The 115343-nt window shown below is 30.2% G+C and carries 110 protein-coding genes and 3 pseudogenes (2 of these 113 only partly in view); 21 read left to right on the top strand and 92 right to left on the bottom strand.

Annotation, left to right across the window (positions count from 1 at the left end):
* From ACAG39_05485 to ACAG39_05430, 12 genes are all read right to left on the bottom strand, one after another.
* Nucleotides 1-213: the beginning of a nitrogenase component 1 gene (locus ACAG39_05485; GenBank protein MEZ0536689.1), read on the bottom strand. It extends 2061 nt beyond the left edge of the window; the window shows 213 of its 2274 coding nt (coding positions 1-213); it begins with the start codon at nucleotides 211-213; its stop codon lies beyond the left edge, outside the window.
* Between the two features lie 21 nt (nucleotides 214-234).
* Nucleotides 235-1566, bottom strand: coding sequence for a nitrogenase iron-molybdenum cofactor biosynthesis protein NifE (nifE, locus tag ACAG39_05480; GenBank protein ID MEZ0536688.1), 1332 nt, complete (start codon nucleotides 1564-1566; stop codon nucleotides 235-237).
* 121 nt (nucleotides 1567-1687) lie between these two features.
* A complete protein-coding gene (gene nifK, locus ACAG39_05475) occupies nucleotides 1688-3049 on the bottom strand; it encodes a nitrogenase molybdenum-iron protein subunit beta (GenBank protein ID MEZ0536687.1) in 1362 nt (453 codons plus the stop codon).
* On the bottom strand, nucleotides 3049-4656 hold the full coding sequence (gene nifD, locus ACAG39_05470; GenBank protein ID MEZ0536686.1) for a nitrogenase molybdenum-iron protein alpha chain: 1608 nt from the start codon (nucleotides 4654-4656) through the stop codon (nucleotides 3049-3051). The genes nifK and nifD overlap by 1 nt, the downstream gene beginning before the upstream one ends.
* Nucleotides 4657-4686: 30 nt before the next feature.
* A complete protein-coding gene (locus tag ACAG39_05465; protein ID MEZ0536685.1) occupies nucleotides 4687-5067 on the bottom strand; it encodes a P-II family nitrogen regulator in 381 nt (126 codons plus the stop codon).
* Nucleotides 5068-5083: 16 nt separating this feature from the next.
* Nucleotides 5084-5410, bottom strand: coding sequence for a P-II family nitrogen regulator (locus tag ACAG39_05460; protein ID MEZ0536684.1), 327 nt, complete (start codon nucleotides 5408-5410; stop codon nucleotides 5084-5086).
* Between the two features lie 17 nt (nucleotides 5411-5427).
* Nucleotides 5428-6246, bottom strand: a complete 819-nt coding sequence (nifH, locus tag ACAG39_05455; protein ID MEZ0536683.1) for a nitrogenase iron protein — start codon at nucleotides 6244-6246, stop codon at nucleotides 5428-5430.
* Nucleotides 6247-6327: 81 nt separating this feature from the next.
* Nucleotides 6328-7932, bottom strand: coding sequence for an ammonium transporter (locus ACAG39_05450; GenBank protein ID MEZ0536682.1), 1605 nt, complete (start codon nucleotides 7930-7932; stop codon nucleotides 6328-6330).
* Between the two features lies 1 nt (nucleotide 7933).
* Nucleotides 7934-8254 carry a hypothetical protein gene (locus ACAG39_05445; GenBank protein MEZ0536681.1) on the bottom strand — a complete coding sequence of 107 codons (321 nt, stop codon included), beginning with the start codon at nucleotides 8252-8254 and terminating at the stop codon, nucleotides 7934-7936.
* Between the two features lie 32 nt (nucleotides 8255-8286).
* Nucleotides 8287-8625 carry a P-II family nitrogen regulator gene (locus ACAG39_05440; protein ID MEZ0536680.1) on the bottom strand — a complete coding sequence of 113 codons (339 nt, stop codon included), beginning with the start codon at nucleotides 8623-8625 and terminating at the stop codon, nucleotides 8287-8289.
* 246 nt (nucleotides 8626-8871) lie between these two features.
* Nucleotides 8872-9465 (bottom strand): ANTAR domain-containing response regulator, encoded by a 594-nt coding sequence (locus tag ACAG39_05435; GenBank protein ID MEZ0536679.1) that lies wholly within the window; start codon nucleotides 9463-9465, stop codon nucleotides 8872-8874.
* An 18-nt stretch (nucleotides 9466-9483) separates the two neighbouring features.
* A complete protein-coding gene (locus tag ACAG39_05430) occupies nucleotides 9484-11013 on the bottom strand; it encodes a methyl-accepting chemotaxis protein (protein MEZ0536678.1) in 1530 nt (509 codons plus the stop codon).
* 273 nt (nucleotides 11014-11286) lie between these two features.
* On the opposite strand from ACAG39_05430, the gene ACAG39_05425 reads away from it, so the two are divergent.
* The gene (locus ACAG39_05425) at nucleotides 11287-11916 is read left to right on the top strand and encodes a hypothetical protein (GenBank protein ID MEZ0536677.1); all 630 of its coding nucleotides are present in this window, start codon (nucleotides 11287-11289) and stop codon (nucleotides 11914-11916) included.
* An 84-nt stretch (nucleotides 11917-12000) separates the two neighbouring features.
* Here ACAG39_05425 and rbr read toward each other — a convergent pair whose 3' ends face one another.
* The 3 genes from rbr to ACAG39_05410 are packed head-to-tail and all read right to left on the bottom strand — an operon-like array spanning nucleotide 12001 to nucleotide 13177.
* Entirely contained in the window at nucleotides 12001-12537 is a 537-nt protein-coding gene (gene rbr / locus ACAG39_05420) for a rubrerythrin (GenBank protein ID MEZ0536676.1), read from the bottom strand.
* 31 nt (nucleotides 12538-12568) lie between these two features.
* Complete coding sequence (locus tag ACAG39_05415) at nucleotides 12569-12988, bottom strand: Fur family transcriptional regulator (GenBank protein ID MEZ0536675.1); 420 nt, start codon at nucleotides 12986-12988, stop codon at nucleotides 12569-12571.
* Nucleotides 12989-13177 carry an ArsR family transcriptional regulator gene (locus ACAG39_05410; GenBank protein MEZ0536674.1) on the bottom strand — a complete coding sequence of 63 codons (189 nt, stop codon included), beginning with the start codon at nucleotides 13175-13177 and terminating at the stop codon, nucleotides 12989-12991.
* A gap of 154 nt (nucleotides 13178-13331) precedes the next feature.
* Between ACAG39_05410 and ACAG39_05405 the strand changes: the two genes are divergently transcribed.
* Entirely contained in the window at nucleotides 13332-14258 is a 927-nt protein-coding gene (locus ACAG39_05405; GenBank protein MEZ0536673.1) for a hypothetical protein, read from the top strand.
* A 23-nt stretch (nucleotides 14259-14281) separates the two neighbouring features.
* Here ACAG39_05405 and ACAG39_05400 read toward each other — a convergent pair whose 3' ends face one another.
* Both ACAG39_05400 and ACAG39_05395 read right to left on the bottom strand, forming a co-directional pair.
* Nucleotides 14282-14779, bottom strand: coding sequence for a QueT transporter family protein (locus ACAG39_05400; GenBank protein MEZ0536672.1), 498 nt, complete (start codon nucleotides 14777-14779; stop codon nucleotides 14282-14284).
* Between the two features lie 7 nt (nucleotides 14780-14786).
* Nucleotides 14787-15476 carry a radical SAM protein gene (locus ACAG39_05395; protein ID MEZ0536671.1) on the bottom strand — a complete coding sequence of 230 codons (690 nt, stop codon included), beginning with the start codon at nucleotides 15474-15476 and terminating at the stop codon, nucleotides 14787-14789.
* Nucleotides 15477-15656: 180 nt separating this feature from the next.
* Between ACAG39_05395 and ACAG39_05390 the strand changes: the two genes are divergently transcribed.
* Nucleotides 15657-16109, top strand: coding sequence for a flavodoxin family protein (locus ACAG39_05390; protein ID MEZ0536670.1), 453 nt, complete (start codon nucleotides 15657-15659; stop codon nucleotides 16107-16109).
* An 82-nt stretch (nucleotides 16110-16191) separates the two neighbouring features.
* On the opposite strand, the gene ACAG39_05385 is transcribed toward ACAG39_05390, so the two are convergent.
* A complete protein-coding gene (locus tag ACAG39_05385; protein MEZ0536669.1) occupies nucleotides 16192-17214 on the bottom strand; it encodes a zinc-binding dehydrogenase in 1023 nt (340 codons plus the stop codon).
* 151 nt (nucleotides 17215-17365) lie between these two features.
* On the opposite strand from ACAG39_05385, the gene ACAG39_05380 reads away from it, so the two are divergent.
* Nucleotides 17366-18529 carry a Gfo/Idh/MocA family protein gene (locus ACAG39_05380; protein ID MEZ0536668.1) on the top strand — a complete coding sequence of 388 codons (1164 nt, stop codon included), beginning with the start codon at nucleotides 17366-17368 and terminating at the stop codon, nucleotides 18527-18529.
* Between the two features lie 88 nt (nucleotides 18530-18617).
* Here the strand turns inward: ACAG39_05380 and ACAG39_05375 are convergent, their stop codons facing one another.
* The 20 genes from ACAG39_05375 to ACAG39_05280 all read right to left on the bottom strand — a co-directional run bounded on the left by ACAG39_05375 (nucleotide 18618) and on the right by ACAG39_05280 (nucleotide 37627).
* Nucleotides 18618-20492 carry an ABC transporter ATP-binding protein gene (locus ACAG39_05375; protein ID MEZ0536667.1) on the bottom strand — a complete coding sequence of 625 codons (1875 nt, stop codon included), beginning with the start codon at nucleotides 20490-20492 and terminating at the stop codon, nucleotides 18618-18620.
* Nucleotides 20485-22221 carry an ABC transporter ATP-binding protein gene (locus ACAG39_05370; protein MEZ0536666.1) on the bottom strand — a complete coding sequence of 579 codons (1737 nt, stop codon included), beginning with the start codon at nucleotides 22219-22221 and terminating at the stop codon, nucleotides 20485-20487. The genes ACAG39_05375 and ACAG39_05370 overlap by 8 nt, the downstream gene beginning before the upstream one ends.
* A 21-nt stretch (nucleotides 22222-22242) precedes the next feature.
* Nucleotides 22243-22695 (bottom strand): MarR family winged helix-turn-helix transcriptional regulator, encoded by a 453-nt coding sequence (locus ACAG39_05365; protein ID MEZ0536665.1) that lies wholly within the window; start codon nucleotides 22693-22695, stop codon nucleotides 22243-22245.
* 271 nt (nucleotides 22696-22966) lie between these two features.
* The gene (locus tag ACAG39_05360; protein MEZ0536664.1) at nucleotides 22967-23752 is read right to left on the bottom strand and encodes an SDR family NAD(P)-dependent oxidoreductase; all 786 of its coding nucleotides are present in this window, start codon (nucleotides 23750-23752) and stop codon (nucleotides 22967-22969) included.
* 108 nt (nucleotides 23753-23860) lie between these two features.
* The gene (locus tag ACAG39_05355) at nucleotides 23861-24070 is read right to left on the bottom strand and encodes a heavy-metal-associated domain-containing protein (protein MEZ0536663.1); all 210 of its coding nucleotides are present in this window, start codon (nucleotides 24068-24070) and stop codon (nucleotides 23861-23863) included.
* Between the two features lie 19 nt (nucleotides 24071-24089).
* On the bottom strand, nucleotides 24090-26558 hold the full coding sequence (locus ACAG39_05350; GenBank protein ID MEZ0536662.1) for a heavy metal translocating P-type ATPase: 2469 nt from the start codon (nucleotides 26556-26558) through the stop codon (nucleotides 24090-24092).
* Nucleotides 26559-26750: 192 nt separating this feature from the next.
* Nucleotides 26751-27296: a pyruvate kinase alpha/beta domain-containing protein gene (locus tag ACAG39_05345; protein MEZ0536661.1), complete on the bottom strand. Its 546-nt coding sequence runs from the start codon at nucleotides 27294-27296 to the stop codon at nucleotides 26751-26753.
* Nucleotides 27297-27516: 220 nt separating this feature from the next.
* Complete coding sequence (locus ACAG39_05340; GenBank protein MEZ0536660.1) at nucleotides 27517-28443, bottom strand: lysophospholipase; 927 nt, start codon at nucleotides 28441-28443, stop codon at nucleotides 27517-27519.
* A gap of 282 nt (nucleotides 28444-28725) precedes the next feature.
* Entirely contained in the window at nucleotides 28726-29709 is a 984-nt protein-coding gene (locus ACAG39_05335) for a coiled-coil domain-containing protein (GenBank protein ID MEZ0536659.1), read from the bottom strand.
* Between the two features lie 94 nt (nucleotides 29710-29803).
* Nucleotides 29804-31201, bottom strand: a complete 1398-nt coding sequence (locus ACAG39_05330; protein MEZ0536658.1) for an MFS transporter — start codon at nucleotides 31199-31201, stop codon at nucleotides 29804-29806.
* Between the two features lie 108 nt (nucleotides 31202-31309).
* Nucleotides 31310-32710 carry an NADP-dependent phosphogluconate dehydrogenase gene (gene gndA / locus ACAG39_05325; protein MEZ0536657.1) on the bottom strand — a complete coding sequence of 467 codons (1401 nt, stop codon included), beginning with the start codon at nucleotides 32708-32710 and terminating at the stop codon, nucleotides 31310-31312.
* 14 nt (nucleotides 32711-32724) lie between these two features.
* Nucleotides 32725-34224 carry a gluconokinase gene (locus tag ACAG39_05320; protein MEZ0536656.1) on the bottom strand — a complete coding sequence of 500 codons (1500 nt, stop codon included), beginning with the start codon at nucleotides 34222-34224 and terminating at the stop codon, nucleotides 32725-32727.
* Nucleotides 34197-34361 carry a hypothetical protein gene (locus tag ACAG39_05315; GenBank protein MEZ0536655.1) on the bottom strand — a complete coding sequence of 55 codons (165 nt, stop codon included), beginning with the start codon at nucleotides 34359-34361 and terminating at the stop codon, nucleotides 34197-34199. The genes ACAG39_05320 and ACAG39_05315 overlap by 28 nt, the downstream gene beginning before the upstream one ends.
* Nucleotides 34362-34393: 32 nt before the next feature.
* The gene (locus ACAG39_05310) at nucleotides 34394-34690 is read right to left on the bottom strand and encodes an Athe_2463 domain-containing protein (protein MEZ0536654.1); all 297 of its coding nucleotides are present in this window, start codon (nucleotides 34688-34690) and stop codon (nucleotides 34394-34396) included.
* Nucleotides 34668-34865, bottom strand: coding sequence for a hypothetical protein (locus ACAG39_05305; protein ID MEZ0536653.1), 198 nt, complete (start codon nucleotides 34863-34865; stop codon nucleotides 34668-34670). The genes ACAG39_05310 and ACAG39_05305 overlap by 23 nt, the downstream gene beginning before the upstream one ends.
* A gap of 253 nt (nucleotides 34866-35118) precedes the next feature.
* A complete protein-coding gene (locus ACAG39_05300) occupies nucleotides 35119-35364 on the bottom strand; it encodes a hypothetical protein (protein ID MEZ0536652.1) in 246 nt (81 codons plus the stop codon).
* 23 nt (nucleotides 35365-35387) lie between these two features.
* On the bottom strand, nucleotides 35388-35618 hold the full coding sequence (locus ACAG39_05295) for a YgiT-type zinc finger protein (protein MEZ0536651.1): 231 nt from the start codon (nucleotides 35616-35618) through the stop codon (nucleotides 35388-35390).
* A gap of 18 nt (nucleotides 35619-35636) precedes the next feature.
* Complete coding sequence (locus tag ACAG39_05290; protein MEZ0536650.1) at nucleotides 35637-36644, bottom strand: type II TA system antitoxin MqsA family protein; 1008 nt, start codon at nucleotides 36642-36644, stop codon at nucleotides 35637-35639.
* A gap of 23 nt (nucleotides 36645-36667) precedes the next feature.
* A complete protein-coding gene (locus ACAG39_05285; GenBank protein MEZ0536649.1) occupies nucleotides 36668-36955 on the bottom strand; it encodes a type II toxin-antitoxin system MqsR family toxin in 288 nt (95 codons plus the stop codon).
* 180 nt (nucleotides 36956-37135) lie between these two features.
* Nucleotides 37136-37627 (bottom strand): hypothetical protein, encoded by a 492-nt coding sequence (locus tag ACAG39_05280; GenBank protein ID MEZ0536648.1) that lies wholly within the window; start codon nucleotides 37625-37627, stop codon nucleotides 37136-37138.
* On the opposite strand from ACAG39_05280, the gene ACAG39_05275 reads away from it, so the two are divergent.
* Both ACAG39_05275 and ACAG39_05270 read left to right on the top strand, forming a co-directional pair.
* A complete protein-coding gene (locus tag ACAG39_05275; GenBank protein MEZ0536647.1) occupies nucleotides 37596-37880 on the top strand; it encodes an SNF2 helicase associated domain-containing protein in 285 nt (94 codons plus the stop codon). The two genes, ACAG39_05280 and ACAG39_05275, sit on opposite strands and share 32 nt — an antisense overlap.
* A pseudogene (locus ACAG39_05270) lies at nucleotides 37846-38613 on the top strand (DEAD/DEAH box helicase). The gene ACAG39_05275 and the pseudogene ACAG39_05270 overlap by 35 nt, the downstream one beginning before the upstream one ends.
* A gap of 26 nt (nucleotides 38614-38639) precedes the next feature.
* On the opposite strand, the gene ACAG39_05265 reads toward ACAG39_05270, so the two are convergent.
* The 10 genes from ACAG39_05265 to ACAG39_05220 form a co-directional block, all read right to left on the bottom strand.
* Complete coding sequence (locus ACAG39_05265) at nucleotides 38640-39902, bottom strand: Wadjet anti-phage system protein JetD domain-containing protein (protein ID MEZ0536646.1); 1263 nt, start codon at nucleotides 39900-39902, stop codon at nucleotides 38640-38642.
* Nucleotides 39874-43302: an ATP-binding protein gene (locus tag ACAG39_05260; GenBank protein ID MEZ0536645.1), complete on the bottom strand. Its 3429-nt coding sequence runs from the start codon at nucleotides 43300-43302 to the stop codon at nucleotides 39874-39876. The genes ACAG39_05265 and ACAG39_05260 overlap by 29 nt, the downstream gene beginning before the upstream one ends.
* Complete coding sequence (locus tag ACAG39_05255; GenBank protein ID MEZ0536644.1) at nucleotides 43299-43949, bottom strand: DUF4194 domain-containing protein; 651 nt, start codon at nucleotides 43947-43949, stop codon at nucleotides 43299-43301. The genes ACAG39_05260 and ACAG39_05255 overlap by 4 nt, the downstream gene beginning before the upstream one ends.
* Nucleotides 43942-45354: a Wadjet anti-phage system protein JetA family protein gene (locus ACAG39_05250; GenBank protein ID MEZ0536643.1), complete on the bottom strand. Its 1413-nt coding sequence runs from the start codon at nucleotides 45352-45354 to the stop codon at nucleotides 43942-43944. The genes ACAG39_05255 and ACAG39_05250 overlap by 8 nt, the downstream gene beginning before the upstream one ends.
* A gap of 195 nt (nucleotides 45355-45549) precedes the next feature.
* A complete protein-coding gene (locus ACAG39_05245; GenBank protein MEZ0536642.1) occupies nucleotides 45550-46014 on the bottom strand; it encodes a pyridoxamine 5'-phosphate oxidase family protein in 465 nt (154 codons plus the stop codon).
* Nucleotides 46015-46042: 28 nt separating this feature from the next.
* Nucleotides 46043-47722 (bottom strand): hypothetical protein, encoded by a 1680-nt coding sequence (locus ACAG39_05240; GenBank protein ID MEZ0536641.1) that lies wholly within the window; start codon nucleotides 47720-47722, stop codon nucleotides 46043-46045.
* A 167-nt stretch (nucleotides 47723-47889) separates the two neighbouring features.
* Entirely contained in the window at nucleotides 47890-48279 is a 390-nt protein-coding gene (locus tag ACAG39_05235; protein ID MEZ0536640.1) for a YkvA family protein, read from the bottom strand.
* A 74-nt stretch (nucleotides 48280-48353) separates the two neighbouring features.
* A complete protein-coding gene (locus tag ACAG39_05230; protein ID MEZ0536639.1) occupies nucleotides 48354-48998 on the bottom strand; it encodes a DNA alkylation repair protein in 645 nt (214 codons plus the stop codon).
* 473 nt (nucleotides 48999-49471) lie between these two features.
* On the bottom strand, nucleotides 49472-52087 hold the full coding sequence (locus ACAG39_05225; GenBank protein MEZ0536638.1) for a heavy metal translocating P-type ATPase: 2616 nt from the start codon (nucleotides 52085-52087) through the stop codon (nucleotides 49472-49474).
* A gap of 51 nt (nucleotides 52088-52138) precedes the next feature.
* On the bottom strand, nucleotides 52139-52504 hold the full coding sequence (locus ACAG39_05220; protein ID MEZ0536637.1) for an ArsR/SmtB family transcription factor: 366 nt from the start codon (nucleotides 52502-52504) through the stop codon (nucleotides 52139-52141).
* A 232-nt stretch (nucleotides 52505-52736) separates the two neighbouring features.
* Between ACAG39_05220 and ACAG39_05215 the strand changes: the two genes are divergently transcribed.
* Nucleotides 52737-52901, top strand: a complete 165-nt coding sequence (locus ACAG39_05215) for a hypothetical protein (GenBank protein ID MEZ0536636.1) — start codon at nucleotides 52737-52739, stop codon at nucleotides 52899-52901.
* 210 nt (nucleotides 52902-53111) lie between these two features.
* Here ACAG39_05215 and ACAG39_05210 read toward each other — a convergent pair whose 3' ends face one another.
* From ACAG39_05210 to ACAG39_05200, 3 genes are all read right to left on the bottom strand, one after another.
* Complete coding sequence (locus ACAG39_05210) at nucleotides 53112-53945, bottom strand: NAD(P)-binding domain-containing protein (GenBank protein ID MEZ0536635.1); 834 nt, start codon at nucleotides 53943-53945, stop codon at nucleotides 53112-53114.
* Nucleotides 53946-53972: 27 nt separating this feature from the next.
* Nucleotides 53973-54419: a GNAT family N-acetyltransferase gene (locus ACAG39_05205; protein ID MEZ0536634.1), complete on the bottom strand. Its 447-nt coding sequence runs from the start codon at nucleotides 54417-54419 to the stop codon at nucleotides 53973-53975.
* 155 nt (nucleotides 54420-54574) lie between these two features.
* Complete coding sequence (locus tag ACAG39_05200) at nucleotides 54575-54712, bottom strand: HAD hydrolase-like protein (protein ID MEZ0536633.1); 138 nt, start codon at nucleotides 54710-54712, stop codon at nucleotides 54575-54577.
* Between the two features lie 582 nt (nucleotides 54713-55294).
* Here ACAG39_05200 and ACAG39_05195 point away from each other — a divergent pair.
* Both ACAG39_05195 and ACAG39_05190 read left to right on the top strand, forming a co-directional pair.
* Nucleotides 55295-55663: a BlaI/MecI/CopY family transcriptional regulator gene (locus tag ACAG39_05195; protein ID MEZ0536632.1), complete on the top strand. Its 369-nt coding sequence runs from the start codon at nucleotides 55295-55297 to the stop codon at nucleotides 55661-55663.
* Nucleotides 55663-58782: a M56 family metallopeptidase gene (locus ACAG39_05190; GenBank protein MEZ0536631.1), complete on the top strand. Its 3120-nt coding sequence runs from the start codon at nucleotides 55663-55665 to the stop codon at nucleotides 58780-58782. Before ACAG39_05195 ends, ACAG39_05190 begins: the two co-directional genes overlap by 1 nt.
* Nucleotides 58783-58967: 185 nt before the next feature.
* On the opposite strand, the gene pepF is transcribed toward ACAG39_05190, so the two are convergent.
* Entirely contained in the window at nucleotides 58968-60857 is a 1890-nt protein-coding gene (pepF, locus tag ACAG39_05185) for an oligoendopeptidase F (protein ID MEZ0536630.1), read from the bottom strand.
* Between the two features lie 328 nt (nucleotides 60858-61185).
* Here pepF and ACAG39_05180 point away from each other — a divergent pair, with 328 nt between their 5' ends.
* Both ACAG39_05180 and ACAG39_05175 read left to right on the top strand, forming a co-directional pair.
* The gene (locus tag ACAG39_05180; protein ID MEZ0536629.1) at nucleotides 61186-62349 is read left to right on the top strand and encodes a sugar MFS transporter; all 1164 of its coding nucleotides are present in this window, start codon (nucleotides 61186-61188) and stop codon (nucleotides 62347-62349) included.
* Between the two features lie 264 nt (nucleotides 62350-62613).
* A complete protein-coding gene (locus ACAG39_05175) occupies nucleotides 62614-63846 on the top strand; it encodes an endo-1,4-beta-xylanase (protein MEZ0536628.1) in 1233 nt (410 codons plus the stop codon).
* A 68-nt stretch (nucleotides 63847-63914) separates the two neighbouring features.
* Here ACAG39_05175 and ACAG39_05170 read toward each other — a convergent pair whose 3' ends face one another.
* The 7 genes and pseudogenes from ACAG39_05170 to ACAG39_05140 all read right to left on the bottom strand — a co-directional run bounded on the left by ACAG39_05170 (nucleotide 63915) and on the right by ACAG39_05140 (nucleotide 71462).
* A complete protein-coding gene (locus tag ACAG39_05170) occupies nucleotides 63915-67352 on the bottom strand; it encodes a glycoside hydrolase family 2 TIM barrel-domain containing protein (protein ID MEZ0536627.1) in 3438 nt (1145 codons plus the stop codon).
* Between the two features lie 41 nt (nucleotides 67353-67393).
* Nucleotides 67394-68064 (bottom strand): annotated as a pseudogene (locus ACAG39_05165) (polysaccharide deacetylase family protein).
* A gap of 18 nt (nucleotides 68065-68082) precedes the next feature.
* Nucleotides 68083-69960, bottom strand: coding sequence for a sialate O-acetylesterase (locus tag ACAG39_05160; GenBank protein ID MEZ0536626.1), 1878 nt, complete (start codon nucleotides 69958-69960; stop codon nucleotides 68083-68085).
* Nucleotides 69961-70097: 137 nt separating this feature from the next.
* Entirely contained in the window at nucleotides 70098-70535 is a 438-nt protein-coding gene (locus ACAG39_05155; GenBank protein MEZ0536625.1) for a hypothetical protein, read from the bottom strand.
* A gap of 183 nt (nucleotides 70536-70718) precedes the next feature.
* The gene (locus tag ACAG39_05150; protein MEZ0536624.1) at nucleotides 70719-70847 is read right to left on the bottom strand and encodes a hypothetical protein; all 129 of its coding nucleotides are present in this window, start codon (nucleotides 70845-70847) and stop codon (nucleotides 70719-70721) included.
* Nucleotides 70848-70917: 70 nt separating this feature from the next.
* Nucleotides 70918-71193: pseudogene (locus ACAG39_05145) on the bottom strand (LysE family transporter).
* Nucleotides 71124-71462 (bottom strand): inorganic diphosphatase, encoded by a 339-nt coding sequence (locus tag ACAG39_05140; protein MEZ0536623.1) that lies wholly within the window; start codon nucleotides 71460-71462, stop codon nucleotides 71124-71126. The pseudogene ACAG39_05145 and the gene ACAG39_05140 overlap by 70 nt, the downstream one beginning before the upstream one ends.
* Before the next feature lie 297 nt (nucleotides 71463-71759).
* On the opposite strand from ACAG39_05140, the gene ACAG39_05135 reads away from it, so the two are divergent.
* Together ACAG39_05135 and ACAG39_05130 are read left to right on the top strand one after the other, a co-directional pair.
* Nucleotides 71760-72335: a nitroreductase family protein gene (locus ACAG39_05135; GenBank protein MEZ0536622.1), complete on the top strand. Its 576-nt coding sequence runs from the start codon at nucleotides 71760-71762 to the stop codon at nucleotides 72333-72335.
* A gap of 84 nt (nucleotides 72336-72419) precedes the next feature.
* The gene (locus tag ACAG39_05130; GenBank protein ID MEZ0536621.1) at nucleotides 72420-72992 is read left to right on the top strand and encodes a Uma2 family endonuclease; all 573 of its coding nucleotides are present in this window, start codon (nucleotides 72420-72422) and stop codon (nucleotides 72990-72992) included.
* A 101-nt stretch (nucleotides 72993-73093) separates the two neighbouring features.
* Here the strand turns inward: ACAG39_05130 and ACAG39_05125 are convergent, their stop codons facing one another.
* The 11 genes from ACAG39_05125 to ACAG39_05075 form a co-directional block, all read right to left on the bottom strand.
* Nucleotides 73094-73252, bottom strand: a complete 159-nt coding sequence (locus ACAG39_05125) for a hypothetical protein (GenBank protein ID MEZ0536620.1) — start codon at nucleotides 73250-73252, stop codon at nucleotides 73094-73096.
* Nucleotides 73253-73385: 133 nt separating this feature from the next.
* The gene (locus tag ACAG39_05120; GenBank protein MEZ0536619.1) at nucleotides 73386-73529 is read right to left on the bottom strand and encodes a hypothetical protein; all 144 of its coding nucleotides are present in this window, start codon (nucleotides 73527-73529) and stop codon (nucleotides 73386-73388) included.
* A 1-nt stretch (nucleotide 73530) separates the two neighbouring features.
* Entirely contained in the window at nucleotides 73531-74331 is an 801-nt protein-coding gene (locus ACAG39_05115; GenBank protein ID MEZ0536618.1) for an ImmA/IrrE family metallo-endopeptidase, read from the bottom strand.
* Nucleotides 74325-74714 carry a helix-turn-helix domain-containing protein gene (locus ACAG39_05110; GenBank protein ID MEZ0536617.1) on the bottom strand — a complete coding sequence of 130 codons (390 nt, stop codon included), beginning with the start codon at nucleotides 74712-74714 and terminating at the stop codon, nucleotides 74325-74327. The genes ACAG39_05115 and ACAG39_05110 overlap by 7 nt, the downstream gene beginning before the upstream one ends.
* Before the next feature lie 362 nt (nucleotides 74715-75076).
* On the bottom strand, nucleotides 75077-79486 hold the full coding sequence (locus ACAG39_05105; protein ID MEZ0536616.1) for an AAA domain-containing protein: 4410 nt from the start codon (nucleotides 79484-79486) through the stop codon (nucleotides 75077-75079).
* A 387-nt stretch (nucleotides 79487-79873) separates the two neighbouring features.
* A complete protein-coding gene (locus tag ACAG39_05100) occupies nucleotides 79874-80152 on the bottom strand; it encodes a hypothetical protein (GenBank protein MEZ0536615.1) in 279 nt (92 codons plus the stop codon).
* Nucleotides 80153-80182: 30 nt separating this feature from the next.
* Nucleotides 80183-83173 carry a type I restriction endonuclease subunit R gene (locus ACAG39_05095; GenBank protein ID MEZ0536614.1) on the bottom strand — a complete coding sequence of 997 codons (2991 nt, stop codon included), beginning with the start codon at nucleotides 83171-83173 and terminating at the stop codon, nucleotides 80183-80185.
* A 14-nt stretch (nucleotides 83174-83187) separates the two neighbouring features.
* Nucleotides 83188-84096 carry a DUF5655 domain-containing protein gene (locus ACAG39_05090; GenBank protein ID MEZ0536613.1) on the bottom strand — a complete coding sequence of 303 codons (909 nt, stop codon included), beginning with the start codon at nucleotides 84094-84096 and terminating at the stop codon, nucleotides 83188-83190.
* Between the two features lie 15 nt (nucleotides 84097-84111).
* Nucleotides 84112-85479 (bottom strand): restriction endonuclease subunit S, encoded by a 1368-nt coding sequence (locus tag ACAG39_05085; protein ID MEZ0536612.1) that lies wholly within the window; start codon nucleotides 85477-85479, stop codon nucleotides 84112-84114.
* Nucleotides 85476-87494, bottom strand: coding sequence for an N-6 DNA methylase (locus ACAG39_05080; GenBank protein MEZ0536611.1), 2019 nt, complete (start codon nucleotides 87492-87494; stop codon nucleotides 85476-85478). The genes ACAG39_05085 and ACAG39_05080 overlap by 4 nt, the downstream gene beginning before the upstream one ends.
* 345 nt (nucleotides 87495-87839) lie before the next feature.
* Nucleotides 87840-87965, bottom strand: coding sequence for a hypothetical protein (locus ACAG39_05075; GenBank protein ID MEZ0536610.1), 126 nt, complete (start codon nucleotides 87963-87965; stop codon nucleotides 87840-87842).
* 556 nt (nucleotides 87966-88521) lie between these two features.
* Here ACAG39_05075 and ACAG39_05070 point away from each other — a divergent pair.
* A complete protein-coding gene (locus tag ACAG39_05070; protein ID MEZ0536609.1) occupies nucleotides 88522-90009 on the top strand; it encodes a WG repeat-containing protein in 1488 nt (495 codons plus the stop codon).
* Between the two features lie 320 nt (nucleotides 90010-90329).
* Entirely contained in the window at nucleotides 90330-90527 is a 198-nt protein-coding gene (locus tag ACAG39_05065; protein ID MEZ0536608.1) for a hypothetical protein, read from the top strand.
* A gap of 193 nt (nucleotides 90528-90720) precedes the next feature.
* Here ACAG39_05065 and ACAG39_05060 read toward each other — a convergent pair whose 3' ends face one another.
* The 10 genes from ACAG39_05060 to glmM all read right to left on the bottom strand — a co-directional run bounded on the left by ACAG39_05060 (nucleotide 90721) and on the right by glmM (nucleotide 100573).
* Nucleotides 90721-91053: a transglutaminase domain-containing protein gene (locus ACAG39_05060; protein MEZ0536607.1), complete on the bottom strand. Its 333-nt coding sequence runs from the start codon at nucleotides 91051-91053 to the stop codon at nucleotides 90721-90723.
* Between the two features lie 125 nt (nucleotides 91054-91178).
* A complete protein-coding gene (locus ACAG39_05055; protein MEZ0536606.1) occupies nucleotides 91179-91376 on the bottom strand; it encodes a hypothetical protein in 198 nt (65 codons plus the stop codon).
* A 227-nt stretch (nucleotides 91377-91603) separates the two neighbouring features.
* Complete coding sequence (locus ACAG39_05050) at nucleotides 91604-92095, bottom strand: Csac_0668 family 2Fe-2S cluster-binding (seleno)protein (protein MEZ0536605.1); 492 nt, start codon at nucleotides 92093-92095, stop codon at nucleotides 91604-91606.
* Nucleotides 92096-92251: 156 nt separating this feature from the next.
* A complete protein-coding gene (locus ACAG39_05045; protein ID MEZ0536604.1) occupies nucleotides 92252-93097 on the bottom strand; it encodes a hypothetical protein in 846 nt (281 codons plus the stop codon).
* An 83-nt stretch (nucleotides 93098-93180) separates the two neighbouring features.
* On the bottom strand, nucleotides 93181-93825 hold the full coding sequence (locus tag ACAG39_05040; protein MEZ0536603.1) for a LysE family transporter: 645 nt from the start codon (nucleotides 93823-93825) through the stop codon (nucleotides 93181-93183).
* Nucleotides 93826-94010: 185 nt separating this feature from the next.
* A complete protein-coding gene (locus tag ACAG39_05035; GenBank protein ID MEZ0536602.1) occupies nucleotides 94011-94883 on the bottom strand; it encodes a hypothetical protein in 873 nt (290 codons plus the stop codon).
* A gap of 89 nt (nucleotides 94884-94972) precedes the next feature.
* Nucleotides 94973-95542 (bottom strand): flavodoxin domain-containing protein, encoded by a 570-nt coding sequence (locus ACAG39_05030; GenBank protein MEZ0536601.1) that lies wholly within the window; start codon nucleotides 95540-95542, stop codon nucleotides 94973-94975.
* Between the two features lie 71 nt (nucleotides 95543-95613).
* Nucleotides 95614-96168: a plasmid pRiA4b ORF-3 family protein gene (locus ACAG39_05025; GenBank protein MEZ0536600.1), complete on the bottom strand. Its 555-nt coding sequence runs from the start codon at nucleotides 96166-96168 to the stop codon at nucleotides 95614-95616.
* 1017 nt (nucleotides 96169-97185) lie between these two features.
* The gene (gene glmS / locus ACAG39_05020) at nucleotides 97186-99021 is read right to left on the bottom strand and encodes a glutamine--fructose-6-phosphate transaminase (isomerizing) (GenBank protein MEZ0536599.1); all 1836 of its coding nucleotides are present in this window, start codon (nucleotides 99019-99021) and stop codon (nucleotides 97186-97188) included.
* Between the two features lie 202 nt (nucleotides 99022-99223).
* The gene (gene glmM / locus ACAG39_05015; protein ID MEZ0536598.1) at nucleotides 99224-100573 is read right to left on the bottom strand and encodes a phosphoglucosamine mutase; all 1350 of its coding nucleotides are present in this window, start codon (nucleotides 100571-100573) and stop codon (nucleotides 99224-99226) included.
* A gap of 178 nt (nucleotides 100574-100751) precedes the next feature.
* Between glmM and ACAG39_05010 the strand changes: the two genes are divergently transcribed.
* From ACAG39_05010 to ACAG39_05000, 3 genes are read left to right on the top strand one after another with little or no spacing between them, the layout of a single operon-like run.
* Nucleotides 100752-101063, top strand: a complete 312-nt coding sequence (locus tag ACAG39_05010; GenBank protein ID MEZ0536597.1) for a DUF5658 family protein — start codon at nucleotides 100752-100754, stop codon at nucleotides 101061-101063.
* Between the two features lie 55 nt (nucleotides 101064-101118).
* Nucleotides 101119-101739, top strand: coding sequence for a DUF4004 family protein (locus tag ACAG39_05005; protein ID MEZ0536596.1), 621 nt, complete (start codon nucleotides 101119-101121; stop codon nucleotides 101737-101739).
* Between the two features lie 15 nt (nucleotides 101740-101754).
* Complete coding sequence (locus ACAG39_05000) at nucleotides 101755-102477, top strand: polymer-forming cytoskeletal protein (GenBank protein ID MEZ0536595.1); 723 nt, start codon at nucleotides 101755-101757, stop codon at nucleotides 102475-102477.
* Here ACAG39_05000 and rimI read toward each other — a convergent pair.
* The 10 genes from rimI to ACAG39_04950 form a co-directional block, all read right to left on the bottom strand.
* Nucleotides 102474-102896 (bottom strand): ribosomal protein S18-alanine N-acetyltransferase, encoded by a 423-nt coding sequence (gene rimI / locus ACAG39_04995; protein ID MEZ0536594.1) that lies wholly within the window; start codon nucleotides 102894-102896, stop codon nucleotides 102474-102476. The two genes, ACAG39_05000 and rimI, sit on opposite strands and share 4 nt — an antisense overlap.
* A gap of 8 nt (nucleotides 102897-102904) precedes the next feature.
* Nucleotides 102905-103573 carry a tRNA (adenosine(37)-N6)-threonylcarbamoyltransferase complex dimerization subunit type 1 TsaB gene (gene tsaB, locus ACAG39_04990; protein MEZ0536593.1) on the bottom strand — a complete coding sequence of 223 codons (669 nt, stop codon included), beginning with the start codon at nucleotides 103571-103573 and terminating at the stop codon, nucleotides 102905-102907.
* Nucleotides 103573-104019, bottom strand: coding sequence for a tRNA (adenosine(37)-N6)-threonylcarbamoyltransferase complex ATPase subunit type 1 TsaE (gene tsaE / locus ACAG39_04985; protein ID MEZ0536592.1), 447 nt, complete (start codon nucleotides 104017-104019; stop codon nucleotides 103573-103575). Before tsaE ends, tsaB begins: the two co-directional genes overlap by 1 nt.
* A gap of 3 nt (nucleotides 104020-104022) precedes the next feature.
* Nucleotides 104023-105192, bottom strand: a complete 1170-nt coding sequence (locus tag ACAG39_04980) for an amidohydrolase (GenBank protein MEZ0536591.1) — start codon at nucleotides 105190-105192, stop codon at nucleotides 104023-104025.
* A gap of 23 nt (nucleotides 105193-105215) precedes the next feature.
* A complete protein-coding gene (locus ACAG39_04975; GenBank protein MEZ0536590.1) occupies nucleotides 105216-106655 on the bottom strand; it encodes a hypothetical protein in 1440 nt (479 codons plus the stop codon).
* Nucleotides 106656-106688: 33 nt separating this feature from the next.
* The gene (folE2, locus tag ACAG39_04970; protein MEZ0536589.1) at nucleotides 106689-107456 is read right to left on the bottom strand and encodes a GTP cyclohydrolase FolE2; all 768 of its coding nucleotides are present in this window, start codon (nucleotides 107454-107456) and stop codon (nucleotides 106689-106691) included.
* A complete protein-coding gene (queD, locus tag ACAG39_04965; GenBank protein ID MEZ0536588.1) occupies nucleotides 107453-107815 on the bottom strand; it encodes a 6-carboxytetrahydropterin synthase QueD in 363 nt (120 codons plus the stop codon). Before queD ends, folE2 begins: the two co-directional genes overlap by 4 nt.
* A 106-nt stretch (nucleotides 107816-107921) precedes the next feature.
* Entirely contained in the window at nucleotides 107922-108746 is an 825-nt protein-coding gene (gene sppA / locus ACAG39_04960) for a signal peptide peptidase SppA (GenBank protein ID MEZ0536587.1), read from the bottom strand.
* A gap of 16 nt (nucleotides 108747-108762) precedes the next feature.
* Nucleotides 108763-109200, bottom strand: a complete 438-nt coding sequence (locus ACAG39_04955; GenBank protein ID MEZ0536586.1) for an ATP-binding protein — start codon at nucleotides 109198-109200, stop codon at nucleotides 108763-108765.
* 91 nt (nucleotides 109201-109291) lie between these two features.
* Complete coding sequence (locus ACAG39_04950) at nucleotides 109292-109732, bottom strand: nucleoside deaminase (protein ID MEZ0536585.1); 441 nt, start codon at nucleotides 109730-109732, stop codon at nucleotides 109292-109294.
* A 134-nt stretch (nucleotides 109733-109866) separates the two neighbouring features.
* On the opposite strand from ACAG39_04950, the gene ACAG39_04945 reads away from it, so the two are divergent.
* The 3 genes from ACAG39_04945 to ACAG39_04935 all read left to right on the top strand — a co-directional run bounded on the left by ACAG39_04945 (nucleotide 109867) and on the right by ACAG39_04935 (nucleotide 114397).
* Nucleotides 109867-111210, top strand: a complete 1344-nt coding sequence (locus tag ACAG39_04945; protein ID MEZ0536584.1) for a hypothetical protein — start codon at nucleotides 109867-109869, stop codon at nucleotides 111208-111210.
* A 71-nt stretch (nucleotides 111211-111281) separates the two neighbouring features.
* Nucleotides 111282-112139 carry a divergent polysaccharide deacetylase family protein gene (locus tag ACAG39_04940; GenBank protein ID MEZ0536583.1) on the top strand — a complete coding sequence of 286 codons (858 nt, stop codon included), beginning with the start codon at nucleotides 111282-111284 and terminating at the stop codon, nucleotides 112137-112139.
* A 35-nt stretch (nucleotides 112140-112174) separates the two neighbouring features.
* The gene (locus tag ACAG39_04935) at nucleotides 112175-114397 is read left to right on the top strand and encodes a hypothetical protein (GenBank protein ID MEZ0536582.1); all 2223 of its coding nucleotides are present in this window, start codon (nucleotides 112175-112177) and stop codon (nucleotides 114395-114397) included.
* Nucleotides 114398-114444: 47 nt separating this feature from the next.
* On the opposite strand, the gene spoVG is transcribed toward ACAG39_04935, so the two are convergent.
* Nucleotides 114445-114711: a septation regulator SpoVG gene (gene spoVG / locus ACAG39_04930; GenBank protein MEZ0536581.1), complete on the bottom strand. Its 267-nt coding sequence runs from the start codon at nucleotides 114709-114711 to the stop codon at nucleotides 114445-114447.
* Nucleotides 114712-114854: 143 nt separating this feature from the next.
* A protein-coding gene (gene purR, locus ACAG39_04925) for a pur operon repressor (GenBank protein ID MEZ0536580.1) crosses the window boundary here: on the bottom strand, nucleotides 114855-115343 show its 3' portion. Its footprint extends 336 nt past the window's final position; only the last 489 of its 825 coding nucleotides appear in the window; its start codon lies beyond the right edge, outside the window; it ends in the stop codon at nucleotides 114855-114857.

The raw sequence follows: 115343 nt of genomic DNA, 5'->3' as shown, positions 1-115343 counted from the left end.
AATTGCCTTTATTTCAGTAATTGAAGATGATGCTATATCAATTGGTTCGTTATAATGGGTAGCCATGTGCCTTCTTATATATGTGCTACATCCTTGTGAACCATGTAATATCATCATACTTTTTTCAATTCCCTTAAAAGCTATTGAAGCACCAATTGGCATACACATCTTACATGGATTTATATCTAAATTTAATAGTTCCTTATTATGCATATCTTTCACATCCTTATTTTTCTATATTTCCTTAACAATTCTCCATATTGGGCTTTCTATTGATTCATATACCTCTTTAGCAAAATTAACTGCACCAACAAAACCGCATAATGGGTGTTTTCTTTCGTGGTTATGATCACAAAAAGCAATTCCAAGCTTATAAGATAGAGGTCTTTCTTTCACACCACCAACAAGTACATCAACAGAGTTTTCAGTTAGAAAAAGTTCAAGTTCTGCTGGATTAGCATCATCCAAAATAACAGCATCATCTGGTGCAATACTCTTAATAATCTCATATTCTTCTTTTTTCCCAGTCTGTGTTCCAACTAAAACTGTTTTCATACCAAGTTCATCAAACTGTTTTATTAACGAAATGGCTTTAAAGCCACCACCAACATAAATTGCTGCTTTTTTACCTTTTAATTTATCTCTAAAATGGTAAATATCATCTTTTATTTTTATCTCTTCTATTTCAATTAATTTTTTTGTTTTTAAAAGTATATCACTATCACCAAAAAAATCTGCAATTTTAAATAATGAATCCTTTGTATCATCAATTCCAACAAAGCTTATTTTAACAAATGGTATACCATATATTTCATTCATCCTCTTAGCCAAATGAGTCATTGACCCTGCACATTGTACAGCATTAAGCCAAGCATTAGGAGCTGATTTGATTAGCTCACAATTTGAATCACCAGTTAGTGTAGATTTTACTTTTAGTCCAACAGTTTCAAGATAGCTTTTTATTATCCACGTTTCACCTGCAAGATTAAAATCCCCAATAACATTAACGCTTGGTTCTTTTGTTTTTTCTACTTTATTGTTCATAAGCTTTAAAATGGCTTCACAAGCTGCCTTGTATCCTTTTGATTTTGTTCCAAGAAATCCACTTGAATTTACAGGTATTGCTCGAATTCCGAACTTTTTCTCTGCATCCTTGCAAACAGATTTAACATCATCACCAATAATTCCAGCAATACATGTTGAATAGACAAATATTACTTTTGCATTAAATCTATTTACTACTTCTTGTATAGCATTTTTTAATTTTGTTTCACCGCCAAATATTATCTCTTCTTCCTTAAGGTCAGTACAAAAGCTGTTTCTATAGTTTTCAGAACCACTTGATAAGCTTCCACGTATATCCCATGTATAAGCTGCACAGCCTATAGGTCCATGAATAATATGGTAAGCATCAGTAATTGGATTTAAAACAACCCTCGCACCGCTATAAACACATGCTCTTTGGCTTATTGAACCAGCAATACTATCTTTATCGCAATCTAAATAAGCATTATCATTTTTGAAAATAATAGATTTTTTTCTTTCTTCTAATATGCTATAATTCATATTAATCACCACACATATTTTATTTGGTCAAAGAGGGGCGGCTTAAAAATAAAATGTATTATAAGCAACTCTATATCTTCAGTTGGGGGTGTTTATAATTTATAGCCGCCCTTAAAAACTTTTATAAAACCAGTTCAAAATCTTGATCTAAATCATCTCTATCTTTTCTATCAAGTAAAGCATTTGTAATCATTTCTATTACTCTCATAGCACCTTTATAACCTACAATTGGTAGGTATGTTTGCACTGGTCTATCTAAAATTGGGAAGCCAATTCTTACTAATGGTATATCTTCTGCTCTTGATAGGTATTTACCATACGAATTACCTATAATAAGGTCAACCTTTTCATTCTTTATCCATTGTTGGAGTGTAAATAAATCTCCATAACTTTTAACCTTTCCATCTACCTCAGCTTCAAAAAGCATTTCTTTTATTTGACTTTCAAATGCTTCTCCAGGTGTTCCAGTGAGTACATATTTTGGAATCATACCAAGTGATAAAACAAACTCTGTTAGTGCAATAACTATATCAGGGTCACCAAAAATAGCTACAGTTTTGCCGTGATAATGATGATTGCAGTCAACCATTATATCAACTAACTGTCCTCTTTCTTCCTCTAATTCATAAGGAATAGTATTACCAGTAAGTTTTGATAAAAGCATAATAAACTCATCTGTAGCTTTTAATCCTAAAGGCATTTTAAGTGTATATGCTGGAACTTTACATTTTCTTTCAAGTTCAATTGAAGCAGCCTCTGAAGCAAATTTACCAAGTGCAATTGTAGCCATTGAGTTTCCTGTATCAATTAAATCTGGAATCTGTGTTCCACCTTTTGGAAACATTTCATACTTACCAGTAAGAGGTGAATCTAAGTTACCGCTTGTATCTGGAAACATAATGCATTTTACTCCCATTAAGTCCATTATTCTTTTTAATTCTCTCATATCAGATGGATTAACAAAGCCAGGGATTATATTTACATTTCCATTGTCATAGCCTAATTTTTTTGAAAAATACTTAACCATACTTGTTACCATATTTGAAAAACCTGTAATATGAGAGCCTACATAACTTGGTGTATTTGCATGTATTACATATTTTCCTTCGGGTATTTCGCATTGCGAAATAATTGTTGGTATATCATCACCTATAGTTTCTGAGAGGCAGGTTGTATGAATTGCTATAACATCAGGATCGTAAACTGTAAAAATGTTTTTTATAGCTGATTTTAAATTAGATGCTCCACCAAAAACACTTGCACCTTCTGTAAAAGAACTAGTTGATGCCATTATTGGATCTCTAAAATGTCGTGTTAGATGCATTCTGTGATATGAACAACAGCCTTGAGAACCGTGACTATGGGGTAAACACTTATGAATGCCCAAAGCTGCATACATAGCCCCAATTGGTTGGCAAGTTTTAGCTGGGTTTATTACAAGTGATTTTCTTTCAATCATTTCTTTTGGTGTATAATCCCACATTATTTATCCTCCTCCTCAAAAAGCCAGGTATACTGACCTTCTAATATAGGTTCATTTTTCCACGGTGGAGTTACAAGCTTCCAAGCAGGAGCTAATATACCATTTGCTACATCTTTTGCAAAGTTTATTGCACCTCTAAATCCTGCATAAGGCCCACCATAGTCATAAGAGTGAAGTTGTTTAGAAAATACTCCCATCTTATGAGCAATATATTTATCTTTAATACCTGAGCAGAATATATCAGGCTTTAATAACTTTATAAACTCTTCTGTTTCATAATGATTGAGGTCATCTACAATAATGCTTCCATCTTTCATTTCTTTTATCATACCAGCATAATAGTTTATTGGTATTTCATTTTTTAACTCTTCAAATTTCTCTTTGGATAAGAATAATCTATAGTGTTTTGGATCTGGTTCAACTTGCAGCTCTTCGATATTCTTACTGTCAGCATCCTCTTTTATAAACGGTAAGACTTCTCTTCCTTCATAATCATCTCTATGTGCAAATTCATATCCTGCTAAAACTGTTTCCATACCTATATCTTTAAATAGGTTTTGATAATGATGGGCTCTTGAGCCGCCAACAAATAGCATTGCAGTTTTACCCTTGAGTTTCTTTTTATACTCTTCAAGTATAGGTAAAACATATGAAAGCTCTTCTTCGATAACCTCTTCTGTTCTTTTTATAAGCTCCTCATCACCAAAATACTTAGCCATATCTCTAAGGCTCTTGACTGTGCTTTGAACCCCAATAAAGTTAATTTTGAGCCAATCAGTACCATATTTCTTTTTCAACATATCAGCAATATAGTTTATTGAACGGTGGCATTGAACAAGATTTAAATTAGCTTTGTGAGCTGATTTTAAGTCTTTAAATGTACCGTTGCCTGTCATCATCGATACAATCTCATAGCCTATTTTGTAAAGAACCCTTTCAACTTCCCAAGCATCACCACCAATATTGTATTCTCCTAAGATATTGATGGAATATTTGCTTGCTTCCCTTTCAGCAGTTCCAATTACATTTTTCATAAGTCCATTGTTTGCAATATGGTGTCCTGCTGATTGGCTAACACCCTTATAACCTTCGCAATGAAAAGCAAGAACAGGTATGTTGTAAAGCTTTTGTGCCTCTTTTGCAACTGCATCTATATCATCACCAATTAGCCCTATAGGACATGTAGCACATATTGTTATTGCCTCTGGCTTAAAAATCTCATAAGCCTCTTTTACAGCTTGCCTTAGTTTATTTACACCACCAAAAACAATGTCCCCTTCTTGCATATCTGTTGAAAAACAATAACTCAATAAATTTTGCTCACCTTCTTTTATAACACCTTTATGCCTTCTGACCCCCCATGTATAATACGAACAACCAATTGGACCATGTACTATATGAACAACATCTCTTAATGGTCCTAAAACAACACCTTTACATCCAGCATAGCAACATCCTCTGTTTGTAATAATTCCAGGAACTGTTCTTGTATTAGCTTGTATAGTCAAATCCTCAGTCTCAGGAGTTTTAACTAGAATATGTTGTTTCCTATTTCTATAAACAGCTGCTGGATACTTTTCGAGAATTTTTTCAACTCGTTGTCTCATCTATCATCACACCCTTCAAAATAACTTAATTTATAATGCCTCTTCGCCTTTTTCATTTGTTCTTACTCTAAATGCATCACAAACTGGCATTACAAATATCTTTCCATCTCCAGGATTACCTTTACTGTTTATAGCTAATACTGTTTTTATAACATTTTCAGCATCGGAATCTTTAACAATAAGAGAAATAAGTCTTTTAGGAATAAGTCTATGTTCTTCTGTTATAGATTCAGCCATTTTTACATCTTTTATTTCACCAAATTGAATATTATCAACTGCAACAAAGTTTACCTTTTTCTTCCCTCTACCTAAAACCTTTATACAATGAAGGGATGGAAAGCCTTCTTTTAGTAAAGCCTCTTTTGTTTCATTAATTTTATTCATACGGATAATTGCCATAACCTCTTTCATATAAAAACACCTCTTTTTATAGTACCTTTTCACCAGTACTTATAGTATAGACTTCCTCAACTGGACTAATAAAAATCTTTCCATCACCAAAAGCACCTTTTTGACCTGTTTTAGCATTCTTTATAATAATATTTACTAAATCCTCTTTATCTTTGTCTTCGATAACAATCATAAGCATTACTTTAGGAATCTCATCATAGAAAACATCTCCAACCTTTACACCACGCTGTTTTCCTCTTCCCATAACATCAATCTTTGTAACAGCTGGAAAACCTGCTTCGGAAAGCTCACTTAGTATTACATCAACCTTTTCTGGTCTAACAATTGCTCTTATCATCAACATAACAATAATCCCCCTTTTTAACTGATAATTCCATGTTCCATCATAAGCTCTTCAAGTCTATTGGTATTCATTGGCTTTGGAATGACAAACATATCGTTAGAATCAACGGCATTTGCCAATGCCCTATATACATCAGCCTGTTCTGAATCTGGAGCAAACTCAATTACAGTCTTTTTATTTATTTCTGCTTTTTGGACTATATTGTCTCTTGGAATAAAGTATATTAGTTGACTTCCAATTTCTTTTGCAAAATGCTCAAGTAATTCTCTTTCATTATCAACCTTTCTGCTATTACATATAATACCACCAAGTCTTGTTCCACCAGTATTAGCATACTTTTGAATACCTTTACAGATATTATTTGCTGCATATAATGCCATTAACTCACCGCTTGCAACAATATAAATCTCCTGTGCTTTACCTTCACGTATTGGCATTGCAAAACCACCACAAACAACATCACCCAAAACATCATAGAAAACATAATCTAAATCATCGGTATAAGCTCCAAGGCTTTCAAGTAAACTTATTGATGTAATAATCCCACGTCCTGCACATCCAACACCAGGTTCTGGCCCACCTGATTCAACACATTTTATACCAAAAACACCAATTTTCATAATGTTTTCAAGTTCAACCTCTTCACCTTCGTCCCTTAATGTATCAAGGACTGTTTTTTGAGCAAGACCCCCAAGAATTAATCGGGTTGAATCAGCTTTTGGGTCACAACCAATAATCATTACCTTTTTACCCATTTCGCCAAGGCCAGATGTTAAATTTTGAGTTGTTGTGGATTTTCCAATTCCACCTTTCCCATAGATAGCAATTTGTCTCATTATTAATACCTCCATTTCATATAGTGATATTTTTTATATATAAGGGAGTTAGTGTCGCTAACTCCCTTTATCTCATTGTTTCTATTGAGTAACAAGCTTTTTGTAGCCTGATGATGAGTTATCAACATTACTAGTTATTTTTGTAATATCATTCTCTGGTTTTGATAATACAAAATCTGGATATGCTAGACAACCCATTTCTGGTAAATCTAATCCAGCCAATTCATCATTAGCTGATACTCTAAGCCCCCATACTTTATCAAGAACTTTATAAAATACATATGATAAACCAAATCCCCAAACAATTAATACAGCAACGTTTATTAGTTGTGCTACTAATTGTCCAGCATCACCATATAATAGACCTTTTACTCCACCAGCTACACCATTTAAGCCATCTCCATATGTTCCATCAGCAAATAAACCAAGTGAAATAATTCCCCAAACACCATTTACTGCATGAACTGAAACAGCACCAACTGGATCATCAATTTTAAATTTATGTTCAACAACATAAACTGATATACAAACTAAAATACCAGCAATAGCTCCAATAAAGAAAGCAGCAATACTATTGACAAAAGCACATGGTGCTGTTATAGCAACAAGCCCCGCTAATGCACCATTGCACGTCATTGATGGATCTGGTTTACCGTATTTTGCCCACATATAAAACATTGCAACAAGCCCGCCTACCGCTCCAGCAATCATTGTATTTGTAGCAACAACTGCTAATCTAAAATCTGTTCCATTCATTGTACTACCTGCATTAAATGCAAACCAACCAAAGAATAAAATAATAGTTCCTAATACTGCCATTGGTATATCATGTCCTGGCATAGCTACTGGTGTTCCATCCTTTTTAAATTTCCCAATTCTTGGACCAATAACAATAGCACCTGCTAATGCCATCATTCCACCCATAGCATGAACAACAGATGAACCGGCAAAATCAACTGCACCATGACCTAATCCAAAATTTTTGCCAAGCTGTGATAACCAGCCGCCACCCCACATCCAATTACCAAATAGTGGATAATAAATCATAGAAACAAAGAATGAATTTATAACAATTGCTGAGAACTTAACTCTTTCTGCCATAGAACCTGTTGGAATTGTACATGTAGTATCCATAAATACCATTTGGAAGAAAAATAATGCAAATACACCTACATCATAAGCACCACCTGAAGTTAGCATGAAACCTTTTGTACCAAACAGTCCAAACTTTCCAATACTAAATTCACCATTTAAAACAGATGGACCTGAACCTAGTGTTGACCACCCTCCAACTCCACCAAACTGAAGTGCAAAGCCAACTAAGTAATATCCAACTGCACCTACTAAGAAAACCATAAGATTCATTGCCATAGTATGCATTGCATTCTTTGCTCTTGTAAAACCAGTTTCAACTAATGCAAATCCTGCTTGGAAAAAGAATATAAGCATTCCTGTTAATAATACCCAAACATAGTTTATTCCCAATTTATTCTTTGCTACCTGTGTCGCAACCTCATCTAATGTTGGCTGCCCAACCTTTGCTGATGGTATATCTGTAATTGTTCCTGTATTTGAACCTGATGGGTCACCAACTGACTTATTATCAGCATATACAAATATACAGAAACTACTTACAAGTATGATAACTAATAGTAATAATATTATTAATTTACTTATATTTTTCATTTTATATCCCTCCCTCGCTTTTTATTGTTTTTTTGTTTAATAGATTTGAGCATCCTTTTTTAATTAAACTTACTGTTGAAAAATTCCTTAATGAAAATTTTGCATTGTTCGAAATTATCTGCCTATTTAGTTTTTGTACTGCTTTAAAATTTCTTATTCCAATATAAATTGAAACTATCCCAAATATATATCCAGGTACTTGCGTTCCAAATAAATGAAACTTAACTTTTGTTTGAATATTATATATACAATATAGAAATCCAGATAGAATTATTAATAAATCAAATATATAAAGTGTCGCTATTGCAATACGTTTACTCATCAAAATCACCTTCTTTAAAATTAAGTTGTTTTTTAAAGTGCCTCTTCACCTCTTTCACCAGTTCTTACCTTTACAACGTCATAAACATCGTAGATAAATATCTTACCATCACCAATTTCACCAGTTCTGACTGTTGAGATAACTTTTTCAATAATTGTTTCTACAATCTTGTCGCTAACAACAACCTCAACCTTTACCTTTGGAAGTAGATTAATGCTATATTCTGTACCTCTGTAAACACCTTTTCTGCCTTTTTGCTTACCACATCCTGATACCATTGATACTGTCATACCAGCAATACCAATAGAATTGAGTATCTCTTTTAGCTCCTCTAATTTCTCTGGTCTTATGATTATTTCTAATTTCTTCATCATAAACACCCCCTTTCGATTGTTGATATGTAAAATAAAAAAACGCCGATAACCAAAACGGTAATAAAACCATTTAAGTTACCGGCGTCGTGGCCGTTTTTTTAAGAAGTTCTTATTTACTTCTTAAAAATATTAAATTTTAATTTTGAAATTATTATACCACTATACTTTCATTTTTGCAATAGTTTTTTTAAAAATTTTTTATTTTTGCAATTTTTATTTGTTCGTCATTCATTTTATATATTGTTAACGGTTATCTTCTCCATTTAATTCATAATTTGATAATATATTTTTTGCCATTTCTCCCATTGAAATTCTTTTTTCTCTACTTCTTTTTTGAATAAATTCATATGCTTGTTCTTCGGTTAGATTATAGTTTTTTACAAGTAGCCATTTTGCTTTTTCAATAATTCTTCTTTCTTCAAGCCTTCTACTTAGTTCATTTAATCTTTTTTCATAATCCAAAATCCTTTTATAATTCAGCATTGAGATATCAATTAATTGTATAAATGTTTCTTCATAAATAAGCTTTGATGTAAATGTTATTATTCTTGATGATGTAATAAACTCCATAATATCATCATTTTTTCTTTCTATAATTAATATACATGCTGACAATAGATCTTCATCTATTATCCTCAATATACTTTTGAATTCCCCAAGTTTATTTCCAATATCAATTATAACAAGCTCTGGGCAACAACTACGTAAAAGCCTTAAAAGCTCATAAGGTTTTGTGGTGTATCCTACAAAAATATTATTATGAGATGTTAAAAGCCTTTTAACTAAACCTAATATCTTTTTATCCTCACCTACTAATACAAATTTTAAATTACTCACTTTTATCTCTCCAATAATTTAAATAATTTTTATATCAAGCCCAATAACACCAATAATTTCATTATTCGAATTCTTTATTGGACTAGCCATTGTAATACATGGTTTTTTAGTTATTGCAGAGATATAAGGGTTAGAAACATATAGATTCCCTTCTATTGATTTTTTAAACCAGTCTCTTATCTTTGCATTAGCAATACCTGCTGGTGGAATTGAAAGAATAAATTTTCCCTTTTTATCGTTTGACCATATTGCTTCAACAAAGTCATATTTTTGTAATATGTCATTAAATATCACTTGATGCCTTAGCTTTTCCAATGATATAATTGCATCATCATTTACTAATTCTTCCAATATTCTTTCGGCTTTTTCAACTTTATCGCCTATGATACTTCCATCAATTTTTATGTTTTCTAAAATTGAATTATCAACATATCCAGACAATTCAGAATATAGAGTATTTAATCTATCAGTCAATCCAAATATTTCTTCAATACCATTTTTATGTTGGTCAATTAAGTTACATACATTATTAATACTTTTATCTGACTGGTCAAGTAAATTAACAATTTCCCCAGAGGACTTTTCAATTAATGAGGTTGCTTCAAATTCCTCCTCAACCTTTAAATGAACATTTGAAACAAGACTATTTAAACTATTAATTGAAGAGCTTATGTTTTCTAATTCATCCATTATCTTCTTTATACTTTCAACATTTTTATCAACTAAATTTGTATTATTAGCTATTGTAGTATTTAATACCTTAATCTGTTCTTGGAATAAACTTAATATTGTATATATGTCTTTTACAGATTGTGATGTTTCATCAGAAAGTTTTTTAATTTCTGCTGCCACAATATTAAAGCCTTTTGATTCCTCACTACCCGCCTTTGCAGCTTCAATGGATGCATTTAGAGCTAATAGTTTTGTTTCTTTTGAAATATACTCGACAGACTTCAATATCTTGGTAATATTAATTGATTGATTATATAATTCTTCCATTTGTTTAAGAATTTCATGAGATGAATCTTTGATTTTATTTATATCCTCAACAATTGATTTTGCTTCATCAATACTTTGATTTGCAATTCTATTAGTAATTTCACTATCTTTGCTTAATTTAAGTATCAGTTCTCTTACAAATTCAAGTGAATTTAATAGATTTTTTATATTCCCAACCGAAAGAAATATTGTTTGATTAGCTTTAGAATTTATGGAATACATTTTTTGAGACTCATCAAATAAGACAGAATATGTTTCTTTACCCTCATTAGCAGTGATATTTAATTGTTCAGCAACAGATGTAATCTTGTTTATAGCTACTTGAACCTCAACATTAAAATTAAGAAGCCTTTCTTTTATTTTATTTAATTCTTCTGACTGTTTTGATAGAGTATTGTTAAAAACTAACTGTATGACTATTGTTCCAAAAAACTCAATAATAATAGTAATTAAATATTGTACAGATATAGGTATATTACTCATATAATGTAATAATACAATAATAATTAATACAATGATTTGAAACCCTAATAATATGTTTTTTTTCATTTACAGGCACCCCCAAAATATTTAATAAAAAATACAAAAAGGCGTTGAAGGAAAATCTCCCTCAACGCCTTTGTTGAGAAACTAATATCAATTAAATTATATTTATTTTCTCGAAATAAATCAATATAAAAAAATATAAGTTGCAATAAATTATATATGCTAAGTACAAAATATTTATTGTCTATTTATTCCTATCATGCTATTATATTTTTATACTATAGTTATATAATATTTGAGACAAAAACATACCTTTCTAAGAGGAGTGTTAGCAAATTGTTTAAGATGAACAAATACATAGTATTAATAATATCCTTTATATTTTTAGCAACTTTTATTGCAGTTATTCAATATGAAAAGCCTTATAAGGTTAACAAAAGTTTCAGTATGTTTGATTTTAATGGAATAGTTATTGACTCAAAAAAGCAAGCAGTTGAAATAAAAAAATTACCTCAAAAATATGAAGTTAATATATCATTATCAGTTAAGAAAAATATTTTTTCTGCTAAATCATATTATGGTTCAGCAAAGATAAATGGTATTGAATATATTGTTTATCCAAAATGGAAAGCTGCTGATAAAAATTCTGACCAAATTATACCTTTTGTTAATAAAGATAAGTATTATAATAAAGATGGAACTATTAAAGGATTTTCAACATCAGAACCAATTGACTTATTTTTAAGTTTCAAAAATTATTTTGAATTTATTGAAATATCATTTGTTGATCATTCAAAGAATAAAATAAAAGATAGTAGTTTAAATTATCCATATTTATTTGGTCCTGCAAAAAGCTTTGAGGAAGCATTAAGAAAATATTGTCAATATATTGATGCCAAATTATCTGATAATACCATAAAAGAAGCTGTTAAGAAATATAATAAACTTAACAAATCTAGTAAATAAAAAATAAAAGGCTGGATAATAACTTAATTCCAGCCTTTTTACCTGATAAAACTTATTTTAATACTCTTTAAATTGTTTTTAAAATTAATAATTTTCAGCTCTTACCTCAAAGAATGATTGAGGATGCTTACAAGTTGGACAAACCTTTGGTGCTTCATTACCATAATGAATATATCCACAGTTTCTACATTTCCAAGCAACCTTTTCCTCTTTTTTGAATACCTTATCGTTTTCAATGTTAGAAACTAGCTTTTTGTATCTTTCCTCATGCTTTTCTTCTACTTTCCCTACAAATTCAAAGGCCAATGCTATCTCTTCAAATCCTTCTTCACGTGCTACTTTGGCAAACTCTTTGTACATCTCTGTCCATTCATAATTTTCACCTTTTGCAGCTTCTTTAAGATTATCAAGTGTTGAACCAATACCATTTAAAAATTTAAAGAATAGCTTAGCATGTTCTTTTTCATTCTCTGCTGTTTCTTCAAAGATAGCTGCTATTTGCTCATAACCTTCTTTTCTTGCTTGACTTGCAAAGTATGTGTATTTATTTCTTGCTTGTGATTCACCAGCAAATGCTGCAAGTAAATTAGCCTCTGTTCTTGTTCCTTTTAATTCTTTCATTTTTTATAACCTCCTCATTATTTTGATAATATTATTTAATACAATCTTTACAAATTCCTTTGTAAAAAATATTTTTTTCTTTAATAACAAAGCCTTCTAAACTTTCATTCAATATTTTTGGTTCTTCTAATAGAAAATCATAAATATTTCCACATTTTTCACACTTAAAATGTCCATGAAGTGTAGTATCAATATCAATTCGTGATTCTTTTTGGTCTGATAATACTTCTCTTACTAAGCCTTTTTCTAAAAACAATTCAATTGTATTATATATACTTGTTTTCGAAAGTGTTGGCATTTCATTTATGAGTGAATTATATATCTGTTCTATTGTAGGATGAACTCTGTTGTTTAAAAGATAATCTAAAACTTTGACTCTTATTGTAGAAGGCTTTATATCATATTTTTTAAGTGTTTCTGTAAGATTTTTATAGTTTGGGGACATAATAATTTATTCCCCTTTGTTGCTTGCAGTGTAATAACATCTTTTAGGTGATTCAATAAGATTTTCTTCTTTTAAGATTTTTAGAATTTTGTCTACCTCAGCCTTTTTTAAACCAGTTATATCTGCAATTTCTTGAGCTTTTAAAGGATTTTCTGAATCTTTTAATGCCTTTAATACCAATTCTTTATTATCCATTATTACCACTCCTATTTTGTAATCATTACAATTTTGTAATCATTACAATTTTATTATAATTACAATTTGTGAATATGTCAATATATTTTTTATAATGATTGATAATGCAAATGATATAATATTAATATAGATTAATTTTTGGGGGTTAAAAGTTGTGTTCTTTTCTTTTAACCTAAAAAAATTGTTCGGTTTATTGCTCATAATTGCATTGTCCTTTTACTTAATATCTATCCAAAATGCATTGGCCATAAACAAATCTCCTGTTAGCACTGTTGACAGCTTTTTAAATGCAATTTTACTAAGGGATGTTGGAAAAGCAAAGTCATTCTTAGAAAAACCAGATAATCTTATATTAGTGAGCAATCCTCATCCTGTAAATTATGAGATCCTTAATATGAAAAAGCTAAATAATGATATCTACCAAATTGAAGCTTACGTATTTTTTTCCTATACGGCAAATCCTTATTATAGTATTGAAAAACATACCTTTACTGTAGTTAACAGCTTATTAAAATATAAAATTCGAAAAATTGAAAAAAAGATACTTGCAACTGTTCTTGCTACCGATAACGGAGAGAGTTTTTCCTTAGAAAGAGATAATAAAAGAATTGCATTATTAACAAAGTCGATGCTTGCAAGTAAAGATATGCCAAAATCAAGTTTTTACTTTGGCTCTCTTGCTTATGATATAAATAAAAATAGGTTAGTTTTTACTATAATACATGGTAACACAATAATATTGTATTATTATGATTTAAATTCTAAGAGACTAAAGATTGTTGATAAAATCAAAGGAAAAAATATTGGTATCGAAACATTAATAATAGATAGAACAGCTCAATATGCTGCATTAAATCTTTTTGAAATGCAAAATTCATCTATAAAACCATTTGTTAACCTTTATAAATTAGATAATGGATATAAAGCGAAACTAAATGATCTTTTTAAGAATAAGACTATCAAAAGTATTAATACCTATTATTGGAATAAAAATTATTTATATATAAGAGTGGGAATTAATTCAAAGGTGAAGATTTATAAATTTGATGTTATTTCAAAAAAGCTTTATCTATTTGAATAAAATTAGAGGGGAATAATACCCCTCTAATCTTTTTTTAGTTTAAGAATATTCATTAAAGCTCTATTTCTCATTATAGCATTGAAAACAGGATAACCAATTAATGTTACAACAACAAATTCACCAAGCATTACTGTAAGTGTAGTAATTAAAAATGGCAGCTTTTGCACAAAATGAAGTTCAAGACCAACAATCACACTAAAAATAGTTGGCCACAAACTTGCTATAAATAGGTTTTTACTCCTTGCAATCATTATAACCGAAAGTAATGTTCCAAGTGTTCCAAAAACAACATCAACCCAACCTAAAGGACTAAACAGGTTTGCTATAAAACAACCAAGCACAAGTCCTGGTGCATATATAGGATCAATAAAAACAAGTAAATTCAAAATCTCGGAAAATCTAAATTGTACTGCTCCATAACTAAGTGGTGCAATTAAAACTGTTGCAACAGTATAAACAGCTGCAGTAAGCCCTATATAGACAATCTCTTTAGTACCTAATTCTCTATTAAATAATTTCATACTAAATTTAACCTCCAATTCCCCAATCTATATTATTCCATAATATTTCAATATTTGCATAGCTTTCAAGAAAGCTATATTTGTTTTTAAACCACTCAATTAATTCTTTGTCCTGCTCAATTTTTGTTGTATTTGGTGTGAAGATATTTATACAACCATAGTCAAAATATCTCAGTAGACAATCAATATCTCTGTCAATCATATCTTTAGTTTGCCCTTTTATTCCCACTAAAAGACATATAGATTTAAAATATTTAGAAACCTCTTTGTGGTGATTAAAGTATGCCCCTTTATTTAAAACCTTGTTTCTAAAATAATCATCAAATGTTTCAACACCAAACTTAAATATTATTGGTATTCCAAAAAAATCTTCGATTTCTTTTAATCTTTCTTTGTAATACCAATGGCTTTCGAAAAATAACTTATTAATATTTTTTTCATGAACTTTATTCTTGATGTCAACCAATGTTTCATAAGGTAGTTCAAACACACTTCCAGAATTTATCACTTCAAGTGATTTAAAAATCCCAGAAACTTTTTTCAGAACCTTTTTGTTTAAAATAATATTTTCTTGTTGGTTGGGTGAATTATCAAGAATATAGTCACAAAAGGAGCATTTTCCCCAAATGCATGGAGATGCTTTTAAAAGAACTACTTCACGTTTGTTTTTTGATGTGACAATACTATACCTTTGCATATCAACCTCCTGTTTTTATGTTTTACGAGCTGGTTTTCAGGCACAGCTCGCCCTGAAATTTATTCAGGGTTTTTGACAATTTATTTTAACATATAAATTTAAAAAAATACAGAAAAAATATTTTTAATATGGCATTAGATATTGATATGATATAATAAAAATAAAAAAAGGATGATTTATGTGAAAAATACTTTAATTGTTTACTATTCTCTAACTGGCAATTCAGAAAAAATAGCAAATTACTTATCAACATTAATAGATTCTGACACAGAGAGGATACAGGACTTGACTAATAGAAAAGGGATAATTGCTTTTTTACGTTCAGGTTATGAAGCTCTTTATAAGAAATGTCCTAATATAAAAAAATTAAATGCAGATGTTAAAAATTATGAAAATGTTTTTGTAATAACACCTATATGGGCTGGTAATATAGCAAGTCCAGTTAGAACATTTTTAGTGGAAAATATAAACTCAATTAAAAATCTTACTTTGATTTTCACACAAGCATCAAATGAACCAATTGATATTAATAAAGTCTATTCAAAAGATTTCAACAAAAAATTAAAATCATATTATCTAATCCCAAAGCAAAAGGTTGTTTCTGGTGAATATAAAAAGATATTGGATAATTAAACCAACGGGGACGGTTCTTGTTGGCTCACTATCTGCCACTATCTGCCAGTGTGAGCCAGGGAGAACCGTCCCCATTGGCTCATTAATGGATATCAACCATCACCTTCATTACTTTATCCTTCATGTTGTCAATAAATTCATAGGCCTTTAGATAATCCTTAAATGTAAAATGGTTAGTTATTAATGTTTTTAAATTTATTTTCCCATTTTCAACTAATTCGATAGCTGTTATATAATCCTCTTTTTTATACATCAAAGTTCCATATAGCCTTAATTCTCTATCTTGGACCAGCCCCATATCAACATTTACTTTATCCCCATATACACCAACTACAACAATTTCGCTACCTTTTCGGGCAACATTTATTGCTTGATTAATTGTTTGGTTTGAACCTACACACTCAAAAATAACATCAGCTTTATCAGCCCCAAATATATTTTTAATTTCATTTTCTAAGTTATGATCATTAACATTTATACAATAATCTATTCCACACTCTTTAGCTTTCTCTAACCTATAACCACTTACATCAGTAATCATGATAGATGCAGCACCAATGCCTTTAGCAGTTTGAGCTACCAAATTTCCTATTGGCCCAGCACCTAAAACTAATATTTTTTTATCTTTTATATCTCCTATTTTCTTAACAGCATGTACTGCAACTGCAAGTGGTTCTATCATTGCACCTTCATCAAAACTAAGGTCATTAGGTAATTTAATTACCTTTTCTGCATCAACAGCAAAATATTCTGATGCCATTCCTGTTGTTTGAAAACCCATAACTTTTAGATTATCGCAAATATGATAGTTGCCATGAATACAAGAATAACATTTACCACAAACTACTTGAGGCTGAACTGTTACTTTATCACCTACAAATAATCCAGTTACATTCTCACCAATTTTTACAATTTCTCCAGATACCTCATGTCCTTGAACAACAGGATATGTAGTATAAGGGTGTTTTCCATGATAAACATGAATATCAGAACCACAAACACCTATCCTCATCATTTTTATTAAAACTTGATTATCCTTTATTTCAGGTACAGGTATTTCAATAAATTCAATTTTCCCAGGTTGTGTCATAACTGCTTGTATCATTATCATTCCCTCCCACAAATTTAATACTCATACATATATTATACAAGATTTTTTAATAGAAATTATTGTTAATAATTTTATTTCAATATTACCAATTTTTTAATATAATTATTAAAAAGGAATATATATTCCGAAATTGGGGGTTGGTAATATGGGTGATGTTTTAAATGTTGGGCTTATTGGATATAAATTTATGGGTAAAGCACATAGTAATGCTTTACAAAGACTTAGTATGTTTTTTAATCCAAGTAAAAAGGTAAATTTAAAAGCTATTTGTGGTAGAGATGAAAAATGGGTAAGTGAAGCAGCTCAAAAACTTGGTTGGGAAAGCTACGAAACATCATGGGAAAAACTAATTGAACGTTCTGATATTGATATTATTGATATTGCAGCTCCAAGTAATGTTCATAAAGAGATTGCTATAAAAGCAGCAAATGCAGGAAAACATATCTTTTGTGAAAAGCCTTTAGCTTTAACTCTCAAAGATGCACGTGAAATGCTTAATGCAGTTCAAAAAAACAAGGTTAAACATCAGATTGGCTTTAACTACCGATTTGCTCCAGCAATTCAATTAGCAAAAAGACTAATTGACCAAGGAAAGATTGGGACCATATATCACTTTAGAGCTCTTTATCTTCAAGATTGGATTGTAGACCCTAATTTCCCACTTGTATGGAGACTTGATAAAAATGTTGCTGGTTCAGGTTCTCATGGTGATTTAGGAGCACATCTAATTGACCTTGCTCGTTTTCTTGTAGGGGATATAGAAAAAGTAATTGGTATGAGTAAAACATTTATTAAGGAAAGACCACTTGTTGAGAAAATGACAGGACTAAGTGGGAAGGCTCAACAAGATGCTCCAAAAGGTGAGGTTACTGTTGATGATGCCACACTTTTCTTGGCTCATTTTAAAAATGGAGCTTTGGGTTCTTTTGAAGCAACAAGATTTGCAAATGGACATAAAAATGGTATGTCTTTTGAGATAAATGGTAGCAAAGGAAGCATTAAGTTTGAATTTGAAAGAATGAATGAGCTTCAATACTTTAGTTATGATGATGAAGAAGGTCTTAAAGGCTTTAGAACAATACAGGTTACTGAATCAATCCATCCATATATGGAGGCTTGGTGGCCAGCAGGACATGTCATAGGATATGAACATACATTTGTACATGAATTTTATGAGTTTATAGAAGCAATTGCAAAAGACACACCTACCTCACCTGACTTTGTTGATGGTGTAAAATGCTCACAAGTGCTTGAAGCAGTAGATTTATCAATAGAAAAAGGCCATTGGATTGAGGTAGATTCACTTTAGATAATTTTAAAGCTCTGCAAAAATTTATGCAGAGCTTTATTTTTTGAATTTTCTTAGCTAAACTATTGATTAAGATGAAAAATATTGCTTATACTATACTAAACTGGCTCATATATAGGTTATAATAAAAGCCTTTTTTATTTAATAACTCATCATGTGTTCCACTTTCAACTATCTGACCATCATTTATAAACAATATTAAATCGGCATTCTTAATTGTACTTAACCTATGAGCTATTACAATGCTTGTTCTACCTTTCATTAAGTTTAACATTGCCTCTTGAACATGTTTTTCTGTTCTTGTATCTATATTACTTGTTGCCTCATCTAAAATCAAAATTGCTGGGTCTGCCAGTATTGCTCTTGATATAGCTAAAAGCTGCCTTTGTCCTTGGCTTAGATTGAATCCATTATCTGAAAGAATGGTTTTATATCCATTTTGTAATCTTTTTATGAATTGATGGGCATTAGAAAGTTTTGCAGCTCGTTCTACTTCTTCTTCTAATGCATCAATCTTTCCATATCTAATATTATCAGTAATTGTTTCTGAAAACAAAAATGTATCTTGTAATACAATTCCAATTGCTTTTCTTAAGTTATCTCTTTTTATTTTTCTAATATCTACACCATCAAGCAGTATTGAGCCTTGGTCAACATCATAAAATCTCATTAATAAATTTACAATAGTTGTTTTACCTGCACCTGTCGGCCCAACTATAGCAATGGTTTGGCCGGGCCTTGCTTTAAATGATATGTTTTTAAGTACTTTGAAATCCTTATTATATGAAAAGCTTACGTTTTTGAACTCAAGCTCACCTTTTATGTTTTTTAAGTTTATTGCATCTTCAGTATCAGGCTTTTCTGGCTTTTCATCAATAATTGCAAAAATTCTTTCAGCACTTGCAAAACCAGATTGAAGCATATTAAATTGATTTGCAAGTTCATTTAATGGCCTCGTGAATTGTCTTGAATAATTTATAAATGTAGCTATTGTTCCAATAGTAATAACTTTATTCAAAGCAAGGTATCCCCCAGCAGCAGCAACTAATGCAAAACTAAGGTTTGTTAAAACATTCATCATAGGTGGTATAACACCTGAAAATATCTGAGCTTTAATTCCAACACTTCGAAATTCATTGTTTATTTTTTCAAATTTATTTATTTCCTCTTCTTCTCTATCAAAAACCTTTATTACTTTAAGCCCTGTGATATCCTCTTCAATTATTCCATTAATTTGTCCTAATTTGGATTGTTGTTCAGTATAAAACTTTCTTGTTCTTTTTGCAATAAAGTTTGTACAGTAAAACATAATTGGGACAACCAAAAGGCTAACAATTGTCATTATAATACTTAAATTTAACATAATAATAACTGTTCCAATTAATGTAATACCGCTTGAAAAGATTTGGACTAAACTCGAATTCAATGTATTACTTAGATTATCTATATCATTAGTAAGTCTACTCATTATATCTCCATGCTGCTTTGTATCAAAAAAATGTATAGGGAGCTTTTGTAGTTTTGCAAAAACGTCATTTCTCATTTCAAAAATAGTTTTCTGGGTTATATGCATCATTATATAACTTTGAAGCCAAGTAAATATTATTGAAAGTATATAAAGGATTCCTAAAACCAATAACATTCTAAAAAGTCCTTTAAAATCCTTAGGTATTATGAAACTATCTATTGTTTTACCAATTAAATAAGGATTTAATAGTGATACACCAATGTTTATCAATATTGCTATTATTACAAATAAAAATAAAATTCTGTGCTTACTAAGATATTTTAATAATCTTTTTAATGTTTTTTTAGCATCTTTGGGTTTAGATGTTGAAAGACTAACACCATGTGGCCCTCCCATTGGTCTTCCAAAGCCTGCACCAGGTCTTCCAAACCCACCCGGTTGCGAATTTTGAATATTAACATTTTCTCTATTCCCCCAATCCTTTTTTTCACTCATTTTCTTCACCACCATTTCCAAGCTGAGAATTATAAATCTCTTGATAAATTGAACAGCTCTTTATTAGCTCTTCATGAGTCCCAGTTGCTACAATCTCTCCATTATCTAAAACAATGATTTTATCTGCTTCCATTATTGTGCTTATTCTCTGAGCAACTATAAATGTAGTACATTTACCAAGCGTATCCTTTAAAGCATTTCTTATTTTCCTTTCGCTTGACAGGTCAACTGCTGAAGTACAATCGTCTAATATAAGTATTTTAGGATTTTTAATTATTGCTCGTGCTAAAGATAGCCTTTGTTTTTGTCCTCCTGATAAATTAACACCTCTTTGCCCTATAATTGTTTCAAAGCGATCAGGGAAACTATTAATAAATTCATAAGCTTGTGCTATTTGTGTTGCATACTCTATTTCTTCCTTTTGGGCATCAAATTTACCCCATTTTATATTTTCTTCAATTGTTCCACTAAATAATAAAGTATCTTGGAATACTACACCTATGCTTTTTCGTAATGTATCAATATCCATTTTTTTGATATCAATATCGTCAATTAATATACTTCCGTTTTCTACATCATATAGTCTCGGAATAAGGCTAACAAGTGTTGTCTTTCCTGAACCTGTTGCTCCAATAATAGCTATTGTTTCACCAGGTTGTGCAACAAAAGATATATTTTTAAGAACAGGTTCACTTTTAGAATCTTCATATTTAAATGTTACGTTTTTAAATTCAACTTTACCAAACTTTATGGGTTTTTTTATAGCATCTTCTTGATTTTGTATATCAACTTGAGTTGAAAGCACCTCATTTATTCTATCTGCTGAAGCACTTGCTCTTGAAATAAATAAAAAGATATTTCCTATCATCATTAGAGAAAATAATATCTGGTTTAGGTAATTTATATAAGCAATAATTTCTCCAACATGCATTGAACCGTATTTTACTTGAAATGCACCAAACCATAAAACCAAAATTGTACTTAAGTTCATAGCAAACATCATTGATGGCCATATTAACAAAGTTAAAGAAAAAGCCCTTAAAGATGTTGACAAAAGCTCTTTATTTGCAATAAAAAATCTTGATTTCTCTAAAGTTTCTCTAACAAAAGCCTTAACTACTCTTACGCCCATAAGGTTTTCTCTTATAACTTCGTTTACTCTATCAATCTTTTTTTGAACCCACGAAAACAAAGGCATACTACGCTTTGATATTATGTATAAAGAAAAAGCAACAATAGGAATTGTAGCTAAAAGAATTATTGATAAATGTGCATTTATCAATACTACCATAACAATTCCACCAATGAATAAAAGAGGGGCTCTTACAACAACACGAAGTGACATAAAAACAAGTCCCTGAACTTGCATAACATCATTTGTAAGCCTTGTTATTAATGAAGATGCTTTGAATTTATCTATATTTTTAAATGAAAAACTCATTATTTTTTTAAATAGATGCTCTCTTAGGCTGCATCCAAAGTTTTGGCTTGCAATACTTGCAAATATTGTACAGCCTATTCCTCCAACCATACCAATAAAAGCAAGCAATAACATGATAAGTCCGGTTTTGATTACATAGTTTAGATTACCTTTCATAACACCACTATCAACAATTCTAGCTAATAAAGCAGGCTGCATTAAATCTGTAACTACTTCAATTACCATCAATAAAGGAGCAAGAATAACAGCCTTCCAAAAAGGTTTTAAAAATACAAAAAGCTTTTTCATAAAATTATCCCCCTAATTGCATCACTTTTTTTCCTGATAAAATTTGATTGATAGTTTTAATAGTTTTATCAGTTCAAAACTTTTATCAGTTCCCAAATAATTAACTAAATCTTTTGAATCTTCATAAAATTCTTGGTGCATCTTTTCTGTAAGTTCAAAGCCTTTTTGTGTAAGTGAGATGAGTACTACTCTTCTATCAGTTGGGTGGTTTATCCTTTTCACATATCCTAAATCCTCTAATGAATTTATCATATGCGTAACAGCTGCCGGTGTAATCTCGAGTGCTGAACTTATATCAGATACTTTCATACCCTGTTCTTTATCAACGTTATGATATAGAAGATTTAATAAAAAAAACTCACTCCTTTTTATCCCAAACCTATCACTTCGTTTTTTCCTTCTAGAATTATTAAGCTTTATGAAACTATTCATAAGCTCTTGAGCAATATATTCAATATTTTCTTGCTCTTTCAAGATTCTTCACTCCATATTTTATTTTACTTACTAAATATTTTATTAACTAAAATAATTTTTGTCAATAAAAACTGTCATAATTTATTTTGTTAAAGTAGTCAATGTTTTTATAAGCTAAATAACTAAAAATTTTTGATATGGCAGATTAATTTATTATAGAAAATAGTATTAATGAAGAATTTCCACTTGAAATATTATTGCTTTACGCAAAGATGAGAAGAAAATAGTTCTTGAATTGTAGCAAATTCTATCCCACTAATTTTATTAAATACTATATTTTGAAAGATTTTAGAATAATATAATCAGATAAACTTGGAAAAAGTCTTGTAAAAATTGCCATTATTTTATCAGCATTTGATGTATATATCTCTTTTTGGCCTTTCTCAATGCCTTTTATTATCCTTTTTGCAACAATTGATGGTGATAGTCTAGATAGCCTTTTTTCATTTTGTGGATATTCTTTACCCAAAGCATTCTTTCTAAAGCTTGTTTCAACAGAGCCCGGAAAAACATTTAAAACTTTTATATTATCTTTACTATTCTCTATTCTTATAATATCTCCTAAATAGGCAAGAGAAACTTTACTTAATGTATATCCTCCAGTATTAGGAACAGGTCTTTTTACTCCTAAAGAGCATATGTTTACAATAGTTCCTCCTTTTTGTTTTTTAAAATATGGAATAGTATATTTTATCATATAAAAACTGCCGTAAAAATTAATATCAAAAACCTTTCTTAAATCACTGTCATTGATATCTTCAATTTTATCTCTTAGGCCAATCCCTGCATTATTAATTAAGATATCTATTTTTTTGAAATTGTTATAACCTAATTCGATAACCTTTTTACAATCAGATTCTTGTGATATGTCAGCCTGTACTAATAAAATGTCATCTTTATTTTTAATAAACTCATTCTCAATTTTTAATAACTCATCATTAGAACGAGCAGCAATGATAATTTTCACATTCTTTTTTATAAGTTCATCAACAATTGCTTTCCCTATTCCTCTTGTTCCACCTGTAATCAACAAAACTTTATTATCCCATACAAACATAAATAAAATCCCCTTTTTTTATTCTTATAATAATTATACAAAAAATAAAGGCTACCACAAATTTTTAATAGGTAGCCTTTAGCTGATTTAATATTAATAAAAAAATTATTACTCAATTTTTGTAACTTCATATCCAACATCATCAATTGCAGCTATAATTTTTTGATTATCTATATCTTGAGTTAATTCAACCTCTGCAGATTTTCCTGCTAAATCAACCTTTACTGATTTCACACCATCTAATTCCTTTAGAGCATTTTCAACACGTCTAACGCAGTGCTGGCAGGTCATCCCTTCAATAGAGATTTTCTTTTTCATATCCAATCTTCCTTTCTTTTTATATTTTTATATTAAAAGGTTTAAACCTTTTTAACCTTAATGCATTTGTTACAACAGATACCGAACTAAAAGCCATAGCAAGTGCTGCTATAATAGGATTTAATAGTGGTCCTCCAAATATATATAATACACCTGCTGCAATTGGTATACCTATTACATTATAAAAAAATGCCCAAAATAGATTTTGTTTTATATTTCTAATTGTCTTTTTACTTAAATTTATTGCTGTCGGAACATCTAAAATATCACTTTTCATTAAAACAATATCAGCAGATTCAATTGCAACATCAGTTCCAGAGCCTATTGCTATCCCGATATCAGCTTGAGCTAATGCTGGTGCATCATTAATACCATCACCAACCATAGCAACTTTTTTGCCTTCAGCTTGAAGTTTTTTCACTTCATTTGCTTTATCTTGAGGTAAAACCTCAGCTAAGACCTTATCTATACCTACTTGTCTTGCGATAGCTTGTGCTGTCTTTTTATTATCACCTGTCAACATATATACCTCTATACCCATATTGTGAAGAATTTCTATAGCCTTTTTACTGCTTGGCTTTAAAACATCTGCAACAGCAATAATTCCTGCGAACATTCCATCAATAGCTACAAACATAGGTGTTTTACCTTCTTGAGCAAGTTTTTCCCATTGACTTAAAAGTGAAATTTGAATTCCTTTATTATCCATAAGTTTTTTATTGCCCAAGATAACTCTTTTACCATCAATTAATGTTTCAATTCCTTCACCCGGAATTGCCTCAAAGTTACTTACATCCAATAATTGCATATTCTTCTCTTTAGCCATATTAACAATAGCTTCCCCAAGTGGATGTTCAGAGCTTTTTTCGGCTGAAGCTGCAAATTTAAGTACTTCATCCTCATTAAAACCGTTTTCTGAGATTATATCAGTGACTATAGGCTTTCCTTCAGTAATTGTTCCTGTCTTATCAAAAACAATAGCTGTAATCTTATGAGCTATTTCGAGTGCCTCACCACTTTTTATTAAAACTCCGTACTCTGCACCTTTACCTGTTCCTACCATAATTGCAGTTGGTGTAGCAAGCCCCAAAGCACATGGGCAGGCAATAACTAAAACTGAAATGAAAATCTTTAAAGCAAAGGTTAAAGATTCACCAGAAATATACCATAATATAGAAGATACTAAAGCTATACCAATTACAACTGGAACAAAATATCCAGAAATAATATCTGCTAATTTTGCAATTGGTGCTTTTGTGGCTTGAGCATCTTCAACAAGTCTAATTATCTGTGCAAGTATAGTATCTTTACCTACCTTTGTAGCTTTAATTTTTATCACACCATTTTTATTTATACTTGCACCATAAACTAAACTTCCAACATTTTTTTCAACAGGTATACTTTCACCTGTCAACATTGACTCATCGACAGAGGTTCTCCCCTCAATTACTTCACCATCAACAGGTATTTTTTCACCAGGTCTAACTAATAGAATATCCCCTACTTCAACCTCATCAATAGGAATAACCAGCTCTTGTCCCTGATTAATAATTGTAGCAGTCTTAGGTGCAAGGCCCATTAGCTTTTTTATTGCATCTGATGCTCTACCTTTTGATACTGCTTCTAAATATTTACCAAGAGAAATTAGGGCTATGATGACTCCAGCAGTTTCAAAATACATCTCTTTTGCATATTCATTATTCCCAATAGCAATTTCAAATATTGCATAAATTCCATACAGTATTGCTGCACTTGTTCCAACAGCTATTAATGAATCCATATTGGGTTCTCTATTAAAAAGTCTACTAAATCCTATTGTGTAAAATTTAAACCCTGCAGCAATAATTGGAATAACCAGAATAAGCTGTATTAAAGCAAAATAAAAGGGGTTTTCTTCTGGCATTATTATTCTTGGTATAGGCAAACCAAATAAATGGCCCATAGAAATATATAAAAGCGGAATAGCAAAAATTGATGAATAGATAAATCGTAATTTTAGTTTCTTTATCTCTTTCTCTTTTTGCTCTTTATGATAATCTTTTTGTTGCTGTGAATCAATCTCTAAAGGTGTATATCCTGCTTTTGTAATAGCACTTTTTATTTCGGATAATCTGACAGATGTCGAATCATATTTTACTTTTGCTTTCTCGGTTGTTAAATTTACACTTACTTCTTCAATCCCGGGTAACTTTTTTATTGCTTTTTCTATTGCTGTAACACAAGAAGCACAGGTCATACCAGATATTGGTATTATTATTTCTTTTATATTTTCTTGTTTTTCCTCTTCTACACCATAACCTGCTTTTTTTACTGCTTCTTTTATCTTTTCTAAATCTACTTTGTTTTCATCCATTTCAACTACTAATTTTTCTGTCGCAAAGTTTACTGATGCAGAAGATACTCCCTCTACTTTACTAACACTTTTTTCAATAGCTCTTGCACAAGCCGTGCATGTCATTCCAGTAATATTTAAGGTCTTTTTTTTCATATTATTTATCACTCCATAAGTTTACAAACTATTTTGTATATATTATATCATAGTATTCCTATAAATCAAGTCGGAATTTATTTATTTCAATAATTTTTTTATAATATTCATTTATTATTAAATTATCTATTAATATTTTTATTGATGTACCTAAAAATATTCTTATAGTTATTGCTATTATTTTTTATTATTTTAAAAGTTACTTGGCTTACATATTATTTCTTTAATCTTAGTCTCAAATATTGATGCTGCATGAGATGGCCTTATTATTGCTGCTGTATCAGCACCTGATTGTGTCCCTCCAATTGCAATTATATCTTCACCATAAGGTATCAATCCCGCATCAAGAGCCATAATAGAAACTTCAACTGCAACTTTTAGTCCTTGTCCCAACATTCTTAAAGAATGTGCTATTATCTCAACAGGGTAAACACCACCAAATTTTCTTGAGATACCCCTTTCAGCACCTGATAAGACGTGGGTACCAGTGTATACTTTGAAGCCATAACTTTTTAGTTCATTAATAGTGTCTTGTGAAATCTCCATCTCTCCAGGTCTTTCAAAGCCATTCACATGAGTTACAACAACTACCTTTTTACCACAATCTTTTAGAAGCTTTGCTGTATTCCCGCTGCATGAAGCAACTACAATATGATTTATACCTTTTTCATTTGCTACCTTTAAAGCAAGTTCAATTGTTTTTTGTGTATTTTTTTCTCCTGCACTTTCAAAATGCATCTCTATATACCCCCTTACCCTATATTATAATCTGAAATACTATTTTTTTGAATATTTTAACATATAAATATTTATCAACAACTAAAATACTGATTTTATAATTAATCCACAAAGTTATCCACATTATCCACAGGCATAATATAAACAGAATGTATATACTCTACTGTGAATTATGTTAATAATGTGGAATAGTGAAATTTATTTTAACTAATACATTTCTTTATTTCATTGCTTCTTGCATCCACTTTATAATATGATTAAATATCAATTTTTTATCCACTTCATTTAATAATTCATGTCTTTTATTAGGATATAATTTAAGAGAAACATTTAATAATCCAATATCTTTATAAATTTTATAAAGCTTTTTAACTAAATTTCCATATTCCCCAACTGGGTCATCTTGACCTGATATAATAAGTAAAGGAATATCTTTAGGAATTAATGAAAGCCTTTCTTTTTTATAGAGATTCTGAAATGCCTTAAAAAGATAATAATAAAAGCCTATGGAAAAGATTTTACCGCATAACCGATCTTGTTCATACTTTTTTACCTCATTTTCATCGGTACTAAGCCAAGCAAATTTACTTTTATTATTTTTTATCCTTTTATTATAACTTCCAAAGCTTAATGTATTCATAAGCCTACTTTTTTTCTGTTCACCAAAAAATATTCTTTGTAAAGAGGTTAAAATCCTACCTAATGTTACAATAGGACCAGTCATGGCAGCAGAACCGCATAATATAACACCGTTTAATTCATTACCATATCTTATTAAAAACTCTTGTGCTAAAAAGGAACCAAAACTATGTCCAAATATAAAAATAGGAAGATTGGAGTATTTCTCTATTAAAAGTTTTAATATCTGATATTCGTCTTCTATTATTTTATTAAACCCATCATTGCCAATTACCCCTAACATTTTTTCGTCATCTTCAGTTTTTCCATGTCCTCTGTGGTCATCTGCAAAGACTACATAGCCTTTTTTATTGAGAAATTCTGCAAAATCCTTGTATCTGCCTGCATGTTCAGCCATCCCATGAAAGATTTGAACAATACCTTTTGGTTTATCTACATTTTCCCAACAATAAACATAAATTCTTTTATTATCATGGCTATTTATAAAAAATCCATTTGAGGAACTCATATGAAACCCCTCCTTTTCCTTAATTATACCTCATTATTTTTTTAAGAAACAAATCTAATCGCAATTTATAAATTACAATATCCTTAAAAAAACTTAAATTTGTTCTAATAACAAACGTTTAAAACCCAAGTTCAATAATATAGTAAATTGTTCTATGACATAAAGCAAAATAAAAAAGTAAAGGGACTGCCAACTTATCTTTGATATGCTCCCTGTACAGTAGACACTAAGCATATCACTTGTTGGGCAGTCCCTAATAAATAAACTTAATATTAAAATCTATTATCTCTTACCTTTTCCTTTACCCTTTTCATTTTCTTTTTTATTTTCTTTTTTTTCATTATTCTTATTATCTTTATTTTCTATTGATGGTAGTTTTATTTTTGGAATTGCATTTTTTAATGTTATATTGATCTTATCAGAAATATTGGTATAAAGAGTTTTAATTTCATTTATTTTATTTACTTTCTGATTATATAAAGCAATTAAATCATTAAGTTTTGTTACCATACTATTATAATTTTTGTCTTTTTTAGCTTGCTCATATTCTTTTACCTTATTTTTTATATTAGTATTAATTGCTTCTATTTCAGCTTGTTTTGCTTTTACTGTTGGTTGAATTTGGTCAAGTAAAACTTTAACGTTATATACTGCTTGATTAACTGTTGCAGTTTCTTGTTTTTGATAAGTATCCCTTAATGTATTGTATTCATTTAATTTTTGTTGAAGATCTTTTGTTAGCTTTTCAACATCTATTTTCTTTCCATTCTTTATTTGTTTTTGTATATCTTGTATTGTCTTGTTTAAATCTTCTAAGGATTTTTTTAGTTCATTAGAGAAAAATTTGTGATCCTTAAGCTGAGCAGTTTTGATATATGCATTTATTTTAGCTCTTAAAAAATTTACTTCGGCATTTGTTTTATTAAATTTCATCTTTAAAGTATTTATCTGCATAATTAAATTAAGTATATTTCTTTTTTGTTCTTTGGTAAGGAAATTCCCTTCAGTTAGTTTTGTATTATCATCACTTATTGGAGGAATAATTGTTCCAGACTGATTATTGTTGTATGTGTTCCCATAAGTTGTAGAATATGTGGTAGATGTAGTTGTTGCAGTGTCATATGTTGATGAATAGGTTGTGCTATACACAGTATCTGATACTGTAGAAGTTTGATTAGTATTTGTTGAAGTAGTATCAGCAAATACATTTAAAATTGTTAAACTGAACGCAATTAACATTACAATTGATAAAATTCTTTTTTTCATTAAAAATCCTCCCCAAAATAAATATTTTTATTTTATACTTTAATATTACCAACAATATTAGTTTTTTCAGTAAAATTAATATTAAAAATTTGTATTAATTTTCATTTGCATTTTTCCTTTCAACCCTCACAAGCGATGCTAATATACCAAAAATTGATAAAATAAAGAAAACCGCAAAAATCAACTTAAAACTATTCATTAGAGCTATTTTATCAAATAGTCCTTTTGTGCCTTTGAAAAATATTGAAAATACTATTGAAATAATTGCCATACTAAAAGCTTGTCCTACAAGCCTCATTTCAGAAATTATAGATGAAGCAATTGAAAAAAACTCTTTTTTTACTGAGGACATTACAACATTTGTATTTGGTGAAGAAAATAGCCCAAATCCTACACCCATAATAATTAAATTAATATAAAGTAAATAAAATGGTGTATTTTGAGTAAATGTTACATAAATTAATAGTCCTATAGATAAAAGAATCATGCCTAAAGTGGCAATTATAGTTGGATTCTTTTTTTCTGATATTCTCCCTGATAAAATGGAAAGTATAATTTGAAATATAGGCTGTATTATCATAATAATACCTGCAGCTTTCGCATCTATTCCTTTTACATTTTGTAAATATAATGAAACCATATACCCAGCACCATAAGTAGCACAATAGTTTATAAGTGCTGCTAAGTTTGAAAATATAAATGGTTTATTATTAGAAAATATCTTAATATCTACCAAAGGATTTTTTACATTTTTTTCTACAATAATTAATAATACTACGGATAAAATCCCTAATATAAATAGTATTTTATTAATTATAGAATATGAAAATGTAGATGCACCATACATAAGTAAATTTAATCCTATGATAGCGAATAATGAACCTTTTATATCAAAATCTTTTAGGCTAATTAACTTTTCCTCTTCTATTATTTCTTTCTTTGCAATAATGATAAGTAGAACACTTATAAGACTTATTATTGCTGAAAAAAGAAAAATACCACTATAGCCAATACTATCAATTATAATACCACCAACAAATGGTCCTAATGATATTCCAAGGTATACAGCTGCAGTATTATATCCCAATAATCTACCCCTATATTGAGGTGGATTATGAGAAATAAGTATTGGCATTGAAGTTGCAAAAATAAAAGATGAAGATGCTCCTTGAATACATCTGAAAATTATTAAGCTTAAAAAACCCTTTGATAACATACAACCAACAGAAGATATTAAGAATAATATATTACCAAACAAAAAAAGCTTTGAGCGTGAAAAACTATCAGCTATTTTGCCAATTGGTAACATAAAAGCAGCAGAAAAAAGGATAAAAGATAAAACAATAAAGTTTGCTTCTATTGCGTTTAAGTTGAGTTCCTTTGCTATCTTTGGCACAGCAATATTTACTGCACTTGACATAAACGGAGCTAAAAATGAAGAAAATATGGTAGCAATAATTATTTTTGAATTTAATCTTTGGTTTATTTGCAATTTTTATTTCATCTCCTTAAATATAGTATGGTATTTTATTATTAGCTGCAATGTTATGCATACTACTTATAAAAAATTATCCATTCTAAAAGACTATTATATACTTATTTAATACCATTTAGTATGAAAAACTCCTTCTTTGTCTATCCTTTGATAAGTATGACCTCCAAAATAGTCACGTTGTGCTTGAATTAAATTAGCAGGTAATCGTTCACTTCTGTATAAATCATAGTATTGTAAAGCTGAAGCAAAAGCTATAACAGGAATTCCATTTTTAATAGCCATCACAAGCACACTTCTCAAGCCATCAATGGTTGATTCAATTTTTCCCTTAAAGTATTCATCCAAAAGTAGGTTATTAAGATTTGGATTTCTTGTGTATGCCTCTCTTATCCTGTTTAGAAATTGAGCCCTTATTATACAGCCACCTTGCCATAATGATGCAATTTTATCAAGCTTTAAATCCCAATTATATTGTTTTGAAGCAATACTTAATATATCAAATCCTTGTGCATATGAACATATTTTTGCGGCATATAGTGCATCATGAATATTATCAATAATTTGGTTTTTATTGTTATAAACATTAACATCCACACCTTTTAATAGCTTGGATGCTAAAACTCTTTCATCTTTTCTTGCTGAAATAATTCTCGCAAAAACTGCTTCAACAATAGTAGGTGAAAAAGCCCCTATGTCTAATGCTTCTATAGAAGACCATTTACCTGTTCCTTTTTGCTGAGCTGTATCCAAAATTAAATCAACAAGAGGCTTACCTGTTTCTTCATCAATTTTGCCCAAAACATCAGCTGTAATTTGAATAAGATATGAATTTAATTCGCCTTCATTCCATTTAAGAAATACTTTCCTAATCTCACTTGTAGATAATTTAAGTAACTCTTTCATAAGAAAATATGCCTCGCTAATAAGCTGCATATCTGCATATTCAATACCATTATGTATCATTTTGACAAAATGCCCTGCTCCATCATTCCCAATATAATCACAGCATGGAACTTCATCAACCTTTGCAGCAATACTATTAAGTATACCTTTCACAGCATCCCATGCTTCAAAAGAGCCTCCAACCATTAGGCTTGGTCCTTTTCTTGCACCTTCTTCACCACCTGAAATTCCAACACCAAGAAATCTTATTCCTTTTGCTTCTAAAAAGTAATATCTTCGAATTGTATCCTTGAAGTAGGAATTACCACCATCAATAACAATATCATTACTACTTAGATAAGGAAGTATAGTATCAATAACTTCATCAACAACTTTTCCTGCAGGTACCATTATAATTATAATTCTTGGTATTTTAAGTGATTCAATAAAATCCTGAACATTTGAAAATACATTTATTTTTTTATCTTTGCTAAGAGAAATCATTTTGTCTACTGCTTGTATGTCATTGTCATATGAAGATACAGTTAGATTTTTTTCTTCAAGATTTAAAACTAAATTTCTTCCCATAACACCAAGCCCAATAACACCAATATCAGAAAGCATAAAAAACACCCTTTTCATTGAAATTTTTTTAAATTTTTAAATTCATCTTTTAAAATGTTATACAGCCTTTTATATATTATAAATAATTCTTTATATATTTCATAATTATTTTGATCTGGATAAATTACTTTTAATTCAGGCATATATTTGCTTAATTCATCAAATGATTTAATATACCTAAGTGCATAAAATCCGAGTATTGCAGCACCTAAACAGGTATTTTCATAGTCGTCTGTTACAATTACCTTTTTATTAAATATATCTGCAAGAATATTAAGCCATATATCAGATTTTGTAAACCCTCCAGTTGCAAATATTTCATCTATGTTGCCAGTTAAATCTTCGATAATATCACATATATTTTTAAGGCCAAAGATAACCCCTTCCATTAAAGACTTTAGAATATGCTCTTTTTTATGTGTTATATTAAGCCCAAACAAAACCCCTTTAAGCTCTGAATCCCAATATGGTGCCCTTTCTCCTAAAAGAAATGGAAGGCTAATTAGTCCATCTGAACCTGCCTTAATCTCTTTTAAGCTTTCTTGTAGCTTTATTAAATCAAACTCCTTATAATTTTTCTCTATAATATCTTCAGTAAACCATTTATATATAATTCCACCATTATTTATTGAACCACCAATAATATAATAACCTTCAGTAAGGATATATGAGAAAAGACGTCCATATTCATCAATTACTGGTTTATCAGATGTAACCCTGATAGCACCGCTTGTACCAATTGTTACAGAGGCCCTGCCCTTCTTTATTATATTACAACCAAGGTTTGCTAAGCACCCATCACTTGCTCCAATAACAAATGGAATATCTTTTTTTATATTTAAAAAATCAGCATATTCTTTTTTCATACCTTTTATAATATGTAATGGCGAAACAATTTCTGAAAGTTTATTATGTGTTATGCCTATAAGATTAAGTGAGTGGCTATTCCATTTTAAATTGAAGATATTAAATAGCCCTGTTGCTGAAGCAATTGAATAATCAACTATATATTCATTAAATAGCTTAAGAATTATGTATTCTTTAATAGAAATAAATTTATATGTTTTATTATAAATCTCTTTTTGGTTGTCCTTAAGCCATAGTATTTTGCAGAGTGGAGACATTGCATGTATAGGTGTTCCTGTGTTTTTGTAAATTTCATCACCTATTTGAGTTTCTTTTAGGCTATCTGCATATGATTGGCTTCTATTATCTGCCCAGATGATTGAATTGTATAGAAAATTACCATCCTTATCTACAGGTATTATGCTATGCATAGCTGAGCTAAGAACTATAGCTTGAAGTGAATAAGATTCATTTATATTGTTTACTACATATCTTATAGAATTTAATACTGCATTTAAAATCTGGTCAGGATTTTGTTCACTCCACAATGGTTCTGGATGATATATAGGATATTCAAAAGACATTTTTTTAATAACTTTTAAGTTAATATCAAAAGCAACAGCCTTAGCTGATGTTGTTCCTATATCAACGGCAATAATATAATCCATATATACTCCTTCTTTCCATATTTTTCTGCTTGGTTTAGTATCATTGCTGAACTAGAAAAATCTGCTTTTGCTTCTGTTTCTGTTTTATATATTGTCGATAATGCTTGTTCTAATGAGTTTCCTTTTTCATCTCTCAAGCTATCTTTATTTTGATATGCTTGGTCATATATTAGCTATCTGGCTTATTATACCCATTAGCAACACTGCATATCTGTTTTGCTGTTGCGTTGTTCCATGGATTGCTCACAAGCTGTGTGCTTGCTGTTACAGGGATATATCCGCCTTCTAAATCTGCTGGGAATTGTTGGTCTGATATTACATTGCCATTGACATCATAGCCAAGGTATCTGAAATATCCCCTTGTTGCTCCACTTGTCCCGCTTGTTGCTAAATGCCATACCCCATTTGTTTGGGTTGCATAGAAGTATCCATTTGCTACTGACTTAAAGCCTGCTTGGGTAGTCAAGAGGCTTATCTGGTTTTACTCCTGCACCTAACATTAGTGATGTTACAAACTCTTTTGCTGTTATATACTCTATCTTGTTTGTAACTGTTGTTATTGCCTTTGTTATTGTCCCTGCTTGTGCTGTCATTGATAAAAACATTGTTAAAACTAAAATTAGTGATATTAGTTTTTTCATCTGTATCAACCTCCTTATTATTGTTTTACCATGATTTTTAAGTTTGTTATGGTAGTTTATATTTTTTTGTTTACTTTCTAATTATATTTTACCATATACCACTTCCATTTCTTTTATACTTTTTTTAGGTTTACTTATTATTTTAGTTTTTATATATGGTTCACTATGTTTACATTTTATAATTACAATATAATTATATAAAAAAATAACCACAATGAGTTTTATCTCACTGTGGTTAACTTTCTTTAATTTTCTAATTTATATTAGAATTTCTTATCTCTTTAACCTTTTCTACTTCTATTTCTGTGAGTTCTGCAATTTCTTCATCATTAAAGCCTTTTTTGATTAATTTCTTTGCTAATTCAATCTTGGCTTCAAGTTTTCCTTGTTGTATTCCTTGTTGTATCCCTTGCTGTATTCCTTGTTGTATTCCGCTATTATATTGTCTTGCAATTGTTTCGTCTAATATTTTCCCTACGTTTGATACAAACTCACCCATTTGAACATACCACCTATTATTATTTACGCTGCTATATCTGCATAGTTTGCAATAACTATTTCTGTCTTGTTTTTTAATAGTTCGTCTACTATTTTTTCAAGTTTTAAAGCTATTTCATTATCAATAAAATACTCACCGCATTGTTGACATACAAGTGCAGGAACATTTTTAATTATTATTATTTTATTATTAATGTCAATAATATGATTTACTTCTCCTTGTTTTAGACTTGCTTTACACAAAACACACTTCATTTATTATCTCTCCTTGTTTTATATAAAAAGTCTAATATCATTAGCATATTCGTATGTTATTAGTGATTTTATAGGTATTTCAATCCATGCTTTTTCTTGATGTGATAATTTTGATAATGAATTACATGTTTCGTTTTTTAGCTTATTTATAACATTGTTAATAACTTCTAATTCATTTTTAGAAAATATAGTTAAATCGTAATTTTTGTTGCTTTTTATTATTATTATCGTTGCTCCTTCTGAAGTTTCTTTTTCAATTACAGTATATTTTTCGCTTGGATAATCTATTATATCTCTATACATAAAATTCTCAATTACTGGACCATGTTCATACTTCATATATCTTAACCCTGTTATTGAACGCAAATATCTTTTAAAATAAGTAAAGTCGATATAAAATAATATTTTATTTAAACTTGTTTGATATAAATTATCTACTTTATCAGCAATATAGCTTATTAGATTTTCTAATTTATCAAAATCAAACTTTCTAAATCCATTATATATACTTTCTTCATGTGTCAAACTCTTATTTAAAATTTTTCTTTTCATTTTTGCTATTGTATCAGAAAATTTATTCGCAATTTTTTGATATGTTTTTTCTCTTATTCTCTTATTTATAAATGCTTCATCAACCTTTTCTTTAAATATTTCTTCGTTCTTTATCATCAGCTTTAAATAATCGCTATGACTCTGTGAAGGTAAAGAGCCTCTTTCATATCTATTTACAGTCATCTTCCCCCAACCAAGTATCTCTCCAAGTTCCCTTTGCGATAAATTATACTTCTTTCTTAATTTCATTATTTCTTCTGGAGTAATCAATTCTGCAACTTTCCTATATTTTGAATATAATCTTTTTAGATTTTCTTCCTCAATTTCATTAACAAATATATCTGTTCCACATTTCTTACATTGAGCAATATTCTCAATGACATTCACTTCTTTACCTTTATATTCCTTAATTATATTTTGCCTTATTGAATATTCAACATATTCATTGCAACTTGGACAATACGCTTTGTTCACGTTATTCACCTCACAATTTCAAATTATTCTTCATCTTCATGAAATGAAATACATACAACCTCATTAGGTGGGTCATGTCTAATCTTAATGTATATTGTTACTTCCAAATAAGAATTGTTCTTGAATACCCATATATCGCCTTTGTATTTTTCGTTATAATCTTTTTCTGGTCCTTTTATGTAGTCTTTTGGTTCTAACTGCAAAAGTATCTCTTTTATATCTTCTATTAATAAACCATGCTCTCGCATGAACCTAATATTTTTATCCCTATTAACAAAACGGAATTTCCCTACTGATATTAGCTTCTTAATATCTAATAAATATTGTCTTATTATTTTATCTTTTATCGGTTGTATTTTAACCCCCTTCTTTCGTCAGATTAATAATATTATTCTTTATTTATATTATACCACTTATTTTTTATTTTTGCCATCATTTGAAGGCAATATTTGAATTGTATATAAAAAAGACAGGACTTCTCCTGCCTATGATTATTGACTAAATTTATGCCATAGTTCTTTTCTTACTTTTGAGTATAGCATATTTACATCACTTGCTATTTCAATATTTTTTATATCTTTGATTATTTGTTCAATTTTATTAACATCCAGTTCTATTAATTCCATTTCATCTGGCATTGATAATAATTGGTATTCTCCTATTTTATCTTTAATGCCTCTTACATATAACCAGTCTACATATGCTTTCTCTGGACTTGCTATATAAGAATTTGTAAACCTATCAAAGCTATAACCAAAGAATAATTCTTGTGGTATATGGTTGTATTCAATAGCTACTTCACGAATTGATGTATTGTAATCATTCCTTGTAGTTACAAAAGTCATTGTATAGCACGCCTGAGGAAGAACATTGTGATTATTAAGTGCCTTTTCTAAAGATAAATAAGATGGTGGATACAATATTGTTGCACATTCTTCTAACGTAGGATTGGTGAAAGGATTAATATATATACCTTCTTTCAACCTATCAATAATTTTCTTATTTTCAATTAAGATAGAATTTGATTATGATAAACCAAAATCTAACCATAATTTAAATAAAATTATTCCAAAAGATTTAATTAAACAAAAACAAATTGAGGAAATTTTTATATCTTTCCAATTTAAAAAAGAAGGAAAAAATAAATTTTATCTATATGATGATGATAAAATTTATAACTTTACTATAAATGGACTACCTTATATTAAGAAGGTTAAAATCAGAAGTTTTAGATGAACTTCCTGAAAAGATTGAAAGTAAGATTACAGTTGAAATGACAAGTGAACAAGAAAATATATATAATTCTTATCTGATAAAAGCAAAACAAGAGATAGAAAAAGAAATTTTGGAAAATGGTTTTGAGAAAAGTCAAATAAAAATATTATCAATACTAACTAGACTAAGACAAATATGCTGTCATCCCTCACTATTTTTAGAAGATTATAATAAAAATTCTGGAAAGCTTGAACTACTCGAAGAATTGGTTTCGGCTTCTATAGAAAGCGGGCACAGAATACTTATTTTTTCACAGTGGACTGAAATGCTTTCTATTATAAGATCAAGGCTTGAAAATATGTCAATAAATTGTTTTTATCTTGATGGTTCAACAAAATCAAAAGACAGAATGGATATGATAAATAGATTTAATAGTGGTGAAGGACATGTATTTTTAATATCATTAAAAGCAGGGGGATTTGGGCTAAATCTTACTGGTGCTGATGTTGTAATACATTATGACCCTTGGTGGAATCCCGCTGTTGAAGGACAGGCAACTGATAGAGTTTATAGAATTGGGCAAAACAAAGCTGTTCAGGTTTTTAAGCTTATTACAAAAGGTACAATTGAAGAAAAGATTTTTGAACTGCAACAAAAAAAGAAAGACTTATTTGATGCAGTAATAAAACCTAACCAAACATTTTTATCAAAAATAAACCAAAAGGAATTAATGGAATTAATAGCTGGATTATAAAATCCAGCTATTAAAATTATTAATAATTACCAACTCACCAAATATGCTTCCTGTTCTAAACGAGCTTTATTTTGTAGCATTAAATTTATCAATCCATAAAATAATTCATAATCAGGATTTTTAAGTAGTTTCATTAAGCTCTCTTCATATCTTTTATCAAATGTCATCCAATACTTTTTATTTTCAATAAATGTCTTTTCATCCATCATATATGGCTTAAGAGAAGGAATTATATTTTTCTTAAGTCTAACAAATATTCTAAAACCACCTATATCTATATCAGACCAATGTAAATACTCAATATTTTTATCTTTAGAGTAGTTATAGAGTTTCGTGAAAAAAGTCTCTTTTGTTGGGCTATAAAAGCCTCCATGATAGATAATTATTTCATCATCTTTTTTATTTTTTAGGATATAATTATAATAATTTGTCTTATTCTCTATAAAAAGGACTTTATTAATGCCATAAAACTCAATACCATTTATATCTTTAACTGTTTTAGAGTTTATTGAAATACCATCTTTAAAAACAGAAAAATCAACTAAAGTATCTCTTATTTTAAGCCCAATATTCCCACAAAAGCTTATTTCTTCTGGATTTTTAACTATACCAACTATAGATAAAATCTCATCATCAGAGGGTTTATCTATTTCATCAACAAATTCATCAAGTGCATATTTCTTTATAATATCAATAAGCCTTTTTTTAATATTCCTCTCAAAATATTTAGAATCACCATAAAGTTTTATGCTAAAAACTCTCTCTAAATTTTCTTGTTCTTTATTATTGCAAATCTCTTTTAATGCCTTAAGTAATGCTTGAATTTGGTTAATATCCTCAGGAATAAATACGCCTGTTTTCTTTTTTGTTTTTATATAATTATAGGTTTCACTTATATAGTTTTTTATAAATTCTGGTACTTTTTCTTCTTGTACTTCATTTAAAAAACCTTCAAGAAGTTCCAAAATATTTTCAATTTTATCCCTTTTAGGCTGTCTTTTAGTTATTTCATAAGCTAACTTGATGTTCTCTAAATTTAGCCATACTTTTTCGATAATATTCCCTTTCTCAAACCTTTTCCATTCAAAGTCTATACATCCTATATCCTTCAGTTCAAATATTATAGAATTAATAAGTTCTTTAATTTCTGGTTTTTCAATATCATACTCCAAAAAATCTTTAGATAGCATATTAATAAGTATTCTTCTGTTGCTAACACCATCAATGTAAGATTTACTTTTTTCATACTTATCAAGTAGCCTATTTAATAACAGATTCTTGTAATCCATCTATCTCATCCTCATCTAATTTTCTTGCATCAAAAGCTCTTACAATTGTTGCGTTAGCATTTCTTATAACACATAGGTTTCTATCAACTAATGTAGCTATATCAGCAATTTTTTCTGGTGGAGCTGAGATTATTGCCTGTAGTTTAAACTTTCTTAAAAGCTTTATACTTTCTCTAATCCTTTCGCTGTCCATTTTATTAAACGCCTCATCAAATATTATAAGTCTTGATGTGTTTGAAGCATTTCTATCCTTTACCCTATAAAGCTGTGCAAAGGAAGCTAAAACAGATATATAAAAAGGTGTTTGTGTTTCACCACCTGATTTTTTGTGTAGAGTTTTCGAAAGCCTTTGCTTTCTATCTTCTGCATCAATAACCTCTAAATCAAAGTTAAGATAGGTTCTGTAGTCGGTATATCTTTTGATATTTTTCTCTATCTCAGCCCTTTTATCAGCACTGCTCTCAGCATCATCTAAAGTAATTAGCATAAAAAGTTCATCAATTGCTTCCTTGTGTTTTTGTCTAAATACTTCTGCAGAAATATTGTTGTATCCATCAAGTAATAATGGATCTGTAATCATTTCATAGTATTTTTTGTATTCTGATTTAGGACTAACAACAAATCTATACCTATCATCACCAAAATTACTTTCTTTTAGGGCTAAATTTAGCTCATCTATCTGTTCATAAACAGTTTCAATACTTGATTTAAGTTTTGCAAGAAAATCATCTCTAAATTGTTCAAAAGCCTTAATTCTTGCATCATTTATCTTTTCTTTGTATTCGGGAAGTTTTATCTCTTTGAGCTCTTTTAGTTCCTTTTCATACTGATCATTTTTAATATTATTAATATCATAAGACATTTTATAGTCTCTATTATATTCAGCTCTTCTACTTACAAGTTGATTCCATCTATTTTCCTTTTGATTTCTTGATTTTCCTAATTGTGTTGAATAGCTTCTTTCAACATCAGATGGATTTAGTTTTTCATTAAGTTCTTTTAAAAATCTTGGTTCACCTTTATCTTGAATAAACTCTTTTGTATATCTTTCTAAAATTGCTTGAGAATGTTCCATAATTTTGCCTTCTAACTCTGGTATGTCTTTTTGCCTAATAGCATTAATTGTTGTATTAAGCTCAACTATTTTATTACTTTTTTCTCTTTCAGATTTTTCTTTTTCCTGTATAAATTTTTTTATCTCTTTTATCTTTTCATCTAACTGTATAAGCCAAGAAAGATCAAGCGTATTTAGCTCACCATCTAAGTCTTTAAGTTTAGCTTTTAAATTAATAATCAAATCATAATTAGATAAATTGGTTACAATATCTTCAATCTCATTTTTATTAATAACATCAAAGTTCCATATATTTTTTACTATATCAAAAATATATTCAAAATTTCTTTTGTTAACTGTTAACTCTTGTTTTTCTATTGTCTTTCTATTTATTTGTTCTTCAATGGATTTCTTGCCTATATATGGACTTTTCCATCTTTCAGGATTTAACTGCCTTGCTACATAGTTTTGGTATAACATACAGCTATCTGTAATAGCTATTTCAAACTTTCTTAAATCCTCAACCTTATCACATTTTATCACTCTACCTAAAATATAATTTATATAGTATCTTGCATATATGTTGTCTGTTACAACTTCTTGTGCTAAACTGTTTGGTTCAAATTTAGGCTTTTTTTCTAAGATTTTACCAGTATCAACCAAACCAATATCATAATAGCCTTTTTGATTTTTTAAATGGTCATAAATCTTAAGAGCATCTAAAAAATACTCTGGTTCAACAATAAGATAAAACTTCTGTGTATGAAGATAAGCCTCAATTGCATTTTTCCATTTTTCATCTTTAATTTCAAGTAAATCTGCCAAGATATGAACTTCTATATCTTTCATGTATTTTTGGGATAATCTTTGCTTTATTTCATTCTTTAAATCCAAAAGCTTTTTATCATAAGGCTTTATTCCTTTTTTTAGATTTTCAATCTCCTCATTAATAATCTCAAGACTTTTTCTATTTTGTTCTATTAGATTAGAAATCTCGTAATAAAGCTTATTTGAAAGTTCCTTAAAGCTACTTATACTTTCTCTAACACTTTCAAAATAATCAATTCCAAGCAATTTCAATTTTTCAATATTAGATTTTAATAAATCATTTGATATAGAAATAACAATATTTGAGCTTTCAACTATATTATCCGTAATATTAGCAATATAGTATTTATTTAAAAAATCCTTTATATCTTTATGAAAGCTTTTTTGTATTTTTACAGCTTTATCTTGCCATTTTAAAGCATAATCTTTAATATTATTTATTGTTTTGCTTAAACTTTTATTAAGGTCATTTATTTTACTTTCTATATCTTCTTTTTCCTTTTGGATTTCATTAAATCTTTTACCTATATCTGATGAATTTTTTGTAATAATTAAACTTTCCTCTTCTTGTTTTAGTTTTTTTATCTCATTTTGAAGAAGCTCTTGTTCAGCTTTTAGTCTATCAATATTGTCCTGCATAGTCTTAATATCTTCATTATATTGTCTTAATTTAACAACAAGTGCCTCTTTTTTTGCTCTTTCAATAATATAGCTATATAAATCATACCTTTCTTTATCTTCTAAAAATTGTGAGTAAATATTACTAATATCTTCTAAAAGCTCAATCTTTTTTTCAATCATATCTGCATCAAGTTCTAACCGTTTATAATACCTTATATTTTCTTGCATAGGCTCAATATTGATATTGCTTTTTACATCGCATACATATTCTGTAATAAATTTTTCAATATCTGTAATTGGGGTAAATGAAACAGCCTTTTTAAAAAGACTAAAGTATTTATTTTTAAGCCCGCCAAGCTTGCCTTTTAAGGCTTCTTGGTAAGAGCGATTGCTATCAAAAAAGTTAAATTTATGTTTTTTATATGTTTTGGAAAGATAAGTTCGCAAATCTTTTATAGACATTGGGATTTTATTTATAATAAATCTATTATCAGGAATAATATCATCTAAAATAAAAAATTTATGGTCATATGTTTCATCGTCAAAACAATCAAAAACAACACCAAGAGTAAAGCTTGATTTTTTGGTATAATCAAAGAATTCACAAGCTATGTAACTTGTAAATCTTCCTTCTCTTAAATATTTATAGCCTATATCTCCATCATCACCAATCTCACCTTTTAAATAGCCTTTGAGTGTTCTTTGAGATTTGTCATTTGCAGCCTTGTTGAAAAAATAGCCACTGGTATCTCCTAATAATAGTAGTTGAAGTGCATCAATTAAAGTAGATTTCCCTGAGGCATTTTTCCCAGTTAAAAAATTTATTGTATCAAATTCTATAAGCTCATTCCAGTAATAATGCCAGTTTATTAAAAGTGCTTTTTTTAAAATCTTCATATCTCATCTTCTCCTCTAATGAGAATATCACTATTTTCTTCCTCAATTTCATCATCATCAATATTTAGAATATCATATAGCTTAGATATCTTTTCATTTGTAACAACAAATAAAATAGAAGGTAATATTAAAATCTTTGCCTCTGGGTCCTCCCATGTCCTATCCAATTTTTGGATTATATTGTGATTTGAAAGTAGTCTAAATGAATCAGAAATATCTTTGTCTGACATCTTTTTCTTTATCGCTCCTAAAGTTATAAGTTTATGAATAACTTGCCCTACTGTTGTTAAAACCTCATTTCTAAGTGTTACCTTTTCTCTTTCTTCTTCAAATATTAATCTTAATACATAAATAATCAATGTGGTATTTCTATCAAGTTTTATCCTGTTATAGTCATATCTATTGTAAAGAGATATAACACCATAATTATTATCTTTTTGTAAATCAAAGCCTACTACTGCTAAATATCTACAAAAATATTCAAAGTTACGCTCCACAAACCGGTATTCTGGATTAACCTTCAATCTTTCTTCTTTTATATCATATATATCTCTAACAATAAATGTTTTTGATAAAAGGAAGTTTATAAGCCTTGTAAACTCTTCTCTTTCTGAATTAGTAAACTTATCAAAACCTATATCAAGCATTTTTTAAACCCTTTCTTTTAAATATAACAAATGGCACTTTATATCCATTATTAATTAAATAATCATTAGTAACTTCTATTGAATAAAAAACATTTTTATCACTGCTTTTTAGTATAGCAAATATTAGTAAAATAAACTGTTGGTCATTTTCTATTATTATATCTTTGGTTGTGATAACTTCAAGTTCTCTCATAATGGATTTTACAAATTCCATAACTTTAGCATGTGAATAAAGACTTTTTGCCCTATCTATAAATTCTTCAAGCAGTAAATTGTCTTCAATATCAATTTCTTTTATCTCCATAGGTTTTTGGTCTTTTTTCTTTGCTTTTGCTGCTCTTATAAAAAGTGAGTTTTCATCTAAAAACCCTTGTTTAAATAAATCAACTGTTGATGACATCATCTCAATATGCTTATCCTTATTGTCTTCATCTAATTCAGAGAGTTTTGATAGCATTTTTACAATCTTTCCTTTTATACTTCTATCAATATTTAACATATATCTCATCTTTTCAATTGAAGCCCTTGTATAACTTGAATTTCTTTGATCAATCTGTTCTAATATATCATTAATACCTTCATAGATATCTATAATTTCATTTAGCTTTGAAATAATATCCTCCATAGCTTCATCTTGTGATTTGTATTTTCCTCTTTGAATTGCTTGATATGCAATCTTTTCCTTTATATTATTGTCATCAAGCCAGCTTTTTAGAATCTTCAATATTGGTATTCTATATTTAGGTATTGAATCAAATGTTTTTAGTGGATGGTATACCCTATCAAACACCAAATTTTTATAATCATCAAAATGGCTTTTTAAAATTTCATTTATAGAGATATAATTGTTTAATTCTTGATGAAAGCGTCTTATGTTGTTATGTAATGTTTTTAGCTCGTCCAATAGATTAATAGTATTTTCATATGCTGTTTTAAAAAAATCATAAAAGTTATCCTGCTCTTGATTAGCAGTATTAAGTAGTGAATAGGTTGAATATACATAGGAGTTATACTCTTTTGTTTGAATATCCACAAAAGAATATAGTAGATTTATAATTTTAATTGAATAATCAGGTAGTGTAACTATCTCATCAAATGTATCTTCTTTGTATTCTAAATCTATCCAACCAGTTTCTTTAAGCCTTCTTATTAAGAAGTGAGCTATACTTGAAGGGTTTTTATCATTTTCCATACTATTTTCAATTGCTTCTTCTTCATCAAGCTCAATCTCTAAAAGCTTTTGGTCAAGCTCTGATATAATCATTGAAACAAGGTCTGATTTATTAATTGTCATCTCTTGTTTAAAAGCTTTTCGTAGTGTAAATAGTGCATCTACGTATATATCTTTATTTTTTGATGATAAAATTGAGAATAGATTACTTGGTAAAACCGAAAATAGCTGCATTATTGAAATTAACTCCCTTGGTATATTATGAGTTTTTTATAATTATACCATAAAGAATAAGTGATAATAATCTGTTTTGAATATTAAAACAATACTATAATATCTTTATAATCTAAAAATAAATTATGTTATCCTTTTAAATCAATTTAGGGTAGTAATCCAAAAATACTACCCTAAATATATTACTTACTTTAACTATTTATTTGCCTTACCAGTAATAGCTTCAATAGATATTTTTATGATTTTTACTTTATCATCGGTATTTTTTATGTACTTTTTCCCCTTTTCTATATATTGTTCTGAATATTTCTTTAATAATGCTATAAATGCAGAGTATTTTTTGTCACCATTAACTTCACAAGCTTTTCCAAAGGCTATTACACTTTCATACTTAGTTGTAAATCTTTCTGGAACATTCTCTACTTTCCCTACAACGCAAAATGAAACCTTATCATTATTTCTTATATTATCTAATTTATGGCCTTCTGATGCACAATGAAAATATATATTATTGTCCATATATACATAATTTAATGGCACACCATAAGCATAGCCATCCTCTCCTACCGTTGATAAAATCCCATATTGGCATTTTTTGAGTAACTCGATTGCTTCATCTTTGTTCATTTTTCTATCCTGTCTTCTCATTTCTCTGAACATTCATTTAGCCCTCCGTATTTTCTTCCTTTTATTCTTTTAGCATTTCAGAAATATCAATAAATTCATCTGCTTTTATTGTTTTTCCTTTATATTTTTTAATTAATTCAACATTATTGTCTTTAGTCCAAATATCTACAATTTGTAAAATATTCTTATCTTGAATATAAATATATTTTATATAAGAAGATAAGATATAGTTTGAATCATACTGATTATCTTTAAAGTATATATTGCCATTTTCATCTACTTTTTCAATATATATTTGTCCATTGTTGTTAAAATTTCCTTCTTGCTTTTTTAGAACCAGGTTAAAATTATTATTGTCACTCATATCATAATATCCAATGATAGTTTGCAATGTATTATCTTTTTTAGCTATATATATCTTATTATCAATAATATAAATGCTTTCAAGCTTTGACTCTCTTTCTATAATATCAGCAATTTTACTTGACCATAATAAATAGTCTTGATTATAAACCTCCTTTAACACTTTTTGTATATCATCTTTTGAATACATTTCCTCTCTTCCAGGCTGAAAAGATAAAACAGTAATAGTTTTTTTATTGGCAATATATTTGTATTTTTTATATCCATAATGACTCATACCTTCATCCCACATCTCAGTAAATACTATATTTCCCTCATTATCAACACTATCAATACAATATATATTACCACTTGGATAATGTACATTATCTCCATATTTATTCAAAACTCTTTTGTATTCTCCTGTTGCAAGGTCATAATAGCCAATTTCTGAACCTGCTGGTATATGATATGGAATGTTGTTTTCAAAAATTGTTTTAGCAACATACAACTTATTATTAATAAGATAAATATCTATAAAGCTTTTATCAAAGAGTTTTATGAATGTTGAATCAGGAATAAATATATATGTTTTATTTATTGGCATATAGAAAAATAGATTACCTCTTTTTAGAAGTAACTGAGATACATATTGTTGATTATCAACAGAAGTCAAATCCGGCCAATAATTATCTATAACATCATTATTTGTAAATAATATACTGTCAAAATCATCTTTTCTCAAATGATATTCACTTATTTTCTTTTTGTCATCATATCTTATATAAAACTGAGTGTTAGGTGATAAGAATAATATCTTTATATGGACATCTTTATTCCCATAAGTAATTATTTTTTCTTTATTTGTTTTTAAATCAAGTTGGTACAGTTTATGTTCTTGAAAGGAAAAATCATTATTACCATTTTTAGATTTAAAATATATGATTTTATTTTGAAAAGTAAAAGACATAGATTTATAGGAAATTTTAAGATTTTTATCTCCAATAATTGTTTCTTTTGTTCCATTTGTAAATTTGATATATCCGTTATCAATAAAATAATAAAGGCCATTATAGTATGTTAAATACAACCAATCAATAGCATTATTTTTTCCAGTCGAAAGATAATATATATCATTCTTATTAGGCGAAGCTATTTTTCTTTCTTTTAAAATATCTTTAGAAACAATGTATAATGACTTATCCTTACCTGCTGCTAAAAGATATTTAGGATTTTTATCAATAAATTTCTCGAATTTTATTTTGCTTCTAATATAGCTTTTACCTGTGGTCTTTATCAAATATCCATTTTTATCAATAGAAAACTGTGATGAGCCATAGGCTATTATGGTAAATAGACACATATACATAATGACTAATGCAGATAAATACTTTTTCATTTTTCAAAACTCCTTTCTCTATTCACTTTTAGATTAATAATTTTATTGATTTAACTTCCTTTCTTTATTTCAAAGTATCTATCTGAGGCCTTATGAAATTTGTTTCAACATGCAAAAAATAAATGCACTATTCAATATCTAGTTCATATATATCAATTATATGAAATTCATTTTACTGAAAATATCTTGATTGCTATTAAACCAATTATTGCCATCCATATAATTATAATTATTGCTCCAGCTACCCAATTTTTAGGTTTGCCATCCTTAAAAACGTCTTGTGCCTGTAATCTACATTCTTGCATAATATGTGGAGGTATCATTTTTATAGCTAATGCAACACCTAATGGAATTAAAACAAGGTCATCCAAATATCCTAATATTGGTACAAAATCAGGAATAAAATCTATTGGACTTAATGCAAAACCTACCACTAACAACGAAAATGCTTTTGCATACCAAGGCACATCAGGTCTTTTACAAGCTATATATAAAGCTTTTATTTCATTTTTTAGACTTTTTGCTTTGATTTTTAATTGATTAAAAAATGTACTCATTAATTTTTTAATCCCTCCAAATCATCATTCATTAATATTTGTATAAATAAGTGATTATTGTTTTTAATTTTTAACTAAAGATATTTACTCGCTTCTTTTACGCTTAATGGATGTAATTTATTGTTAGTAAGAAACTGCTTAACCCATTCCTTGTTAGTTTTTGAATATTGCCGCAAAGCCCAACCAATTGCTTTATTTATAAAAAATTCTTTCGTATCGCAGTTCTTAAGTATTGCCTGGCTTAAAATGGTTGTATCAGTTTTCTCCTTATATTGCAGTTGAAAATTAATTGATATTCTCTTAAGCCAAATATTTTCACTATCTATCCATCTAATAATAAAACTATCTTTTAATTCAGGATATTTAAGACAAAGATATCCTACAATTGTATCAAGATAATCTACGCTATCCCACCATGAGTTTGTAATAATAAGTTTTTCAATTTTATACATATCATCAGGTTGCAATAACTCTTTAACAGAATTTAAGTAATCTAAAGCTAAATAATGAAATTCTCTTTCTGGCATATTATAACAATTAAAAATAAACTCCCAGTCGATTTCTTTTTCCATTTTCTTTTGTATTAAAAAATCCTTTGAAAGTGTAGCCCTTAACGGCTTTGGTATTCCTAAAAAAGAAAATTTATTTTTCATATATGCTGACATTTTTTCAGCATTTTCTTCATTTCGTGCACTATAAAAAATCTCAATTATACCCATGCTATATTCACCTACATTTCTAATTTTTTGTACTTTTTCTGACTTGCTAACCTAATTCATCCCTAACTTACTTCACAAAGTAAATAACCTCCAAAATGCTTTTTATCTTTTTTCATTGCATTATGCGCATCTTTTTATAACAATTGTATCATACAACTGATATTTAATGTAATAATCTTCTCACCCATCCCTTATCTATGGTTTACCATTTAAGATGATGGAAAGTATTTGGATTGAAATTTATATCTTCTGGAGAAAATATTGCACTAGGTGCTAGACATGCAAAAAAGTAATGAAAAACTATAGATGATATAAAATGCATTAGTAGGCATATTTAGGGCTTGCATCCTTCTTAAACCATATGGGTACTTTTACCTGCTGCTTATTAAACTTAACACCTGATTCTGGATTATAAGTGGTAATGTAAATGTTCATGCCTTTAAAAAATGCAGCCCCAAAAGGCTGCACCTTCCTTAAATATTTTCAATCTTCATAACCCTCATGGCATTTAAAACTGCAATTAATGCTACTCCCACATCTGCAAATACAGCTTCCCACATTGTAGCAATGCCACCTGCTCCTAACAGAAGTACAATAATTTTAACCCCTAAAGCAAATCCAATATTCTGCCATACAATGCTTCTTGTTCTTTTAGCAATCTTTATAGCGCTTACAATCTTTGAAGGCTCATCAGTCATGATAACTACATCAGCAGCTTCAATTGCAGCATCAGAACCAAGCCCGCCCATTGCAATACCAATGTCTGCCCTTGCAAGTACAGGGGCATCATTTATACCATCACCTACAAATATTAATTTTCCTTTAGGTGATTTTTGCTTATCAAGTAGCTCTACTTTTTCAACCTTCTGATCTGGTAGAAGTTCTGTATGGACTTCATCTAATCCTAATTCTTGTGCCACCTTTTCTCCTACCTGTTTACTATCTCCAGTCAGCATAACAGTCTTTTTAATCCCTATTGCCTTAAGACCTGAAATTGCATCCTTTGAATCCTCTTTTATTTCATCGGATATTACTATATACCCTGCATATTTTTTATCTAAAGCAACATGAACTATTGTTCCTACTTCGTCAACTTTATCATATCCAATGTTTTCTTTATTCATAAGTTTAATATTACCTGCAAGAATCTCTTTACCATTAGCTTTAACCCTTATACCATAGCCTGATATTTCTTCATAATCAGTAATATCATCTTTATTAATTTCCTTGTTATATTCATTTAAAATGGATGTTGCAATAGGATGATTTGAATAACTTTCTGCATATGCCGCATACTTTAATAATTCATCTGGAGTTACTCCCTCTTTAGGACTTACCTTTGTAACTTTAAATACACCCTTTGTAAGTGTTCCTGTCTTATCAAATACAACTGTATCAACACTATTTAGGGCTTCCAAATAGTTACTTCCTTTTACAAGTATTCCGTTCTTTGACGCACCACCAATTCCTCCAAAGAAGCCAAGAGGTATTGATACAACTAATGCACATGGACATGATATTACAAGGAACACAAGTGCCCTGTAAATCCAATCAGATAACTGTGCTCCAGGAATTAAAAGTGGTGGTAAAATTGCAAGAATTAAAGCTACGATAACAACAACAGGTGTATAATACCTTGCAAATTTAGTTATGAAGTTTTCAGTTGGTGCTTTTCTGCTTGTTGCATTTTGTACTAAATCCAATATTTTTGCTACTGTTGATTCTCCAAATTCCTTTGTAACTTCAATTGTTAAAACACCATTTGTATTAATAAAACCTGCAAGTACATTACTTCCTGCTTCAACTTCTCTTGGCACTGATTCCCCTGTTAATGCAGATGTGTTTACCATAGATTTTCCTTCAAGCACCTTTCCATCAAGAGGAATCTTTTCTCCTGGCTTTACAATAATTCTATTTCCAATTTTCACATCATCAGGGTCAACTCTTTTTTCATCATTCCCAACAAGCAAGTTTGCATAGTCAGGTCTTATATCCATTAGAGCTGATATTGACTTTCTTGAACGGTTTACAGCAATATCCTGGAAAAACTCTCCCACCTGATAGAAAAGCATTACTGCAACACCTTCTGGAAATTCTTTTATTGCGAATGCACCTATTGTTGCTATAGCCATTAAAAAATTCTCATCAAAAACCTGACCCCTTGCAATATTTTTAGTAGCTCTTAATATCACCTCACCACCAACTAAAATATAACTTACAAAGTAAATTGAAAATTCCACCCAGAATGAAAAATCAAATATAACTCCAATTCCGAATAATACTGCAGCAATTACCAGCCATATAAGTTCACTTTTGTTGAATTCTTCAACTTCTTTTTTATCCTTTAAAGTCTTGATGTTTTCTTTTGTATCTTCAACGATACTCATATCAGGCTCTATATTTTTAATTATCTTTGCAGCTTCTTCAATGATTTTTGGCCATTCTCCATCATCAATTTCAATTGCAACCCTCTTTGTTGCAAAATCAACTGAAACTGCCTTTACGCCATCTATCTCACTTATACCCTTCTCTATCTTTGCAGCACAGTTTGCACAATCCAAATTAGATAATGTAAAAGTCTTTTTGGTAATTTTACCATTATCAGTAGCATGAGATTTTTTATCTTCTGCTTCAATTACCTTAATATCAGGCTCAATCCTTTTTACAATCTTTTTGGTCTCACTTATTATATTGTCTAAATCATATTTGTCGTGTGTTTCAACATAAAGCTTCTTTGAAACAAAATCAACTGAAACTGCCTTTACGCCAGCTAAGTTTCCAACTTCTTTCTCTATTTTCGCTGCACAATTTGCACAGCATAATCCCAAAAGTACCAAAACTTTTTTTGATGACTTTGATATGTTTTTTTCCCTAATATTTACACCAGGTTCTAATCTATTTACAATTTTTTTAGTCTCATTTAATATTTCATCTAATCTATCTTTGTTACTTATCTCAATGGTAAGTGTTTTATCTATAAAGTTTATAGAAGCCTGTTTTACACCTTCTATGGTATTTACCTTTGCTTCTATTTTTGTACCACAATTCGCACAATCTAAACCATCCAATATTAATTCCTTCATTAATATTTTCTCCAAAGAATTCCTGTCCCCCTTACTATTTGATTTTTGATGGCTTTATTATTCTTTTACATGAATCAAACCCTTATCGAAAATCTCTTTTATGTGTTCATCATCAAGGGAATAATAAACTACCTTACCATCCCTTCTGTATTTAATTAACCTTGCCTGCTTTAATGTTCTTAATTGGTGTGATATTGCAGACTGGCTCATACCAAGGAGTGCTGCTATATCACATACACACATTTCAGATGTTAATAAGGCATTTATTATCTTTATTCTTGTTGCATCACCAAAAACTTTAAAAAATTCTGCAAGGCTTATTACATGGTTTTCATCAACCATGTTTTCTCTAACCCTTTTTACCACATCTTCATGTATTATAGTACAATTACAGATCTCAAAATTAGTTATTTCTTTATCCATATAATCACTCCTTATGAATAAACATATGAACAATTGTTTATATGTTCTATTAAGATTATATTTCTTTAGTTTTTTAAAATCAACTAATTTAACGTATAATTTTTAAAAATTATTTTAAATATTTGTAATAGCCAATGATAAAATCACAAAAAGGGCAGATAAAAAGTACAGAGTTTTAAACAGAATTATAATAATATCTTCCATATAGAAAAAGTATATGGGGGAAATAGAGATGAGTAGGAAACTCTGGATGGATATAAGAAATGATTATCTTAAAGGCTTATCAATATCAGAAATAGCAAGGAAATATAATATTAACTGGAGAACAGCCAAAAAATATGCTACATATGAAGAAATACCAAAAGATACTTTACGAAAAAGAAAAGTTCAAAATTAGATGATTGCAGGACAATAATTGATACTATGCTTGAAGAAGCACCATATAGTGCAGTAAGAGTATACGAAAGAATTAAGGATTTAGGTTTTAAAGGTAAGATAACAAAAGTATAATTTATATATATTAACATTTTTAGCATTTTTTATTTTGTGCATTGTTAAAAATTTTTAATATATCCATGTATAGCTTTCCCCTTATATACAAAATTTTTTATTTAAAATCCATAAAGATACTATCTATAACTTCTTTTTTCATCTTCCGTTTGTTTAGCGTTTGCTCAAACATTTCATCAAAAACTTGGGGTAATTTTGCTTTTAATACCTTTACCCCTTCCTCTGTAATTCCACCTTTTGTTGCCACCCTATCTATTACTTCTTTGAAAGTCATACCTTTCTCAATAAATACTTTCGATGTTGCATATAATGTTCTAAGTACCATCTTGGCAATCTCTTGTTTAGGCATATCTTCGGTATGTTTTAAAACAGCGTTTACAAATTCCTCAAATATACATGCAATAAATCCGGGAGCACAGCTTGTGAGCTCGGCAGCTAAATCAAAATCTTCCTCTTTGATAATATTTACAATACTTATTTTATTAAGCAAACCTTTCAAAAAGGCTGCATCTTCACGGTTTACCTTATTATTATGGCATACCAAGCTTATCCCATCAAACACCTCTGATGTAATAGCAGGTGTAAGTTTTGTTATTTTGCAGTTAACAATCTTTTCTATATTTTCAATTGAAACAGTAGCGGCAATTGAAACAATATGTGTATCTAAGGTGATAAAATTTCTTATTTCATCAAGAATATCTTCTACCTCTTGAGGTTTTACACATATAAAAATGCACTTAGCCTTTTTAACAACCTCTATATTATCTACAGCAATATTTATCCCATCCCATTTTGAACTAACACTTTTGAGTTTATCTTTTGTCCTTGTTGAAACAATCACTTCACAAGGTTTTACTCCTCCCGAAGCAATAAAGCTATTAAGTAGCATGCTACCCATACTTCCATAGCCTATAATACCAATTTTAATCAACAATATCTTCCCCTTTTATTTACTAATCTATAATATTATTTTTCTAAAAGTATATGACTGCTTAATTTTTACATAGCCAATACTCTCATATAAAATATGTGCTTCCTTTCTAATTACATTAGAACGTAAATTTACCATACTACACCCTTTACTTTTCGCCCAATCTTCTGCATGTTTCATCAATTCTGTTCCAATACCCATTCTCCTATAATCTCTATCTACAACTAATCCACCTATTTCTGCCATCAAATCGCACTCGAGTAATGGGTATATATGTACATGAACCCAACCTACTACCTTTTTATCAATAGTTTCAGCAACAAAAACTTGATGACTTTCTCTCTTAATAATATCTTTAATTCTAATCATAACCTCACTCTCTGTAGAAGGATACCCAAGTTGTCCACAAAGAGATGAAATAAAGTTGCAATCATTTTCATGTAAATTTCTTATTATAAATTTAACCTGACTCATATAAAACACCCTTTTTAAATTTATTAACAATAACAATCTTATTCTTTTATATGACTATAAAAGAACAATTATATATGAAATGTAAAAACTATTTGTAGATAATATGTTCTTTAAAAATGTATTATATAATTATAATACAAACTAAAATTTATAATTTATAAAAAATCAACCAACTCTATTAGTGAAGCAAAATGCTTGTCACAGTTAAAATTATTACTTTTTCTTACCAAAATTGCATCAATTCCTGCTCTTTTTGCTCCTTGGATATCAGCAATATAACTATCTTCAATCATGGTTATACTCTCAATATCGTTTTAATCCATTAGTACTTTTTCAAATATTTTTTTATTAGGCTTTTCATATCCAATATTTGCTGATGAATATATTTTAAAAAATAATCTCCAATATCTAAACTCCTTACTAAGTTTTCCAACTCGGGTACATGATTTGAAAGAATTAAATTAGAATACCCCTTCTCCAATGCTCTTTTTAAGCAATATATGGTATCATCGTAAATATACCATTTATATTGAAGTTTTCCAAGAACACTAGCATATATTCCCAAAACTAATAAAAATATATTCTACTGAACTTTATTATCTTTGTTAACGACTTGCTATTTTAAGATATCGAGGACAATTACAACAAACTAAAATATATAATAATTTTAATACAAATTTCTGTTTTGTGCAGCACCCTTTAAAGTGCAATAAAGTAAGTGCTAAAAAATGGGTCTAATCTCCACTTCTTTAGTATATAGACAGAATAAAATTTTCAAATTGATACCATTATTGTTTATATTTTATTGACAATATAGGTTTAATGTGTTAAACTTAAGATAGGTTTAATTTATTAAACCTAAGGAGGTAATATTTATGGAAAAAATTAAAATATTTGAGGCAGAATATAAATTTATGAATATTATATGGGAGCATTCACCTATTTCAAGTACAGAACTAGTTAAGATTGCAAATAAAGAACTTGGATGGAAGAAATCAACCACTTATACTGTTATTCGCAGGTTATGTGAACGAGGAGCCATAAAGAATGAAAATGCAGTTGTTTATGCATTGATAAATCAAGATCAAGTTATGCGTGCAGAAACAGAAGAACATATTAATAAAATTTATGACGGTTCATTAAAACTCTTTTTTACCACCTTTTTACAAAAAGAAAAATTGAGCAAAGATGAAGTTGAAGAATTGAAAAAAATAGTAGATAAGTATAGTAAGGAGGAACAATAGTGCTTGAAAATATATTTACTACAATGCTTAATATGAGCATTACCGCTTCAGTAGCTGCTGTTTTGATATTCTTTTTTAGATGGATATTAGATGATAAGGTACCCAAAATTTTTAGTTATGCCCTGTGGTTTATAGTACTTGTTAGAATGCTTATTCCCTTTTCCTTTTCATCAACATTTAGTATATTTAATGTCGTTCCTGTGTTTGAAACACTCGTTACTCATAACTCTCAACAATATGTAATAGATCAGAATATGCAATATACTGCAGATTATCAGAACATATCACAAGAAAAAACTAATAGTATTGATAGCAAAGTATTAAATAATAATAACAATATAGACCATTTTGATTTTACACCATCGCAGGAGTTATCAACAGATCCAAAGCATATACTAACATTTATTGCCGCTCGTATATGGCTTGCAGGCATGATAGCTTTGTTGTTATTAAGTATATTTTTATACTTTTATACAAGTCGCAGACTTAAAATAGCTATTTTGTATAAGAATGACCATTTATTTTCTGAGTCCTGTCAAAAACTGAAGTTGAAGCAAAAAGTCAAATTCTACATATCAGATAAGGTATATACCCCTGTTGTATGTGGCTTAATAAAACCGTGCATCATATTACCTTCGTCTCTTGAACAAAATTGTAATAAATCAGAGCTACAGTATGTCATTGAACATGAACTTATACACATCAAAAGATTTGACTATATCATAAAACCTTTATGGGTACTTTCCTTATGCATACACTGGTTTAATCCTATACTGTGGCTTAGCTTTATATTATTTCTAAAAGATATGGAAATGTCGTGTGATGAGAGGGTTATAAAAGCAAACAATAATGATATAAGAAGTGAATATGCAACATTACTCATTAAACTTGCTGTAAAACAGAATACACTAATTAATAGTAAAATATTAGCTTTTGGTGAAAGCAATATCAAAAACAGAATAAAAAAGATAATGAGTTTTAGAAAACCAGCTTTGTGGCTGAACCTGTCTGCTATTATATGTATTATAATATTTGGTGTTATTCTGTTGACCAATGGACAGCATAATCAAATTAATAAAAAAGAGGTAAATAAAAGCAATGAATATAATGCAGAAGTTCTACTAAAATATAAGAATAAGTATGTTGGAAATGCCAGCAATGTGTCCAATCTTATTCACAACTTGCCATATGCTGATTTATATAAAGGTATATCTCTCAAGACAGAAAAACCACCATATGGAATTAATATTAATTATAACTTTAGTACATCTGATGTTGATATGAGAAAGATTGAAAATACCTTGCAAAATAATGCTATTATAATGTTTGCACTCATAGATAATGTTGATATTATCAATTTCAATTTAAAAATAGATAATAATGAAAAAAATTATCAGTATACAAGAGAAAAGATTCAAAAAGGTTTTGATAAAGACCTAAGGGAGTATGCAAAGGATATAAGTAGCTTTGAAATCTTATTAAGCAGTTTGAATACAATAGATGAAAAAGCTCATATTTATAATAATGAAAAATCTATTAACGTTTCAAGTAGTTCCGAAAAATATAGCAGTGCTGAGGCAATACAAGTGGTTGAACAATTGGGGCAAAAATTGAAGTTTGTTAATAAGCTTATACCTGAAAAAGAATTAAAAGAAGAAATCACAAAGCATTTTAGTCCATATTTATCGCCTTCTTTACTTTCAAAATGGTTAAAAGATCCTAAAAAAGCCTTTGGTAGATATGTTTCGAGTCCATGGCCAGATAGAATTGAAGTAAAAAAAGTTACAAAAATTAATAATAATAAGTACATAATTGAGGGAGATATTGTAGAAATAACCAGCGTACCTGAGGAGGAATGGAGAACAAAAGTAATTGTTACAGTTGAAAAATTTGAAAAATTAGGTTGGTTAATAAATGATATAACTTCAAGTGAACAAAATGATCAATTTCAAGAAAGTGTAAATATTGCAAGAATAAAGGTAATTTTAGGTGAAAATCCAATATTTTGGAATGGTGTAAAGCCTATTTATATATCAAATAGCAAGATGATAAATGATATTATGTCTATGATTGAAAATAGTAAGCCATTAGTTGATACATCTAAAATTAACAAGATTAATAAGGGATCAGAATATGATTATAAAATAATTATTGAATATAGAAATGGAGAAAAAAGAGAAATAAATATTATATATGATTATCTTTATGAAATAGGATATTTAGATGAAAATGGAAATAAGAAAGAACCTAATTATAACTTTTTTAGATATATTAGTAGTCTATATGAATATCCAAACCCTGATACAAATATTGAACAGCAAGTGTTGAATTTATTCAAAAAATATAATTGGACAATAGATTTTAAAATAAATACTTTGAAAATAGATTTACCAAAAAATCTCAAACATAAAGCTGGAGAATATCCAATAAAGATATACTGGGCATATAATAATGAGCTATCAAGACATATCAATCTTGATTTTTCTTCTTATCTTGGTAAAACTGTAACTGTTGAAATTTATAGATTAAGAGAGCCATTACCTGATTTTATGAAACCGCGAAGAGATGCAAGAGGAATTGTTATAAAGTATAACAAAAAAATTATTGGAGCATATATAGATGCAGGTAGACATGACTCATTTGCTTGCTCACTTGATAGAAAGAACTTGCAAGAAATAACACATAAAGATTGGAATGAATGGATTAATAACTATATTGATTATAATGATGAAACAGAAAAGAAACTTTTAAAACTGAAACCAGAAGATATTATTAAAGAGTATATTAATGCATTAGATAGGCATGATTATAAAATGGTTTGGGCTTGTTCAACAAGAAAAAGTCTTGTAGAGCTTTTATCAACAAATATGGACAATAGATACCTATATAATAATGAAAGTAAAATTGATTATAATATTAAAAAAGCAAAACTTATTAAAATTGAAAATTTAAAAGGCTTTTCAGATGAAACAGGAACTCTGGAATATCCAGTTCAAATATATTTTGACTTTAATAAAATAATTACTGATAATGATGGCATTTGCACAAGATTTTTTATACTAACAAAAGACACTGATAAAACAGGCTGGAAAGTTGATGGTATCGGAACAGGTCCATGAATTTGAGTTTTTATGTTAATATTTCTTATGATGCATGGAATTATCATCTAATTTGGAGATGAATTACAACAAATGATCACCAAGAACAGCAAGGAAATTGTAGATTAGGTGGTTATGAATCATAACCACCTAATCTTGAGTTTACTAATAAGTTTTTTATTAGTTTTTAGATTACTATTATGTTTTTATAGCTTACCTTCTTTTGATAGTATTTTTTCCATCTCATCTACAAGCTGGCCAAAGTATTGTAATAGATTATCAACAGGTTTTGTTGATGTCATATCAACTCCTGCTTTTTTCAAAACATTTATTGGATAATCTGAACTTCCTGCTTTTAGGAATTCTATATATTTATCAATATTCTTTTGATTATTTAAATTTTTAACAATTTCATTTGCTGCAGCCATAGAAGTAGCATATTTATAAACATAAAAATTCATATAAAAATGAGGGATTCTTGACCACCATAATGGAGCAAGTGGGTCAACCTCAAAGTTTTGTCCATAATATTTTACCATTAAATCTTTCCAAATATTATTTAATGTTTCAGCAGAGAGAGCCTCACCTTTTTCTACTCTTTCATGTATTGTTTTTTCAAATTCTGCATACATAACTTGAGTATATACAGTTCCTCTAATGTTTTCTATTAGGCTATTTAATAAATATAGCTTTTCATCGTCAGATTTAGCATTTTTTATCATGTAGTTCAGCATCAAAAATTCATTTGTTGTTGAAGCAACCTCGGCAGTAAATATTGGAACATTTGAATTTATATATTTCTGTGTTTTATTTGTATAAAATGCATTCATTGCATGCCCTAATTCATGAGCAACTGTTAACATAGAATCTACAGTATCATCATAATTCATCAAAATATATGGGTGAGTATCATAAGAACCCCATTGATATCCACCTGAATATTTGTTCTCAGTTTCATAAACGTCAATCCATCTACTATCAAAAGCATTTTGAAGATTATTTATATAATCTTTTCCTAATGGATTTAACCCCTTTAAAATTAATTTTTTAGCATCTTCATAAGGAATATTCATTTCATAATTTTCAACTAAAGGTACATACATATCATATATATGCACTTTATCAACTTTAAGAACTTTCTGTCTTAAATCAACATATTTATGAAGATATTTAACATTATTGTTTACCGCTTTAACTAAATTATCATAAACGCTTCGAGGTATAAATTCTGAATCTAAAGCTGCTTCAAGTGCAGAATTGTATTTACGTGCTTTAGCAAAATAGATGTTTTTCTTAACTTCTGCATTTAAAGTAGCAGCTAATGTATTTTTTACTTTGTCGAAAGAACTATATATTCCTTCGAAAGCTCTCTTTCTAAAATCTCTGTCTTTACTTTCAAGATATCTACCATAACTACCTTGTGATAACTGAATTTCATTACCTTTTTCATCTTTAATCTTCGGGAAGGTCATATCTGCTAATTTTAATTGATCATAAATTGCTTTTGGTGAACTTGCTAAATCAGAAAGATTTGCAAGTAATTCTTCTCCTTCTTTTGAAAGAGTATGAGCTTTTTGCTTTATAACAGAATCTAAATACTGCTTATACTCTGAAAGTTGTTTATCTGATAAGTAGGATTTTAAAGTTTTTTCTGGTAGTGATAAAAGCTCTGGTTGAATAAAAGAAACTGATGCCAAAGCATTAGAATATAGTGTTTCTGAGCGTGATCTCATTTCATTTACCTTATTATCAGCTTGATTTTCATCAGCTTTCATATTTGCATAAACATATACCTTTTCAGTGAGTCTCATCATCTTATCTCTTAGTTGTAAGCATTCTAATAAAGCCTTTGAATTATTAAGTTTTCCTTGATAGTTTTTAAACTTAGGGATATATGTAGTTTGAACCGTTTTAAAATCTTGTTCCCATTTGTCATAAGTAGGATAAATGTCTTCAAGGTTCCATTTGTACTTATTGTCAATTTCACTTCTTTTTTTTGGACCTTGAGCAGTAGCAATAATTGTTGTAAAGAGAAAAGCAAATACAAGAGTCAAAGCAATAAGTTTTTTTGATTTCATGTTTTTCAAAATTCCCATTTGAAATACCTCCCCATGCAATAAATTATTAATCATAATACAAAAAGTATATTATCCCAATTATATCCATATTAATTGTAGATGTCAATATTTTTTATAAAAAAACTAATTACTATTTTTATTTACCTAATTTCTTTCTATTAATTAATAATTATAAAAAATAGTATTTGTAAATTAATTAACATAAGAAGGACTTTTAATTTATATATAGAAATATATAAAAGGTAAAAAAGATATGTTGATTTAAAGATCTTGAGTGTTTATTCAAAAGGCTAAAAATAAATAAGAAAGGAGAAAACTCAATTATTACTAATTGGGTAAAAATACTATGGCTACAATACTTTTGATATTTATTTATATTTCGTTTATAAGCTTAGGTTTGCCTGACTCAATGTTAGGTGCTGCATGGCCTGTTATGAGGTCTGATTTACATATACCAATATCAATTGCAGGGTTACTTTCTATATTTATAGTTGGTTCAACTATAGTATCAAGTTTAGCAAGTCCTTTTATTTTGAACAGATTAGGAACAGGGAAGGTTGTTTTGTTTTCTACTTTACTTACTGCAATAGCTCTTTTTTGCTTTTCCATAGCTCCTTCATTTTTATTTTTATGTATTTTTGCAATAATGTTGGGCTTTGGTGGAGGCTCAATTGATACTGCATTGAATAATTATGTTGCTTTGCACTACAAAGCTAAACATATGAGCTGGCTTCATTCTTTGTGGGGTGTAGGCTGCACATTAGGACCATATATAATGTCATTTTTCATAATATACCAAGAAGGTTGGAGAAGAGGTTATTTAGTAGTATCAATACTTCAATTTTGCCTTGCTGTTATGCTATTTTTTTCACTACCATTATGGAAAATTTTTGGTGATGAAAGGTTCGAAGGATCTAAAAAAGAAAATACAAAGATTAATTTTTTACATATACCAAAGGCATTATTCTCGTTATTATCATTTTTTAGCTACTGTGCTGTTGAATCAACAACAGGTTTATGGGGAAGTAGTTTCCTTGTAAATATAAAGGGGCTTTCACCAGCAGTTGCTGCAAAATGGGTGTCTTTATATTTTCTTGGAATAACAGTTGGAAGAATTTTATCTGGCTTTGCAACAATGAAGTTTGGAAATAAGGCAATAATTAGGTTTTCATTGGCAATTCTTTTAATTGGTATTTTACTTCTATTCGTTCCAATGTATAAGGATTTTTATGTTGTAAGCTTTGTTCTTATTGGTTTAGGATGTGCTCCAATCTTCCCATGTATGATACATGATACCCCAAAGAAGTTTGGCAGCTATATGTCGCAAACAATGATTGGGTTCCAGATGGCTTCAGGGTATTTAGGCAGTGCTACCATACCACCACTTTTTGGTGCATTAGCCTCTGTTTTAAACCTTTCAATCTTTCCAGCATACCTTTTAGTATTCTTGGTGATATTAATATTTTTCGTAGAAATACAAAATAAGCAAATACATGCGGTAAAAAATTAAATATTTTAACATATATAGCAATATTATATCAAATTACATTTTAATATATTGATAAGTTTCAACTTTTAAGATTTCATTTAAAAATATTATACTTAAAAAGAAGGATTATTGATTCTGGTATAGAAATATATATAAGTGAGTGTATAGACTAAATTTTGTAAGCGTTTACAAAACATTTTATTATCTATAACTAAATAAATGCTTAAAGTATAAATATTTATTTATTGATTGAAAATTATAAGAAAACATGGGAGGAATTATAATATGGCTGTTAGTAATGAATATAAGCACAGAACTGCTGAAGTTAAATTATGTTTGTTTAAAGAAGATAAGACTCCAATAAAAAATAAAGAAATAGTAATAAGACAAACTAAACATAAGTTTCTTTTTGGTGGTGGTGGATATAGAGCAATACCTTTAGCAAATGATGAGCTCTCTAGTGCTGACAAAGACCTTAACGAAGGGATACTTTCTAAATTCTTAGATATCTTTAACTATGCAACACTTCCCTTTTATTGGGGAAGATTTGAGCCTATCAAAGGAAAACCAGATACAAAAAGATTGAAAAAAGCTTGTGAATGGCTACGTTCAAAAGGATGCTTGATAAAGGGACACCCTCTTTGCTGGCATACAGTCTGTGCCCCATGGCTTTTGGAGATGAGTAATAAAGAAATTTTACAAGCTCAGCTTAACCGTATTCGCCGAGAGGTTAATAACTTTGCTGATCTTATCGATTTTTGGGATGTTATAAATGAGGTTGTTATAATGCCAATATTTGATAAGTATGATAATGGAATGACACGTATATGTAAAGAATTAGGAAGAGTAAGGTTAGTTAGAGAGGTATTTTTAGCTGCTAAAAAAGCTAATCCAGATGCAATTCTTTTGATAAATGACTTTGAAACTTCAGAATCATATGAGATATTGATTGAAGGATGTCTTGAAGCAGGAATACCTATTGATGCTATTGGAATACAATCACACATGCATCAAGGGTATTGGGGAGTTGAGAAAACAAATAGAATATTAGAGCGTTTTTCATCGTTTAATCTTCCAATTCATTTTACTGAAAATACTATTGTATCAGGACATTTAATGCCACCAGAAATTGTTGACCTTAATGACTATCAAGTAGATGAATGGCCTACAACTACTGAAGGTGAAGAACGTCAAGCAAAAGAGGTAGAAATGCACTACAGAACCTTATTTGCTCATCCATTGGTAGAATCTATTACATGGTGGGATTTTACTGATGGTGCTTGGCTGAAGGCTCCGTCAGGACTGATTCGCAAAGACGGCACCGCAAAGCCTGCATATGAGGTCTTAAAGAAACTTATAAAGGATGAATGGTGGACAAAACCAATCAAAACATCTACTGATGATGAAGGTTGTGTTGTATTCTTAGGATTCCTTGGCGAATATGAAGTTGAAATTGAAGGCAAGAAAGTTCAATTTACATTAGATAAAGTAACTAAAAATGTTGAAGTAACATTGTAGTATATAAAAATATAGGGGCTTTTTAAAATGCCCCTATATTTGTGTTTAAACAAAAATTAATAATAATCTTATTTTTCAAACCTAAACCAACCAAAATCAAAGTTACTACCAGGCAAGAATACGAAGGTTACATTACACTTTCCTGTTACTTTTTCAAGGTCAAATACCCTTTCTTCATAATTATCTGAATGTGTAAATTCAATAATTTGTGTGCTTTCTCCTTCTGAGTTAGAAAATCTTATGTGTATTGTATTTTTATCAATAGGTGATCTACCATATATTACTATCTTTGAAACACCTGATTCAGTAAAGTCCATATCCTCATATACCATTGATACATTATTGCCTATTCCCTCAACAAAGCTATCCTTTTTTGTAAATGTATCTCCATAAATATGGTTGCATTCTGAAGCCATATTCTTTTCTAAGGCCCTATTCAGTTTCTTAAATATAAACCCTTTAATATGAGCCTTCTTATTTAGAACAAAGCAGATTGATGTAACACCTTTTAGCTTTTTAGGTAGTTTATATGTCTCTTCCTGATATACATTCCATATTGTTGGCTTTTGATAAACTACCTCAGTAAGCAATATGCTACCCTCTTCATCGGGCATGCCTTCCCATATCTGTATAGGATATTCCTCACTTGTTAATGCAAATATAGGTATTGTTATTGTATCTGAGCCATATGGTCCAAAATCAAGATAGCGATAGCCAACATGTGTCTCTCCTTCTCTACTTGTTGCTACTCCTTTTTCGTTACCATTTGATACATCACCTTTGCTGTAGTCATATAGTCCTCCAGAAATAAAGCTATATGGATCTTTTAAGGCTGTTCCTATTCCTGTTGCAGTAAACTCAAGCTCTGAGATAAGTTTAACTTTATCAGTTCCATTTTTACTTGTACAGCGTACTCTAAACTTACCATCACCCAAAGCTATTATCTTTGCTTGATGTCCATTAGCCTCTACCTTTGCTAAGTTTGTTACAATTCCACCGTCGCTAACAACACTCCATTCAACCTCTTTATATGATGTATTCGAGGGATATAGCTTAGCTTCTACAATTATCTCTTTTTTTGACTCATTAAACTCTTGACCTGATAAGCTTACAATCTCTATTTTACGAAGTGGTATTTCATCAAAACTTCCCATAACGCATGGTAAATCTTTATTTCTCATATTTGCTGAAATACCTTCAAGATTTTCGTTTTCAGCAGCAATAGATTCAAATTCAATAGTTTGGCCTTCAAGTCCTCTTGATGTTACCTCAACTTGTATCTTCCCGGGTTTTAATGTTGATGCAATAATTGCCATCAGTTTCCCACTAAACAATCTTCTGCTTGTTCCTTTATACTGATCAAAATCGGTGCTGTCACCATTATCAAGCCCAATTAATCGTCCTTCGCCTGTAACCTTTACAAATACCCTGTTGTTAGCATTCTCAACAATGTTCCCATCTTCATCTTCAGCATATATCTCTAAAAATATCAAATCAGTACCGTTTGCAACTAATGTTTTCTTGTCAGGATTTAAAACTATTTTTTTTGCATCCTTAAAGGATTTTCTAACATGTGTTGCTATTACATTACCATTTTCATCATATGCTATCGCTTTTAATTCTCCTTCTTGGTAAGGAATCTTCCACCATCCAACAAGCTGTGTTCCGTGTTTATGGTCTATTTCATGTATTCCAATTATTTTCCCGTTTAATTGCAGTTCAATCTTAGGTGCATTTGAGCATACCCTAACATCAATTATCTGGCCTTTATTGAAATCCCAATGAGGAAAAACATGAACCATTGGCTTTGTTTTATAATCTGTCCATTCTGCTTGATAGATATAGAAAGAATCCTTTTTAAATGTGGCAGTATCAATCTGTCCGAAATATGAGTTCTTTGTATGGTATGGGGTTGGTTCTCCTATATAATCAAAACCACTCCAAACAAATTGTCCTAATGAAAATGGTGTATCTCTATCTGCAATTATACAGTATTCTGGTGATTTTGCTCCCCAGCTTGTAGAACTATTACCAAGAGCAGAGCATTGTTCATCATCATCAGATAGAACTGATCTTTCATATGGCAAATGGTATATCCCTCTACTTTGCACAACAGAGCCTGTTTCGCTACCATAGATTATCCAGTCTGGATGCTCCTCATGATGCTTTTGGTAATATTTTTCAGCATAGTTATAGCCAGCAACCTTAAGAATATCAGCACATTTTTGAGCATTCTCCCAAGGCATATAGTTAGAGCCAATTGTAACCTTGGTATTTTCTTTATAGTCGTATTTTCTAACTAACTCCATAAGCATCCTTGTTATTTCCTGCCCACGTTCATCTGCATGTGTATCGTAGATTTCATTCCCTATGCTCCACAAGATTAAGCTTGGGTGGTTTCTATCCCTTGTTACCCAGCTTTTCACATCAATAGGTGCCCAGTCTTTGAAAAAGCGTGCGTAATCATATTGGGTTTTTGGTCTTTCCCACATATCAAATGCTTCTGAAACTACAAAAAAGCCCATTTCATCTGCTAAGTCCATAAGCTCTGGAGCAGGCATATTATGAGCTGTTCTTATAGCATTTACACCCATTTCTTTTAAAATCTCAAACCTTCTCTTTAGAGCAGTTTTATTAAATGCAGCTCCTAATGCTCCTAAATCATGATGTTCACAAACGCCATTTAACTTCATCTTCTTTCCATTAACAATAAGGCCTTTGTTAGGGTCAAGGACAATGTCTCTAAATCCAATATTCTGAGTGATAAATTCAATTTTTTCTAAAACCTGATTTGAATTAACATCTTCTTTAATTAGATAAAGTTCTGTTACTAACTTATATAGATTTGGCTCATCGGGGCTCCAAAGTAGTGGATTTTCAATAAGTATAGTTTGTTGGTTTTTTGTTGTTATATTATCTGCCTTTATTGTATCTTTTGAAGAAGCTATAACTTTATCCTGATAAATAATAGTGTGGGTAAGTATTGCATCTTCATGAAGATTTAATTCTGTGGCTATTTCAACCTTCCACTGATTTTCTATTTGCCTAATTGAAACGTATATGCCATTAGAAACAATGTAGTTTTTGTCTCTAATCTTAAGCCAAACATTGCGGTATATTCCAGCACCTGAATACCATCTGCTATTAGGGCTTTGGTGGACTACTTTCATTAGAATTTCATTTTCCCCATCTTTTAATGCACTTGTTATATCATGCTCGAAAGATGAATAGCCATACTTCCATTCGCCTACATACTTCCCGTTAACATATAAGGTGGAGTCCATATATACTCCATCAAAGCAGAGTATGTATTGTTTATCCTCTTTTGTGCAATTAAGCGTTTTACGGTACCAGCCTATACTATTTTCATATAGATCTAATGTGTTATATATAAGCCAATCATGAGGTAAATCAACAGGTTCAAAGGTAAGATTATCAATCTTGTCAACACCAAGTTGACTTTTTGCAAACTGCCAGCCATCATTGAATAAAATCTTTTTGTTCACACAAAAACACCCTCTTTTTTTATATATATAATATTTTTTCTTTAAAGTCTTATTGTCTCCCCACTTTTAATTTCAACAGGTTTGTTATCTACATTAATCCAAACAGATATTGCTGAAGGGTTATAAACAATATCCCCATTAGCACTAAATTCAAGGGTCTTAAATGCTTTAATATATCTTTATATTTCAATGTTTGTTGCATACCATATATCATATTTATCAGAAACAAGTTCGCAGAAGTTTTCAATATGCTCCCAATTATTATTTCTATAGAATTCGTAGCTATGACCCCAAACATACATAAGTTTTAATTTGCCTTTATATTCATATTCCAAAAACCTTTTACCTAACTCAATTAGATTATCATCATGATGGCAAGTTGTGTGCCAATTATTGGATATCCTACTAATGATTCTAAATACTTTCTATCCTCTACAATCTCTTCTATAACTGCTTCTATTGGTATGCAATCTAAAAAAGGATGCACCTTTGTGTGAATAGCAACCTCATGTCCATTGTAAAGACTTTTCACTTCAGTAGAAGTTATATATCCTTCTTTACCAAGTGTTCCAGAGTTCAAATGAAAGGTTCCTTTAATCCCATATTTATTAAAGATACTAACAAGCCTTCTGTCATGTATCTGCCCATCGTCGTAACTCATAGTAAGTGCTTTTGTTTTTCCATGTGGAAATAAATCAAACCTTATATTCATAATCTTCACCTCATTATTTTAATTTTCTGTTGAAAATGGTGATGCAGGTAGCCCTTCTTTATTGTAAAGGTTAGCACCTTCAGGGTTATCTGCCCAAGCATATCTAACAGCAACAGGTTCACTAACATTCTCATTCCAAACAATAACTTTATTGCCTTCAATTATTGCGTTTGCCCATAAAAATTCTTTATTTTTATTTGATATTGAAAAATGTTTTAGTTTATCACTTTTCATACAAAGACCACTACCTATTTCTGAAAACTCAATTATAATTTTATTACCATCGATTTTCATTGATTTATACAAAGGCCCTGATGCAACTATGTTTTTTTCATTATATGCAATCTTTTGAGCAAGAAGTGCAAGCCTCTTGCCTACATCCTTTTTATTTAAAGGATGTAGATCATTCCACTCACCAACATCAATAGCAACAGCCATTCCAGTATTATTAAGGCAAAGTGCCTTTCTCTGTTCATCACGAAGTTTTGCCCAGTTACTTTCAGATGGATATTCAGATGCTTTCATATAGTTTGCTAACTGTACATATAAAAATGGTAAATTTTCATCGCCCCATTTTTTTCTCCAATCAATAATCAAACTGCAAAGCTTTTTGCAATATCCTTGTGGATCATCAGTATTAGATTCGCCTTGATACCATAATATACCTTTAATATTGTATTTTATCATTGGTGCTATCATACCGTTAAACAAGCCAGTTGGTTTATACTGAAAAAATGTTATGTTTGGTATAGGTTCATCTATTTTTGCTCCAACCTTATACTGCCAATAACCTTCAAGATTTATTTTAAAATCTTCTGTGAAAAGCATATAATCCTTATCCTTTATAAACTCACCATTTCCATCATTGCTGATTACTCTTGTAACAATTACATTCTTTCCTAACTTTAAAATATTGGGTGGGATATTATATTTTCGTGGTGGGTATCTATAAGAAGTTGAGCCTACTAAAACTCCGTTAACATATGTTAAATCACTATCTACTATTGTCCCTAAATAAAGTTTTGCAGGCTTCCCAATCATGTTAATTGGAACATCTACTTCTTTTCTAAACCAAACAGCTCCAATTAGTTTGTTTAAACCAATCTCTTCCCAAGAAGCTGGTAAAAACGCTGTTTTCCAATCTGAAGTATTTATATTGGTATTGAACCAAGCATCTAAACTATCTTTTAGTCCTTCATCATTATCATTAATACTATTATACCAGTTATTTACTTTTATTTCTTCCTCTGTTTTAACTGTTTGAATATAATTATCATCTTTAAGTTTTTCAATAATTTCAACATTTTCAGGAAATTCAGACATTAAATCTGGGCTCATCCATGCTTCTATTGGTGTTCCTCCAACACAAGCTTTAATTAAACCAATTGGAATTTTGTATTTCTCATATATAGCCTTAGCAAAAAAATAGCCTACTGCTGAAAATCTATAAATTGTTTCATTGTTAAGTTGTTCCCATGTTCCTCCTTCAAAATCTTCATCTGGTCCTTTGAAATTGTATTTATCTGGAACAATAAATTGTCTTATATATGGATTATCACAATTTTCAAATTGGTCTTGATACCTATCTTTTACCCTTTCCATTGGTAGAACCATGTTTGATTGTCCAGAGCAAATCCAAACATCTCCAATTAGTATATCTTCTATAATGATGGTTTTGTCATTTGATTTTATCTCCATTATATAAGGGCCACCAGCAGCCATTGCTGGTAAAGTAACTTCCCACATTCCCTTATCATCAGCTAATGAAGTATATGAATTACCTAAAAAATTAATTGATACCTTTTCATTAGGAACAGCCCATCCCCATATTTTTATTTCTTTTTCCCTTTGAAGAATCATTCCGTCATTTATAATTTTTGGAATCCTAAGTTCCAAGTAAATCACCTCTATATAAATAAATTTTTTCTCTATTTTATTTTAAGTTAATAAGTAAACGCTTTCAATAAACAATACTTTAGTTCTATTATTATATGTATATTAAAGTAAACTTATAATTAACAAATTGCTATGTCTTAATATATGTCTTCAATTATATACAGTTTTCTTGTATCAGGAACAAAAATTAAATATATTTTTGAAGAATCTTCTTGGAATTTAACATAATATTTGTATTTCTTATTGTAGTCAGGCATATTTTGCTTAGATACATTCAAATTATTAAGAATTTTATTTATTTCTAATTCCATTGAAACATTTTTTGCATTTATCCAGTTTAAAGCCTGATTAATCTCATTTTCATTATTGTATTCAAATATATGATATCTCTGTCCATCGCCATGAAAACTTGCTCCACTATTAGCAGAGTAGATTTCTTTATATGAATTTGGTAGCTTGATAGACCAATTCAAATTAATTACTTTAGAATAAGTATTTATTTGTATATATAAAAATATTACAATTACAATAAAAAGTAATAAAATAGCACCTATAAATTTTAATAATCTTTCCATTGCTCAATTCCCCTAAATAATTGATTAAATGTTTATATCATACTTTTTAATCAATTCCTAATTTATACTACTAAACATTGTTATTTAGGAAAATTATATTTAAATCTTAACTTCTGCATTACATCTTTTTACTATAATTTACTCGAAACTGAGCCAATGGGGACGGTTCTGACTGGCTCAGTTCTATCTATTTGCCTTTCCTGAAATAGCCTCAATAGAAATTTTTATAATTTTTACTGTATCATCTGATTGTTCTATGTATTCTTTCCCTTTTTCAATAAATTGCTCTGAATATTTCTTTATTAATTCCATTAGTGCAGTGTAACAATTCTCATTATTGTATTTCTATTCTTCAATAGATTATGGCAATTTCTAACTATAATTATTTCATCATCAACATCTTCCAACCACTGCTTATGAAATACACTGAAAAAGCAGTTATGAATATACCTAAAAATAAAATAATCCATCGGTATGTATTGTCGCTAATAAGCTTCTTCCCTCTAGAAAATGCTGTTGAGATTGCTGTATACCATACAAAGTCTGATAAGATATGACCAATAAAAAAACACAAAACACCAATCAAGCCTAAAGTGAAAGACTGACGTATTGATTCCATCCCTGTTGAGGCCCACCATAGAATGAAATATGGATTTGTTCTTTGCTGTATTTACCTGGATACTTTGATACTACCAATTTATCTTCAATATCATTTTTCCTATGAATTATGGCAATAACAAAACCCTCAAATTCCTTTAGAGGCTTAAACTCTCCTATAATATATGCATCAATTTCTTCGCCATCGTTTGAAATAGTATTTGGGATATACCCATAATTTAAAAGATAATATATTTCATGCTCTGGTTGCTTTGAACATAAAGGTCTATCAACAATCACCTTAACCTTTTTATTTAAATATTCAAGCATTGTGTTTCTCCTCTTTAATCCCCCAATACTATAAAAAATTCATCCAAATTTTTATTCATTGTATCATTAAGCGTAATTTAACACAATAGACTTTATTGAAGTTTACATTTTATTGAATTCAACAATCCTGACTAACACAAAGCTTATTTTTCTAATAATCTTTTATTAGTATCCTCAATTAAATAAATTAAAATATATCTTTACATACTGTCTATAAAACAACAAACAATAAAATTGTTTGAGATACTACAAACAATATATATTATGGTATAATTCCATTTAAAGGAGGTTATTGATATGAGTAATTTGTTTGATAATGAAGTAATTAAAACTATAAAAACAAGAAGAAGTGTTAGAAGTTATTTACCTAATAAGGTTGAAGAAGAAAAGATAAATAAACTACTTGAGTGTGCTATACTTGCTCCATCTGCTAATAATGGCCAACCATGGTTTTTTACTGTTGTGCAGGATACAGAGCTTATTAATAAGATGAATGAAGAAATAAGGCAAATCATGCTAAATTCAAATGATGAAAACCTTCAAAAAAGAGCATCTCAAGAAGATTTCAATGTATTTCATGGTGCAAATACATTAATAATTGTTGCAGGAATGGAAAGCAGAGGTTCGTCTCAAGTTGATTGTGCTGCTGCAACACAAAATATCCTTCTTACAGCAAAATCACTTGGTATTGCTACATGTTGGATAGGTTTTGTGGGTTTGCTTTTCTCAAGCCAAAAAGCAGATGAATATGTAAAGCTTTTGAAAATCCCTGAAGGCTATAAACCATTCTGGGCAATAACACTTGGCTATACCGATAACTATCCTGAAAAACCTCGTGAGAGGAATTGGAATGTAGTTGAGTGGATTAAGTAATAAAAGTAAGAATTGCACATTGTTTAATTGATTAAAATTTTCAGGTATAATATAAATAGAAAAGCAAGAGCAGGGGAATTATTTATGGAACAAAATAATAGCAAATATGAATATTATTCATATGATGATTTTTTGAAATATCAACAGAAAGAAACTCAGTTTAAAGTTGAATATGATAATGGTTTTATCTTTTGCATGTCACCAGTTCACCCTAACCATGATAGAGTTAAAAACAAAATTGCTACAAGTCTTATTAATCATTTTGGTTTTGGTGGAACATGTGAAGTTTTTACAAGTGATATAGCAGTTATTTTTGAAAGTAAAAATGAAATATACGAATTCCAACCAGATATTATGGTTTGCTGCAATCCTAATAAATTTGAAGGTTTAAAATATAAAGGCACACCACGTTTAATTATTGAAATACTATCATATAACACGCAGCATAGAGATAAAGGTATAAAGCTATCTGTCTATGAAAAATTTAGAGTGCCTGAATATTGGATTGTTGACATTTCAGAAGGTTGTATCATCGTTTATAGTAACAACATTAATAAAAAATACCTCTCTTGTAACACATACACAAGTGGAATGGCAATAAAAGTCTTTGAGGAATTTAGCTTGTCAGTAGATGATGTTTTTAGCGTGGTTAGGTAAACAGTGTAATTGTTAAAAAAGGTCTTATAACAAATGTTGGGATGGATAATCCCAACATTTGTTTATTAACAAAATCTGTTATTGAAACAATTGGCATCGAGTTATTGTATTTTTGAAACCTCAATATTTTCGCATATTATTGTGGCTTCTAAAGAATTACCTATAATAATAAATTTAATATGTTCTTCTGTTTCTTTAAAATAAAACTCAAATATTTGATCCACCTGTTCACCATTAAATGGAATCTTGGAAAAATTCATTTTAAATTCATTAATATTATTACAAATAATACTGATTTTAGGATATGAATTATAGTTTTTAGGTAATGTTAACATTTGAACTATAATATTAATTTTATTAAAAATATTTTCTGCTTCATTTTTTGTAATTTTACTAAAATAAACACATAAAGCTATAATATTGTTGTGTGTGAGGTATGATAATTTCTTTAAATAAAAGTTCAAGAATATCTAATCTGTTCACCTCGGCTAAATTAATAAGAATATCAGCATCAGAAATAGCACCTGTATATTTCATGTTAAAAATCCTCTTCCTTTGGATACTCATATCCAAATTGTTCAGGAGTCAGTCCGATAAATTCAAAGCAGTATTTCATGTTCTTGTATGAGATATTCCCTCTTTCGTAGTTGGTTTTTATAAACTCAATATATTCTTTGGGTACATATGTTACTCTTGATGGTGTAATCAAATCTATACTATATCCTTCTCTTCTGGTTAAAGCTTGGAGTTGTTCTGCATTTTCCAGTGAACAGATTTCTAAAAGTTCCTCATATTTGTCAGGAGAACATAAATCAAGTTGTATAAGCCTTTTTAACATAGCCTTGTAACTTACTTTAAAAAAATTGTGCATTCTAATGATATGCCTAGGCAAAACACTATCTTTATCTACATTAACGATTTTATAAAATACTTCTTTTACATAATCTTCTGGCATTAAAAATTCGGAAGCAAATACATCTGGTTTTGTATCTTCCTCTTTATGCTTTGTATTATCTATAAAGATTTTTTCTTTTTTCAGAATATCAGCATCATAAATAAGATGGTATAGTTCATGTGCACCGGTATAGCGTTCATGTCCCAAAGTAAAATTACTGTTTAAATAGATAATAAATTGTCCCTCAAAATAGGTGCTAAAACCTGATAATTCATCTATATCTAATGGTTTTCTTATTAGAAATGCAGCTTCTGATATTATATCAAATATATCAGAAAGTCCTTTTCTCGCAAATTTTATCCTTACATCTTCTGCTAAATCTTTTATTTGTAACCTGAAGGATTCTTCTGGGAGATTTAATTTATTCTTTTGCAATTTTAACATTCCTCCCACAGTGGCTTTTTCTTTTGTGATTTAAATTCTCCATTGTATATTTTCTTCTGATAAATAAACATCTTTATCACATCCTGAAGTTTCTCCACTTCTTCAAGAGTTTTCTCTGAATAATTTTTCCTCCTGAAAAGTGTAACTAAATCGTCATCTTCATTTTCTTCAAAAAAAACGTTTATGTCTATATTAAGAACTTTGCATATAGCATTTAACTCCATGGCCGATAAAGCCCTGTTGCCGTTTTCTATTTTGCTCAATGTTTCTCTGCTCATGTTTATACCCTTTTCAGCAAGTCTTTCTACTACTTCATTCTGACTTAATCCTTTTTCTTCCCTAAAATTTTTAATTTGTAATCCAATAGGAGTATGCTTTGACATCATCAAACCCTCCTTTTGTAATATTATATTACTGTAATATATAGATGTTAGAGCAAATATAATATAAGGGCAAGTATTTATAAGTAGTAGTAAAATTTTGTTAGACTTTTATATAGGGTGATGATGTTTTGACATTATTTTCTTTAATAAATTACCGATTGTTTAACTGCTAAAAAAATTCATAAAAACCTCCTTCTTAACATATTAGTTATAAATAGCTAATTCTTGCTAAGAAGAAGGTTTGTATTGTTATTGATACAAATTTTATTATAACATTAATTACCTTAATAGTTTAATTTTCTGAGCTTTGAATTAATCATTTTTATGATATCTCAGTAATAAATTACATAGAGAATTGTTATTTATTCTATTGGTTTTATGCCCATTTCATTTAGCTTTACCCATAGCGATTTCATAGCTTCTTCAGGGTCTCTATAAAATTCACTCCCTCTCACACGCCAAAATGTCCAACCAACTCTTTCCAAAATGCACTGACGTTCTATATCTTCTTCCCATTTATCAATACCGTGCCATTTATCTCCATCGCATTCTATTGCCAATCTATTGTAAATTCCTTCTATTACTAAATCAATTCTCTTACCTAAATTAGCAACTTTTACTTGAGGTATTACTCTATATCCACGAGCACTAATAATTCTATAAACATCTTCTTCAAATTTTGATTCAAATAGATGTTTAACTTCATCTATTTTTTGTTGTACTCTATATGGATTTTGACAATATTGTAGCAAACGATATCTTGCACATTCATGATTGTTTATGTCCTTTAATTGTACTGAGTGAAATAAAAACATCTGATCCCTTGCCCTGCTTGCAGCAACATTAAACCTTTGATAATCAGAACGCCTGGTCAATGCCCTAAATCTCTTATTTGGTGCAATAACCATTGAAAGTATAATTATATCTCTTTCATCACCTTGGAAGAAATAAGCATCACCACATATAAGCTTTCTTTCAACCATTTCTTTTTCTCCAATAGTCTCTCTTAAAAGCTCTTCAATTAGTTCTGCTTGATCATTCCCTTGAAGAGAAATAACCCCTATTGACTTTCCATGGTATTTGGGTTCAGAACAAAGTTTCATAATATGATTTACTATGGCTTCTGCTTCAGGTTTATTTATATCTTTAGAAGTAAATTCTTCCACATACCCTTCATCTACAAATATTGCTGATACAGGTGGGTTAAATATCTCATGAGAAATTGGCAGTCTTAACGGTATTACTTTCCCTTCATACATTAAATCATTACTAAATTGTATTATTTCAGGGACACTTCTAAAATGTTCTTTTAATACAATTTTGTTTTCGAAAATTTGACTCGAAATATCATACAAGCTTGTAGTCAATTCAAACCTGTTAGCATGAGGTATTATTCCAGTTAAATACCGTTGTATAAGTTGATACAGGTCCTCCACATTTATTCCAATACTTTCAGGGCTTATTTGATTATCATCTCCAACTATAACAGCTTTTTTTGCTCTCAGTAAAGTACATAAAGCAAATAAATTGTTCTGACTGCTTTCATCCACAATTATTACATCAAATAAATCATCTGTAAGCTTTATATTCTCTATTATTTTTTGTATTGGCATTATCCAAACTGGAATGGCTCCTTTACAAATCTGCATTTCTTCTCTTGCTTCTTTTCGGTACATATTAGCATATTTACCTGTTCCTTTACCAATTTTCCTAACTGCTTGTACAAATGCATGCAGGCTTCTTTTTTGCTCATGTGTAATTCTTTCAATTTGTGCAAGCCAAGTAGATTTTTCAACAAGTTCTTTTAAGATATTAGATTCTTTTTTTTCTTCCTCCTTTAGTATATTACTAATTTTCTCTATATTACCTGTTTCTTTTATCTCTTTTAGGTAAGTATCACATTGTCTCCATTGCCATGCTAATTTCCAATCATCAGGTGGTATTAAAACTTCCCCATTTCCACCTTGTTCAATTATCATTCTTACCCATTTAGGTACTACTACTTCAAGCCTATCTTTTAGGCTTGAATAAATATAATAATCTTCTTCTAACCTTTCAAGACGTTCAATCTCCCTATATTCTTTACTCCATAATTCTGAATCTTTTGCTTCACAAGCATTTAAAAGATTTATCCAGCTCGGATGAATATTGTTTGTTTTCATCCCGCCAATTAATATAGTTTTTAATCTGTCAAAAAATGTTTTGGCATTATTCCATTTCTTCTCTAATTCAAGCACCAATATCCCTTTATAAAGTTTTTCAAACAAATTTATATCTGTCCAATCAGGTATTTCTGGAATGCCTAAGTCTTTTAAAAAATTTTGCAGAGGTTTTACAACATTATCATTCCATTGTAATCCTTTTTCTAGTTTAGCTATAAGTTCTTCTACATAGAAATTAAACCTTGATATTGAATTAGACAATTGCGGTCCTCCAATGTCTTTCATTATGTTATTCCATTTTAATATTAGCTTATTTTTAATCTCATTTTTCTCTATATATTTGAGTATTATATCAACATCATTTTCATTTTTTATTTCATGATAGTCTAAAGATATTTGACTTTTATCAATTAAATATGCATATTTTCGGCCTATAATGTTCTTAAAAAACCAACTAATCTGTTTAGTACCTTTTAGTCTTTCCTTTAAAGCCTTTAAGTCTTCCTTTGCAATTGTATAATCAATATTATCAGAAAAAACAACTTCATGCTCTATCAATTCCATATCAAGTTTTTTTAAATGCTTTATCCGATCACGACTTTCCTTAGAAAATACGTCCCACAATTCTTTCCTGTCAGCACCTAATATTGAATCCTTCATAATAAAGTGCATCCAAGGTTCGTTTAACTCTTTTAGTTCACTAATTATAGACAAAATCATTTGTTTATATGTATCTATTTCGGAAGAGACATTTTGAGATACATTCCAATCATTTATATAATTAGATTTTTCCACTATTTGCTGTTCAAGGTATCTAATATTCAATACATTTCCATTGAATTCATGTGGATCAGGTAATCCTGAAATTTTGGGTCTCCTTTTTTCTAAACTTTCTTTATCGCTCGTCCTTAACTTTCCTGCTAATTCAAAAAACTTTTTTATCTCTACTTCAGATAAAGGGCATTCTTGATCTACTCTTATAGAATCAGGTATCCAGTTATGCTCAACATTTTCTTTAAGCCATTTAGCCATTTCCAAAGGGGTCATTTCGTAATTACCAATAATTACTTTTTTGTTTTCCAATTCACCTGCCTGTTTAATTAAATTTTGATATCGTATCTTTCTTTTCCTTGTTTCAAATAACTCACTTCTCAACCTCTCTATCTCTCTTTTTAATAATTGAGGATTGTAACTATCAATATTTTCAGTGATATTTTCTATTGAATTCTCCAATTCCTTTACAGAAGCTGAATCTCCTCCTAACACACTTACACATAAATGCCTAATTTCATGTGGAATCTTATCTCTTAGAACCCGCAATGCTCTCTCTTTTTCGCTAGTCACTAACACTCTTTTCCCATGTGCTAGCAGATGGCAAATTAAATTAGCAATTGTATGGCTCTTTCCAGTACCAGGTGGACCCTGAACAACTACCCCAGGACTTATAGCTAATTTCTGTGCAATTAATTTTTGTTCATTATTTACTGGAAGAGGAAATAATAAATCTTCTCCAACTGAACCCCAATTATTTTGATTATCATTTGTTTCATGTTTTTTCAGACATTCTTCTAGATTATCAGTAGCAAGTAATTCAATAGTATCAGGAATAGGATAGCCATTTTTTATTTTATCTATCACATTAATTATTTCAGCTTGCCATAAACGTCCACTATTTTCCCTTAAAAATATAACAGACGAATATGTAACTACTGGAACATCCCATATATTTTGGGAAGGAAGATCTTCCTCTGAATATATACCTTCAGGATTTATCGTATGAACTATCTCCTTTAATATTGGTTCAATTAACTCTTTATCCCAAACACTTATTTCTAATTTTGGAAATTCTAATACAATTTCTTGTAGCCTCTTAATATATGGTATTTCAATATTATTAAGCATATCAATTTCTATATTGGTTCCTTTACTAGTTGGCAACAATATAAAAATCCCATTTTTAGCATCAAACTGTAATTCTAATGATGTTACAAGTAAAGGTCTTTTAATATCATTTGAATTAATATTCCATGTTAACAAACCATGCCCCCACGCAAGTTCAACATCTCCCCCTTCACGCTGAATTCTTTGATGTAATGTAAATAATTTTGTATATAATTTCTGAATTCTTTTTTTAGGTAAAGCTTCTTTTGCCCAAGGACGCCATTTATTCTTAATCCATTCATTAAATGTTTCTACCCTTTTTGGATCATCTTCGAATTTTTCGTAATCTAATTTATCTTTTTCCCCCAAGAAATCGTTATTATTAGAAAAAGAATTTTCATTGTTAATTAGCTGCTTGTCTATAACTTTATTTTTTTTGGTAATTTGTTCTTTAACTATTGGTTCTTTTTCAGGATCAGACCAATAAGTTACCCAGCCACTTAATATTTCTGGTAATTGCGGAGCTTCTGGTATATTCTGTTTATGAACCTCTAACCATGCTTCCTTATATCTTCCACTGCCATTTAAAAAACATCCTTCATATTCTGGTATATCTCTTTGCCAAATTACATCATCAAACTGCTCAATATTACTAATTACCTTTTCATTTAAATTCTTTACAGCTAAAAGATATTCAAATATCTTGCAAACCTTATCTCTAATATCCATGTATAGACTTCCTTTCTAAACTAGTATTACCAATAAATAATAAAGCAATAATCTAATTATTGTAAAGTTTAAGTATTAGTAGTTCATTTGAATTATTTGTAAAATGACAAATTATTCAATAAGCATCAATTTATATTTTTAAAATAAAAATAAATATCGTAAATATTTTATATTCATCAATAAATAAAAATAATCTGACAAAAATTCATCAGTCAATAGAGATGCCTTTCACTATCTTATCTTTCACAAATAGCAAACTTAAAATTAAAGCATAGACTTCATTATATGTCATTTCCTTAATATAAGTATTTGTATTTTCTATAAATTCCACAAACTATCAGTAAATTGACTTCTCTTATGAAATAACAATTAAGGACTAAAATCATTTTACTGGTAATAGTTGTCATTATGAGTCAATAAGAACCGTCCCCAGTGGATCAAGGGCTTATCTCCTTTACATAATAGAATATCTGCGTTCTTTTGCCCTTTTATTCCCTTGCCGACAAACGGAGAGGGGGCACCATCTAATATAGAATGCTCTTGAGAATTTTTAATCCATTCACTTGATAAGAACCCTATAATAGAACTATGAGAACTGCCATACATCCTAGTAATAACATCCCAATTAAATATCTTGATAATATTTTCTATATAAACAGAAATCATGCTGTCACCTTCACCCGCCAATCTATTATTTCATTTTGCCATACTATTTAACTTCTCATAGGTCTCAACCAGCATATACTCCATAAGTGCATTCTTAAACTGTTCATCGTCTAGAACACGGGTAAAGAATGCCTGGTTCTGGTCCATCCTGTCAATTACTTTATTAATAAACACTTTTTCGAAAGCAAGTCTAAAGTCGTCAATGGTATTTGTCTTAGCCTTTTGAACCAAATCCTCATCAGCGGCAAAATCCTCTTTTATTTGCTCTACCGATAACTGGTCCGCTTTTGTGAAATCAGTCCCAAACCGCTTATTAAGCCGCTCAATAATGCTGGACAAATATTCTTTCTGTTCTTCCTTTACCCCCGTTCCTGCAAATTTCACAGGTGTGACTGGTACATTTTCATCATCTGGGGTTAATGAGATGCTCCCTTCAAAGGTCTTTTTAGTGGTATAGTATTCCAAAGCGATTTCGTCAGCAAGGTGAACAGTAGAGCCTTTTTCTCTTGGCAGTTTTTTGAGCAGATACGTCAAATATACATACAACTTATGGAGTTCAACATCTTCAAAAGGCGTTATTTGAAGAATAAAGGAATAAAGCCTTACGTATTTCATTGCCTGGCTGCTAAAATCCTGCTTCCGCTGTTCATCCAGTTTCTTAAACCTTTCTACAGCCGCATCTATAAAGTGGTTTAGCATTGCCCTGTCTTTAGAAGTCTTTTTATCCTTAGGTTTAAAGTATATATAAGCAAACTTATCCAATTCCTCTTTGAGATATACACCGTAAGCATTGAGCATAGTTTCAATATCATAAAGCAGGTTAGGTTCTGTCACTTCTTCCACAATGGTTGCCTGGTAATAGGGCTTAAAGGCTTCCTGAATATCCTCTGCCTTATTTACAAAGTCAAGGATAAAGGTATCTTCTTTTCCTGCACAGGTTCTATTGAGTCTTGATAAAGTCTGTACCGCCTTGACTCCCGACAACTTTTTATCCACATACATGGTATGTAAAAGAGGCTGATCAAAACCTGTCTGGTACTTTTCTGCAACCAAAAGAACTTGATATTCATCAGTGGCAAAACGTTCTGGAAGTTCTGATTCCTTAAATCCGTTCATGTCACTTTCTTTGTAATCTACACCGCCATCTTTTACTGTTCCCGAAAAGGCTATTAGGGTTTTCATATCCCTGTAGCCTTTCTTTTTGATATATTCATCAAAGGCATGCTTATAGCGTACAGCATGGAGCCTGGAACTGGTTACAACCATTGCCTTAGCCCTTCCTCCTATTTTATGCCTGGTTACACTCCTGAAGTGCTCCACCATGATTTCAGTCTTTTGGGCAATGTTATGAGGGTGAAGGCTTACATACCGTGTTAATGCCTTGGTGGCTTTTGCCCTGTCAAAAGTGGGGTCATCTTCAATTTTCTTTGCCAGTTTGAAGTAGGTTTCATATGTAACATAGTTTTGAAGCACATCCAAAATAAAGCCTTCTTCGATGGCCTGCCTCATAGAGTATAGATGAAATGGATGGGGCAGTCCGTCAGGTCCTATTGTCCCGAACATTTCAAGAGTTTTTGCTTTAGGTGTAGCCGTGAAAGCAAAGAAACTGATATTAGGCTGTTTTCCTCTTTTCTTTATTGTCTTTAAAATTTCCTCCTCAGGGTCGTATTCTTTGCCCTCTAACTCTTCATCCAGTTTTGCCGCTTCTTCAAGAGTACTTGCAGACAGCACTTCCCTTAAAGAAGCCATGTTTTCTCCTGCACTGCTGGAATGGGCTTCATCTATAATGACAGCATATTTGCGGTTTTCCAACTCTCCAACCTTTTCGATGATAAAGGGAAACTTTTGCAGGGTAGAGATAATAATTCTTGTCCCGTTTTTCAAGGCATCAGCCAATTGATTTGAGTCTTTATCTATTTTTTGAACTACTCCATGTTTATGTTCCAACTGATAAATGCTGTCCTGCAACTGCCTGTCCAAAACCCGCCTGTCCGTGATGACAATAACCGAATCAAATACAGGATTATCGCTATCATCATGAAGATTGGCAAGCCTGTGGGCAAGCCATGATATGGAGTTTGTTTTTCCTGACCCTGCACTGTGCTGCACAAGATAGTTTGTTCCTACTCCCTTTTCCCTTGCATCGGCTTCCAGTTTCCTTACTGCGTCCAATTGGTGATATCTTGGAAATATGACAGTTTCCGATGTATAGATATTGCCGTCTATATCTTTCTTTTCTTCTGTCTGGATAAATACAAACCTCTTTAGTATATCCATCAGACTATCTTTTTGAAGTATCTCTTCCCATAGATATGCTGTTTTAAGCCCATCAGGATTGTCTGGATTCCCTTTCCCTCCATCACAGCCTTTATTAAATGGAAGGAATGAAGTCTTATCTCCTGAAAGCCTTGTAGTCATATAGGCTTCTTGAGTATCTACTGCAAAAAATACAATGGCTCTTTTCTTAAACTGGAACAATAGTTCATTAGGGCTTCTATCTTTCTTGTACTGCATTATTGCATCTTCATAGGTTTGACCAGTAAAAGCATTTTTAAGTTCCAGCACAACAACGGGAAGTCCATTGACACAGATGAGCATGTCAATGCTGTTTTCGTTTTTGGTGCTGTAGTGCACCTGCCTTGTGACAGATATTCTATTTTTTTGATAAAGTTTAACCATTTCATCGTTTAATTTGCTGGCAGGCTGAAAATAGGCAAGGTCCAAGTATACGCCATAATCTTTAATCCCATGTCTTAATACATCAATCATACCACGGTTATTCAGTTCCGTATTGAGTCGTTTTAGAATTTTAAACTTATACTGGTCTTTATGAATTTGCCTTAACCTATCCATCTTTTTCGGCTGAGTATCCTCTAAGAATTCAAATAGAATTTTGGTATCTAAGGCATATTCTTTGTTGTAATAGTCAGGACTGCCCTTCACATATCCATTTTTTAAAAGGTACTCCTCAATATATTCTTCAAAACCCTTTTCTAAAAGTTCTTCAGGAGTTTTAGCCATTTATATCCCCCCAACTAATTTTCATCATAACTTTTTGCTATAAGCGCTTTAGCCTTTTCAAAATCATCTTTATTGTTTATCCTAACCTCTAAGTTTCCCGTACCGTAATGACCGATATTGCTCACATCTCTTGTAAAACCTTCCTTTAACTCTACTTCGTTAGGATTTATATTCAAGTATATAAGAATTGTTTTGCTTTTCGGATAAACTTCTACACAAGCGAAATTTCGAATTTTTTTAAAAGCAATGTAGTATTTCAGAACCTTTTCCTGAATGTCATCTCCGAGGTTTAATATAAAGTCTTTAACTGAATAATACAAATCCTGTAATTCTTTATCTGCCTGTTGGAGATTCTCAGTTACTGTTTTATATACATTATGTTTATTTGCACCATCATCTGAAACTATTGCAGTCTGCGATGCTGTAGTAGCATTTACCAGTTCAAACAGAATCAAGTCGCCCTCATATTTTTTATATCTAATAAGTTCTATATTCCTATTAATCTGCTTTACAGCGTATTCATCAAACTTTGTAAAATCCCCTGCAATACACAATAGTCTCGGCATGGACCATTCAATCTTATCGGCAATATCCTTACCCATTTTCTCCATTACAAGCAATTTGAACTCTGCTTTATGGTCCATTAGCCAGTCAAGATAATACAACCCCTGGTTTATTACATTTTCATTTAATGCTCTCTTGTATTCCAGTATCACAGGACAATAGTTTTCGTCTATCCCCAAAGAATCAATTCGCCCCCCATGATTTTTACCTGTAGGATACTCAGAGGCCAGAAATTTAATTCCAAAGAATGTTTCCATATTGTTTTCAATTAATGTCTGAATAGATTTTTCAATGGCTACTGAAGTGCCTATAAGTTCTTTTACTTCATTTTTTATTCTAAAAAGTTTCAAATCGCCCATATAAATCACTCCAATTTAATTGTTCATAACATAGTCCCTTACATCGATTTTCCCTGTTACTGCTTCTGATATAAGGGATTGGCGGTATTCTTCGAGTTTATGGATTTGAGTTTTGATTTCATTTATTAAAATAGCAATTTGTCCGATTTTAGAATTCAAAAAATTAACTATTTCTTGCTGCTCTGTACTTGGTGGTACAATCATAGGTGTTCCAGTTAGTCTTTCTCTTGATAATTCTATTTGATTTGTAGCACCAGTAACTAAAGCATTGTATATATATCCTTGATATATTTTCGTTTGTAACAAATAAAACGCTAAAACCTCATTCATTCTTGTTTTGTTAAAGCGAATAATAGTAACATGGCTATCAGCCATATATTTGCCATCTTCTCTAAATACTACTGCTCTCCCTAGAGTACCAGTTCCAGTAGAGTTCAGCAATAAATCTCCTTTAATCAATTTCCCTTTCAACTTATCAAAATCAATATCATCATACTGATATTTAACATTTTCTATTTTTAGTTCATCCCAATAGATACATGCTTGATTTATAACTTTTATTGAACTCTCTTCTACATATTCAGGACTATTACCTCTTGAAATAAAGTTAGTTATATGTTTTAAAGGGATAATTTGCCAATGTTCTGGTATACTCCCTATCCACTCAACTCCAGAATCCTTCATCCTAACATTCGGATTAAGCCCTTTTGTAACTGCTTCGGTTATAATAGCCTGTCGTTTTTCCTGTAATAATTCAATTAATTTTTCCTTATCAGTAATCAAACCATCTATTTCAGCTGTTTTTTGGTCAAGAAAATTAGCAATAATTTTCTGTTCGTTAATAGGTGGTATAAATACCACAGCCTCTTTATAATCGTCATGTTTCAATCCATATCTTGTGATACCTTGTGTTCTTGAAGAAAAATAACTTCGAAAATAATGATTATTAAACATATATTTGCGATAACTATAATCTGCCGGTATATCTCGGTCTAACCTTAACCTAATAAGGTGATATCCATATAATGTTTGTTCTAAATCTTCGGAAATCGTAACAGCATGTCCAATATCATCTGGTGTCTCCGATGAAGAAGTAAACAAAACATCACCTTTCCTAAGTGTACAATTCTTAGCCTGACTTTGAGTAGCAGATACAACCAAATAGTCATCATCATTTCCTATCGCTTTTCCAGAGTTTCTATATACATCCATATAATGGACAGATTTAAATAACTCTTCTCCCTCTTCAATTTTCTTGTTAACTCCACCAGCAGAAAGCATGCCTATATGTTTTATTTTCCTTAACTCCCAATGCTCTGGTATCTCACCTATCCACTCAACCCCTGAATCCTTATACCTTTCATACCTCTTAAACTTACTCATTCCCCCATCACCTTCTTCAACTTCTCTAAGATGCTCTGTTCCAATTCTCTAATCTCTTTCATAATCTCTTCAGAAGGTCTGAGTGGCTTATACTTATAAAAATGCCTTGTGAAAGGTATTTCATATCCTATTTTAGTCTTGCTTTCGTCTATCCAGGCATCAGGCACATGAGGCTTTACTTCCCGTTCAAAGTATTCATGGATATCTTCTTTCAAAGGTACATTTTCAGTATCCCTCAAGTCTGAGTCTGGCTCAGGTTTACCCTTGTTGTCTACGCAAATGTCTGCAGTTTCATCTTTTTCGGACAGGGCAGAAAGAATAGCCTTTAAAAGTGCACTATCCAGTTTAATATCACTGTCCTTAAAAGCCTTCCTCAATGCTTTTGTAAACACATCCCTATTTTTATACAGAATAGTAGAATCCATTGTTTTTAAGGTTTCTATTATTTGCTGCTGCAGTTTTTTCCCTTCTTCTATCTCTTTAAGCCCTGCCACACCTTTCTTTCTGGATTCGGCAAGTTTCTTAAATGTGGCCTCATTATACAGATTATTGATTCTCTCTTCAGTTACCTGGAAATTAAGCCTTAAAGGTCTTTCTACAACTATCTTCTGATATCCGAAATCTTCGTTATCAAAAATCTTGCAGTATTCGTTCTCCTTAAACTCACCGTATATCCTCGTAATTTCTTTTATCTGTTCTTCAGTGATTTCATTTCTCTTGTTTCCAAGGCTTTTCCTCATTTTCTGATAGAAGTCCACTGCATTGACCAACTGTATTTTCCCTGTCCTTACAGGTCCCTTCATTGGGTCACTATTTTTGCGGTTGGTTACTATCCAGATATAAGTAGAAATACCTGTGTTGTAGAATAACTGGTCAGGTAGTGCAATAATACCTTCCAGCATATCATTTTCAATTATCCAGCGTCTGATTTCCGACTCCCCTGAACCTGCATCCCCCGTAAACAATGGCGAGCCGTTGAAGATAATAGCAATACGGCTGCCTTTTTCGTCCTGCTTCATTTTGGATATCAAGTGCTGCAGGAATAAAAGGGAACCATCAGATATTCTGGGAAGTCCTGCACCGAACCTACCGTTATACCCTTCTTTTTCATATTCCTCACGAATAAACTTCTCCGCTTTCTTCCATTCCACACCGAAGGGCGGATTGGTGAGCATGTATCTAAAGGTTCTGCCCCTGTGTCCATCTTCCGTAAAACTGTCGCCTAAAATGATGTTGTCTGCGTTTTGTCCTTTTATAAGCATGTCGGATTTGCAGATACTAAAGGATTGGGGATTTATCTCCTGTCCAAATAGTTCAACCTGTATCCCTGGGTTTAGTTCTTTCAAGTACTGCTCTGCAACTGAAAGCATTCCTCCCGTCCCCGCACAGCAGTCATAGACAGTCACAACAAGCCCAGGCTGTGTTAATTCCTCGCTATCTTCATTCAGTAGAATATTGACCATGAGCTTTATAACCTCACGAGGGGTATAGTGGTCTCCTGCCTCCCCATGTTCTGAAAATCTTCTAATCAATTCTTCAAATATGTAACCCATTTCTGTATTGCTTACCACATCTGGATGTAAGTCTATCTTATTAAACTCAGATACAACAAGATAAAGCAGGTTGTTATCATTAAGTTTTGTAATCTGCTTGTCAAAGTCAAAATGTTCTATGATTTCTCTGGCGTTCTTGGAAAAACCGTTGATATAATTTCTTAAATTGTTTGCGATATTATCTGGGTCAGCCAATAATTTTTCAAAATCATATTTACTGGTATTATTGAACTCCTGCTTTGATATCCTATTTAAAACAGGGTCCATGTTTTGGAGCCCTGACTTCTTTAAGGCTTCATACTTTTCTAATACTTCCTGCTTAGTGGCTGCAAGGACGCAGTCAAACCTCCTGAGTACGGCCATAGGCAGTATTACATCGCCGTATTGTTCTTTTTTATAGGGGCCTCTTAGTAATTCTGCTATACTCCATATAAAGTTAACTTTATCTTGAAAGCTAATCAACTTTATCACTCCTATGTATTTCTCAATTTTGATACTATAAGTCATTTATCAGTATATACACGCAAAATTATACCAATTTATACTTAAATATTCTATATTTTTTTAGATTTTCCTTTACATATTGTATCTTATAGAACATCCTAATCTTTTTTATAAGTTCTTTTCTTGTATATAAAAAAAACGGCATATCTTCCTCCAAAGGCACGTATAAATAGTTCTTTATTTTACGTAATATTAAGGCTCTTTTAAGACGATATCATTAAGTACACGCTCCGTATATTATTCTAAACTCTTTCACCACAGAAAATAACTTGCAAAAAACTTTTATTATAATTTGACTTTTAACTATCCCTTTACATAATGCTCAGTATCATAGTCTATTGGTGGATTCTTTGCCCATACTAAATTGGGAATAAATAGCATTAACAGATAAACTAACCCTACATAAGAAAATCCTAAATATCCGAACATACATAACCCCTTAGCATATCAAATTTTTTATTATAATTTCAATTTCTATTGTGTATAAATGTCATTTGATACTACTTTTTATTAATTCAACAATCGGATTTATTGATTTTATATTTGTCCAGTCAAAAGGATGTTTATAACATGCAAGCATTCATTTTTCATCGTCAGTAAGTTCATCAGGTTTTTTATGCTCAATTTTTTTCTTTAGAAGATACAGTAAAACATTTTCACTGACACAATGGCTTTCGTTAAAGCTGATATCTTTAGGATACTATAAAAATAACACTTTTTTATATCATCAACTAATTTTATATACTCATATTCATTAGAATTCTTTATATAAGAAATGTTTGTAAAAGCTCTCATATAAGACATATCTCAAACCTCTACCTAAAAAACAACTTTATGTAATATTTTATTTGATTATTTCGTGAACTACAAATTTATGATCAACAGCTACAATAAAGATTTTCTTTGGTATATAATAGTATTAATGTATTAGATTGAAGAAAAGTCAAAGAGGCAAAGACTTTTAATGTTTGAGGAGGTATTGATCATGCAGAAAAAATTCAAAATGATTTTATCCTCTTTTATTATATCTTTCTATATCTTGGCTCTTTTTACTATATCCTTTCCTCAGCAGGCCAAAAATCAAAAGTTTATTTACTTAAGCCCTCAATTTGACAATTTTCAATTTTGGGAAAACGGATGGATTTCGTATCTCAAAGGTAGCAAATGGGGGATAATGGATTCAAATGGCAATATTCTCTTGAAGCCTCAATTTGATGAAATACATCCGATTGTTTTTATCGGCTCTTCAATTATGGGCATTGAGAATAAAATATACAAAGGCATCTTTGCAATCTTGCAGAATGGAAAAGTAGGCTTTATTGATTCTAAAATTAACATAATTGCAAAACCAATCCTGGATTCTTTAGAAGTGATAAATCCATGGCTAAATGTATACATCTGCGAAAAAGATGGTAAATATGGTTTTTTAAATTTGGATAAAAAAGTATTCATTCCTCCTCAATTTGATAAGATGTATTTTGTGCAAATTCTCAGCTTTAATCCAAATACCAAATACAATCTACCTCACGTTGTTTATGGAAATTATTGCCTATCTGTGGTTGAACTAAAAGATGGTGTATGGCCAGGATGGTATATACAATATTTTTTAGTTTCAAAGGATGGCAAATTTGGTGCAATTGATACCCTTGGTAATTCTTTCGTAGAGTGTCAATATGATTCATTTGAAAATGTGTTATCTAATCAGAAGTTTAAAAATGTGCTTGATAATAGCATAAATCAGCAAAATTCTGAGTCAAAACAAAAAAAATCAGATCCGCTTCCTGACTCTATATCTTGGCAGCTTGCGGGTCAAAAATATAAGCTGATTTTCCACAAAAGTGGTAAAACCTTGGAAAGTAAAGAAGCCTTTGATAATGTAAAAGGTATTGGCATTAATAATGTTATGGCTGTCTATAAAAATAAAAAATGGGGAATTGTTGATATAAACGGCAAATGGACAATAAAGCCTATGTTTGATGATATAGGCGAATTTTCTGAAGGGCTTTGTTCTATCAAGCAAAATGGCAAATGGGGATTTATAAACCAAAACTTTAAAATAGCCATAAACCCCCAATTTGACAGTGTAAGAAATTTTCAGGAAGGATGTGCTGCTGTCCATCAAAATAAATACTGGGGATATATAAATTCTTCAGGAAATTACATTCTAAAGCCTCAATTTGTTGAAGCAAGCTCTTTCTTTGCTGAAATGGCATCTGTTGTGATAAAAGGATATACAATTGGTTTAATAGATAAAAAAGGCAATTTTATTGTCAAATTCCCTGCCAAAAATTCAAATTATACCATTGTGGAAAGTGAAACATTCAGGTTTAGATACGCCCCCGAATATACAAATACATCTGCTGACTTTATTATGTACAAATCACTATTAAAGTTTCCAAAGTTCGGATATGTTGTTATTGATAAGAAATCAAACAAGGTGGGGCTTGTGTTGAGAAAGTTACCTTTAGATTAATTCATAGAGAAAAGCTTGTATCTTTAATCATATTTTAAAAAGAGAAGAAATATTAAAGCAATAAGAAAAAGTTTTTGGTAGGCTTTATGCTCTTATTATAGTAGACAATGAAAAAAAATAAAACTATTATAGAAGGGGGTATATCAACCATCCACCATATCTTTACTTAATCATCTTCAAATAATAATTTACCTCATCCAAATGTATATTTAAAATAATCTCCACTCCAGCCCTCACACCCTCAACCCTTTATCCCTTCTATGGATGTTAAAATGAAATTGTGTCTGATATATAATAAAAGATAAAGGGGGGTAGGTATAATGGATAAAAATACCCTTGAAAAAATAAAAAATGACACAGTTGAAAAAATGCTTAATAAATATTTTTATAATGACCCAAATAATAAACCTGTTATGCAGGCTTTCCTGGAAGAATTCTTAAATTTATTTATGTTAGCTGAACTTAATATTTATTTAAATAATAATATTGAATATCTTCTTGCAAAGAGAACGTTTTAAACAAAGCAAATGGAAAAATTCGGTCCCAAAAATTAAATCATGTATTTATGATACAAATCAACTTTTCCAGTTACGTTACTATGAACAGACACAAAATTATTGACAAGTCTTTTTCAAAATTACCTACCTCAACTATTGACATAGAACCTTTATAAAAACGACAGGCAGAGTTTAAAACTCTGCCTCTTTAAATTTAGTTCATATACTTTTGCATCAAATCTAAGAATTCAGGGTTGTATTTGTTTCTATCCCATGAGTGGTCTTTAGCTATTTGTTCTTCTGTCAACAAAAAGTAGTTATACCTTACATATCCGGGTCCCCCATCTGGTAACGGGTCATCCCAGGTAACATCTACATATCTGACTTCATTATTCACCTTGACCATGTTCCATGCATGCGGACCAGAAAACCTGGTATTTATTGCTTCTCCGCTGATGACTATTGAAGGTATTCCGGCCATCTGAGCTAATATATTGAAAGCTTCTGCATATCCCCCACATACACCTGTAACTCTGGCCAGTATCATTGCAAACTCGTCTTTCCTGATACGTTCGTAAGTGTGGAATTTCCTGTAGAGTCAGCACCTCCTATTTGCAGTCCTTTGGTTACCGTTTGCCCGACCTGTACGTCTATGTCCGCAAGAAGAGCATATTAAATATCGTACTTTCCTGACTGAAGGATGATGACCTTTCCATATCCACTCACCCATCCTGCATATTTAACAATTGCATTTTTAACAGCAAAAGCCTGCAAAACAGCACTCTCGGGCAACTCAATAGTTTGTAATACTTGTTTTATACTAAAACCCATTCTTTTCAATTTCTTTACAATTTGCAGTGTATAAGACATATCTCCTGTTAACTGACCTATTTTTCTTGCTTCTCATGCATATCAATTCCCATAACCTTTTTCCTCCCTAAAGTTAACAAGCCGCACTATATGAGAAAGGCTTCTATTTAGAAACATTTTGAATATCAGCGTAGCCTTTCTTGAAATCCATTACGGAAAGTTTATATTAAGATAGAATTATACCTTCCTTTGGATTATAAAAAATGCAGTATTAAATATAACTGCACTTATTTCATAGATAATCCTTTGTCTATAGCCTTCTGAATTATTTCATGACAGCATTTCCCTAATGGGTTATTCTTTAGACACTGGCTGTTTTTCATCGCCCCTGTGATTTCTATTATATCCTTAACTGTTTTTGCACCGTGTTTTATTACGGCATCTATTATCCGATCCTCTGTAACCTTGCTGCAATAGCAGGCATATTTAGGATTAGCGTCTTTTTTAAACCATACAGGCACTTTCACTTGCTGCTTATCAAACTTAATGCCTGATTCTGGATTATAATAAACAATATCACATTCTTCATTCATGCATATATAATAATCCATATCTCTGACCGATTCTGTCAGCGTATCAACTACCAAATGCCTGACAGTAATATTCTTTACTTTAATTCCTGATGTTTTACATACAGGACATATATTGTCATCCTCTATTTTATGAGATGATTCTATTTTACCTCTACAACAGGATTTATTTAATATTTCATTTGTCATCTTTTACTTCCCTCCGAAATAAATACGGTAAATCATTTTTAATCTTACATGTATATTTCTTGCTTCGAATTTAATAAATAATGTGCAATAAAGTATAGCCAATGAAATCCTTCTATTTTACATTGATATTAACTATTTGCATTTTCTGAATACTTACTATTTGCTGTGAGCCAAAATCATGAGGAAACGAACTTTCTCATAAATATAGACTCCTATCGTTACAGATATGATGTCTGTCATAGTTCTTATGATTAAATCAGCAATATCTGATTCGAACACCAAAGTAATGAAAAAATTGAAAAGAAAAAGGTTAATTCCAAAGACTATAATGCCAAAAAATAGTGATTTTAACATCGGAGATTCTATCTTAATGCCTTGTCCGAGAAATAAATACAAAACCCCTATCCAGATACCTGATGCAACTACCCATATCATTGTTCCTAACGGATTGGTAGTAAAAGAGGAATAAATATGAACTATACTATAACAAAATACTCTCAGTACTAGGAAACATACAGGTATTGCCATTAACGGTACAATGTTAAGATTAATGTATACTTTCCTTGACAATTGGGAATCTACAGCAACGAATTTTCCTAACAGCAATCCTAAAAATACAAGTGATATTCCATCCACTATTGGATAAGCAAAAAGTTCGGTCAGTGATGTGCTTGAAACGTGAGGTAAAGGCTCAAATAAGTATATTCCCCACATCATGCAGAATAAAAAACCGAACATTAAACCTTTTTTAATCTTTGTTCCTGGTAGACGACCCTGTATTATGACAAATACTACCGCTAATAAAAAATAGGTTATTAGTGCATAAATAGTAAAAGAGGGGATTAATAGTCCTGCTTTGACGATTGCACTCGGAGGAAAAGGATTACTACCGCTTGAAGGGATAAAAGCCTGCAGTATCAATCTAAATATTGTTGCTGATAATGCTACTAAAAATAGCGTCAACCATCTTTTCTTGTTAATTTCAAAAAGCATTGATTTCATAGAGTTTGACCTCCAGTTTAAATTTTAAATCTATTACGAGGTAATAGCATCTTTTTCATCAGGTCCACCTTGAAATTATATCATCAGGTTTGAAGCATTTTCCATCCACTGCCTATAAAATAGATTGAAAATGCTATAATAAATATGCCTAACAACAAAATAATCCAGCGATATACAGTATCACTTATCAGTTTCTTGCCTCTGGAAAATGCCGTGGAAATTGCTGAATACCATACAAAGTCGGATAAAATATGTCCTACAAAAAAGAACAAAACACCAATTAGCCCTGAAGTATAAGACTGGCGTATTGATTCCATACCTGTTGACGCCCACCAGAGAATAAAATACGGATTGGTAGCACTTACAAGCGCTCCCGCCAATGCAAGATTCCCCACTCCAGCACTATTCCCTGCTCTTTGGCTCTCCAAAGAAACTGATTTATTAATGCCGGATTTTATCATTCCATAGCCCATCCATGCGAGAAAAGCGCCGCCAAATAATCCGATAAATCCTGCAACCGTCGGATTGGAAAAGAAATCTTTAAGTCCGAATGTCATGATGATAATCAATATAAGTTCCAATATTCCATGCCCTAACACTGTCAAAGGGCCTGCTGTCCACCCTTTTTTAAGGCTGCCGTCAATCGTAACCCCTAACATAGGCCCAGGCATCATTGCTCCTGAAAAGCCTATTAAAAAAGCGCTAATGAAGATTCCCCACAAAACCACTTAATTAACCTCTCTTTTAGCCAAAATACCTTACTATCAACATCGGCTTCTCTTTAATATCCATGCACATAAATATAGTAACAATAAATTCCAATTTTATTAAGTTTTATTTTAATAAAGTTTTTTTGTGGTATACAGAAAAACCATACTAAAATAAAATATTGTTGTTCCGAAAAGCCTTCTTTTTATGTGCGCACAGGTTCGTTTACATTCCTAAATATCAAAAATAAAGACACAATTGCTATCAAGCCAAATAAAGAGGTCATAATAATCATTGGAAGAGTTCCTTCTATGCCGGCCAGGTTCATTGAAATTCCCTTTGATAAAAGCGCAGCCATTATTAAAACATTAGTGACCGTCGCAATTGGTGCTAACATGTAACCAAACGGTTTTTTCTTTATCAAAAGCAGCCCCGATAAAAAAATCCCAGGCAGAAAGAATGCCAGGTCAAATGCTTGAACTGTTAGTGTAGTACCATGCTCCACTTCCAAAGGTACAGAACCGTCAATGAGTGTTGGTATGACTCTCGCAAGCCACAAGTATCCTATCATTGCCGTAGAGAACATTAGGTAGCCTCCTGCAAACCTAACTGGCAATTTATTACTGAAATAAGAACTCATTTTTTCAATATCAAATGCCAGCAAAGTCAAAACAAATGCAAAAAAACTTGCTGACATAAGCACTACATATACCAAAAACAGCCTGTTATACATTGCAATAAATGTATACATCATATATGTAATTAAAAAATATCCCAATGTTCCACCTAGAAGCAGCCTTCCTTTTATTAAACCTTTTCTTGCCAGAAAGAGCGAGATTATAAGAATCGGGATGCCTAAACCCAATGTCACGATATCCTGCGGTATGGCCTGCAGGGCTGCTAATACAGAATTGTTGCCATATATTCCTTTACCGTAAATAGTTATTGTTTGACCGTGTATTGATGTAAAATTATATTCTCCAGGACCTTGTTTTGAAAAAATTCCACATGTTGTTGCAATCAATGACAGAGCAGCAATACATAATACCAGTAAACTTATAGACTTTCTAAATTTCATATTCCAAATACCCCCTATAAATTTGCTTAATAACTATTGTATCACACTTTAATAATATACAATGCAATATTTGTAAAATTAATAAATGCCTAAGATTCTCTTCTTAGCCCTGGACTTCTACTTTTTATTGATTCAATAATCGGATTTATTGATTTTTTATTTGTCCAGTCAACAGGATGTTTATAGCATATAAGCATTCCTTTTTCATCGTCAGTAAGTTCATCAGGTTTTTTATGCTCAATTTTTTTCTTTAGAAGATACATTAAAACCTTATCAATTGGATTTAACTTTTTATAATTGAAGCCACCCCGCAAGTGAAAGAAATAGACTTTTTCCTTCATTTCTTCAGTAAAATTATTATTTTTAATATCATTTATTGCTTCAGGATGTGCGGGAGACGCACCTACAGAGAATACTATCACTTTTTTATCTTTCATTCTGTCGAAGTTCTTTTTTATGAGTGAGATACCCAAAATACCAGTAGCATACAGTGAACCGCCATAAACAATTGTATCATATTTGAGTATGTCGTTTAGTGTAATTTTAGACCTTTCAAATAAATCCGCCTTGACTTCATCTGCAATCCACTGTGCATAGCGTTGTGCGCTGCCATATTTTGATTTATAAATAACAACTACTTTATTAATGTTATCTGACATGTTATTTTTCCCCCTATTTTATCACCTTATCTCCTCCATACAAAGTCCGATAAAATATGTTCTATATGCTTTTACTTTATCATCTTCAACATATTATTGACTTCATCTATGCTGAATTCTTCAGGGTCAAAAGAACCCCCCACCCATTCAAGCATGGATTCATGCTCTGGATGCTGCGGGTCTTGAATTGCTTCAAGAAAGTCCTCATATCCCCACGGCCCACCTACATCTTCAGGAGGACAGTTTCTTTTACCACCGATACATACTGGATATTTAATACCTTCTTCTGGGGCAAGCACCTTCTCAACAACAATGTCATGTCTCCAGTCATCACCAAAATCGTAAACATATCTGAATTTATCCTTTGGCGCAAAGTTCATGCTGCTTAACTTTACCCTTTTTGCACTTTTTACTTCATATCTGTCGTAAAAGTCCCAGTCATCATCTTTTTCCCCAATAATCATTTCTCCTAGCCTGAACTCATAAAGGTGGGATTCAAACCATCCCATCGCATACTGGATTATCCTGTGGAGTTTATAAAACGTGATATCGTCTCTAACCAATACCCTTCTCCAGACAGGAGGCTTTACGTCTTTTAATGTTATCTTCAATTGAAGAATTTTCATACCCTCACGACTCCTTTTACTTGTATTGATGCATTTCTATTTTATCATTTCTCTATATTCTGCAAAAGTAAAAATAATATCCTATTATCATTATACATTAATATTTATTTATCCAAATACCTTACTATAAATATCTCCTTCTATTTTTTAATATCCATGCTCTAAATCCTGATAATAAATTCCCGTTATAACTTCAATTTTATTTTGATAAAATTTTGCTACTTATGAAACAAGCATTCTGCATTTGTAATTCTTAATCTTTAATTCTATTTTCATACCACTTTATAACCTTTCAATGGCATAACTTCATTATTCCAGGACCAACTTTATTATTACAGAACCGACTTTATTGTTTTAGAATCAACTTTATTATCACGGAGCAAACTTTATTATTTATTGATTTTTCCTTATTCCTTATCCCCAAAAATCCTTACCCCTAACTATGTATATTTAAAATAAACTCCGCTCCAGCCCTCACACCCTCAACCCCTTATCCCTTCTCACCTTGAACCTATTTCCCTATTTCTTTCCAGATAATAAAGTCCGCTCTAAAATCTCATATTTTTATCCCATTTATTAACACTTTTTCCTTAATCCTTGTAATAATTTTTAAAATAAAGTTGGTTCTTTTTAGGAGCAAGTTGAAAGAAAAATAGGGATAAGTTTCATGGGATAAGGGTTAAGGTATGTGCATCCTTCAGTGCATCTTATCAATTAATATATCAATATTTCCTTCAATACAGTAATCAATACTATCCTCAATCCCTTTAAAATCAATAGTTTGAAGGCTTTAATCATCACAACATTCTAATCAAAATTCTAATAAAGAATCTAATTTCTTAACCCTTACACCTTAGCCCTACCTACCCTAAAAAACAAAAGCCCCGCAGCAAATCAGGAGTTATCCTGCATCTGCTACGAGGTTTTGGAATGAACTTTATTATCATAGAGTCAACTTTATTATCATGGAGTGGAGTTTATTGTGTATATACAACCGTCCCCATTGGCTCATTGGTTTTACTCTACAGTTACGCTTTTTGCTAAGTTTCTTGGTTTGTCTACATCGCAGCCCCTGAATACTGCTGTGTAATAAGCAAAAAGCTGCAATGGTATAACAGTTAAAACTGGTGCAATCTCTGGTTCTGTTTTAGGGATATATAAAACATAATCTGATACCTTTTCTATCTCTGTGTTTCCTTCAAGTGCTACTGACATTACAACGGCACCACGAGATTTAACCTCTTTTATATTGCTTATCATCTTATCAAATAGTGCTTCTTGTGTTGCTAATGCTAAAACAAATGTCCCTTTCTCAATTAAAGCAATTGTTCCATGTTTTAATTCGCCTGCTGCATAGGCTTCAGAATGTATATATGAAATCTCTTTGAGTTTTAAAGATCCTTCCATAGCAACTGCAAAATCAAGCCCTCTTCCTAAATAAAAGATATCCTTTGCATTGAAGTTTTCTGAAGCATATTTTTGTATATTTTCTTTATGAGTAAGTATATTTTCAATCTTTTCAGGAATGCTTCTAATCTCTCTACTAAGCCTAATAAATTGGTCATCTGATATTCTTTCAAGCTTCTTAGCAAAGTCCAGAGCTATCAGATATAAGCAAATTAGCTGGGTTGTATATGCCTTTGTTGAGGCAACTGCAATTTCAGGACCTGCCCATGTATAAAGGCAGTCATCAACCTCTCTTGCTATAGATGAACCTACAACATTAACTATCCCAAGTGTTCTTGAACCTCTTATTTTAGCCTCTCTCATTGCAACTAATGTATCTATTGTTTCACCGGATTGAGAAATAACAATTGTTAATGTATTCTTATCAATTATTGGATCTCTATATCTAAACTCACTTGCTATATCAACCTCAACAGGAATTCGGGTTAGTTTTTCAATTACATATTTACCAACAATACCAGCATGATAAGCAGTTCCACAAGCAACTATAAATATTTTATTGATATTCTTCAAATCATCTGCTGTTATCTTAATTCCATCAAGGTTGATATCAAAGCCTTCTTCTGGTAACCTTCCAGTTAATGTATCTTTAACAGCTTTTGGCTGCTCCATAATTTCTTTTATCATAAAGTGCTCATAGCCGCCTTTTTCAGCTGATGAAATATCCCATGTTACATGGAATACCTCTTTATTTATTGTTTCTCTTTCGGTGTTTATTATTTCGACACCATCTTTTTTAAGTATTGCTATTTCATTTTCTTCAAGAATGTATATATCTCTCGTGTATTCAAGGATTGCAGGAATATCTGATGCAATAAAATTCTCACCTTGACCAAGTCCTACAATAAGTGGGCTATCCTTTCTTGCTGCAAGCATCATATCAGGATTATCAAGGCTTAAAACTCCAAGTGCATATGAACCTTGAATTTTTTCAAGTGTTTTAATAAATGCTTCAATAATATCTCCTTTATAATAGTATTCAATTAAATGAGCAACAACCTCTGTATCTGTATCAGAAGTAAATTCAAAACCTTTTTTGATAAGATATTCTTTTAGTTTAAGATAGTTTTCAATGATACCATTGTGTACAATTGCAATTCTGCCATTCTGGCTTGTATGTGGGTGTGAGTTTTCATCAGATGGTTCACCATGTGTTGCCCATCTTGTATGTCCAATACCAATGTTACCAGAAATAGTGCTTTTTTTTACCTTCTCTTCAAGAACAGAAAGCCTTCCTTTAGTTTTAATTATATTTATATTCTCATTATTTTTATCTATAACAGCAACACCTGCTGAATCGTATCCTCTATATTCAAGCCTTTTTAAACCATTTATCAAAATAGAGATACAATCTCTATCTCCAATATAGCCTACAATGCCACACATATATATAATCCTCCTAAAATCTAAATATCTATGCAAACTGCCTATGCCTTTGTCTTTGGGTTACCCCAAAAGCTTTGTAGCATAGACTTTCGAATAAAGCTATTTGGCTTTATCCGCCGAGGTATCCGCCGATAACTCGATTAGCCTCGGTCCTCGTCAACCTACTGTATTTGTAGGTTCAGGCGCTTTTGTAAGAAAGACTTTATGATAGTCTTTCTTCTATTAGCAATGCAAGATTTGAAGCATCATTTGTTATTTCTTCAAGGTTTTCTCCCTCAATCATTACTCTTACAAGTGGCTCTGTACCAGATGGTCTTATTAAAACTCTACCTTTCCCGCTGTATTTATTTTCAAGGTCAGAAATAAAATTCTTTATTTTAATATCATTTATATAGTCATTCTTTCTCTCATTTGATACTTTTGCATTTTTGAGAACTTGAGGAAATACTTTCATGATTTTTGAGAGTTCGGATAACTTTTGGCCACTTTCTTTTATTAATTTAGCAAGATGTAGTGATGTTAAAATACCATCTCCAGTTGTTGTGTGACTTAATAGGATAATATGCCCTGATTGCTCTCCACCAACAACAAAATTACCATCAAGCATCTTCTCTAAAACATATCTATCTCCTACTTTAGTTACTTCAAGGTTTATATCAAGTTCTTTTGCTGCAACAAAAAGTCCTAAGTTACTCATAACTGTAACAACCAATGTATCACTTGATAATTTCCCTTGTTTTTTGAGATTGTTTGCAATCAAAAGCATTATTTTGTCGCCATCAACAACCTCACCATTTTCATCAACAGCCAAGCATCTATCAGCATCACCGTCAAAGGCAATACCAAAATCAGCTTGATGTTTTAAGACTTCTTCCTGAAGATGTTCCAAATGTGTAGACCCACAGTTTTTGTTAATATTTATACCATTTGGATTATCAGAAAGAACAACAACATCAGCACCAAGCTCTCTAAAAATTTCAGGTGCAATCTTATACGAAGCACCATTTGCGCAATCAAGAACTATCTTTGTCCCAACTAAATTAAGTCCATCAACAGTCGACTTTAAAAATCTCTTATAATCCTCTTTCAAATCGATTGTTTGAATTTTACCAATCATATTATTCTCTGGTTTTGGGATAACATCAAACCTATTATTTAGTATAATATCCTCAATCTCCATTTCTGTAGCATCTGAAAGTTTAAATCCATCAGAGTTAAAAAACTTAATTCCATTAAATTCATAAGGATTATGTGACGCTGAAATCATAACCCCAGCATCAAATCCTTTTTCACGAGTTAGATATGCAATAGCCGGTGTTGTTGTTACCCCAACAAGATAAACATCTGCACCAACAGAAGATAACCCTGCTGCTAATGAAGACTCAAGCATATCACAAGAAAGCCTTGTGTCCTTCCCTATTATTATCTTTGGTTTCTTGTGTACCTTTGTTAAAACATATGCACCTGCACGCCCAAGGTTAAACGCAAGCTCACAAGTAAGCTCTTGGTTTGCAATTCCTCTAACGCCATCAGTGCCAAACAATCTTTTCATTATATGCCCCCTTCCTTCTTTAAACTTACTAAAATATTATATAACTTAAAAGGCTTTATAACAATTATAATTTTGAAAGTAATTACTAATTTATCAATACATATTTATTTTATTCAATATTGTTTTAAATAGTTTATATTTCATTATTTTTGCAATTATATTAATGAGGTGATTATTTTTGAGTATTCAAAAAATTAAATATTTTTTATTAATCCTTTCTCTTTATTTATTAAATTTCATTGATGCTATTTTTACCTATATTGGTATAAAATACTCTTTTATATACGAAGCAAATCCTATAATGAGATTTCTCATAGTCAAAAATCCTTTATATTTTTTAATATTCAAGGTATTTTTTGTAATGATGTGTTTAAGTCTTATTTTTATATATATCTCAAAATATAAATATTTGATAATTGCTGTTAATATTATTTTACTTCAATACAGTTTAGTAGTTATAAAACACATACTTATATTCCAAAATTTATAGAATTATTGTTTACAGTGTAACATTGTTATGTTACAATAATATTGAGGTGGCAAAAATGAACGAAGAACTTATTTCAAAAAAGGAACTATTAGAGATAACAAAGATATCATATGGACAGCTTTATCGTTGGAAAAGGAAAAAGCTTATTCCTGAGGAATGGTTTATTAGAAAATCTACATTTACAGGACAAGAAACATTTTTCCCAAAAGATAAGATAATAGACAGGATAAATAAAATCAAAAATATGAAAGATGACCTGTCCCTTGACCAATTAGCTGATGTATTCTCTGAAAATATAGTTATAAGAGAGCTTACTCTAGACAGTTTAATAACCCATAACATTGTTTCGTCAAGAACATTTAATTTTCTGAAGATGTTCTGGGGTGAAAAGCAATTATTATCGTTCACTGAGATTATATGCTCTTATATTATTGACAGTTTACTTATTAACAGTGAAATCACATTAGAAGAAGCAAAGCTTATAATTGACACATTAAATCCTAGTTCTGATGAAAATTTTGTTGGAACATACAAAATTTTAAGTATTGTGAGAAAATTTGGTATATCATTTATTGTCCTTGGTTGTGAAAATACATTGTTTGATAAAGAGGCTAAGATTATTGCTTCTATTGATATTGAAAAGTGTATTGAAGAATTAAAACTGAAAAAAATATAGAAAGGGAGATTTTTTATGAGTGAAAATGAAAGATATAACGTAGTTATTAATGGTGCTGGCCAAATTGCAGGAGGAAATTATAGCAATGTAGAGATTAACGGCGCTGGAAATGGAAACGGAAATATTAACTGTACTACATTAGAATGTAATGGAGTTATTAATCATCAAGGTGATGTTCATGCTCAAAGTATTGAAATAAATGGAACTGCTAACTTTAACGGCTTTGTAAAAACAGATAGTATTGAGGTAAATGGCACATGCTCTATATCAAATGATCTAAATACTGATAATTTTGAAATCAATGGTACACTTAATATACTTGGTAATGTTGATGCTAATAATGTTGAAATTAATGGCTTTGTTAGCACAAAGGGTGATTTCAGTGCTGATAACTTTGAGGTCAAAGGCAGCTTTAACATAGATGGGCTCCTCAATGCTGAGAATATTTCAATAAAGGTTTTCAGAAAATGTTCTGTTAGAGAAATCGGATGCACAAGTATATATGTAAAGGGTGTAAAAATTCCATTATTATCAAATTTAATCAGGTCTTTTGATTCAAGGCTTGATGTAAACAGCATAGAAGGTGATGTTATTCATCTTGAAAATACCACCTGTAAGATTGTACGTGGCAGGAATATAGAAATTGGGCCAAATTGTGAGATTGAAATAGTTGAATATACAGATTCATTAGCTATAGATCCCTCTTCTGTTGTAAATACTCAATCAAAAGTTTCTTAGCCTAAATAAAGCCACATAATTACAGCATCTTCGGTTGGGTTTTTGTAGTAGTTTTTTCTGATACCAGCCTCCTTAAAGCCAAAACTTTTATATAGATTTTGAGCTACAATATTACTTTTTCTTACCTCGAGAGTTAGTGCAACAATATCATTCTCTTTCGCATACTTTAAAATATGCAAAAGCAGTTCTTTACCAATACCCTTGCCTCTAAAATCTGGATTCACGGCTATGTTTGTTATGTGTCCTTCGTTTAGAATATGATACATTCCAACATAGCCTATCACTTTACCAGATTCTTCATAAACAAAGTAATGAGCAAGCTCATTTTCGAGTTCATCCTCAAAAAGAGTCTTGCTCCATGGTTCTGAAAAAGATAAGACTTCAATTTCATAAACTTCATCTATATCATTATGGGTCATTCTTCTAATCAAATGCTTTTCTCCTTTTCTGCATATGATTTTTTAAGATACAATGGATTTAAATCAAAATGAGAAATTGACTTCCCTTCATTATATAGTTCAAAGGCTTTAATACATACATTTGAGGCTTTTTGATATCTTATAAATTCGGGAACTTTATTAAGATTTTCGAACATGTAAACATCAATACCCTCACCAATAAGAACATAGTCTTTATATTTTTCAGTAAACTTATTTATCTCCTCAATACTGTATATACCAACATTTTCATATGTTTTTAGTGCATCATCTTCAAATCTATACACAGCAGAAAAAAGCATATTAGATTTTGCATCAATTACTGGTATTATATATTTATTTGTACCAAAAGCATTATAGCATAATGCTTCTAATGAATTTACACCAATGCACTTTTTATCTTTAGCATATGAGAATGCTTTTATAGTAGAAACCCCTATTCTAAGACCTGTGAAAGATCCAGGACCTATTGAACATGCAAAAATATCTATATCATCTATTGATAACCCTGGATTTTTTAAAGATGTATCTATCAAATCCATAAGCATAACTGAATGAACAAGCTTTGTATTAAGTGTAACTTCTGAAATAATCTTAAGATTATCTGATACAGCAACAGAAGCTACTTTTCCAGATGTCTCAATTCCAAGAATAAGCATTAAAAAATCACGTCCTTAAAATGCATATATTTGTTTCCAATAGGTATTATCTCTATCTCTCTATCATTATTTTCCAATATATTTATATATATTTTAAGGCACTCTCTTGGATATAGCCTTTTTAATTTATCTGCCCATTCTATTATAGTAATACCATCATCGTAGAAAAACTCTTCATATCCAATATCCTCTAATTCATTCTCTTCAATTCTGTAAACATCAAAATGGAATATTGGTAGTGAATTACCATAATATATATGAAAAATAGTAAAAGTAGGGCTAGATACATCATCTACACCAAAAGCTTTTGAAATTCCAAGTGTCAAAGCTGTTTTGCCAGCACCTAGTTCACCATCTAAGCACACTATTGACCCTCTTTTTAGATTTTGCCCTATAATGTTACCAATTTCAATAGTTCTTTCATACGAATTTGAAACAATTTTCATATTTTATCCCTCTTTTTTAAAAGCAATTTGCCCATCAATAATAACATATTCTACATTTGAAAATAGATCAAAGGGATGTCCATCCATTATCACAATATCTGCGTCTTTCCCAACTTTGATACTTCCAACTCTATCAGCTACCTTTAGAATTTTTGCTGGATTTATTGTTATTGCCTTTAATGCTTCATATTCATCCATACCACTTTTTACAGCCAATGCAGCACATAATGGCAAGTACTTTAGTGGTATTACAGGATGATCTGTCATTATTGCAACCAATAATCCGTTTTGTGATAATATACCAGGATTTTTAAAGTCAAGATTTTTAAGTTCTATCTTTGATCTATCAGTAAGATTAGGTCCTACAATACATGGATAGCCTTCTTCTTTTAGTTCATCAACAATAAGATGGCCTTCAGTAACATGGTCTAATGTAAGATCCAAATTAAATTCCTTAGCAATTCTAATTGCAGTAAATATATCATCACTTCTATGTGCATGAGCTTTAAGTGGTATTTCTCTTTTTAAAACAGGAATAAGGCTTTGATTTTTTATATCAAAATCTGGTGGTTGAGTATCTTCATCTTTTTCAGCTTCTTCAATTTTCTCTAAGTATTCTTTAGCTTTGTATAATGCATCACGCAAAATAGCTGCTGTTGCCATTCTTGTAGAAGGAGCTTGATGCTTTTCATGATATACGCTTTTTGGGTTCTCGCCAAAAGCTATCTTCATTGCTGCTGGACTTTTTACAACCATTTTATCAATTCTCTTGCCAAATGTTTTTATAACAGCAAATTGCCCACCAATAACATTTGCACTTCCAGGACCAGTAGCAGAGCATGTTACACCAGCCTCTAATGCCTCCTTAAATGCCCTATCAAATGGGTTTATACCATCAATTGCTCTTAGATGAGGAGTAACAGGGTCTGTATCTTCATTTCCGTCAGCTCCCTCAAAACCTATAGAATCTTCCCACATTCCAAGATGAGAATGAGCATCTATAAACCCTGGAAATACCATTTTACCTTTTGCATCAATTATATATTGTGCTTGTGTATTTTTAATCTCTCCAACTTCAACTATCTTACCATCTTCAATGTATATGTCTCCATTTTCAATTATACCCATATCATCCATAGTATATATCTTGGCATTCTTTATAAGTATATCCATTCTCGTCATTCCTTTCTTTAGTTCTAATTAATATTAAGCATATAGTTAAGATTAAACTTGGGCGTTAAGACCAGGTTCGCATCAATATTTTGCTCATATAAATATACCTTTCCATAATCTTTTGCTATCTTATATTTTTCCTCAAAGCCTTGAGCTTTTATCATATCTATATACTTATTAACATTTTCAATTTTTTCAATCTTTCTCAAAAATTCAGGCTTAAACCCTAAATTATATTGCATTATTAAAACTATACCACTTTTTTTATCAAATACTATATTCATTTTACCATTTAAAATATCAATATTCCCAATAGATAATTTATATAAAACCTCGTGAGTTGTATCTTGTGTTGTTCTATAATTTCGGCCATCAATATATTTACCTGTTATTACTTTAAAAACTTGCTCTGCTTTATCATTAAGTGTTCTTATATCATTTATTTTATCAGTAATTCCAACTGTTTTTTTTAGTTTTGCATCAATACTTAAAATATTTCCATATCCATCAAGTTCAATTTTTATTTGATTATTGTTTGAATTATCTTCATATTTATACCAAGAAGAGGCAAATTTAAGTTTGTTTTTTGAATAATATATTTGATTATGTTTGTTTGATAAAAGATTTAAAATCTTTTCAATTTTCAATTCTACACCTTTTAATGAACTCTTTGCTTGTGCATATTTAATATAGCTGTTATATGTTGAAAGATTTATCTCCTTATTCTGCTTTACCTTTGGGAATACTTGTTTAGAAGTATATTCATAATATATATTAGGATAACCCAAAATATTATTAAGCGTTGTTAGCTTTATTTCAGAATCAGTATCTATCACTGGAAAAATGCTTATGTTATTCAGAAGAATATCTCTTTCATTTCCCTTCTTCACTCCATCATTAAATGTAACATACTTAAACCAATTTATCTCAAAATTAATTAAATCACCATTATCTTTATTAAATATAACATGAGCCCAATTGTCTAAAACCTTTTTATCAGACTCTATTCTAACAAAATTGCATTTTATATTATTATTAGTTTCTTCAACATAAATGTCTACATTGCCTTTAGTGTATGGGGCCAACTTATATAACCACCTAAACCCTTCCCTTTTAGCATCCCTTACTGTGAATCTTGATAATTTATTTGCCTGAGCTGTTTTATTAAAATAAACAATCTGCTTGTTTTCTTTAAGATATACCTCGTAATATGTATCATTTATATCAAAGTTATACTTATATAAATAGCTTTGATCAGGCAATAAATTAATTGCTATCTTTAGATTAGAAATATTTTCTTTTTTCACCCTAAAAACCTTTTCAATATATGAAAGATAATCATCCTGAGAAATAACCTTTGGGGTAAACAATGTTTTAAATAATGCAGTAATTAAAATGAGTAAAATTAAAAGAATACCAACACTTATATAAAATCTTTTGTAATTTATCTTATATTTTTTCATAAATTCGGTGAATTATCACCATTCCCCCCTTTTTTACTCATTTTCTCCTTCACAATAAGCAAATGCATTATGGTTATGGATGCTTTCAATACTTTCAACAGACACTTTATAATAACTTATTTTAGGATGACCTTTAAGCCTTAAAACCACCTCTCGTGTTACATCTTCTACAAATCTTGGATTTGTATAGGCCTTTTCTGTCACCCATTTTTCATCAGGTCTTTTTAATATGGAATATAAAGGACAGCTGGCTGAATCTTCTGCAATCGAAACAATTTCTTCTATCCACATAAATCTTTTCATTTTGACTTCAATAGTTACAAAAGCCCTTTGATTATGAGCACCGTATTCAGATATCTCTTTAGAGCAAGGACATAATGTGTGGACAGGAACAACAACTCCTACCTTTAAATCAAATTTATCATTTTTTACTGCATCAAAGTAACAGTCAACCTTAAGGGGTGATGGTGTTTGAGTCACTGGTGTTGTTTTATATATAAAATATGGAAACTCAATAAAAATATGAGCTTCATTCGAAATTAGCTTTTCTTTTATTCTATCTAAAAGCCTTTCTATCTGCTTTGGATTTACAATATCAATTTCATCAATAGCTTCAATAAATCTACTCATATGAGTTCCTCTTAATTCTTCTGACAATTGAGCAGATACTGATATCTTAGCGATTGTTTTTTGATACTTATTTTGCTTATCCATAACAGTAATTGGCCATACAAGTTCTTTTATACCAACTTTTTGCAAAGGAATGTTTCTTTGATCTTTTTGAGATTGAATATCCTTCAATATGCTTCACCTCTATATAACACACCACTATCTTCTGTTTCCCATACCTCAATTTGGTATAGTGTTCTATCATTATTATTTATTTTATCAAATAGCTTGTCCCATATCCACATAGCTATATTTTCTGCTGTTGGATTAGGTATAATATCATTTAAATAGGAATGATCTAAAACTTTTATAACTTCTTCATTAACAAGCTTTTTAAGTTCAACAAAGTCCATTACCATTCCCTCTTCATCAGGTATACCTGAAATTGAAATAACCAGTTTATATGTGTGTCCATGCAATTTTTCACATTTGCCATGATATTTTGTTAGATTATGAGCAGCATCAAACTTAAAAATCTTTGTCAAAATCAACTTTCAAATCTACTCCTTTTATTCAATTTACTTAAATTATAATGTTTGTAAAAATTAAAGTCAAAAAATAAAAAGGTAGCTAATTTAAGCTACCAAATTATCCATATTATGTTCCTAATATCTGTTCAATCAAAGTTTTCTTGGTGGTATATTCCTTAATTTTTACACTTCCAGATATATTAAGAATACTTTTTGCTTTATCTATAGCATCATAAAGATTCCCAATTTCATCAACCAATTTGTATTCAACTGCTTTTTTACCTGTTATAATTCTTCCGTCAGCAATCTTTTTTAACTGGCTTTTTGGTATTTTACGCTCTTTTGATACAATATCCACAAAGTATTCATATGTTTCATTAACTGTATCTTGTAGTAGTTTTATTTCATCTTGTGTAGGCTTTCTTGATGGTGATCCAATATCTTTGTATTTACCGCTTTTTATTGTGTGATTATTAATACCATATTTATCGTAAAGGTCTGAATAATCATTCCATTCTATAATAGAACCAATACTACCAGTCATTGTTGATGGAAGTGCGTATATGTAATCTCCAGCACAAGCAATCATATAACCTCCTGATGCTGCAACGTCACCCATTGAAACAATAACCTTCTTACCTGCTTTCTTAAGCTTTACTACCTCTTCATAAATTTCTTCACTAGCCGGTGATGAACCTCCAGGACTATTAATTCTTAAAATAATAACTTTTGTAGAGTCTTTTTGTGCTTCTCTGAGTTGTTTCATTATAGTTTCTGAACCAACAGCAGAAGAACCAAAAAGACTTACTGAGCTTTCTCCTCCTACTATTTGTCCATCAATTCGAATAATACCTATTGGAGAATAAGTTGAAGATGTTTTATTCATACATCCAGTAAAGGCAAATAAAAAGAAAATAGATAAAATAAATGCTATTATCCTTTTTATGTTCAAATATTTAACCTCCTATTTATACATGAGATAGGGCTTTTAGAGCTACTATCTTATTCCCTTTTCTATTTTGCTTTACAGTCTCACATAAAGAGTTTACAATCATAAGGCCTCTACCGTTTTCAAATATATTTTCTATTCTATCTTCATACTCAATAGGTGTGTAATCTTTATAAACAGACTCTATTTCAAAACCATTACCTTCATCCTCAACTATAATATAACTTAGCTTACTATAGTGAACTCCAACTTTAACCTTAACATGTTTTTGGGGGTCTTTTTTATTACCATGAATTATTGCGTTTATAATAAGTTCGTTTATTATCAACTTATAATCTAAAAGTTGTTCTTCTGAAAGTTTAATCTCTCTCTTTAAAAAAGTCATTATTTCCTGTTCGGCTACCGGCAAATTGTGAAGGTCACTTGTAAGGTTAATCGTGAGGAACTTATGGCTCATTTATTATCATTCTCTCTTTCTTAAAATTTCAATAGACCTCATAAATCCTTTATAATTATTTTATACCCTCAACCACAACATAAAAACAAGACTATCTCTTCTTTTTAAAAAAGTTTTTTATAATTTGGCAGCATTCATATTCCATTATCCCTCCTATTACTTCCACCTTATGGTTAAAGCTCTTATCATAAGGTAGCTTAAAAATAGATTCTGCAGCCCCAATTTTAAAGTCCCGGCATCCAAAATATAGCCTTTCTATCTTGCTTAAAATAATTGCAGACATGCACATAGGACATGGCTCTAAGGTTACTACCATCTCGCAACCACGGAGGTCTTTTAAATTCAGTATTCTTGCTGCCTCAATAATAGCTAAAATTTCAGCATGGTATATACTATTTTCACTGCTGTTTTTCTGAATTGTTATAACTTTTTTATCTTTCAGAACTGCTGCCGCTACTGGTATATCATCTGAATCCTTTACATAATTTATTAGCCTTTCCATTACATTATATATATATATCATTTCGTTCATTTTTTCCTCATCAAATATTTATAATATTTTAGTAAAATGTTTGTGCATAATTCATAATTATATGTTTATATTTTTTTTGCAATCAAATAATAGTATAATAAAAATAACAATTCAAAGTGATGGTGAAATTTTACATGGAAGAAAAATCAATGACAATAAAGCTAAATCAATTTATAATAAAGTATTTAATGCTTTGTTCTGTAACTGCTTTAATATATCCTCTTTTTATTTTCTTTAGTTATTATATTATATCTATTGATGTAACAAAATACTTTATTCCATTTGTTGTGCTTAATTTCTTTATTATTTTAATTCCACAGATGATAAAAAATAGGATATCTGGTTTTTTGGAAAAGATATTAAATATTATATTTATAATAATAATACCACAGGCATTTTCGCTATTTGTATTTAAACCTCTTGGTGTTGCTGAAATGGTTCTTTCCCAGTTATTAGCTTTAGGTATATATATTTTTTCTTACCTTAAACTTGAATCAGAAGAATATGACATAAACTTTAACCTAATATTTTCTGGATTAATTTTTATGGTATTCTTTAGTATCCTATCATGGCTAGTAAAAGTTCCAAAAAATATATATGAACAGTACACCATATTTTCTCTTTTATTTATTATTATTACCATTTTTGTTTCAAATAAAATTCATCTTGATACAATCGCTAATAAAAAATACAGAAGGCTAAATTCAGTTTCAAATAATATCACTTATATAAACATTATTATTGATATTGCATTTTTAGTAGCTGTTCTTTTACTGTTTAAGTTTAGATACCTTGCACCATATATTGCAAATTTCATATATCAAGTGTTTATATTTACTTTAAATATTATAAAAAAAATAATATTGTTTATATCTTCTCTTTTTGCACACAATAACAGCGATAAACATTTAGAGGCTGCAAAAAATACATTAATCATTGATAAATCATACAAAAAAAGTCTTCTTGCCTTAATACTTGACATTTTAGGTTATATTATTGGAATTTTGGTAATGTCGTTTTTATTATATAAGTTTATAACTTCACTAAAAGGTATATTGCTATCATTATATGAAAGAATACTTCAGTATTTATCTTCATTTTCTAATAATATAACAATATATGATCATGGGCAAAACTATACTGATACAAAAAGTTTTATATTCTTATCTCCCAAAAAAAGAAGAAAGAGAAATAAAAGAAAAATAAATGATATTAGAGATATAAACAAATTAAAAGATAACAATACAAAACTAAGGTTTATTTTCAAACGAATTATTGAATTTTACTGGGTTAATGGGAATCATAACTTTAAGTTGTCTAACACACCTAATGAAATGATTAATCAAATAATTAAAGGTGAATTGATTTATGATAAAATTCTAAAAGATTTAGGTAATGATTATTCGCTTGTAAGATATAAGAATAACAATATTGATAATATTGATAAATATATAGAACTTTATAAAAATCTTAAATAAATATACTTCTTGAATATATTTCAATTAAAATAAATATCTTTTTATTAGAGTAATTTTATTGAGGTAATACCTTGAAAAAAACATTTCTTGTGGTAATAAAAAAAGCACAAATAGCAAGGTTTTTTATACCTGCATTAGCTCTTTTTTGTATTTTAGTTTTACTGTTTGTATATTTTTTTTATAATCCTGCAAGTTCGGTTGAAACCTCAGTAAAACAAACGGTTAGAAACAAATACTATGTTGCATTGGTATTTGATGATGCGGGTATGGATGAAAATGAGGTAAAAAAACTTCTTGATCTAAAAATACCTTTTGATGTTGCCATAATACCTTTCTTGCCATTTTCAAATAAAATTGCCCTTATGTGCCATAATTCCAACAAAGAAGTTTTAATACATTTTTCTATGGAGCCTGAAACAGGAGATGCTTCTTGGCTCGCTCCAAGAAGTATAATGGATAAAACACCTGATGATGAAATTGAGAAAACATTTAAAGATGCACTTGTTAATATTCCTTATGCAAAAGGTTTTAATAATCATATGGGCTCGCTTTTATGCAAAAATAAAAGAATTGTGAATAAGTTAGTGACTCTTGCTAAGGATTCTTTGTTGTTTGTTTTAGATAGCAAAACTACTCCAAAATCATTATTTGAACCAATATGCAAAGAACATAAAGTTAGCTATATAGGAAGAGACATCTTTTTAGATAACAAAAATGAGGTATTATCAATAAAATCACAGCTAAATTTACTGAAAAATACAGCAAAGAAAAAAGGGTACGCAGTTGGAATAGGCCATTTAGGACCAGAAGGTGGTATTACAACAATTACTGCAGTCTCTGAAATGATTGATGAAATGAAAAAAGAAGGAATTGAATTTGTATTTGTTTCGGATATAATAAAGATTAAAGAAACAAGCGAGGCAAAATAGCCTCGCTAATACTTTTAATAAAGGGGGTAAAAAACATGAGAAAAATATTCGTAAGTATACTATTTATTATATTATTGCTTTCAAATTCGTTAACTGCTTTTTCTTCTTTAGATAATGAATTTGAATCTTCATCATTTGAGTTAAAAGTTTCAAATGATAAAATAAACATCTATTCTTCAAAGAACTTAGTTGGAGTTATTAATCCCCCAGTTATTAATGACTTAGGGATAGAAAAGGTTGAAGATAAAATATCAATACCTTTTTTTACAAATAATCTATTTAATTGGAATATAGAAGTAAGTGATCCAAGTGATATTGAAATCAATAGGAATAGTTCAAGCCAAGTATTAAATTTAAAGTTCAAATCAGACAAAACGTATTATAAACTTTCATCACCACTTATTAAAATAAAAGACAATAATGATACTATAAAAATTAATTTTAAATATAATATACAAACTCAAAAGAATTCAAAAGGAATACCTCAAGCAGAATCTGACACAATTATTGTTAATTTTTTTGATAACCAAAAAAGGATTTTGGGAATATCTAGGGAGATATTTAATATCCATAAACAAAATACTTGGTCATTATTCCAGACATATATTACAATGCCTACAAATGTGCAATTTTTGCAAATACAAATTCTCAAAACAAGTTCAGATTTGTTATCTGCAAGTTTTTCTGATTTTGTTGTTTTACCAATTAGCTATTCTAAACAACAATTTAAACTAGTAGATTTAAAAGAAGAGTTTGATACAGTCTTTCAAGAATTTTCGAATGGTAATGAAATTGTAAAAAGAACAACAAAATTATCACCAATAAATAATATAATAACTGTTGAAGAAGAAAATATTTTTACAAAAGATACTCAAATATATAAGCAATATACCTCTTTAGACATCTACTCTAAGCCAAAATACATTATGAACAGAGATTCTAAAATATATAAAATAAATCAGCCATCATACGTTATTGACAGTCTCACTCCATTTTATTTTGGTTCAAGTGATTTATCAGTTGGATATACAGATAATTACGAATCATATGAAGTTTATAATCAGCAAAATACAGCCAAATTGAAATTTTATTTAGTTCATCCTGATGATGTTAAATATTTTGTCATTGGTAGAAATAGAGAACATATTTACACGTTAACCCAACTATATAAAAAAGGTGCAATAGTAAAAAATAGATTTACTATTACTCCACCTAATTTTAGTGTATTTGTTACAAAATCATTTGCACCAAATAAATATAAAGCTGCACTATTAATTACTAATCATTCCGATTCAAATATGACTTCAATATTAAAAGCAATGATGTTTGGAACCACCGATACAAAAAGCCCATTTTATAAGAAAAAAGGGTTTATAGGTTACAAAATTCCAGCTACATGGGGATTCTTTTATAAGTCGGTAAAAGGTATTGATGGGTTTGATAATCCAGAATACAGAAAAATTATTGAAGAAATGAGTAAGAATAATATCGAAGTTGTTTTGCATACTGCATCACCTGTGTCTAAAGAAAATACAAAAGAGTTAATTGAAAAAGCACTTGCAGGAACAAAATATCTAAATATTAATGATTGGATAGATCATAGTATAGCAGATGGAACAAGATGTGCCGATCTAAAAAGTGAAGGAAGTATAAAATCTTCTACAAATTATTCTTTTAATATATTTTTGAAATATGGTTATAAATATTGTTGGTCATATAATGATGAGCATTTAGATTCATTAAATATGTTGCAACCCAATAATTATTCTTATCATCCTCAGATTATCTTTAAAAACTATAATTTTGGTGAAGGTGATTCTTTATATCAATGGGATAGCTATAGACCTAGAAATTTAATAAAGGAAGTAACACAACAGAGTTTAGAAAAACTGATTGATGAAAATGGAATAAGTATATTGCATGATTATTTTACTCATCCAATGCAGAAAAACAAATTCTTTTTTGGTAAAAATAAAAATGTTTACCTTACAAAAGAATTTGATAATATGTTATCTATGTTAGCTGAATATAGAAATAAAGGACTGGTTTGGATACCGACTGTCAGAGAATTTGGAGATTATCAAGAATTATTAAAAAATATTTATATATACCCATATAATAAAAATCTATTTATTGTAGATAATCATAATAACGTACAAGTTAAAGATTTTACCTTTATTATATATAAAGAAAATAAAGAATTAAAAAGGGAAATATACAATGTACAACCTGGAATGAACTATATACTAATACAATAAAAAACTAAAAGGTTTCTATGAAGTTACATAGAAACCTTTATTATTCTTTATTCACCAGTGCTAAGAACAGCTTCGTATTTTTCTAAAACAGCTTTTTGAACAATTTCTCTTGTTTCTTGATTAATAGGATGAGCAATATCTTTAAATTCCCCTTCTGGTGTCTTTCTACTTGGCATAGCAATAAATAGACCATTTTGCCCCTCAATTACCTTGATATCGTGCACAACAAAACAATTGTCAAAGGTTACAGATACCACTGCTCTCATTTTACCATCATTAGAAAGCCTTCTTATTCTAACATCAGTCACTTGCATATGTTCATCCTCCATGCTAAATTCTGTATTTTTATTTTTTATTATTCAACATTTTTCTAATATTTCCTTTGACAATTTTAACAAATTTATTCATTGTATTTATATATAATGCATAATTTTAGAGGTTTCGACAAATATATCTTTTAATTTCCCAATATTTCATTATTTACTTTAAAACTTAATATCTTATTTTCAACATCAAATTGATCAAGTAATAAAAGAGGTTTACAATTATCTATATTTTTTTCTTTTGTTTTTCCTGTAGAAATTAAAACACCAACACCAATTAGTTCAGATTCAAATTCATTCATTAGGTCTTTCATGCCTTTAACAGTTCCGCCACCACGCATAAAATCATCAATAAATAATACTTTTGAAGCTTTTTTTACAGCTCTTTTGGCAATTGTCATTGTTTCAATTTTGCCTGTTGTTCCTGATACATAATAAATATTTACAGTCGAACCTTCTGTAAGTTTGCTACCACTCCTCGCAACAACTAATGGCTTATTCATTATTGATGATACAGAAGATGCTAAAGCAATACCTTTTGCTTCAACCGTGGCAATATAATCTATCTCAAAATCTGCAAAAAGCTTTAAAAAAACTTTTGCTGCTTTCTTAAGAATTTCTGG

The sequence above is a fragment of the Caldicellulosiruptoraceae bacterium PP1 genome (assembly GCA_041320695.1).
Classification (GTDB): Bacteria; Bacillota; Thermoanaerobacteria; order Caldicellulosiruptorales; family Caldicellulosiruptoraceae; genus JBGGOQ01.
Note: the sequence above shows the minus strand (reverse complement) of the source record. Positions and strands in the feature narration are given on the sequence as shown.

Coding starts and splice junctions, on each gene's coding strand:
- nifE (MEZ0536688.1), bottom strand. CDS start 1,566: ATGAATTATAGCATATTAGAAGAAAGAAAAAAATCTATTATTTTCAAA.
- nifK (MEZ0536687.1), bottom strand. CDS start 3,049: ATGTGGGATTATACACCAAAAGAAATGATTGAAAGAAAATCACTTGTA.
- nifD (MEZ0536686.1), bottom strand. CDS start 4,656: ATGAGACAACGAGTTGAAAAAATTCTCGAAAAGTATCCAGCAGCTGTT.
- ACAG39_05465 (MEZ0536685.1), bottom strand. CDS start 5,067: ATGAAAGAGGTTATGGCAATTATCCGTATGAATAAAATTAATGAAACA.
- ACAG39_05460 (MEZ0536684.1), bottom strand. CDS start 5,410: ATGTTGATGATAAGAGCAATTGTTAGACCAGAAAAGGTTGATGTAATA.
- nifH (MEZ0536683.1), bottom strand. CDS start 6,246: ATGAGACAAATTGCTATCTATGGGAAAGGTGGAATTGGAAAATCCACA.
- ACAG39_05450 (MEZ0536682.1), bottom strand. CDS start 7,932: ATGAAAAATATAAGTAAATTAATAATATTATTACTATTAGTTATCATA.
- ACAG39_05445 (MEZ0536681.1), bottom strand. CDS start 8,254: ATGAGTAAACGTATTGCAATAGCGACACTTTATATATTTGATTTATTA.
- ACAG39_05440 (MEZ0536680.1), bottom strand. CDS start 8,625: ATGAAGAAATTAGAAATAATCATAAGACCAGAGAAATTAGAGGAGCTA.
- ACAG39_05430 (MEZ0536678.1), bottom strand. CDS start 11,013: ATGAAAAAAAACATATTATTAGGGTTTCAAATCATTGTATTAATTATT.
- rbr (MEZ0536676.1), bottom strand. CDS start 12,537: ATGAAAGAATTAAAAGGAACAAGAACAGAGGCTAATTTACTTGCAGCA.
- ACAG39_05410 (MEZ0536674.1), bottom strand. CDS start 13,177: ATGGATAATAAAGAATTGGTATTAAAGGCATTAAAAGATTCAGAAAAT.
- ACAG39_05400 (MEZ0536672.1), bottom strand. CDS start 14,779: ATGAAATTATTTAATAGAGAATTAGGTACTAAAGAGATTGTCTATATA.
- ACAG39_05395 (MEZ0536671.1), bottom strand. CDS start 15,476: ATGCAAAGGTATAGTATTGTCACATCAAAAAACAAACGTGAAGTAGTT.
- ACAG39_05385 (MEZ0536669.1), bottom strand. CDS start 17,214: ATGATACAAGCAGTTATGACACAACCTGGGAAAATTGAATTTATTGAA.
- ACAG39_05380 (MEZ0536668.1), top strand. CDS start 17,366: ATGGGTGATGTTTTAAATGTTGGGCTTATTGGATATAAATTTATGGGT.
- ACAG39_05375 (MEZ0536667.1), bottom strand. CDS start 20,492: ATGAGTGAAAAAAAGGATTGGGGGAATAGAGAAAATGTTAATATTCAA.
- ACAG39_05370 (MEZ0536666.1), bottom strand. CDS start 22,221: ATGAAAAAGCTTTTTGTATTTTTAAAACCTTTTTGGAAGGCTGTTATT.
- ACAG39_05360 (MEZ0536664.1), bottom strand. CDS start 23,752: ATGTTTGTATGGGATAATAAAGTTTTGTTGATTACAGGTGGAACAAGA.
- ACAG39_05355 (MEZ0536663.1), bottom strand. CDS start 24,070: ATGAAAAAGAAAATCTCTATTGAAGGGATGACCTGCCAGCACTGCGTT.
- ACAG39_05350 (MEZ0536662.1), bottom strand. CDS start 26,558: ATGAAAAAAAAGACCTTAAATATTACTGGAATGACATGCACGGCTTGT.
- ACAG39_05345 (MEZ0536661.1), bottom strand. CDS start 27,296: ATGCATTTTGAAAGTGCAGGAGAAAAAAATACACAAAAAACAATTGAA.
- ACAG39_05340 (MEZ0536660.1), bottom strand. CDS start 28,443: ATGAGTTCCTCAAATGGATTTTTTATAAATAGCCATGATAATAAAAGA.
- ACAG39_05335 (MEZ0536659.1), bottom strand. CDS start 29,709: ATGAAAAAAAGAATTTTATCAATTGTAATGTTAATTGCGTTCAGTTTA.
- gndA (MEZ0536657.1), bottom strand. CDS start 32,710: ATGCTTTCTGATATTGGTGTTATTGGGCTTGGTGTTATGGGAAGAAAT.
- ACAG39_05320 (MEZ0536656.1), bottom strand. CDS start 34,224: ATGGATTATATTATTGCCGTTGATATAGGAACAACATCAGCTAAGGCT.
- ACAG39_05305 (MEZ0536653.1), bottom strand. CDS start 34,865: ATGAAAAAACTAATATCACTAATTTTAGTTTTAACAATGTTTTTATCA.
- ACAG39_05300 (MEZ0536652.1), bottom strand. CDS start 35,364: ATGGGTGAGTTTGTATCAAACGTAGGGAAAATATTAGACGAAACAATT.
- ACAG39_05295 (MEZ0536651.1), bottom strand. CDS start 35,618: ATGAAGTGTGTTTTGTGTAAAGCAAGTCTAAAACAAGGAGAAGTAAAT.
- ACAG39_05265 (MEZ0536646.1), bottom strand. CDS start 39,902: ATGGATTACAAGAATCTGTTATTAAATAGGCTACTTGATAAGTATGAA.
- ACAG39_05260 (MEZ0536645.1), bottom strand. CDS start 43,302: ATGAAGATTTTAAAAAAAGCACTTTTAATAAACTGGCATTATTACTGG.
- ACAG39_05255 (MEZ0536644.1), bottom strand. CDS start 43,949: ATGCTTGATATAGGTTTTGATAAGTTTACTAATTCAGAAAGAGAAGAG.
- ACAG39_05250 (MEZ0536643.1), bottom strand. CDS start 45,354: ATGCAGCTATTTTCGGTTTTACCAAGTAATCTATTCTCAATTTTATCA.
- ACAG39_05245 (MEZ0536642.1), bottom strand. CDS start 46,014: ATGTTCAGAGAAATGAGAAGACAGGATAGAAAAATGAACAAAGATGAA.
- ACAG39_05240 (MEZ0536641.1), bottom strand. CDS start 47,722: ATGAAAAAGTATTTATCTGCATTAGTCATTATGTATATGTGTCTATTT.
- ACAG39_05235 (MEZ0536640.1), bottom strand. CDS start 48,279: ATGAGTACATTTTTTAATCAATTAAAAATCAAAGCAAAAAGTCTAAAA.
- ACAG39_05230 (MEZ0536639.1), bottom strand. CDS start 48,998: ATGGGTATAATTGAGATTTTTTATAGTGCACGAAATGAAGAAAATGCT.
- ACAG39_05220 (MEZ0536637.1), bottom strand. CDS start 52,504: ATGGATAAAGAAATAACTAATTTTGAGATCTGTAATTGTACTATAATA.
- ACAG39_05215 (MEZ0536636.1), top strand. CDS start 52,737: ATGAGTAGGAAACTCTGGATGGATATAAGAAATGATTATCTTAAAGGC.
- ACAG39_05205 (MEZ0536634.1), bottom strand. CDS start 54,419: ATGAGTCAGGTTAAATTTATAATAAGAAATTTACATGAAAATGATTGC.
- ACAG39_05200 (MEZ0536633.1), bottom strand. CDS start 54,712: ATGATTGAAGATAGTTATATTGCTGATATCCAAGGAGCAAAAAGAGCA.
- ACAG39_05195 (MEZ0536632.1), top strand. CDS start 55,295: ATGGAAAAAATTAAAATATTTGAGGCAGAATATAAATTTATGAATATT.
- pepF (MEZ0536630.1), bottom strand. CDS start 60,857: ATGGGAATTTTGAAAAACATGAAATCAAAAAAACTTATTGCTTTGACT.
- ACAG39_05180 (MEZ0536629.1), top strand. CDS start 61,186: ATGGCTACAATACTTTTGATATTTATTTATATTTCGTTTATAAGCTTA.
- ACAG39_05175 (MEZ0536628.1), top strand. CDS start 62,614: ATGGCTGTTAGTAATGAATATAAGCACAGAACTGCTGAAGTTAAATTA.
- ACAG39_05155 (MEZ0536625.1), bottom strand. CDS start 70,535: ATGGAAAGATTATTAAAATTTATAGGTGCTATTTTATTACTTTTTATT.
- ACAG39_05150 (MEZ0536624.1), bottom strand. CDS start 70,847: ATGGAATTAATAAAGAAATATTCAGAGCAATTTATTGAAAAAGGGAAA.
- ACAG39_05140 (MEZ0536623.1), bottom strand. CDS start 71,462: ATGCTTGAATATTTAAATAAAAAGGTTAAGGTGATTGTTGATAGACCT.
- ACAG39_05135 (MEZ0536622.1), top strand. CDS start 71,760: ATGAGTAATTTGTTTGATAATGAAGTAATTAAAACTATAAAAACAAGA.
- ACAG39_05130 (MEZ0536621.1), top strand. CDS start 72,420: ATGGAACAAAATAATAGCAAATATGAATATTATTCATATGATGATTTT.
- ACAG39_05125 (MEZ0536620.1), bottom strand. CDS start 73,252: ATGAATTTTTCCAAGATTCCATTTAATGGTGAACAGGTGGATCAAATA.
- ACAG39_05120 (MEZ0536619.1), bottom strand. CDS start 73,529: ATGAAATATACAGGTGCTATTTCTGATGCTGATATTCTTATTAATTTA.
- ACAG39_05115 (MEZ0536618.1), bottom strand. CDS start 74,331: ATGTTAAAATTGCAAAAGAATAAATTAAATCTCCCAGAAGAATCCTTC.
- ACAG39_05110 (MEZ0536617.1), bottom strand. CDS start 74,714: ATGTCAAAGCATACTCCTATTGGATTACAAATTAAAAATTTTAGGGAA.
- ACAG39_05105 (MEZ0536616.1), bottom strand. CDS start 79,486: ATGGATATTAGAGATAAGGTTTGCAAGATATTTGAATATCTTTTAGCT.
- ACAG39_05100 (MEZ0536615.1), bottom strand. CDS start 80,152: ATGATTTCTGTTTATATAGAAAATATTATCAAGATATTTAATTGGGAT.
- ACAG39_05095 (MEZ0536614.1), bottom strand. CDS start 83,173: ATGGCTAAAACTCCTGAAGAACTTTTAGAAAAGGGTTTTGAAGAATAT.
- ACAG39_05090 (MEZ0536613.1), bottom strand. CDS start 84,096: ATGGGCGATTTGAAACTTTTTAGAATAAAAAATGAAGTAAAAGAACTT.
- ACAG39_05085 (MEZ0536612.1), bottom strand. CDS start 85,479: ATGAGTAAGTTTAAGAGGTATGAAAGGTATAAGGATTCAGGGGTTGAG.
- ACAG39_05075 (MEZ0536610.1), bottom strand. CDS start 87,965: ATGTTCGGATATTTAGGATTTTCTTATGTAGGGTTAGTTTATCTGTTA.
- ACAG39_05070 (MEZ0536609.1), top strand. CDS start 88,522: ATGCAGAAAAAATTCAAAATGATTTTATCCTCTTTTATTATATCTTTC.
- ACAG39_05065 (MEZ0536608.1), top strand. CDS start 90,330: ATGGATAAAAATACCCTTGAAAAAATAAAAAATGACACAGTTGAAAAA.
- ACAG39_05060 (MEZ0536607.1), bottom strand. CDS start 91,053: ATGATACTGGCCAGAGTTACAGGTGTATGTGGGGGATATGCAGAAGCT.
- ACAG39_05055 (MEZ0536606.1), bottom strand. CDS start 91,376: ATGTCTTATACACTGCAAATTGTAAAGAAATTGAAAAGAATGGGTTTT.
- ACAG39_05050 (MEZ0536605.1), bottom strand. CDS start 92,095: ATGACAAATGAAATATTAAATAAATCCTGTTGTAGAGGTAAAATAGAA.
- ACAG39_05045 (MEZ0536604.1), bottom strand. CDS start 93,097: ATGAAATCAATGCTTTTTGAAATTAACAAGAAAAGATGGTTGACGCTA.
- ACAG39_05035 (MEZ0536602.1), bottom strand. CDS start 94,883: ATGAAATTTAGAAAGTCTATAAGTTTACTGGTATTATGTATTGCTGCT.
- ACAG39_05030 (MEZ0536601.1), bottom strand. CDS start 95,542: ATGTCAGATAACATTAATAAAGTAGTTGTTATTTATAAATCAAAATAT.
- ACAG39_05025 (MEZ0536600.1), bottom strand. CDS start 96,168: ATGAAAATTCTTCAATTGAAGATAACATTAAAAGACGTAAAGCCTCCT.
- glmS (MEZ0536599.1), bottom strand. CDS start 99,021: ATGTGTGGCATTGTAGGCTATATTGGAGATAGAGATTGTATCTCTATT.
- glmM (MEZ0536598.1), bottom strand. CDS start 100,573: ATGAAAAGATTGTTTGGCACTGATGGCGTTAGAGGAATTGCAAACCAA.
- ACAG39_05005 (MEZ0536596.1), top strand. CDS start 101,119: ATGAACGAAGAACTTATTTCAAAAAAGGAACTATTAGAGATAACAAAG.
- ACAG39_05000 (MEZ0536595.1), top strand. CDS start 101,755: ATGAGTGAAAATGAAAGATATAACGTAGTTATTAATGGTGCTGGCCAA.
- rimI (MEZ0536594.1), bottom strand. CDS start 102,896: ATGACCCATAATGATATAGATGAAGTTTATGAAATTGAAGTCTTATCT.
- tsaB (MEZ0536593.1), bottom strand. CDS start 103,573: ATGCTTATTCTTGGAATTGAGACATCTGGAAAAGTAGCTTCTGTTGCT.
- tsaE (MEZ0536592.1), bottom strand. CDS start 104,019: ATGAAAATTGTTTCAAATTCGTATGAAAGAACTATTGAAATTGGTAAC.
- ACAG39_04980 (MEZ0536591.1), bottom strand. CDS start 105,192: ATGGATATACTTATAAAGAATGCCAAGATATATACTATGGATGATATG.
- ACAG39_04975 (MEZ0536590.1), bottom strand. CDS start 106,655: ATGAAAAAATATAAGATAAATTACAAAAGATTTTATATAAGTGTTGGT.
- ACAG39_04955 (MEZ0536586.1), bottom strand. CDS start 109,200: ATGAGCCATAAGTTCCTCACGATTAACCTTACAAGTGACCTTCACAAT.
- ACAG39_04950 (MEZ0536585.1), bottom strand. CDS start 109,732: ATGAACGAAATGATATATATATATAATGTAATGGAAAGGCTAATAAAT.
- ACAG39_04945 (MEZ0536584.1), top strand. CDS start 109,867: ATGGAAGAAAAATCAATGACAATAAAGCTAAATCAATTTATAATAAAG.
- ACAG39_04935 (MEZ0536582.1), top strand. CDS start 112,175: ATGAGAAAAATATTCGTAAGTATACTATTTATTATATTATTGCTTTCA.
- spoVG (MEZ0536581.1), bottom strand. CDS start 114,711: ATGCAAGTGACTGATGTTAGAATAAGAAGGCTTTCTAATGATGGTAAA.